This is a genomic window from Cellulosimicrobium cellulans (assembly GCF_007679345.1).
Lineage (GTDB): Bacteria > Actinomycetota > Actinomycetes > Actinomycetales > Cellulomonadaceae > Cellulomonas > Cellulomonas cellulans_A.
The window spans coordinates 167,518-276,982 of sequence record NZ_VEGH01000003.1; the positions used below are offsets into that span (position 1 = coordinate 167,518).

Genomic DNA, 109,465 nt, shown 5'->3' on the forward strand with positions numbered 1-109,465 from the left:
AGAGGTGACCTGCAGCGCGGAGCCCGCTGCGCGCTCGCCGTCCCGGACGGGCAGATCGACGATCCGGACACGTGCGTCTCGGTGGAAGCCCACGGCAGCGATGATGCCGAGCCCGACCAGCACGCTGAGCGTCATGGTCGGAAGCCAAGCAGCATCCGCGCCGACCGGTCGACGGCCCCGGACACGTCAGGTACATCCGCTGCGGGCGCAGCCCGGCGTGCCGCGCGAGCCGGGCCGCCAGCTGAGCGGGGTGGCGACGGTTGCATCTGCAGGTCGGCGCCTCGGCACCGGCGCGCTGACCGCAGCCCTGTGCCGCCAAGAGCTCGTCTCGATTGTGGCGACGACGAGCCCACTGGCATCTCTAGGGTGTTCGAGTGCGAACATTGGCGACCGACCGCCTCCTGCTCCGGGACTTCACCGCTGGCGACGTCGAGGCGGTGCACGCCTACGCGGCCGATCCCCAGGTGTGCCGGTACATGGAGTGGGGGCCGAACACGCTGGAGCAGACGCACGAGTTCGTCGACCAGATGGTCGCGGCCGCGTCTCAGCCGGAGCGTGCCGCGATCAACTGGGCCGTCACGGTCTGCGGGGCCCTAGTGGGGACGTGCATGGTCTCCGTGACGAGCGTCCAGCACCGTCGTGGCGAAGTCGGCTACGTCGTGGCGCGGGAGCACTGGGGAAGGGGCTACGCCACGGAGGCCGCGTCGGCGGTCCTGGCGTTCGCGTGGCACGAGCTCGGCCTGCACCGGGTCGAGGCGACATGCCGACCCGGCAACCTCGGGTCCCAGCGAGTGCTGCGGAAGCTCGGCATGCAGCAGGAAGGAGTCATGCGATCCCACATGCTCATCCGCGGGGTTCGCGAGGACAGCCTGCTGTTCGCCGTCGTAGCCGGCGACGGCCCAGGCACCGCCTGACGCGGCAAGAGCACGAGTCAGGGCGTCAACGGGTTCTACTGGCACCTCTGCGTATCAGGATCGGTCGTACTCGCGCCGGATCTGGCATTGGGCGTCGGGGCCTAACCGTCGGTCGAGCGCGTGGTGGCTGCCCAGCTGGCCAGCAGCGCCAGGCGGTCGGCTGAGTCGGTTCCGGCCTCGGCGGTGTAGGTCGTGATGTGGAGCCCGGGTTCTCCGGGGATCTCCAACGCCTCGTAGGTCAGCTCGACGGAACCGATGACCGGGTGCCGGTAGGTCTTGGTGCCGGTGCGGTGCTCGTGGACGTCCTGGTCGGCCCAGTGGCGACGGAACCCGGGGCTGCCGGTCGACAGTTCGCCGATGAGCAGGGTCATCTCGAGGTTGAGGGGGTCGCGGCCTGCTTCGAAGCGAAGCATCGCTGCGGTGAGGCTGCAGGCGAGGTCCCAGTCCTCGTAGAAGTCGTGTGCCCGCGAGTCGAGGAAGATAAACCGCGCCATGTTCGGCTGATTGGCCTCGAAGTGCTGGCTGAACAACGCCCGGCCGAGCAGGTTCGAAGCGACGAGGTCCTGGCGGGCGTTATAGACCACGGCGGGGGAGCTGAACGCGTCGAGCATGCGCTGGACGGATGGTCGGATCGCTGACCGGGTCGCCGGACCGGTGCCATGGCCGGTGGGCCGGGCGAGGGTGAACAGGTGCTCGCGCTCGACGTCGTTGAGCTGCAGTGCTCGGGCGATGGCGTTGAGCACGCTGTCGGAGGCGCCCTGGATGTTGCCGCGCTCGAGGCGGGTGTAGTAGTCGGTGCTGACGCCGGCGAGCTCGGCGACCTCTTCGCGGCGCAGGCCAGGTACACGGCGTTCGTCGCCGAAGTCGGGCAGCCCGGCCTGGGCGAGGGTGACATTGCCGCGTCGGGAGACCAGGAACTGGCGGATCTCGTCCTTCTGGCTCATGTCGTCAACGGTAGATCGGGGGCGGCTTGTGCGGGAGGTTCGCTCAGGTCCTCCCACGTGCGCCCCGCGCGAGCGCGTGCCCGGCCGCCCAGGGACGGCCGGGCGCGCGCTGTCACAGGGTGAGCAGCACCTTGGTGGCGTGGCGCTCGTCCATGGCCTTGTAGCCCTCGGGAGCCTGCTCGATGGGCAGCGTGAGGTCGAAGACCTTGCCCGGGTCGATCTTGCGGTCCCAGATCAGCTGGATCAGGTCGGGCAGGAACCGCCGGACGGGAGCAGGCCCGCCCAGGGTGTGGATGCCGGCGAAGAACAGCTCGATGCCGGGAATCCTCACGTCGTAGTTCACGCCGACGTAGCCCAGGTGCCCCCCGCCGCGGGTGGCGCCCACGGCCTGCATGAACGACTCCTGGGTGCCGACGGCCTCGACGACCGAGTGCGCACCGAGCCCGTTCGTGACCTCCTTGATGCGCGCAACGCCCTCCTCACCGCGCTCGGCGACGATATCGGTGGCGCCGTAGAACCGGGCCAGCTCCTGGCGGTCGGCGTGCCGGGACATCGCAATGATGCGCTCGGCGCCCATCTGCTTGGCCGCGAGGATCGACATGAGCCCAACGGCTCCGTCGCCAACCACGGCGACGGTCTTGCCCGGACCGGCCTGAGCGGCGTGTGCCGCGAACCAGCCGGTGCCGAGCACGTCGGACGCGGCAAGGAGCGAGGGGATCAGCTCGCGGTCGGGCTGGCCGGGGGTGGCCACGAGGGTGCCGTCGGCGTGGGGGATGCGGGCCTTGTCGGCCTGGGTGCCGATCGTCTGGGAGACGAACTCGGCGTGCACGCACTTGGACTGGAACCCAGACCTGCAGATCTCGCAGGTGTTGTCCGAGATGACGAAGGACCCCACGACGAAGTCGCCGACCTTGACGGTCTTGACGTCCCCGCCGATCTCCTCGACGACACCCACGTACTCGTGTCCCATCACCTGGTGGTCGGCGGGCTCGACCCCGCGGTAGGGCCACAGGTCGGAACCGCAGATGCAGGTCGCGGTGAGCCGAAGGATGGCGTCGGTGGGCTCGAGGATGGTGGGGTCCGCTCGCTCCTCGACTCGCACGTCGCCGGCGGTGTGCATGACTACGCCACGCATGGTGATGCCTCTTCCTTCGGGGGATGGATGCGGCAGGTCGCCGCTCTGGTTCCACGGTAGGAACGCATCGAGGGCTGCTGGGAGGGCCGGTCAGGTCCCCCCAGCGGCCCCCTGGGACCGCGTCGTGTTCCGGCTCGGGGCACCTCGTCGGCGATGATGTCGGCTGCGGAGAGACGATCCTCGGCGGACTTCCCGTGGTGCCGGTACGGGTGGAGCGCATCCGGTGCGCTGACGTCGTCAAGGCGGCAAGTCTTAGAGTCGACGGCGGCGATGTTGACGGCGAACTCGTCGCTGTGGCGGGCATGGACGCAACCGCGCGCCGCCCACGCCGGTAGCTCGACGCGAGGGTCGGCGACGGCCCTCGAACTAGCGATGGACCTGCTGCGCCCGTGTGCCAAACACTCTGGTCAGAGCAATGCGCAGGCTGCTACTGGCACCTCTGCGTATCACGATCGGTCGTACCGCATGACGGGTCGGGGCCCCGCGCCCTCAGTCGTTGCCGTCGTAGTCCTGGTTGTGCGGCTCGACGAGCGCGGCGATCGACCGCAGCAGATCGACCTCGGCGACAAGCGACCGCCGGCCCGCGTCGGTGATGCGCGCCCACGTCCGTGAACGTCTGCCGTCATAGCCGCGGCGGAGGTCAACAAGCCCGGAGGTCACGAGCACCTCGAGGTGTCGCCCGAGGTTCCCGTCAGTGAGCCCGAGAACGCGCCGTAGGTAGGTGAAGTCGGCGTCGGTCCGCTCGGCCAGCACCGCCAGGATCCCTAGCCTGACCCGCTGGTGCACGGTCTCATCGAGCCGGGCGAGCGGATGCTGATCGGTCACTAGCGCCCCATGCCGGAGGCCGTCTCGCCTTCGGGCAGCACGGGAATCCGCGTCGTTCGACGCTCGGCAAGCGCGGCTCGGACGGCCATCGCGGCGAATCCGGCCGCCGTCAGCAGCACCGTGAGAGCACTGGGATCGGCCAGACCGCCGCCCGCGGACCGCTCCGAGCCCTCGCCGACGACGGCAGCTGTCACCGCTGCGACCAGCACCCCGACGGTGTTGTCTGCTCCGTTGAGGTGCACGAACGGCCCGACCGCGACGAGAACCAGGCCTGGAATCCACAGCTCACGGTCCCTGCCGCGCCATCCCAGCACAACGAGCCCGAGTCCGAGGAACAGTTCAGCCCCGACGAACATCGGCGCAATGAGGCCGAGCGGCACGACGACTGCTGCGACGAGGATCGCCAGCACGACGCCGTAGCCATCCCTTCCCCATCCGGCGCCCGAGAGCTGCCGCTGCGCGGCCATCGCGAGCCAGATCACGGAAAACGTCGCGAGCGGGGTCAGCAGTTCAACCTGCGCGAGCTGGGGCGACGACGCTGCGTGAGCCCATGCCAGCACCCCGAGCGCAACGGCCACAGTCAGGAGCGGGACCGACCGCGCGCGTCGCGCCGCCCGCTCGCGCCTCTGAACTCGAGCCACAAGGACGTCCCCCTGCATCATGTGTTCACTCTCTCACGCAGAGTGAACGCGGGCAAGAGCCCGGCTCACTGCGGGAGCGCGCGGCTGTGCCCCGGCACTCAGGAGTGACGCGCGCACGAGGCGCGAGTCCGCAGGCTCGCGCTGCTTGCGATGGCGGCTGTCACCGCGGTGATCGGGTGCCGGGTGCGCGTCGTCGTGCACCGCTGACCCGAGCGAGCATGATCCGCCGCGATTGAAAGCGGGCCGCGCGTCCGCCGAATCAGGAGCCAGGTCGAGCATCACGTGACAATGAAATAGCAGGTCAGAGCGATACGCAGACTACTACTGGCACCTCTGCGTATCGGAATCGGTCGTACTCCCACCCGCAGGGCCACGTGAAGCGCCGCCTCGGCCGTGCGCCCACGGGCGTCAGCGGCGGCCTTAGCCTGCCGTCGGGGCGGCATCGTTCCTGGCGGCCGGTGCGGCGCCGGGCGCCGACCAGCTGGCGAGCATCTGCAGGGCGTCCTGGGTAGGGGATCCGGGTTCGGCGGTGTAGATGAGCAGGCTCTGCCGGGGGTCGGCCGGCAGGGTGACGGACTCGTAGGGCAGGTCGAGGTCGCCGACGACGGGGTGGTGGATGAGCTTGACGCCGCTGGTGTGGATGCGGACGTCGTGGGCGGCCCAGCGGCGGCGGAAGTCCTCACTGCGGGTAGACAGCTGCCCCACCAGGTCGCTGAGCTCCCGGTCGTAGGGGTCACGGCCGGCCTCGGCACGCAGCAGGGCGACCGTGTCGTTCGCGGCGCGGTTGTAGTCCCGGAAGAAGTCGCGCGCACGTGGGTCCAGGAACACGAAGCGAGCGGTGTTGGCCGACCGCGGGGGACCGTCGAGGATCGGCGCGTACAGGGCGGCACCCAGGCGGTTCGCGGTCAGCACGTCGAGGCGTCCGTTGAGGACGAAGGCGGGGCTGCCGTTCATCGAGTCGAGGATCCGCTGGAGGGTGGGGCGCACGCGCTCGGTGGCGGGTCGACGTCGGGGTGGTCGGCTGCTGCCGGCCGTCCGTAGGAGGTCCTGCAGGTGCGCGCGCTCGGCGTCGTCGAGCTGCAGCGCGTTGACCAGGCCTTCGACGACGCTCTCGGAGACGCCGGTGGCGTTGCCGCGCTCGAGCTTGGTCATGTACTCGGGGGAGATGCCGGCCAGGCTGGCGACCTCGGAGCGCCGCAGCCCCGGGACCCGGCGTCGGTCACCGCCGTAGCGGGGCAGGCCGGCCTGCTCGGGGGTGATGCGCGCGCGCCGCGTGGAGAGGAACTCCTGGATCTGCGCGCGGACGTCGCCGCGCACGTCTCGATGTTCGTCCCGGTCGGCCATGTTCTCGACTGTACGACTCGGGTCGCCGGCTTCGGGGGTCTCTGCTGGTACCCCTCTCGCAGGGTCTCCCGCGCGGTTCGAGCGGTCGGTTCCATGGATGGCGTGAGCGGCCCGCGGGGCCGTCTCGGACAGCTTCACTCCCACGCCACCCACGAGAGCAGGGCACAGCCATGAGCGACAAGAAGGTCTTCCTCATCACCGGAGCCGGGCGCGGACTCGGCGTCGACATCACGAAGGCCGCGCTGGCGGCCGGTCACGCGGTGGTCGCCACCGCCCGTGACAACGCGACGGTCACGCGGGCTGTCGGGCAGCACGAGGACCTCCTGGCGGTCGACCTCGACGTCACCGACCCCGCTGCGGCCGAGGCAGCGGTCGCCGCCGCGGTGCAGCGGTTCGGCCACCTCGACGTGCTGGTGAACAACGCCGGCAGCTTCCAGGCGGGGTTCTTCGAGGAGATGACGCCCGAGGCGTTCCGTTCCCAGATCGAGACCACCCTGTTCGGGCCGGTCAACGTCACCCGAGCAGCACTGCCGCAGATGCGTGCGCAGCGGTCCGGGCTCGTCGTCACGATCTCCTCCACCGCGGGCATCGCCTCGGCGGTCGAGTTCACCAGCGCGTACGCCGCCTCCAAGTTCGGCGTCGAGGGGTTCATGGAGGCTCTGGCCCCCGAGGTCGCACCGTTCGGGATCACGACGATGCTCGTCGAGCCCGGGTTCTTCCGCACCGAGCTGCTCAGCCCGCAGTCCACCCAGTACGCCCCCGCCTCGATCCCGGACTACGCCGAGCGCACCGAGCAGACCGTGGCGGCCTGGCGCGGCATGGACGGCACCCAGGGTGGCGACCCGGCCAAGCTCGCCCGCGCGATCGTCGAGCTGTCTGACCTGGACCAGCCGCCGGCGCGCTTCGCCGCGGGGGAGGACGCCGTCGCGGTGTTCGAGACCAAGGCGAACCAGCTGCTGGAGCAGGCGGCCGCGCACCGCGAGCTGTCCGTCAGCCTGGCGCACGACGACGCCTGAGCTCGACCGCCCAGGACCCCGAAAGCAGAGGAGCACACCATGACATCGAAGCTCAGCGGGACCGTCGCCCTGGTCACGGGCGCCAGCAGCGGGATCGGTGAGGCCACCGCACGCCGCCTCGCCGACGACGGCGCCGCCGTCGCCCTGGTCGCACGCCGGCGCGATCGTCTCGAGACCCTCGCCTCGTCGATCACGCAGGCCGGCGGCACGGCGCTGGTCGTCGAGGCGGACATCAGCGACCGCGCCCAGGCCGAACGCGCGGTCCAGCAGACGGTCGAGCAGCTCGGCCGACTCGACGTGCTGGTGAACAACGCCGGCCTCATGCTCCTGGGGCCGGTCGTCGGCGCCGACCCCGACCAGTGGGACCGCATGATCGCCATCAACACCCAGGGGCTGCTGTACACCACCCACGCCGCACTCCCGCACCTGCTGACCGCCGCGGCCGACAGCGACCGCCGGGTCGCGGACATCGTCAACATCAGCTCCATCGCGGGGCGGGTCGCCACGAACGGGTACGGCGTCTACAACCTGACGAAGTTCGGCGTGAACGGCTTCACCGAAGCACTGCGCCAGGAGGTCACCAAGCGTCACGTGCGCGTAGGAGTCCTGGAGCCCGGGGGAGTGAGCACCGAGCTGATGTCCCACAACACCGGGAAGGTGCGCGAGGAGATCGACCACTTCCACGCCACCACCGAGACGCTCGACCCGGAGGACATCGCCGACGGCATCGCCTACATGGTGACCCGACCCCGCCACGTCTCGATCAGCGAGCTATGGGTCATGCCCACCGACCAGCAGAACTGACGCGACCGGGCGCGCTGGAGTCCGCGCCCGGCGTGAAGGGCTGACGCGACTGCGGGCGTGCGCGGTCGTCGTGCCCCACCCCGGTCCGGGGTGGGGCACGACGACGTCCCACACTGGCCTGGTTTCAGGCCATGACGTCCAGCGCACCCGTGTGGGTGGAGACCGGAACGACCGGCGCCGGGCGAGAGACCGGCGCGGACGTCGCCGCCGGCGCCGGGAACATCGCGGTGCTGGTGCTGCTGCCGATGGTGCACGACATGGAGAAGTCCTCTCGTTGCGAGTGCCGGCCTGTCCGTCACTCGCCACCCCAGTCGGCGGTTTCGCGGTTCCCTCAAGAGCAAGTGAGGGGTACCAGCAGGGACCCTCAGACGAGCTGACGAGCGCACAAGCCGCTACGCCCACGGCCGCACAAGCGCTGGCACTCGCGTATCTGCTGGTCAGAGCGATGCGCAGACTACGGTATGACATAACGTGCATTATCGGCGAGCTATGACAGGCCTTGCCGCCTCGATCGACCTCGCTGTCTGTGCCGCTCCGTCCGCCGTCGACGAGCCGTTCGTCAGCGCGGTTCGAGCACCACCACCGGGATCTCGCGCGACGTCTTCGCCTCGTAGCCGGCGAAGCCGGCGTGCTCGGCCTTCTGCTTCTCCCAGATCGTCGTCCGCTCGTCACCGGTGGCGACGCGCGCGAGGAAGTCACGGGTCCCGGCCCCGATCTCCGCCGAGACACGCGGCTCCGCGACCAGGTTGTGGAACCACGCCGGGTTGACGTCGAGCCCGGCGTACGACGCGAACACCGCGACCCGGCCGTCGCCCAGGTCCTGGTACATGACCGGGTTGACCCGCTCCTGGCCGGACCTCGTCCCGGTGGTGTGCAGCAGCAGCAATGGCGCGCCCTCGAACCGTCCGCCGACCTTGCCCTCGTTCGCGCGGAACTCGGCGATGATGCTGGTGTTCCAGTCGTTCACGGTGACCTCTCCCTGGCTTCGCTACCGGCCTGCGCCGACTTCTGACATAACCTGTGCGCACCCGGAGCCGCGTCCCGGGCTCACAGCGCCGCCGCGAGCACCCGCGCCCGCTGCGCGAGCGCCTCGTGGTCGGTCGGGCGACCGGGCTCGAACGGCAGCCGCATCCGGTCCCTGCTCCGGTCGCCGTACCGCGGGATGACGTGCAGGTGGAAGTGGAACACCGTCTGCCAGGCGGCGGCGCCGCTGCAGTTCAGCAGGTTGATCCCCTCGGCCCCGAACGCGGCGCGCACTCCCCCGGCGATCCGCTGGGCCGCGAGCGTGGTGGCGACCAGGTCCTCGGCGGGGATGCTGAACAGGTCGGCGCTGTGCCGCCTGGGCACGACCAGGAGGTGCCCGTCGGCCCCGGGGTCGACGTCCATGAACGCGACGACCGCCTCGTCCTGGAGCACCGTGGCGCTCGGGACGGTGCCGGCGACGATGCCGCAGAACAGGCACTCCCCGGACGGGGCTGCGTCGTCGCTCACCCTGGTGATGCTAGTGCGCCGCGCCCGGTTGAACCTGCCCCTGGGGCAGGCTCTAGCGTCGCCGGCATGACGAGCAGCTACAGCACCGGCCAGGTCGCCCAGGCCCTCGGGGTGAGCGAGAAGGCGGTGCGCCTCTACGCCGCCCGCGGGCTCGTCCCGGTGACGCAGGACCCGCGCACGGGCCGGCGTGCGTTCTCGGCCGAGGCGCTGGACCGCGCACGGTCGGTCGGCCTGCTCCGTGCCGTCGGGCTGCCGCTCGCGGACGTCGCGCGCGTGCTCGACGCGGCGGACCCGGTCACGGCGTTCGACGACCTGTGGGGCGGTCGGCGCGAGCGCCTGCGCGCGCTGACGGCGGCGGGTGAGCGGGCCCGGGCCGCGCTGGGCTCCACGCCGCTCGACGGCGTGCGGGTCGCCCATCGCGACGTCCCCGAGCGGCTCACGCTCGACCTCGGGCTCCGTGCCGATCTGCCGGGTCTGCCCGGCGCCATCGCCGCGGGCACCGCCGCGCTGTTCGACACCCTGCGCGCGGCCGGGGTCGACCTGGCGGGGCACCCGTTCGTCGCGTACCACGGGCGCGCGACCGGCTCCGGCACGGCCCGGGTCACCGTCCGCGCGCCCGTCGCGGGGCTGGTCCGCCCGACGGGCGCGACCCGGCTCTCGGTCGACCCGGCCCACCGGGAGGAGTTCGTGCCGGTCGACGACGCCCACGCCCGCGACCAGGCGTTCCTCGTCCGGCTGCACGACCACCTGTCGTCGGGCGCGTCCCGCGGCGGGAGGCCGGCAGCGGGCGACAACCGCGAGATCTACCTGCCGACCTTCGGGACGGGCGCAGCGGGCCCGGTGATGGAGGTCGCGGTCCCGGTGGGTGCGCCGGACTGACCGGGACGGCGGAAATCCGGTCGACACCGGGGCACCCGGTGCGGCAGCATCGCCACGACTGCGCCGCGGGCACCGCCGCGACGCCCAGCAGCACGAGGAGCTCGCGGATGTCCGCAGGGAGCGAGGTCGGCCGCCACGGCCACCTTGTGTGACGGGGACGACCCCGTCGCGCCGGACCGCCCCACCCGCACGGGTGCGGGTCGAGTCCCCCGCGACGGGTGCTCCCCCGTGCCCGCGCGGACCTGACCGCGGCGGGCGTCACCACTCCCTGAGAGCGAGCCTGCTCATGCGTGCCCTGACCGTGCCCGAGATCCGCGCGTCCTTCGTCAACTGCTCCCGGCGGGAGGCGGCCCAGGCCGTCGTGCCCGACCTCGCGGCCGTCGACTGGGACCGGCTGGACTACCTCGGCTGGACCGACCCGAAGAACCCGCGCCGCGCCTACGTCGTGGCCCTCGTCGACGACCGCGTCACCGGCATGGTGCTGCGGGCGTCCGACGGCTCCACCCGCAGGAACGCGGTGTGCGCGTGGTGCGAGGACGTCATCGCCACGAACGAGGTCGCGCTGTTCGTCGCACGCCTCGGCGGGTCGTCCGGCCGCAACGGCGACACCATCGGGACGCTGATCTGCGCGGACTTCGCGTGTTCCCGCAACGCCCGCCGGCGCCCCACGATCGCCGAGGCGGGCGACGACGCCGCCGCGGTCGTGGCGCGGCGCGTCGCCGGCCTGCAGGAGCGCAGCGCGCGGTTCCTGGCGGCGGTCGCCCGGGGCTGACCCTCCCGGCGTGCGCCGCACGGCGGTACCGTGCGGCGCATGCCGATCGCGCTCGAGAACGTCGGGATCGCCGTCCGTGACCTGGACGCGACGATCGCCTTCTTCACGGATCTCGGCCTGGAGGTCCTGGGCCGGGAGGAGGTGAGCGGCGGGTGGGCCGACACCGCGGTGGGCCTGGACGGCAACCACGCCCGGATCGCGATGCTGCAGACCCCGGACGGCCACGGCCGGCTCGAGCTGTTCGAGTACCTGCACCCCGAGCCGATCGACACCGAGCCGACGCGTCCGAACGAGATCGGCATGCACCGGGTCGCGTTCTCGGTGGACGACCTCGACGAGGCCCTCGCGATCGCCGCGCGGCACGGCTGCCACCCGCTGCGGGGCGTGGCCACGTACGAGGACGTGTACCGCCTGACCTACGTCCGCGGCCCGAGCGGGATCATCGTGATGCTCGCCCAGGAGCTGCGCCGGGGCTGACCGCCGTCGGTGTCGGCCCCTCCGCGCCCGCGCGCCGGGCCGACCACGCCACCCAGGCTGCGGTGACGGCCGCCAGGGCGGCCGCGCTCCCCCACCCCCAGGCGGGCGAGGCGACCGCCGCGACGAGGACCACCAGCGCCGTGCCGATCGCGGTGCCGAGCTGGGCGCCGGTGTTGAGCACGCCGCTCGCGCTGCCCGCGAGTGCGGCGGGGACCGTGGTCCCGAGGTGCGTCGCGGCGACCGACGCCACCCCCAGACCGAGCCCGAGCACCCCGGCCCCGCAGGCGATCCCCAGCCGGGTGCCGCCGGCCAGGACGAGCACCAGGTCGCCCGCCGCGATCGCCGCGAGCCCCGTCGCCGCCGCGTACCGCGCGGCCACCCGCCCGAGCAGGGGCCTCGCCAGCGTCGATCCGACGACCACGAGCACGCTGAGCGTCAGCAGCGTCGTGCCGGCACCGAGCGCCGACTGGCCGAGGTCGTCCTGGAGCACGAGCGTCGCCACGACGCCCGCGCTGCTGGTGGCGGCCGTGTTCACGAAGGACAGCACGGTCCCGTGCCGCAGCTCGACCGAGCGGGCCGCTGCAAGCGGGATCAGGGGGTCGCGCGCCCGGCGCACCCGCAGCACGAACCCCGCTCCGGCGACCAGGCCGCACGCGGCGAGACCGGCCGCGGTCCCGAGCGCCGTCCCGCGCGCGCCGCCCTGCTCGGCCCGGGCCGCGCCCGCCACGACGGACGTCACCGCCACCAGGAGCAGTGCGGCGCCGAGCAGGTCGACCCGTGGCCGGTCCCCGCCCCGCGGCAGCTCGGGGACGGTCGACAGCAGCGCGATCAGGAGGGCCGCCCCGACCGGCGCGTTGACCCAGAACACGGCCCGCCAGCCCCAGGCGTCGACCAGCAGCCCGCCGACGACGAACCCGGCCGCGCCGGCCGCTGCCCCCGCGGCGCTCCACGCCGCCAGGGCGGTGCGGCGCTCCCGCTCCCCCGGCGTGACGTGCAGCAGCAGCCGCAGCGCCGACGGTACCGACATCGCCGCCGCCGCCCCCTGCAGCGCCCGGGCCGCCAGCACCTGCGGCACGGAGCCCGCGAGCCCGCCGACGAGGGACACCGCCATGAACGCGACGAGCCCGACCGCGAGCACCCGGCGGTGCCCGTAGCGGTCGCCGAGCCGGGCGCCGACGACCAGCAGGCCGCCGAAGAACATCGCGTAGGTCGTGGCGAGCGGCCCGGCGGCCGCCTCGTCCGCGCCCAGGCCCGCGAGGACGACGGGGATCGCCGTGGTCGCGCTGGTGACGCCCAGCACGTCGACGAACTGGGTCAGGCAGAGCACGACGACGGCCGCCCGGCGCATGGCCCTCACCGTACGGGCGGGCACCGACAGCGGCAGCGCGGCGGCGCGGCCCCGGCCCGGCCCGGCCGCTCACTGCAGCCCGAAGCCGCCGTCCGTCGTCAGCACCTGCCCGACCACCCACGACCCGGCCGGGCCGACGAGCCACCCGATGAGCCGCGCCGGGTCGGCGGGCTCGCCCCACCGGCCGAACGGGGTCGCCGCCCGCAGCGCGTCGAGCTCGGCCAGCGGGCGGTCGGTCGACCCGGGATCGAGGTACCCGGTGTTCACCGGTCCGGGGTTCACGGTGTTCAGGACGATCCCCAGGTCCAGCAGCTCCGCCGCCACCGTGGCGGTCACGCCGGCGAGCGCGGCCTTGGACGCCGGGTAGGCGACCTCGCCGCGCATCGGGCCGTGCTGCTGGCCCGAGGTCATCCAGACGACCTTGGGCGCGCGCCCCGGGTCCGCCGGGCCCGAGCGCGCGCGACGCTCGCCGGGCCGGGCGGGCGCGGCGCCCCCGGGCGCGTCACCGGGGGCGAACTGGCTCGCGAACCGCTGCGTCAGCTGGATCGTCGACCGCGTGTTGGTCGCCCAGAACGCGTCGAGCGCGTCGGACGTCATGTCCAGGATCGACCCGTCGCCCCCGCTGCGGGCGTGGTTGCAGACCAGCACGTCGACGGAGCCGGTCAGGGCTCGGGCCGTGTCGAACAGCCGGTCGACCTCGGTGGGGTCACGCAGGTCCGCGCTCGCGCGGCCGGAGACAGCGGCGCCCCGGAGCGACGCCCGGACCCCTGCGGCGACGGCGTCCAGGTCGTCGCCGCCCCACGGCTGCTCGGCGTCGTGCGGCGCGAAGTCGTGCGTGCACACGCTCGCGCCGAGCCGGGCGAGCTCGCACGCGACGGCGAACCCGATGCCCTTGCGGCGCGACACCCCCGTGACGAGCGCGGTGCGGCCGGCCAGCGGGAGCTCCTCGACAGACATGCCGCGACCGTACCGAGGCAGGTCAAGCGCATTCGTGCCCCGGCTCCGGCTAGTCCAGCGCGACGACCGCGCCGATGAGCGGCCCGACGACCACGAGCTGCATCAACCCGAAGAACGCCCCGCACACGATGGTGAACGCGCCCGCCGCAGCGAACCGGCCCGGGGCGCGCAGGTGGGCCACGATCCGGGCGACGAGGCGCCAGGGCCGCAGGACGTCCCAGCTGTTCACCCGGATGTTCCGGCCGAGGTAGACGCCGAACGCCGCGAGCAGCAGGACGGCGATCGTCAGCCAGCGCACCTCGGCGGACACCAGGCCGTCGACGTCGTCGAACCGCAGCGCGACGTACGCGAGCTGGACGAAGAAGACGTTGATCAGCATGTTCAGCACGCCCGACATCGCCAGCGACAGCACCAGGAGGATGTCGTACCACTCGGGGACGCGCTCTCCCGGCTTGCGGTGCGACTGGTTCAGCTCGGTGATCAGGTACCCGGCGTTGGGCAGCAGCAGCAGCCACGCGAGGACCACGACGGCCTCCGCCGCCACGCCCACGGCGCGCGGCGCGCCGGCGGCGATCAGCACCCCCACCGCGAGCACGCCCGCCCCGAGGACGAGCACGGGCGCGACCGACAGGCCGACGTTCAGCAGCATCGGGCGGTACAGCCGGGTGCCGAACACCGGTGCCCGCGCGACCACGAGCAGGACGGCGAGCACGTTCATCCCGACGATGCCCAGCACCGTGTCCTGCAGCAGCACCAGTCCCCCTCCGCCCGTCCGACCTCGCCCATCGTGCCGGACGACCCGGCAGATCGGCCTGCGGAACGCCCCCGCGGCGCCGGCCGCCGTCGCTACGGTGTGCCGCATGACGCCCGAGCAGGTCCCCGCGCCGCCGCCTTCCGACCGCGGGCCGCGTCGGACGGCCGTCGTCGCGCTCGCACCGGTGCTCGCGTCCGCGGTCGCGCTCCTCGCCTACGAGGTGGTGGGCAGGCTCGCCGGCGCGGCCGCCGGTCCCGGGAAGGCGGACGTCATCGACCTGGGACCGGCCGTCGCGGTCCTGCTCGGCGGGGGCGCCGCGGCCGCCGTGGTGTGGGCGGTCGGGCTGCGCGTCGTCGTGGGCTCGCTGTTCCCCGCCCACGCGCGGTCGCGCATCTGGTGGCAGCTGGTCGGCGCGGGGCTGGCGGCGCTCGTGGTGGGGTCGCGGGCGCTCGCCCTGCTCCTGCCGGTGCCGGTCCCGCTCGGGGGCTGGCTCCTCCAGCAGGCCGCGCTCGCGCTCGTCGCCGTCGCGGCGGACCGTCGGCTCGCGCGGTCCGAGACCGTCTCTTCGGGGTCTTGACGCCGCACTTGCTTTTTGCAAGTGTGGTCCGGGTCACAGTCAGCCGCGTCCGAGGGAGTGCACCATGACCGCGATCTTCGTCAACCTGCCGGTGACCGACCTCGAGCGCGCCAAGGCGTTCTACGAGGCCGTCGGGTTCACCATCAACCCGCTGTTCACCGACCACAACGCCGCGTGCGTCGTCGTCGAGGAGGACCACGGGTACGTCATGCTCGTGACGCGCGACTACTTCCAGACCTTCAGCGACCGCCCGATCGGCGACCCGTCGACCACCGTGTCCGCCGCCACGGCGATCTTCCTCGACAGCCGCGACGCGGTGGACGACACCGTCGCCCGCGGGCTGCGCGCGGGCGGCGCCGAAGAGCGGCCCGCGTCCGACTACGGGTTCATGTACCAGCGCCAGCTCGCCGACCCCGACGGCAACCTGCTCGAGTTCGGCTGGATGGACCCGGTCGCGGCGGCGAACGGTCCCGCGGCCGTCGCCGACCAGCAGGCCTGAGGCCGATGGCCGCGCGCGACTACGGGCAGTACTGCGGCGTCACCCGCGGGCTCGAGCTCGTGGGCGAGCGCTGGGCGCTGCTCGTCGTGCGCGACCTGCTCGTCGGGCCGCGCCGCTACGGCGAGCTCGCGGCGGGGCTCCCCCGCATCCCGAGCAACGTCCTGGCGGCGCGGCTCAAGGAGCTGCAGGAGGCGGGCGTCATCCGGCGGGCGCCGCGGTCCCGGGTGATCGTCTACGAGCTGACGCCGTACGGGCGGGAGCTGGAGCCGGTCGTGCTCGCGCTCGGGGCCTGGGGCTTCAAGGCGATGGGCGACCCGCGCGAGGGCCAGGTGGTCACGGCCGACTCGATGACCGTCGCCCTGCGCACCGCGTTCCGGGCGGACGTGGCCGCGGACATGCCGCCGACCGCGTACGCCGCGCGGGTCGGCCCGGCGGAGCTGCTGGTCCGGGTGGACGGCCCGGCGCTCGCCGTCGCGCGCGGCACCGACCCGGCGGCCGACCTCGCGTTCGCCGCGGGCCCCGGCATCCGCCGGCTCATCTCGGGCGAGCTCGACCCTGCCGGGGCCATCGCGACTGGTGTGGTGGAGGTGCTGCACGGGCCCGACGGGCTGCTGGACAGGTTCGCGCGGACGTTCCACCTCGCGGCCTGAGCCGTTGGCGGCCCCCGGGCCGGCGGACGAGCGCCCGGGAGCGCGGCGCCGACGCGCCGGAATCCGCCGGCCGTGGTCCACTGCGGGACGTGACCGTGCGCGGTCGCCGGACCCTCCCCCGCCCGACGGAAGCAGCAGCGACATGAGCTCGACCTCCCCCTCCGACACCGCGGACGACCGGGGCGACGCCTCCCTCGCCCGGGACACCGGGCCGCTGCGGTCGGTCGTCGTGTTCAACCCCGTCCGCGTCGACGGCCTGGAGGAGCGGCGCGCGGCGGTCGAGGCGGCGCTCACCGAGGCGGGCTGGCCGCTGCCCGAGTGGGTCGAGACCACCGAGGACGACCCCGGGGCGGGCCAGGCGCGGCAGGCGGTCGAGGACGGCGCCCAGGTCGTGTTCGCCTGCGGCGGTGACGGCACGGTGCGCTCGTGCATCGAGGGCCTGGCGGGCACCGGCGTGGCGCTCGCGGTGCTGCCGGCCGGGACCGGCAACCTGCTCGCCGCGAACCTCGGCGTCCCGGACGACCCGGCCGCGGCCGTGCAGATCGCCACGGAGCACGGGCGGCGGCGGATCGACGTCGGCGAGGCCGACGGCCGCACGTTCGCGGTCATGGCCGGCATGGGCTTCGACGCGGCGCTGCTCGACGACGCCTCGACGGCGCTGAAGGCCAAGGCCGGGTCGATCGCCTACGTGCTGTCGGCGCTGACGCACCTGCGGGACCGCAGCATGCACCTCGAGATCCACCTGGACGACCGGCCGCCCGTGCGCCGCCGCGCGCGCTCGGTGATCATCGGCAACGTCGGCCGCCTCCAGGGCGGCGTGAAGCTGCTCGCCGACGCCGAGCCGGACAACGGGCAGATGGACGTCGCCGTGCTCGCCCCGCGCACGCTCGGCCACTGGGTGCAGACCGCCTGGGGCGTGCTGCGGCACCCGCACCGGGTGGCGCACCTGGACGTGCTGCGCGCCTCGCGGATCACCGTCGTCAGCGACCGCGAGGAGCGCCGCCAGGTGGACGGCGACGTCATCGACCCGGGCCGCACGCTGACCGTCACCGTCCGGCCGCAGGCGCTGGAGCTGTGCGTGCCGCGGCCCGAGCGCAGCCCCGACCTGGCCGAGGGCTCGGAGCGCCTCGGCTAGCGGTCGCACCGCTCTGGCACGATGCCGGCATGACCGAGCGCTCCGCCCTCCTCGTGATCGACCTGCAGGTCGGGGTCGTCGACGGCTGCGTCGACGCCGACGGCGTGCTCGCCCGGACCGCGGCCCTCGTGCACCGCGCCCGCGCGGAGGGCGTGCCGGTGGTGTGGGTGCAGGACCACGGCGCGTTCGCGGTCGGCTCCGACCCGTGGCAGCTCGCCCCGCCGCTGACCCGGCTCCCCGACGAGCCGGTGGTGGGCAAGGAGTACCGCGACGCGTTCGCCGGCACCGACCTCGGGGACGTGCTCGCGCGCCTGGGGGCCACGCGGCTCGTCGTCGCCGGCGCGCAGAGCGACTACTGCATCCGCACCACGACGCAGTCGGCGGCCGTGCGCGGGTTCGACGTGACGCTGGTGAGCGACGCGCACACCACGACCGACGCGGAGCACGACGGCGTGCGGATCGCCGGGCAGCAGGTCATCGCCCACACGACCATGTACTTCCGCGGCCTGCGCTACCCGGGGCGCCGGTACGCGGCCGAGCCGCACGACCGCGTGGCACTCGGCTAGGGCGGCACCCGCGCGGGCGCCGCCGGGGGCCCGTACGCTTCCCGGCGTGCTCCGCCTCTCCGCCCCCCGGCTCGCGTTCGTCACCGAGCGCCACCTCGCGACGCTCACCACCCTGCGGGGCGACGGCACGCCGCACGTCGTGCCCGTCGCGTTCACCTGGGACGAGGATGCCGGGCTGGCGCGGGTGACGACCCGGCCCACGACCCAGAAGGCGGTGAACGCCCGCCGCCGCACCGGCGGCGTCCCGGGGCGCGCGGTGCTCTGCCAGGTCGACGGGCGGCGGTGGCTCACCCTCGAGGGCACCGTCGAGGTCGCGGACGACCCGGACGAGGTGGCCGAGGCGCTGGCCCGGTACGCGCTGCGCTACCGCACGCCGGACCCGACGATCGAGCGGGTCGTCCTGCGGATCACCGCCGACCGGGCGATGTCGTCGCGCGACCTGGCCTGAGGTCGCCGGAGTCCGCCCGGCCGCATCACGCGAGGCGCCGCAGCACCAGCAGCGGGGTCACGTAGTGCTCCCGCACGGTGCCTCCGAGGTCCCTGACGGCCTGGGCCGCCTCCTCGGCCTCGCCGGGCGTCCAGTCGCTGAAGGTCGTGAACAGGTCGCGCACCTGGCCGGCGTCGAGGTCGACCGCCCAGCGGAACCGCTCCCGGTGCACCACCGGGAACAGCCCGCCGCCCCGGAGGAGCTCGGCCCAGCCCGCGTCGTCGAGCTCCCCGGGCGCAGGGCGGGGCGGGCGGGGGCCGCGCCGGGCCACGATCCGGGCCACCCGCTCGCGGAACGGCGTCACGGTCGCCTCGGGGTCGCCGTACGCGTTCCGCCACACCGCGAGGTGGCCCCCGGGCACCAGCGCGCGGTGCACGTTCGGCAGGACCACGCCGAGGTCGAACCAGTGCACCGCGGTGGCTGCCACCGCCAGGTCGAACGAGGCGGGGGGCAGGTCCGCGTCCTCCGCGGTGGCCACGAGGACCTCGGCCTGCGGCCACCGACGCCGCAGCCGCGCGACGAGCCGCTCCCCCGGCTCGACGGCCAGCACCGTCGCGCCCGCGTCGAGCATCGGGCCGGTGGCCTGGCCGGTGCCCGCGCCGAGCTCGACGACGCGCACGCCGGGCCCGAGCAGCCGCAGCGCGCGCAGCCGCTCCCACAGTGCCGACGGGTACGGCGGCCGCCCGCGCTCGTCGGCGTCGGCGTGCGCGTCGAAGTGCGCGGGACCGGGCATGCGGGCGAGCGTAGGCGCCTCGCTCGCACCTCACGCTTCGAGCATTGACAGTTAGAGGCCTAACACTTAGATTGCTCGTCATGGACGCACCCGACCCCACGACGATCCTCGACCTGGTGCGGTGGATCGGCTGGGCCCAGCGGAAGGCCGGCGAGGACTGGGTCCGCTCGCGCGGGCTCACCCACGAGCAGGCCTTCGTCCTGGGCTACCTCGCGCAGAACCCGGGGTCGATCCAGCGGGACGTCGCCGCGATCACCCGGACCAGCGCCGCGAGCGTCTCGAGCCTGCTCAAGGGCCTGGAGGCCCGCGGCCTCGTCGAGCGCCGCACCGAGCCGGGCGACGAGCGCAGCAAGCGGGTGCACGCCACGCCGGAGGGCGCCGCGCTCGTCGCGGGCTTCGCATCGGCCGTGGCGGCCGCGGACGACGCGATCCTCGCCCCCCTGACCCCCGACGAGCGCGAGACCCTGCGCGCCCTACTGACCAAGGCCGCGGCCGCGCTCCCCCGCCCCACGCGGGACTGACGCCCCCGGGACCTCACCCCACCGCGCGGACGGTCCGCGCGGCGGCACCCCGCGCCCACGCGCGCCCACCCCTCACCCCTGAGCACCCACGCGGCCCGCCGCGCGCTTCGCCCTGCCCAGAAACGGAGCAGCCATGCGCACCACCACCTCCGCACCCGAACCGGCCGACGCCCCCGGCACCGACCGCTGGTTCCTGTCCACCGCGCCCGTCGTCAGCGCCCTCGTGCACCTGTGCGTGCCGATGGCGGCGGCGATGATCGTCGGCGCGATCTACAACGTCATCAACGCGGGCTTCATCGGCTCCCTGCACGACGACGCCCTCCTCGCCGCCGTGACCCTGGGATCACCCGTCCTCGCGCTGGTCATGGCCATCGGCAACGTGTTCGGCGTCGGCGGGGGCGCGCTCGTCTCCCGGCTCCTGGGCGCGGCCGAGCGGGACGGCGCCCGCACCGGCGAGATCCGGCGGGTGTCGGCGTTCGCCCTGTGGGGCACCGTCGCGGTCGGCGTGCTCGTCGGCGGGGCCGGGCTGCTGCTGCTCGACCCGCTCGTCTCGCTGCTCGGGGCGGACCAGGCGGCCCGGCACGCCACCACGACGTTCGTCGGCGTCCTGCTGGCCGGTGTCCCCGTGCTGGCGGCGGCCGTCTGCCTCGAGCAGCTGGTGCGCGCGGAGGGCGCCGCGCGCCAGGTGATGACGGGGCTGATCGCCTCGACGATCGCGAACGTCGTGCTCGACGTGCTGCTCATCCTCGTCCTGCACCAGGGCGTCGCGGGCGCGGCGCTCGCCGTCACCCTGGCGAACGCGGTGACCGTCACGTACTTCGCCGTGTGGCTCGCGCGGAACAGCGCGCACGTCAGCCTGGCGCCGCGCTGGTTCACGCTGTCGCCGTCCGTGCTGAAGCCGGTGCTGGGCGTCGGGATCGGCACGCTCCTGCAGTCGGCGTTCCTCATCGTCACCGCGCTGGTGCTCAACAACCTCGCCGCGGGCTACGGCGACGGCCCGCTCGCCGCCATGGGCGTCGCGGTGCGGATCGCCCAGGTGCCGGAGTTCCTGGTCATGGGTGTGACGCTCGGCGTGCTGCCCCTGCTCGCCTACGCGTATGGCAAGGGCGACCGGGCCCGGCTCGCCGCGGCGCTGCGCACGTCCGCGGTCGCCGTCGGCGGCGTGGCGGTGCTCTTCTCCGCCGTGGTGCTGCTGTTCCGGGACTCGCTGCTGGCGATCTTCCTCACCGACCGCGCGGTGCTCGCGCTCGGGGTCACGGTGCTCGCGGCCCAGCTCACGGCGATGATCGCGAACGGGTTCACCGGGCTGATCACCTCGCTGTTCCAGGCCACCGGGCAGGCGCTCCCCGCGACGGTCATGTCCGTGACGCAGGGCGTGCTGTTCGTGCCGGTCGTGCTCCTGGGCAACCTCTGGTTCGGCCTGCCCGGGATCATCTGGGCGCTGACGGTCACCGAGGTGGCGGTGCTCGGCGCGGGAGCGGTGCTGCTGCTCACGACCCGGCGGGCGATCGACCGCGGCCTCGCGGACGGGAGCCCGGAGCGCGCCGAGGAGGCGCTGGCGATGGCCGAGGGCTGACCCGGCGCCGCCGCACCGACGCCCCCCGGCGCGCCCCACGCGGATCCGCGGGGGGCGCGCCGGGAGCGGTGGGCGACGTGGGCCCTCGGCCCGGCCGCGGGGAGCGTCTGCCCGGAATCGGCTGGAGGACCGCGTGCCGCCGCGCGAGCATGGTCGCGTGGACCCCACGACGCCGGCGCCCGCCGAGACCCGCCTCCCGGGCGGCGGCATGGGCGGCGCCGCCCGGGCCGGGGGCACCGTCCGCCGCGCGGCGGGGCCGTGGACCCCGACCGTGCAGCGCCTCCTCGCCCACCTGCGCGCGGCGGGCGTGGCCGGCGTCCCGGCCCCGCTCGGCGTCGACGACCGCGGCCGCGACGTGACCGAGCACGTGCCGGGCGACGTCCCCCGCTACCCGCTGCCCGCGTGGGTCTGGCGCGACGAGGTGCTCGCCGACGCCGCGGCCCTGCTCCGTCGCGTGCACGACGCCTCGACGTCGTTCGACCGGGGCGGCGCCGTGTGGCGGCTGCCGCCGCGCGAGCCCGCCGAGGTGGTCTGCCACAGCGACACGTCGCCGGACAACATGGTGTTCCGGGACGGCCGCCTGGTGGCCCTGATCGACTGGGACACCGCCGCGCCGGGGCCGCGCACCTGGGACCTGGCCTACCTCGCGTACCGGCTGGTCCCGCTCGGCCCGCGCGGCACCGACCCGGCCCCGGTCCCCGTGGCCGAGCGCCGGCGGCGCCTGGACCTGCTCTGCCGGTCCTACGGCGGCGTGCGCCCGGGCGACGTCCTCGCCGCGGTGCCGGTCCGGCTGCGCGCGCTCGCCCGGTTCACCCGGGACCGCGCCGGCGGCGACGCCCGGCTGCTCGGGCACGTCGGGATGTACCTCGACGACGCCGCGTGGGTGGAGTCCCGGGTCGCGGCGCTCGGTGCCGAGCCGGGCGCCGGCTGAGCACCCCGGCGGAAATCGGTGGCCGCCCGGACGACGGCGGGGCCACCATGAACCGCATGGACCAGCCCACCCGGTGGACCAGGGCGACGGTGTACCCCGACATGTGGGTCGACCCCGCGGACGACCCGCGGAACAGCGAGGGCGTCAGCCCGGACGGCGAGCTGCCCACGCTGCTGGACTACCTCGGCCGGTACCGCGCGACGCTGCTGATGAAGTGCGACGACCTCGACCCCGAGCAGCTCGCCCGGCGGTCGGTGCCACCCTCCACCCTGTCGCTGCTCGGGCTCGTCCGGCACCTGGCCGAGGTCGAGCGGGACTGGCGCGGGTGGATCACACCGGACGGCCCGCCGGCGCCGCTCTACGGGCCGGGGGACGCGGCCTTCGAGGGCGCCGCGGCCGACCCGGACCTGGTGTCCGCGGCGTTCGCCGACCTGGCGCGGGAGCAGGCCGCGACCGACGCCGTCGTCGCCGACCACCCCGACCTGGGCGAGCGCCTGGGTGCCGACGCGATCGCGGTCCGCGAGCTGCAGGTGCACCGGATCGAGGAGTACGCGCGGCACTGCGGGCACGCGGACCTGCTGCGGGAGTGCGTCGACGGGCGCGTCGGGCAGTGACGCCCGCGCCCGCCGAGCCCGGCCGGCGTGGCGCACGTCACGGAATCCGCCGCCGGCGGGCGGCGCTGCCCCCGGCGTGAAGATCTTCGACCCCAGCACCGTCGGCCGCGTCGCCCTGGCCAACCGCGTCGTCATGGCCCCGCTCACCCGGCTCCGCGCCGGGGAGGCCGGGGTCCCCGGCGAGCTCCTCGTCGAGCACTACCGGCAGCGCGCCGGGATGGGCCTCGTCCTCACCGAGGGCACCTACCCGGTGATCGAGGGCCGGACCTGGACCGGGCAGCCCGGCATCGAGACGGACGAGCAGGCCGCGGGCTGGGCCCGGGTCGCCGACGCGGTGCACGCCGCCGGCGGCCGGATCGCGATGCAGATCATGCACGGCGGCCGGATCGCGCACCCCGACATCACCGGCACCGGACGGGTCGTGTCCGCCAGCGGGGTCGCCGCACCGGGCGAGATCCGCACGCCGACCGGCAAGGCGGCGCACCCCGTCCCGCACGCCCTCGACGCCGCCGAGATCGCCGAGGCCGTCCGCGGCTTCGCCGCCGGTGCGCGCCGGGCCGTCGACGCGGGCCTGGACGCCGTGGAGGTGCACGGCGCGAACGGCTACCTGCTCCACCAGTTCCTCTCTCCCGCCAGCAACCTGCGGACCGACGGCTACGGGGTCACCCCCGAGGGCCGGGCGCGGCTCGCGATCGAGGTCGTCACCGCGGTCGCGGCGGAGGTCGGCGCCGACCGGACCGGCATCCGGCTGTCGCCCGAGCACGACATCCAGGGCGCGGTGGAGACCGACCCGGAGGTCACCGCGGCGACGTACGCGGCGCTCGCGGACGGGCTCGCCCCGCTGGGGCTGGCGTTCGTCGACGTGCTGCACCGCGACCTGCGCGGCGCCCTGGTCCAGGACGTGCGGCGCCGGGTCGGCGCGCCGCTGATCGGCAACTCCGGCTTCGCCGTGAACACCACGCGCGACGAGGCGGTCGGCCTGATCGAGGAGGGCGTCGTCGACCTCGTGGCGGTCGGCCGCGCGGCGATCGCGAACCCGGACCTGGTCGCGCGCTGGGCCCACGACCTCGGCGAGAACGCGCCCGACCCGGCGACGTTCTACGCCGCGGGGGCCGAGGGGTACACCGACTACCCCACCGCGGCGGCCTGACGCGGCCACGTCGCTCCCGCTCCGCGCGCGCTCGCCCCGGCCGGCGGCCCGGGCGGCCCGGTCACCCCCGGGCCGCCCGGCCGCGGCGACGCGGCGCCGCCGACCGCGGCGGGTTCGCCCGCAGGTGGTCCCGGACGGTGCCGAGCACCCGCGCGAGCGCCTCGACGTCCTCGCGGGGCAGCGGGTCGACCAGCAGGTCCCGCACCACGCCGATGTGACCCGGGAACACCCGGGCGAGAACGCCGCGGCCGGCGTCCGTGATCGTCACCGTGACCCCGCGCTCGTCGTCGGGGGCCGGGGCGCGTGTCACGAGCCCCGCCTTCTCCAGCAGACCCGCCTGGTAGGTCAGCCCGCTGCGGCTGTACACGACGCCGTCCGCCAGGTCCGTCATGCGCCGGCTGCCCTCCGGCGCGTCGCCGAGCGTCGCGAGCAGCTGGAACTGGACGTAGCTCAGCCCGCCCGCCTCCTGCAGCTGCTGCTCGACGGTGTGCCGCAGGAGGCTGCTCACCTCGATGAGCGCGAAGTACGCGCCGAGCTCGACGGGGTCCAGGCCGGGGGTCGCGGGATCGCTCATGCGGTCATCATAGGTGTTTCGAATTCGCAGCCTCGGCGTGTCGCTCACGTGCGCGTCCACCGTGACCGGCCTCGGTGCAGTCGACCGTGGCATGCGCGGGCTCGGCGTCCGGCGGGTACGACAAGACGCCGCGCAGCACGAGCTCGCCCGTCTCGCCGACCCAGGTGAGGTCGTACGTGCCGAGGGAGACGGGAGCGTGGCCCGCCGCGCGGACCAGCTCCGCGGGCCTGGCCCGGAACGACCCTGCGGGGACCAGGAAGAGCGACACCCCGCTGTACGCGTGCTCGACCGCGACCACGCGGCACCCGGCGGGGCTGACGGGCTCCAGCACCCGTGCGTCGCCCGCCGCCGCACCGAGCAGGAACGCGACGCCGGCGCCGAGCCACCCGGCACCGAGCAGCGCCGCCTTGCCCAGATTCACCGGCCACCGCACGATCCACCGCCGGCTGCCCGGCGCGGCACCGGCCTCGTGCGCCGCGAGGCCCGCGGCGGCGCCGCTGAGCGCGAGCACCGTCCCGAGCAGGGCGAGCACCGGGCCGACGAGTTCCGGGGCCACGACCGCCGACCCGACGACGACCGGCTCCGGGACGCCCGCCGCCCACCGGGCGACGAGGACCGGGAGTGCCAAGGCCGTCGCCGCGGCCCACCGCAGCAATCGTGACCAGCGGCGCAGCAGCCGGGCGCGGTCCGGGTCGGCCGGCCGCCCCGGATCCAGCTCGACCAGGATCCCCATGCGGCCGACGCTAGGACGCGCCTGTGAGGCGTCGCAGCCGTTCCGCAGGACGCACCGGGAAGGCGCACAGGACGTCCACCCGGCGGCCGAGGCGCGCGTCAGCGCAGCGTGAGGACCTCGACCCCGTCCTCCGTGATCGCCACCGTGTGCTCGCTGTGCGCGGTCCGTGCCCCCGTCGCGCTGCGCAGCGTCCAGCCGTCGGCGTCCGTCACCAGCTCGTCCGTGTCGGCCATGATCCACGGCTCGATCGCCAGCAGCAGCCCCGGTCGCAGGGTGTACCCGCGCCCGGCCCGGCCGGTGTTCGCGATGTGCGGGTCCTGGTGCATCGTCGACCCGACACCGTGCCCGCCGAACTCCGTGTTCACGGTGTACCCGGCGTCGGTGAGGACGGTGCCGATCGCGTGCGACAGGTCGCCGATGCGGGCACCCGGCCCCGCGGCGGCGATGCCCGCGGCCAGCGCACGCTCGGTGACCTCGATCAGCGCCAGGCTCTCGGCCGGCCGGGTCCTCCCGACGACGAAGCTCACGGCTGAGTCGGCGACGATCCCGTCCAGCGACACCGCGAGGTCGAGCGTCAGCAGGTCGCCGTCGGCGAGCGTGTAGTCGTGCGGCTTGCCGTGCAGGACCGCGTCGTTGACCGAGGTGCAGATGTAGTGCCCGAACGGCCCGCGGCCGAACGACGGCGCGTAGTCGACGTAGCAGGACTCCGCCCCGGCGTCCGCGATCATCGCCTGGGTCCACCGGTCGATCTCCAGCAGGTTCGTCCCGACGGTGCTGCGCTCCTGCATCGTGCGCAGGATCGACGCCACGAGGGCGCCGGTCGCGCGGGCGCGGTCCAGCTCGGCGGGGTTGAGGATCTCGATCATCGTGCGGCCTTCCAGCGCCGTGCGGATAACTATCCCGGCCATGCTATCCCGGTACTAGAATCCCGGACATGGTCAGGCTCCCGCTCACCCCCGACGACGTCGCGCGCGGCCGCCGGCTCGGCGCCCTCCTGCGGCGGGCGCGCGGCGCGCGCACCGTGCTGGCGGTCGCCCTGGACGCCGGGGTCTCCCCCGAGACGCTCCGCAAGATCGAGTCCGGACGGGTCGCGACCCCCGCGTTCCCCACCGTCGCGGCCGTCGCCGAGGTGCTGGGGCTGTCGCTGGACGACGTCTGGGCGGAGATCCGGCGGACGGAGGCCCCGGCGCTCACCGGGGCCGGCGGCGTGCGCGTCGCGTCCTGACGGGCACCGGCGTCACCAGGTCCGCCGCACGGCTGCCCTGCTGCCCGTGACGAGGCTCCGCTCCGGCACGTCCTCGACGACCACGGCCCCCGCCGCGACGACCGAGTCCCGGCCGATGGTCACCCCGGGCAGGATCGTCGCACCGGCGCCGATCCAGACGTTCTCGCCGACGTCGATCGGCCCACCGGTGAGCCAGACGCGCCGGTCCGCGGTGTCCACGGGGTGCCCGACGGTGATGAACGTGACCTTCGGCGCCACCAGCACCCGCGGACCGAGCCGGATGCCCGCGTAGTCGAGGAACGTGCAGTTCTGGTTCACGAACACCCGGTCCCCGAGGTCGAGGTTCAGGCCGTGGTCGGTGAAGAACGGTGGGTAGATCGTCACGCCGGCGGGCAGCGGCCGCCCCAGGATCTGCTCCAGCAGCGCGGCGCGGCCCGCCTCGTCGTCGAACGGCAGGACGTTCAGCCGCGAGGTCAGCTCGGTGGCCCGCAGCACCCGCTCGGACATCGCCCGGAACTCGGGGCTCTGGATGCGCAGGAGGAGGTCGCCGGCCATGCGGCGATCCTCTCGCGCGCCGCCCGGCGGCCGACGCAACCCATCCGCGCGCCGCTGCGTCTTCTACGGTGTGACCACCATGAGCAGCGCGGACGGCGTGGACTTCCTGCGCGAGCGGTTCGAGGCAGCCGGGCACGCGCCCCCCGCCCGACCGGCGGCCGACCCGCCCGGTGCCGACGAGGTCGCCCCCGTCGCGGTCGACCGCGACCGCCAGTTCACCGAGTTCGTCCGCCTCCACCAGGGCGACCTGCTCCGCACCGCCTGGCTGCTCTGCGGCGACCGGCACCAGGCCGAGGAGCTCGTCCAGCAGGCGCTCGTGCGGACCTACAGCCGGTGGGGGCACGTCCGGCAGCGCGACCCGCTCGGCTACACCCGCCGCGTGCTGGCCAACCTGCGCGTCGACCACTGGCGCCGCCGGCGGCGCGAGGTGCTGGTGCCGCCCGAGGACGTCGGGCCCGACAGCACGCCGCTGCACGGGCGGCCGCCGGGAGACCGCACCGGCGACCGGGACCAGCTCGTCCGGGCGCTCGCGACCCTGACCCCGCGGCAGCGCCGCGTCGTGGTCCTGCGGCACTTCCTCGACCTGTCCGAGGCCGAGGTGGCTGAGGACCTCGGCGTCAGCGCCGGGACCGTGAAGTCGACCGCCTCCCGGGCGATGGCCGCGCTCCGCGCCGTGCTCGCCCCCGACGACACCGACGACACCGACGACACCGACACGGGCTCCGCCCGGGACGGGAGCCACCGATGAGCGCCCCCGACGACGACCTCGCCCGCCGCCTCCGCGCCCGAGCGGACGCCGAGGCGCCCGCCATGTCCGTCGACCTCGCCGCGGTCGTGCGCGGCGGCCGGCGGCGGCGCCTGGCCCGCGGTGGCGCCGCGCTCGCCGTGGCGGCGCTGGCGGTCGCCGGCACCTGGTCCGGGGTGCGCGCGCTCGACACTGCACCCCACGAGGTCCAGCCCGCGGGCACCTCCTCCCCCGCACCGACCCTGACGGAGGCGGACCTGCACGCCGAGGTCGACCCGGTGGCCGGCACGATCACCTTCCCGCTGGCCCGGTACGACCTGACCGAGGACGAGTGGTCCGTCGTCTGGCGCGCTCGCACCTGGGCGGGCTGGCGCTGCGCCGAGGAGGCGATCGGCCGCCCGATCGCGTGGCAGACGCCCGTACCGGGCGATCCGCCGAGCGACAGGACGTACGGGGTGTGGAACCTCGCCGAGGCGCAGCAGTACGGCTACGCCATGCCGGTCGAGGGCGGTCGGAGCGGAGGACCTGTCGACCCCGACGTGCCGATGTCCGTGTGGGACGCCTGCAACGCGTCGGCCGCCGTGCAGGCGATGAGCCCCGAGGTCGACGCCAGCGACGAGCTCGCCGCCGCTCTCCGGACCGCCTCCGAGGCGGCCGACGCCTCGGAGGCGAGCCGCGCCGCCGTCGCGGACTGGACCGCGTGCCTCGCCGAGCACGGGCTCGAGCCGGCCGGAGGCGATAGCGGGTACGCCGTCGCCGGGGCCTCGTCGAACCGGTGGGACCGGGACTCGGTCGCGCTCGCCGTGACGGACGTGCAGTGCAAGACGGCCGTGGACTTCGTGCAGCGGATGGCCGACGCGGACGCCGCGGCGCAGGCGCCGGTGCTCGTGGCGTTCCGCGACGAGCTGGAGGCGCGGCTGGCGCACCAGCGGGCGGCCGTCGAGGCGGCGGAGGCGTACCTCGCGGCGCATCCCGAGATCCCCTAGCCCGGGCGTGCCGCACCACGTCGTGGTCGAGCGCGGCCAGCGAGCGGGCGACGTCGCCGCGCAGGGCGGCCGCGCCGGCGGCGCCTGCATCAACATCGCGTTGACAACACTGCGTTGATGTCCTGTCATGGGTGCCATGCCCGACGACCGGACCCGCGCCGCGGACCTCGACTCCCACCGCACCGTCCTCCTGCGCGCCGGGGGCGCCGCCCTGCCCGCGCGCCCCTGGCAGCACGGCGCGCAGCCGCCGAGCGACGGCGACCTCGTCAGGCTGGGGGCCTGGCTCGCTGCCGACCCCGCTGTCGGACCCGACGTCGTGACCGCCGGGCTCGGCCTGCTCACGGCGGCCCGCGCCGAGCTCGACCAGATCGAGGCCGCGCTGCTGTTCGCCGCGCGCGGAGCGGGGATGACGTTCCAGGAGATCGCGACGGCCCTCGGTCTCGGGTCCGGCCAGGCCGCCCAGCAACGCATGGCGCGCGTGCTCTCCCGGGCGGACCGGGCGTGACCGGTGTCGTCCCGCTCCGGGCCGCCGGCGCGCGGTGCGGCACCAAGGCCCGCACCCTCGGGCGTCTGCTCCGGGCGGGTCTCGCCGTCCCCGACGGCGTGGTGATCCCCCGCGCGCTCGACACCGGGTGGCGGCACGACCTGGCTCGGCACCTGGGCGACGTCGGGGCGGACACCTTCGCGGTCCGGTCGTCCTCGTGGGCGGAGGATGGTGCGCACGCCTCGTACGCGGGGCAGCTCCGCACGGTGCTGCACGTCCCCCGGGCCGAGGTCGAGGACGCGGTGCGCGAGGTCGCGTCGGCGACGGCCGCGGACTACGAGGCCGCGCTGGACCTGCCGGTCGGTGGTGGCGTCGCGGTGCTCGTGCAGCCCATGCTCGCGCCGGTGGCGGCGGGCGTCGCCGTCACCCGGCACCCCGTCACCGGCGCGGTCACGACGGTCGTCGAGGCCGTGCCCGGGCTGGGCGGGCCGCTCGTCTCCGGCCGCGCCGACCCCGAGCGCTGGCAGGTCGACCGCGGCGGCCGCGCCCGCGTCGACCGCGCCCGCGACGTCCTCTCCCCGCCCCGGGCGGAAGCCGTCGCCGGCCTGGCCGAGAGCGTCGAGCGCCTGCTGGGCGGCCCGCAGGACGTCGAGTGGGCGCTCGACGCCGGGGGCACCGTGTGGACCCTTCAGGCCCGGCCCGTGACGACGAGAGCGGCGGCCCGGCCGGGCCCCGGGGTGCACGACGCCGGCACCGCGGGGGGTGCGCTCCTCGGCACCGGTACACCGGCAGGGCCCGGGACGGCGCGCGGGCGGGTGCGCGTCCTGCGCGGCCTCGACGACCTGCCCGCGTTCCTGCCGGGCGAGGTGCTGGTCTGCCGCGCCACCTCCCCCGCCTGGACCCCCGCGCTCGCCCGCGCCGCCGCGGTGGTGACCGAGGCCGGCGGCGTGCTCTCGCACGCCGCGATCGTGGCACGCGAGCTGGGGGTCCCGGCCGTCACCGGCCTGGCGAGGGCACGGGACCTGCCGGACGGTGCACTGGTGCGGGTCGACGGCTCGGCGGGGACCGTGCACACGGTGGTGACGTCGTGACCGCGGCACCCGCGCTGCTGCCGGTGCTGCACGCGCTGCGCGTGCGGGGCGTCGCCGACGCGGGCGCCGTCGCGGCCCGCGCGCTGCTGCCCCGCGCCGCCGTCGAGGCCCTGCTCCTGGACGCGGAGGCGGCGGGGCTGGTCGCGCGCGTGCCGTTCGCCGGCCCGCAGGACTGGTCGCTGACCGAGCACGGGACCACCCACGGCGAGGCGCTGCTCGCGGCGGAGCTCGACGCCCTCGGCGCGAGGACCGTCGTCCGGGACGTCCTCGACGCGTTCGGGCCGCTGAACGACCTGGTGACCGGGGCCTGCACGCGCTGGCAGCTCACCGAGCTGGGACTCGGTGGACCACCTGCTGCCGTGGCGGACGTCCTGCGGGATCTCACCCGGGCCGCGGGGGGACTCGCCGTGACGGAGGCACGGCTGGCCGACCGGCTGCCCCGGTTCGCGGGCTACCACGCCCGGTTCGTCACGGCCCTGGACCTGGCCCGGGACGACGCGGCGTGGATCGCCGGCATCGACCGCGACTCCGCGCACCGGGTCTGGTTCGAGCTGCACGAGGACCTGCTGGCGACGCTCGGGACGCGCCGCTGACCCCGCGGACCCGGGCCGGTGGGTGGGAGTGCCTACGCTCGGTGCAGCGAACGGATCCGACGAGGAGGCCCGGCGATGCGGGTGACGACCACGACGCACGTCTCGCTCGACGGCGTGCTGCAGGGCATGGGCGCCGCCGACGAGGACACCCGGGGCGGGTTCGTGCGCGGCGGGTGGGCGCTCGGCTCGGGAGACCCCGCGGTCGGCGACCTGGTCGCGGCGGAGTACGCCGGCGCGGCGGCGTTCCTGCTCGGGCGGCGCACGTACGAGATCTTCGCGGGGTACTGGGGCACGTTCCCGGACCCCGCGGCGCACCCGGTCGCGGCCGCGCTGCACGACAGGCCGAGGTACGTCGCGTCCCGCACGCTGACCGACCCGGCGTGGTCCGGCACGACGGTGCTCGCGGGCGACCTGGCCGCCGCGGTGGGCCGGCTCCGGGCGACGGGCGACGGCGACCTGCTGGTGCCCGGCAGCGGCGCTCTGGTCCGCTGGCTGCTGGCGCACGGCCTGGTCGACCGCATGACGCTGCTGGTCTACCCGGTCGTCGTCGGGCAGGGGACGCGGCTGTTCCCGCAGGACGGCCCGGACCTGCGCCTCACGCCGGTGTCGTCCACGACGACGCCCGGCGGCGTGACGGTGCAGACCTACGAGCCCGCGGGACGGCCGGTGTACGCCGGGACGGGACCGCACCCCGACGCGTGACGCCGGATGCCGCCGAGGCGGCGGGGGCCGAGGGTCGCGCGCGCCCCGGACCGCGGCAGAACCGGTGACGCGGTGCCGCTCAGACCCCGGACGCCCCGAGCACCAGCGCGTGCCAGGCACCGGGGCGCTCGGCGCCGTACCCGGAGACGCCGACGCCCAGCACGCCGGTCGCGTCCAGCGCCTCGTCCCGCGCCTCCGGCCCGCACGGCACGTCGCGGAACGCGAGCACCTCCGTCCGCGTGCCGCCCGCGGCTGCCTCGGTCGTGACCGACACGTCGAAGTCGAGCGTCCCCTCCCCCTGGCACGACAGCCGCACGCCGTCGAGGCGCGCCGTCGCCGCGAAGTCGAGCGAGATCTGCGCCGGGGCCCGTCGGCGCGGGCTCTCCGGCGTCCACCCGCCCGGTCGCGGAGCCGAGCAGCCCGCCGGGCGGCGGGGCGTCGTCCTGGTCGGCCATCCAGGCGCTGACCTCCTCGGGGGTCGGCCCGGTCGGCGCGGTGCACGCCGCGGCCAGCAGGGCGAGGACGGCCGCGGCGGCGGAGCGCGCGACGGGTGCCGGGGTCATGCGACCACGCTAGCCGCCGGACGCCGACCGCGACGGCGGTTCGCGGGGTCGGCTGGGCGGTTCGCGGGGTCGGCTGGGCGGTTCGCGGGGTCGGCCCGGCGGTTCGCGCTGCGCCTGCGGCGCGGGGTGGTCGCACCGCCGCCTCGCGGCCGGCGCAGGGGCGGGAGCTCTGGCGGGGTACCAGCGCCGGGCAGGCGCGCCGGCGTGCGGTGCCCGACGTAGCGTCGGCCCATGTCCACCACCGGCCCCCGACGCTCTCCGCGCGCGGAGCGGCTGCGCCTCGCCGTCGAACGGGACGGCGCCCGCTGCGTCTGGTGCGGGCGGGCGTTCGGCCCGCTCGTCCCGCCGACGCGCGAGCACTTGGTGCCGCGCGCCAAGGGCGGGCCGTCGTGGCTCGAGAACGAGGTGCCCGCGTGCCGCCGGTGCAACGCCGAGCGCGGCCACCGCGGCGTCGTCGAGTGGCTCGAGGAGTGCGCACGCCGCGGCTGGGCCCCGGACGGCGACGCCGTCGCGCGCTCCCTCGACGCCCTCGCCGCGGCCATCGGCGCGCGCGGGGGTCAGCGCCGGGCGCGGTCGTACGTCACGGCCCAGCTGCGCCGGCTGCGGCGCTGACCACGGCCACCCGGCGCTCGCCCCCGCGCCCCTCGCGACAACCCCGTCGGGCGAGCACCCGCCGGATGCTCCCTCGACGCGTCGAGCACCCGCTCGGCGCGGGTGGCTGCGCGCCGGTGCCCCGAACGGCGGCGCCCCGAACCGCCGCGCCCGGAACCGCCCCCGTGCCAGGGTGGTCCGGTGACGTCGTCGCTGATCCGCTGGCTGGACCGCGTGAACGCCGCGCACCCGTGGAGCCACAACGAGGCGTACCGCCCGTGGGTGCTCCGCCGGGTGCCGCGCGGCGCCGTGCGGGTCCTCGACGTCGGCTGCGGTACCGGCGGGCTCGTGCGGGCCCTCGCCGCGCGGGGCGCGGAGGCGCACGGGGTCGACGTGGACGCCCCGACGATCGCCACCGCCCGTGCGCTCTCGGCGGGGCACCCGCGCGCCTCGTTCGCCGTCGCGGACACGCTGGGTGCGACCACCGGGTCCCCGGCCTACGACGCGGTGACGGCGGTGGCAGTCCTGCACCACCTGCCGCTCGACGAGGCCCTGACCCGGTGGTGCGCGCTGCTCCGGCCGGGCGGGGTGCTGGTGGTCGTCGGCTGCTACCGCGAGGCGACCCGGCGGGACCGGGCCGTGTCCGCGCTCGCGATCCCCCTGAACGTCGTCATGGGGCTCGTCCTCGCGCGGAGGGCCGACGCCGCCCGGGTCGCGATGGCGGCTCCCGCCCGGCCGCCGGACACCACGTTGGCGGACGTCCGGCGGGCGGCGGCCCGGCTGCTGCCCGGGGCACGCGTGCGCAGACGGCTGTTCTGGCGGTACACGCTGGTGCACCGCGTACCCGGCTGAGCGGCCTCCGGGTGCCGGACACCCCGGTCCACCCGCCGCGCCGCCGGCGGCCCGGACGCGGCGCTCACCGCCGAGGCCAGGCCGCCCATCCGTCGACGACCGAGGCCAGCCGCTCGCGGACGGCACGCACGCGCCGACGGTCCGCCCGGTCGCTCGCCGGCCCGCCGCCTCCCCCGCCGCGACCGTCGCCGTCCAGCTGGCACCCCGCGCCGGACCCGGTCGCCCACTCCCGGTACCCGCCGCTGACGACCACCCCGACGTGCCACTCCAGGTCGTCGGCGACCGCTCGGCAGGACTCGTCGCAGGCGTCGCACCCGCACACCGGGAACGGGAAGTCGTGCAGCAGCCCGGCGTGCACCACCACGCCGGGGTACGCCGTCCAGACGACCGTCAGGGGCGCCGCGGTCTCCCGGCGCGGCACCACCCGCACGGCTCGCACGGCGTGCACGGTCGATCCCACCGGGTGCCGCAGGTCGGCGACGCACGCCAGGTCGTCCGTGACCGCCACGTCGTACCGTGCGGCGAGGTGGTGCACCAGCGCGTCGGCCACGTCGTGCAGCGGGGCGAACCGCTCCGGGTGGCTGTCGACGCCGTAGGTGTCCTCCGGAGGCCCGTCGGGCCACCGGCCGCCGTAGCGCACCGGGTGCCCGTCGGCGTCGAGCAGCACGGGCTCGCGGACCGCCGGGCGCGCGTAGCCGGTCAGCAGCACGGCCACCTCCCACCGGGGCGTCCCGGCGCGGGGTGCGCCGGCGTCGCTCGCAGGCTACCCGTGCGCGCCGTCGCCGGACTCGGCCCGGTCGGCGGCCCGCACCAGGTCGACGTGGTCCTGCCGTACCCGGAGCAGGTCACCCGGGCACAGGTCGTCCTGGAGCACGAGCTCGCGCGCGTCGGCGTAGGTGACCACGACCGGCGGGCCGTAGCACTCGGTCACGTCGAGGAGCAGCGCCCCGCCGCCGTCGCCCACCTCGGTGCGGTCCTCGGCGCCGAGCCGGACGGTGACGTCGTCGTCGGCCTGGTTCGCGATCTCGATGTCCGCACCCGCGGCGCACCCGGCGACCGCGAGCAGCACCGCCCCGACGACCGCGAGCAGCACCGCCCCGACGACCGCGAGCAGCACCGCCCCGACGACCGCACCGGCCAGCACGTCCCTGCGCATCACACCCCCCGTCCCGCGCCCCGCGCGGGGCGACCACCTCGACCGTAGGGGCGCACCCGGCCGCGCGGGCCGTCGCGCTGTGCGGATCCTGTGCGGGAACGGGAACGGCACGCGGGACGGGCGGCATCCCGGAGGCCCGAGCGCGCCGGGCCGGGCCCGCGTCCCCAGCGGCGGAACCGTCAGCCCCCGGGGTGTGAGGCACCCCACACCCCGGGGTGACGAACGACCCGCCCGCGCGCGGCCCCCGGGGAGCAGCATCGGGAACGGGCGGCAACGGCGCCGCTCCGGCCGACGGCTTCCCGGGCTCCCCGGCGCCGGCCGCAACCCTCGTCGTGAGGAGACGCGATGCGTACGGAGCACACCGACCCGCGGTACGCCGTCGAGGTCGACGACCGCCCGACCTACCGGGTGGACTTCGTCGGCGCCTACGGTGCCACCGAGGAGTTCCGGATCTTCGCCGCGCCGGACCTGCCCGCGGTCCAGCGGTGGGTCGGCGACCAGGCCGCCGGGCGCGCGTACACGGTGTGGGTCGAGTACCCCGGCCGCTCCGGGGTCGGGCTCGCGCAGGTGCTGTCCTCGCGCTGATGCCGGGCGCCGGCAGGCGTGCCGACCCGGGCGTGCCGACCCCGGCGCGTCAGCCGGACGCGAGCCGACGCAGCGCCGAGCGCTTGTGCGCGGCCCGGGCCCCGGTCTTCTCGGACTCGACCAGGTACGCCGGCTCGTCCTCGGAGGCGGTGAACGTCTGGCCGTCGTGCTGGAAGTCCGCGGTCCGCCGCTCGACGACCCGCCCCCGCGTGCGGCCCTGGGACGTGTTCCAGGACACCCGGTCCCCGACGTGGATCGGCTCGGCCATGGTGCGGTCCTCCCGTGCGGCTGACGTGCGGTCGGGGCCAGTCGACCACGCGCGGCACCGCGCGGCACGGCGGCCCGGCTACCCGGCCCAGCCCACCGCCCGCAGCACCGCCGCGGCCACCTCCGCCGGCGCGAGCCCCTCGACGTCGACCACGTGGTCCTCCACGCGCGCGGCCTCGAGGATCGCGTGCAGCTCCCCCGCGCGGTGCCGGTGCCACGCGAGCACCGACGCGTGCCCGGCGTGCCGGACGTCGAGCCGGTCGCGCACCGCGGGGACGGCGAGGCGGAGCCGGCACACGGTGAGCGGCATCCCGACCGCGTCGGCGTAGGCCGCGCGCGAGTCCCGGTCCTCGAGCACGCCGGCGAGGACCAGCCGCGCGGCGCCGCGCCGCCGGTAGACGGCCGCGACCGCCCGGAGGTTCTCCAGCTCGAGGTCCTGCTGGAACGGGTCGCCCGGCGGTGCCGGCCAGGACCGCCGGAGCTCGTCGAGGTCGACGACCGCGTGCGGGACGCCGCGCTCGGCGAGCAGCTCGCCCACGTGGTCGGCGGTGGTGCTCTTGCCCGCGCCGACCGTGCCGGTCAGCAGCAGGGCGGCGGGGGCGGGCGCCGGTGCGGAGATCACGGCCTCACGCTACGGCTCCCGCCCCGGCCGGCGTCAGCGCCAGGTGACGGGCGCCGGGAAGTACGGGTTGTCCGACGACGCGATGAACGACTGGTACGACTCGCTGTTGTACTCCGCCGAGGTGACCACGGCGCCGTCCTTGGCCAGCGCGACGAAGCAGGACACCAGCACCCGGGCGTCCTCGTCGTACTCGGGCAGGAGCAGGCCGCAGGAGTCGCCGGGCGAGTTGAGCGAGAAGCCGCTGGTCAGGTACTCCGTGTCGGCGCCGGTCGCGTCGAGCGGGAACAGGTCGACGGTGGTCGGGTCGTAGCCCTCGGGGGTGTCGTACAGCCACTGGTGCTGCGTGATCACGGCGTACGGCGTGTACCCCTCGAACTCCTCGGCGTTGCTGAACTGGTCGAAGAGCGAGGTGTCGAGCTCGCTCACCTGGAGCACCGCGACGCCGACGCCACCGCTCACCTCCTGGTCGCCGTAGGTCTCGGTCTGGTTCAGCCACGCGGGCTGGCCGAGCCCGAGCGCGGTGCCGGGCGCCGTGACCGCGCCGGGAGCGCCGAAGTCGACGGCGTCGACCTCGTAGTCCACCGCGAGCGGGCCCGTCTGCTCGGGCGCGGGCGCCGCCGAGGCGCCCGCGGACCGGTCCTTGTCCTTGCTCTTCGGCTCGTCCGAGGAGCAGCCGGCGAGGCCGAGCGCGAGGACGAGGGCGGCGGCGGGCACGGCGAGGGGCGACAGGCGCACGGGGAGGACCTTCCGGGAGGGGAGCTGCCTGGTGGATGCACAGGCCAGACCCAGGAACGGTAGGCCACGCCGCGCGCGGGCGCCTCCGGCACTCTCAACGTATAGCGCGGTGGGGGTCTTGCCGCAAGGCCCCCACCGGGGCCCAGAATCCTCGGCGCACCACCCCTGCGCCCGAGGAGCCCGATGACCGCGACCGCCGCCTCCGCCTTCGCCCTGCCCGACCGCCTGGCCGCCAAGGCCGCCCCCGCCCTGATCGCCGCCGACGAGCGCCGGTTCGCCGCGGTCGCCGAGGCGCTGGAGGCCACGACCGCCGACCTGGCGGGGCGGCTCGACGCCGTGCGCCGGCAGCCGGCCGGCCGCGGCCAGGAGACCCTCGACCGCGATGCGGAGGTGCGCCGGCTGTCGACGCGGCTGCGCGCGCTGCGCCGGTTCGGGCTGGACCTGTGCCTGGGCCGGATCACGCCCGACGACGGCGGCGAGCCGGTGTACGTCGGCCGGCTCGGGCTGACGGACGCCGACGGCCGCCGGCTGCTGGTCGACTGGCGCTCCCCCGCCGCGGAGCCGTTCTTCGGCGCGACGCGCGCGCGGCCGCTCGGCCTCGCGGCACGCCGCCGGTACCGGTGGACCGGCGGGCGCGTCACCGACTACTGGGACGAGGTGTTCACCGCCGACGGGTCGGGCGCCGTCGCGGCGCAGGCCGCGCTGGACGACGAGTCCGCCTTCATCGCCAGCCTCGGCACCAGCCGCACCGCGCGGATGCGAGACGTGCTCGGGACCATCCAGGCCGACCAGGACGCGGTCGTGCGGGCGGGGTCCCGCGGGACCCTGGTGGTCGACGGCGGCCCGGGCACCGGGAAGACCGTGGTCGCCCTGCACCGCGCCGCCTACCTGCTGTACGCCGACCCGCTGGTGGAGCCCCGCCGCGGCGGGGTGCTCGTGGTCGGACCGAGCCGCCCGTACCTCGACTACGTCGCGGACGTGCTGCCGAACCTGGGCGAGGACGGCGCCCGCACCTGCGTGCTGCGCGACCTGGTCCCCGAGGGCGCGGTGGCCGTCCCGGAGCACGACCCCGAGGTCGCCCGGCTCAAGGGCACCCTCGACATGGTCCGTGCCATCGAGCCGGCGGTGCGGTTCTCCGAGCGCCCGCCGACCGAGGGGCTGCTGGTCGAGACCCCGTGGGCCGACCTCTGGCTCGGGCCCGAGGACTGGGCGGAGGCGTTCGGCGCCCCCGACCCCGGCACCCCGCACAACGAGGCCCGCGAGGTGATCTGGGAGGCGCTGCTGGACCTGCTGGCCGAGAAGGCGCGGGAGGAGGACGAGGAGATCCCCGCCGACCTGCTCCGCCGCGCCCTGCGGCGCGACGGCGACCTGAGCACCGCCGTCGACCGGGCCTGGCCGGTGCTCGACGCCGGCGAGCTCGTCGCCGACCTGTGGTCCGTCCCGGCCTACCTGCGGCTCAGCGCCCCCTGGCTGACGCCCGAGCAGGTGCGCCTGCTGCAGCGGGCGGACCCCCGCGCGTGGACCGACGCCGACCTGCCCCTGCTCGACGCGGCCCGGCAGCGCCTCGGCGACCCGGGGGCGTCGCGGCGCCGGCACCTCCGGCAGGCCGAGGTCGCGGCGGAGCGGGAGTACCGCGCGCGGGTGGCCGACGACCTGATCGCCGCCGACCACGAGGGCGAGCAGGAGGGCATGCTCGACATGCTGCGCGGGGCGGACCTGGAGCACGCGCTGCTCGGCGGCCCGCAGGACGCGCGGACCGACACCGACCGCCTGGCCGGTCCGTTCGCGCACGTCGTCGTCGACGAGGCGCAGGAGCTGTCCGACGCGGAGTGGCAGATGCTGCTGCGCCGGTCGCCGTCCCGGAGCCTCACCGTGGTCGGCGACCGGGCGCAGGCCCGGCACGGCTTCCCCGAGTCCTGGGCGGACCGGCTCGGTCGGGTCGGGCTCGGCGCGCCCACGGTCGCGTCGCTGACGATCAACTACCGCACGCCCGCCGAGGTGATGAGCGCGGCGGAGCCGGTGATCCGCGCGGCGCTGCCCGACGCGAACGTCCCGACCTCGGTCCGCAGCACGGGCGTCCCGGTCGGCCACGGGTCCGTGGCGGAGCTCGACGGGCTGCTCGCGTCCTGGCTCGCCGACCACCCCGAGGGCGTCGCCTGCGTGATCGGCGCCGACCGGGAGGCCCCCGGGGCGCCGCGGGTCCGGTCGCTGTCACCCGCCGGGGCCAAGGGGCTCGAGTTCGACCTCGTGGTGCTGGTGGACCCGGAGCGCTGGGGCGGCGGCGTCACCGGGGCGGTCGACCGGTACGTCGCGATGACCCGGGCGACCCAGCGGCTGGTCGTGCTGACCGGCACGCGCGGCTGAGGCAGGCGTCGTGCCGGACTGGGCCTGGGCGCTGGCCGGCGTCGTCGGGGGCGTCGTGCTGCTGTGGCTCGCCCTCGTCGCCGCGCTGTGGGCGACCCACCCCGACGAGCTGCGGCTGCGGGAGCTGCTCCGCCTGCTCCCCGACGTCGTGCGGCTGGTGCGCCGACTGGCGGCGGACCCGACGCTCCCGCGGGGGGTGCGGGTCCGGCTGTGGCTGCTGCTGGGCTACCTGGCGCTGCCGTTCGACCTGGTCCCCGACATGATCCCGGTGGTCGGCTGGGCCGACGACGCGATCGTCGTCGCGCGGGTGCTGCGGTCGGTGGTGCGACGCGCGGGCCCGGACGCGCTGGCGCGGCACTGGCCCGGCTCGCCGGAGGGGCTCGCGGCCGTCCGGCGGCTGGCGCGGCTGCCGGGATGACCTCCCCGGGGAACGACGAAGCCCTGGTGGGATCTCTCCCACCAGGGCTTCCACGTCGGGCTGACAGGATTTGAACCTGCGACCCCTTGACCCCCAGTCAAGTGCGCTACCAAGCTGCGCCACAGCCCGATGGTCCCCGCAGGGACCTCGGCGGCCCCCGCAGGAGCCTCGGAAACTCTACCGTATCCGGACGGTCCCGCCGTCCCCCGCCGGCAGATGGGCGCGCCACGCGGTGGCGACCACGACCAGGCAGACCGCCGCGACCCCGAGCCCGGCGAGGAACATCTCCGGGTACGCCCACCGGGTCGACAGCCAGGCGAGCACCGCCGGCACGAAGAACCCGAGGTACGCGGCCGAGTAGTACACCGCCGTCAGCCCCGCGAGGTCGTCGGGGGTGGCGATCCGCTGCACCTCGGACAACCCGGCGACCAGCGCCAGCCCGTAGCCCGCGCCGAGCACCGCCGCGGCGAGCAGCACGACGGGGAGCGCCAGCGTCGCCGCGGCCCACGCGGCCAGCGCCATCCCGACGACCAGGATCGCCAGCGCGACCACCGACGCCCGGGCGCTGTGCCGGGTGTCGATCAGCCGCGCCACCGACTGCACGCCGAACCCGACGGCCAGCGTGACGACCGTCAGCAGCGCGGAGAACGCGATCGGCACCCCGCCCGCGTGCTCCCGCATCAGCCCGGGCAGCACCGCGTACGCCGAGCCCACCGCGCCGAACACCCAGGGCGCCAGCGGCAGCACCACCCGGAGGAACCGGCGGTGGCCGACGGCCGGGACCCGCAGGTCGTCGCGCAGCCGGACGCGGTCCTCGGCGGGGCGCGCCGCGTGCGTCTCCGGGACCGCCAGCACGGCGAGCCCGGCGACGACGGTCACGGCCGCGTGCAGGAGGTACGGCGTGCCCGTCCGCCAGGGCCCCCACTGCGCCAGGGCGCCGGCCACGCCCGCGCCCAGCAGGAAGCCCAGGGTCAGCGCGAGCGACGCCCGGCGCGCGCCGGCCTGCGGCGACCCGGTGGCCGCGCACAGCTCCGCGACCCAGGTGGTGCCGACCGCCATCACGAGGCCGAGCGCGAGCCCGGACAGCACCCGCCCGGCCGCGAGGGCCGGCACCGACGCGGGGCCGAGGGCGAGCACGAGCGACCCGACGATGCCGAGCGGCACCGCGGGCAGCAGCAGGGGGCGCCGGCCGTACCGGTCGGACAGCGGCCCGCCGACCAGCAGCGCCGGGACGATGCCGAGCACGTAGGCCCCGAGCAGGACGTTCACGGTGACCGCCGACAGGTGGCTCACCTCGCGGTACATGACCAGCAGCGGGGTGAACTCGTTGCCGCCCCAGGCGACCGCGAACATCAGGGCGCCGACGCGCAGCCAGGCGCGCGGGTCCGGCGTCGCCGCCCGGGGCGTGGCGGCCGCCCGGCTGCCGGTCTCCGCCGCGGTCCCGGCCTCCGTCGCCGTCACCGCGCGCCGCCGTCCCGGTCGAGGTGCGCCCCGTGCAGGTGCCCGCGCAGCCGCTCGCGGAACGCCGCGGGGTCGCCGTCCTCGATCGCCGCCACCAGCGCCTCGTGCCCCTCGACGAACCCGGGGGCGCGCTCCCCCGCCGCGCCCACCGACAGCGCCACCATCCGGCGCTGCCGCTCGCGCAGGGTGACCGAGAACCCGGTGAGCAGGTCGTTCCCGCCGGCCGCGACGATCGCGAGGTGGAAGGCGGCGTCGTGCTCGGCGTAGGCCTCCAGGTCGCCCGCGGCGACGGCCTCCCGCTGCCGGTCGACCAGGGCGCGCAGCGCGGTGGCCAGCGCCTGCCTGGCGGGCACCGACCCCACGACGACGTCGACGGCGTGCGACTCGAGCAGCAGCCTCGCGTCGACGACCGCCTCGGCCTCCCCCGGCGCCACCGGGACGACCAGGGCGCCGCGCTTCGGGAACAGCCGCAGCCAGCCCTCGCTCGCGAGCCGGAGGAACGCCTCGCGGACCGGGGTGCGGCTCATCGCGAGCTCGGCCGCGACATCGCCCTCGCTGAGCATCTCCCCCGCGGGCAGCCGGCCGGACAGCAGCGCGTCCTTGACGTGCCGGTAGGCGGCCTCGGCGGCGGGTGGTGCGGGCGTGGAGGACTTCATGGGTACTACATGTATCTCAGATGCATCCCAGGTCCAAATCGCACCGGGGCCGGCCGCGCCCCGGCCCGCCGTTCAGTGCGCCGGCGCCGTCTCCTCCGCCGCGTCGCGGGCCACGTCGTCGTCCCCCGAGCGGCCGCGGAGCACGTCGAGCTCCGCCGCCACCACGCCCAGCAGCAGCAGGTCGACCACCAGTCCGGTGACCGCGCCCCACTGGTCGATCCGGAACAGGAAGATCTGGCTGAGCAGCAGGTTGACCAGCACGGCGCGCCGGAACCACTCGTAGCCCCGCCGACGGTCCTCGCCGACGAGCCGCAGCCCCACCGCCGAGCACGCGAGCGACGCGGCGCCGCTGGCGAGCAGCCCCACCATCGCCCACCACGGCAGGTCCGCCCCGGTCGACACGAGGACGACGCCGCGCACCACGGTGTACAGCGTGACGAGCGCGAGCACGCCCACCGTGAGGCGCGGCAGCCAGCGCACGCGCACGAGCCGGCGGGACGCGGTCACGACGGCGCGGGACACCGCGCTGATCGGGTCCGGCAGCTCGCGGGCGTCGTCCTCGACCACGTCGAGCAGCGCCCGCACCTCGGCGGCTCCCCGGACGTCGCCGGCGCCGGCCACGAGCTCGCGGGCCTGCCGCCGGGCACGCGGCGAGAACCCGCCCGCCAGGCCGGCCACCGCGAGGTCCGCGGCCGCGGCGAGCGTCTCGTGCGGGTCGCGCCGCCGGCCGTGGATCACCTCGCCGACCAGGACCAGCACGACCACGACGACGTAGATCAGCGACGCCGTCGGCTCGTAGAAGTAGTCGTTGTCCGACGTGACGAACTTGCCGATCTCGTCGATGAACAGCCCGAACCCGATGCCGCCGACCAGGGCGGCGAGCGGCCGAACGACCGGCCCGGCCCAGGACAGCACCGCGACGACCGCGACCGCCATCAGCAGCCCGCCCCACAGGACGTGCGCGATGTGCAGGCCGTCGCCGCCGAGCTGCGGGAACCCGGTCAGCGCGAGCAGCCCGCGGGTGACCAGGACCGTCAGCACGGTGACCGCCAGGAACCCGGCGACGTGCCGGGGTCCCGCGGGGTCGCGGGGCAGGCCGAGGACGAGCACCGGCGAGCGGCGCCGCACGTGGTGCCGATCCGCCTCGACCGCCCGGTCGCCGGCCCGCTCGACCTCCGCCCCGCGGGTCACCGCTTGCGCTTCTCCCGGACGCGGACCGAGATCGAGATCGGCGAGCCCTCGAACCCGAAGGTCTCGCGCAGCCGGCGCTCGATGAACCGGCGGTACCCGGCCTCCAGGAAGCCGGTCGCGAACACGACGAAACGCGGCGGGCGGGTCGACGCCTGCGTGGCGAACAGGATGCGCGGCTGCTTGCCGCCCCGCAGCGGGTGCGGGTGCGCCGCGACGAGCTCGCCGAGGAACGCGTTGAGCCTGCCGGTCGGGATCCGGGTGTCCCACGACTCGAGCGACCGGGTCAGCGCCGGGACGAGCCGGTCGGTGTGCCAGCCGGTGCGCGCGGAGATGTTCACCCGCGGCGCCCACTGGATCTGCACGAGCTCCTTCTCGATCTCGCGCTCGAGGTACGGGCGGCGGTCCTCGTCCATGAGGTCCCACTTGTTGTACGCGATGACCAGGGCGCGGCCGGCGTCGATGACCTGCTGGATGACGCGGGTGTCCTGCTCGGTGAGCGGCTGCGAGGCGTCGAGGAGCACGACGGCGACCTCGGCCTTCTCGATCGCGGCCTGCGTGCGCAGGGAGGCGTAGAAGTCGGCGCCGGAGGTCTGGTGCACGCGACGGCGGATGCCGGCGGTGTCCACGAACCACCACGGCACGCCCTTGAGCTCGACGAGCTCGTCGACCGGGTCGCGGGTGGTGCCGGCGGTGTCGTCGACGACCACGCGGTCGGTGCCCAGCACCTTGTTCAGCAGCGACGACTTGCCCACGTTCGGGCGGCCGACCAGCGCGACGCGGCGCGGGCCGCCGGGACGGGCCGTGGCGTGCTGCGAGACGGTCGGCAGCGCGGCCATCGCCGCGTCCAGCAGGTCGCCGGTGCCGCGACCGTGCAGGGCCGAGACGGGGTGCGGCTCGCCCAGGCCGAGGCTCCACAGCTCGGCGGCGTCGGCCTCGACCCGCGGGCCGTCGACCTTGTTGGCGCACAGCACGACCGGCTTGCCGGACTTCCGGAGCAGGCGCACGACGCGCTCGTCGGTGGCCGTCGGGCCGACCGTGGCGTCCACGACGAACAGCACGGCGTCGGCCAGCGAGATCGCGACCTCGGCCTGCTCGGCCACGCGCGCCTCGATGCCGGCGACGTCGACCTCCCAGCCGCCGGTGTCGACCAGCGTGAACCGGCGGCCGGCCCACTCGGCGGGGTACGACACGCGGTCGCGGGTCACGCCCGGCTTGTCCTCGACGACCGCCTCGCGGCGGCCGAGGATGCGGTTGACCAGCGTCGACTTGCCGACGTTCGGGCGGCCGACGACGGCGAGCACGGGCAGCGCCTGGTTCGAGCCGTCCTCGTCGAGGTCGTCCACGTCGCCGGACAGCAGCGCGACGTCCTCGTCCTCGAGCTCGTAGTCGTCGAGGCCGGCCCGCAGGGCGCGCTCGCGCGCCTCGTCGTCCTCCGCCTCCGCGGTCACGTCGGTGCCGTCGAACGGCTCGGCCTCGGCGGGGCCGCCCCCGAGGTCGTCGGACTCCGCGGCGGACCCGTCGAGGTCCTCGGAGGTGGTCGGCTGGGCCGGCTCGCTGTCACGCATGGGCACCATTCTCCCTGACCGAGCGGCCGGGGACGAACCGCGCCCCGGCCGGGGTCGCCCGGCGGCCCGGCGCCGGCGCGCGCGTCAGTCGGTCGGCAGCGCCGCGCCCGTGCGCGCCGCGGCGTCCCGCACCAGCGCGGACAGCGCCGCCCGCACGCTCTCCGTGCCCGCCCCGATCGCCTCGCGGCGCGACTGCCCCGCGGCGGGTGACAGGTCCAGGGGGGCGCCCAGCTCGACGTGTAGCCGCCGCCGGGGCCCCGGGATGTGGCCGACCGACTCGCCCGTGCGCCGCGTGCCCAGGATCGCGACCGGGACGACCGGCGCGCCGCCGTGCACCGCGAGCCACGCGACCCCCGCCCGCGCGGACGCCGCGTCCCCGCGCCCGCGGTTGCCCTCCGGGAACACGCCGACCGCGTCGCCGCGCTGCAGCACCGCGAGGGCGGCGACCAGCGCGGCGCGCCCGCCGGACCGGTCGACCGGGATCTGCTGCGCGGCCCGCAGCACGGCGCCCAGCGGGCCGCGGAACATCTCGTGCTTGACCAGGATGTGCACGGGGCGCGGCGTGACGCCCTGCAGCAGCGGTCCGTCGATGACGCTGGTGTGGTTGGCGGCGAACACCACCGGCCCCGACGCCGGCACGTGCTCCGCGCCGACGACCCGCGCGTCCCAGACGCCGTGCGCGAGGAACGTGCCGATGCCGCGCGCCCACCCGGGCACCGGCCGGGAGGCGGGCACCGCGGCCGCCGCACGGGACGCCGACGCCGCCACGTCCGCGCCGCCGGTCACGCGTGCAGGTCCGCGGTGCGCGCCACCACGTCGAGCACCGCCTGGACGGTCTGATCCAGGTCGAGCTCCGAGGAGTCGACCGTGACCACGCCGTCGGCCGCGACGAGGAACTGCGACACCGTCGAGTCGTCCGCGTCCCGGCGCACCACCTGGTCCCGGGTCGCCTCGACCGCGTCGGCGTCGTCGGACCCGTGCACCTCGCGGGCGCGCCGGGCCAGCCGGGCCTCCTCGCTGGCGGTGAGCAGCAGCCGCACGTCGGCGTCGGGGGCGATCACGGTGGTGATGTCCCGGCCCTCGGCCACGATGCCGCGCCCCTGCGAGAAGGCCGACGACGCCGCCTGCGCCGCGATCTCCGCGCGCTGCCGGCGGCCGAGCTCGGCCCGCACCTCCAGGTTGGTGGCCACGGCGCTCACCGCCGCGGAGATCGCCGTCTCGCGGATCGCCTCGCCGACGTCGTGCCCGTCGACGTGCACGCCGGGCTCGCGCGGGTCGACGCCCATGACCAGCGGCATCTCGCGGACCAGCTGCGCCACGGCGTCGGCGTCCGCGAGCGGGACCCCGCGGTGCAGTGCCCACCAGGTCGCGGCGCGGTACATCGCGCCCGTGTCCAGGTAGGCCAGGCCGAGCCGCTCGGCGACCCGCCGGGACACCGTGGACTTGCCCGAGCCGGACGGCCCGTCGATCGCCACCACCACGGGTCGGCGCACCTCGTGCGTCGTCACCGGACCAACCTCCAACCGCGGGCCGTCAGCTCCGCCTCCAGGTGCGCCGAGCGCGCGGGGTCGACCGACACCGCCGCCATGCCGACGGGCCGTCCCGCCGCGTGCTCGAGCCGCAGATCCTCCAGGTTCACGCCGGCCGCGCCGACGTCGGCGAGCAGCCGTGCGAGCTCGCCCGGCCGGTCCGGCACCAGCGCCGTCACGACCGCGTACGTGCGCGGCGCGCCGCCGTGCTTGCCGGGCACCAGCGCCACGCCGGCGTTGCCGTCGGCGATCAGCCGCGCCACCCGGGCCAGGGCGCCGAGCTCGACGTCCTCCGGCCCGCTGGCCCGGGCCGCGCTGTCCAGCGCCCCGAGCACCTCGTCCAGGTCGTCGCGCAACCCGGCCAGGACCGCGCGCACGGCGCCGGCGTTGGCCGCGAGGATCGACGTCCACAGCGCCGGGTCGGACGAGGCGATCCGGGTGACGTCGCGCAGCCCCTGGCCCGCGAGCCCGAGCGCGTCCGGGTCGGCCCCGCGCAGCCGCGCCGCCACCAGGCTGGCGGCGACCTGCGGCACGTGCGACACCACGGCCACCGCGGCGTCGTGCTCGGCGGCGTCCATGGTCACCGGCAGGCTGCCGAGGTCCGTCGCCAGCGCCCGGACCGCGAGCAGCGCGTCCGGCCGGGACTCCCCCGAGCCGACGACGACCCACGGCCGCCCGACGAACAGGTCCGGCACCGCGGCGGCGGGGCCGGAGCGCTCCCGCCCGGCCATCGGGTGCGACCCGACGTACCGGGTCAGGTCCGCGCCGGCGGCCCGCAGCTCGTTCAGCACGTAACCCTTGACGCTCGCCACGTCCGTGACGACCGCCCCGGGGTGCGCGGCGAGCTCGGCCCGCACCACGTCCGCCGTCACGTCCGGCGGCGCGGCGACCACGACGAGCGCGGGCTCCGGGTCGCCCTCCGCCGCCGGCCGCCCCGCGCCCACGTCGCGGGCCAGCGCCAGCGCCGTGCGGGACGGGTCGTGCAGCGTCACCTCGACGCCGCGCGCGGTCAGCGCCAGGCCCACCGAGGCGCCCAGCAGCCCGGTGCCGACCACGCGGACGGGGCCGCGGGTCACCACCGCGGCCGTGCCGTTCGTGCTCACATGCCCACCGACGTCATCAGCGAGCCGACCTCCGCCTTCCCGAGCACGCGGGTGCGCCCCGGGCGCAGGTCGCCGAGCTTGATCGGGCCGATCTGGGTGCGCAGCAGGCGGGTCACCGGGTGGCCCACCTCCTCCAGCAGCCGGCGGACGACGCGGTTGCGGCCCTCGTGGATCACGATCTCGACCATGCTCGCCTGCGGCGTGGCGTCCACGACGCGGAACGCGTCGACCGCCACGACGCCGTCCTCGAGCTCGACGCCCTTCTTCAGCCGCGCGCCGACACCGGCCGGGACCCGGCCCTCGACGGTCGCCAGGTACGTCTTGGACACGCCGTGCGACGGGTGCGACAGCCGGTTGGCGAGCTCCCCGTCGTTGGTGAGCAGGATCAGGCCCTCCGAGTCGGCGTCCAGCCGGCCGACGTGGAACAGGCGCTCCTCGCGGTTCTGGACGAACTGCTCGAGCGACGGGCGACCCTCGGGGTCGTGCATGGTCGACACGACGCCCAGCGGCTTGTTCAGCGCCAGCGTGATGACGTCCTTGTCGAGCTGCAGCCGCAGGCCGTCGACGTGGATGACCGCGGTGCGCGGGTCGACGCGGACGCCGAGCTCCAGCACGACCTGCTCGTCGACCGTCACGCGGCCGGCCGCGATCAGCTCCTCGCACGCGCGGCGCGAGCCGAGACCGGCCTGCGCGAGCACCTTCTGCAGGCGCACGCCCTCGGGGTCGTGCACGTCGATGTCCGTCGGGCGCGGACCGCGCGGGGGCGTCCGGCGCTGCTGCGGCGGGCGGGACGGCCAGGCCGAGCCCGGACGGCCGGTGTCGGCACCGCGGGGGGCGCCGGTACGGGGGCCGCCGGTGCCGGAGCGCGCGGCGCCCGGACGGGACGCACCCGCGACGCGACCGGACGAGGCGCCGCCGGGGCGACCGGACGACGACGCGCCCGGGCGACCGGCGCCGGGGCGCCCGGAGCCGCCGCCGTAGCCGCCACCCGAGGACGGACGACCCGCGCCGCCGGCGTAGCCGCCACCCGACGAGGGTCGACCCGCGCCGCCGCCGTAGCCGCCACCCGACGACGGACGACCCGCGCCGCCGCCGTAGCCGCCACCCGAGGACGGATGGCCGGAGCCGCCGCCCTGGCCGCCCGAGCCGGACCGCCCGCCGCCGTACCCGGCGCCGCCACCAGGGCGACCACCGCCCTGGCCCGCGCCGCCGCCCGAGCGGCCCGCGCCACCCGCGCCGCCGCGTCCGGCACCCCCGGACCGACCGCCGGAGCCACCGGCCCCGCGGGCACCGCCGCCCGCGCCACCGCGGCCGCGACCGCCCTGTCCTGCTGCACTCATCACACGTCTCCTGTCGTCACTGCGGCCCCGTCCAGCCCGTCGAACGCGTCGATGTCGGGCAGGTACGGGGCGAGCGGGGGCAGCTCGTCGAGGCTCGTGAGGCCCATCCGCTCGAGGAAGTATCCCGTGGTCCGGTACAGCAGCGCACCCGAGCCCGGGTCGGTGCCCGCCTCGGCGACCAGCCCGCGGGCCGTCAGCGTCCGCACCACGCCGTCCACGTTGACCCCGCGCACCCCCGAGACCTGCCCGCGGGTGACCGGCTGCCGGTAGGCGATCACGGCCAGGGTCTCCAGCGCGGCCTGGGTCAGCCGGGCGGTCTGCCCGTCCAGCACGAACTGGCCGACCACCTGGTGGAACGCCGGCGCCGAGTAGATCCGCCAGCCCTCGCCGGCCTGGCGCAGCTCGAAGCCGCGGGGGCGGCCGCCGTGCTCGCCGCGGTACTCCTCGGCGAGGGTGCGGAGCAGGTCGACGACCTCGCCGGTCGGCAGGCCGAGCACGGTGGCGAGGCGCACAGCCGGGATCGGCTCGTCGGCGACCATGAGCACCGCCTCCAGCGCCGCGAGGGCGCCGCCGGGCAGGTCGTGCACGTCGGGCGCGGGCGCCTGGGGCTCCGGGGGCAGCTCGCCCTCGCCCAGCCCGTCCGCCGGCACCGCCGCGGTCACGTCGTCCGTCATGCGTCCTCCCCCACCCGGTCCGACCCCTCGGTCGCCGCAGCCGTCGCCGGCACGTCGCCCTCCACGTCGAGCACCCCGTCGTCCGCCTCGTCGAAGTCCGACGCCACGGCCACGTCGCCGTCCTCGGCCCCGGTCCACCGCACGGTCAGCTCGCCCAGCGGCGTCACCTGGTCGAACGCCACGGCGCCCTCCCGGAACAGCTCCAGCAGCGCGAGGAACCGCGCCACCACGAGCAGGGTCGTGTCGGCGTCGGCGGTCAGCGCCCGGAACGACGCGGCCCCGCCGTGCCGCAGCCGGTCGGCGAGCACCGCGGCCTGCTCCCGGACGCTGACCGCCGGCGCGTGCAGGTGGCTGATGTCCACGCCGGGCGGCGGGGGTGGCGGCGCGAGCGCCTTCGCGGCCAGCGCGGCGAGCTCCTCCGGCCCGATCTGCCAGATCAGCTCCGGCAGCATCGCGGCCAGGTGCGGTTCCAGCTGCACCGTCCGCGGCAGCCGCCGCCCCTGCTCCGTGAGCCGGGTGCCGATGTCCGCGGCCACCACCTTGTACGCCCGGTACTGCAGGAGCCGGGCGAACAGCAGGTCCCGCGCCTCCAGCAGCTCCAGGTCCTCCGCGTCCTCGACCTCGCCCGCGGGCAGCAGCCGCGCGGCCTTGAGATCCAGCAGCGTGGCCGCGACCAGCAGGAACTCCGACGCCTGCCCGAGGTCCCACGGGCGTCCACCCTCGGCCTCGGCCCGCTCGGCCGCCCGGATGTACGCGATGAACTCGTCCGTGACCGCGGCGAGGGCGACCTCGGTGATGTCGAGCTTGTGCTTGGAGATCAGCCCCAGCAGCAGGTCGAACGGCCCGGAGAAGTTCTCCAGGTGCACCTCGAAGGCGCCGGACCCGGGCCGCGGCGCGTCGTCGGGGGCACCGGGGACGGCGGCAGCGGCCTCGGCGGTCGGCGCCGTCTCAGGCGGCGTCGCCACGCGCGACGAGCTCCCGCGCGAGCTGCCGGTACGCGTGCGCCCCGGCGTGCGTCGGCGCGTACGTCGTGATCGGCTCCGCCGCGACCGACGCGTCCGGGAACTTCACCGTGCGGCCGATGACGGTGTGCAGCAGCGTGTCGCCGAACGCCTCGTACACCCGGGCGACGACCTCGCGGGCGTGCAGGGTGCGCGGGTCGTACATCGTGGCGAGGATGCCGTCGACCTCGAGTCGCGGGTTCAGCCGGTCGCGGACCTTCTCGATCGTCTCGACCAGCAGCGCGACGCCGCGCAGCGCGAAGAACTCGCACTCCAGCGGGATCAGCACGCCGTGCGCCGCGGTGAGCGCGTTGACGGTGAGCAGGCCGAGAGACGGCTGGCAGTCGACCAGCACCACGTCGTAGTCGTCCAGCACGGGCCGCAGCACGCGGGACAGGATCGACTCGCGGGCGACCTCGCTGACCAGCTGCACCTCGGCGGCCGACAGGTCGATGTTCGCCGGCAGCAGGTCCAGCCCGGGGATCTCCGTCGGGCGGATCAGGTCCTGGACGCGGGCGTGCCGGTCGACCAGCAGGTCGTAGACCGTGCGGTCGAGCTCGTGCGGGTTGGCGCCCAGGCCGACCGACGCCGCGCCCTGCGGGTCGAAGTCGACGATGAGCACGCGGCGGCCGTACTCGGCCAGCGCCGCGGCGAGGTTGATCGTGGTGGTCGTCTTGCCGACGCCGCCCTTCTGGTTGCACATCGCGATGACGCGGGCGGGACCGTGGGCGGCGAGCGGCGCGGGGACGGGGAAGTCGGGCAGGGGCCTGCCCACCGGGTCGGTTGCGATCTCGGTCGTCTCCTCGCGTGCCACCCGCACAACCTACCGGAGCACCCGGCCGGTCAGCCGTCTCCCGCGCCGGTGCGCGCGGCGCCCGCGGCGACCCGTGCGGCGCTGTCCCGCCTGGCGCGCGGGTGGCTGGTCGCGTACACCTCGCGCAGCGTGTCCGGCGTCACCTTCGTGTAGATCTGCGTGGTGGTCACCGAGGCGTGGCCCAGCAGCTCCTGGACCACCCGGACGTCGGCGCCGCCGGCCAGCAGGTGCGTCGCGAACGAGTGCCGCAGGGTGTGGGGGGACACGTGGTCGGCGCGCGGCAGCCCGGCGCGCTCGGCGGCCGTGCGCAGCACCGCCCAGGCGCTCTGCCGCGACAGCCGCGCCCCGCGGGTGTTGAGGAACACCGCTGCTCCCCCGCGCCCGGCGGCGGCCAGCGCGGGCCGGGCCCGCACCAGGTACGCCTCCAGCGCCTCGACGGCGTACGCGCCCACCGGGACGACCCGCTCCTTGCTGCCCTTGCCGAACAGCCGGACCGCCGCGCGGCCCTCGGTGAGGTCCAGGTCGTCGACGTCGAGCCCCACGGCCTCCGAGATGCGCGCGCCGGTCGAGTACACGAGCTCCAGCAGCGCCCGGTCCCGCAGCGGCACCGGCCCGTCGCCCAGGGACGCGGCCTCCAGCAGCCGCAGCACCTCGTCGGTGCCGATGGCCTTGGGCAGCACCTGCGCCTGCTTGGGCGGCCGCACCGCGCGCGCGGGGTCGGCGGCGGTCAGCCCCTCCAGGACCGAGAACCGGTGCCAGCCCCGCACGGCCACCACGGCGCGCTTCGCGGACGACGCCGACAGCACGGCCCGGCCGTCGGAGCCGGTCCGCACGGCGGTGAGGAAGTCCTCGACGTCGGACTCCGCCACCTCCGCGACGGACGCGCGGCCCGCGGCGGCGAGGTGGTCGACGTACCGGGTGAGGTCGCGCCGGTACGCGGCCAGCGTGTTCGCCGACAGCCCGCGCTCGACGGTGAGGTGCGCGAGGTAGCCGTCCAGGGCGGCGCGGAGCGCGGGGGCGGACGGCTGCTCGTCCGTCATGCCGGTGCCTCCCCGCGGTCCCTCCGGTGGGTCAGAGCGGGAGGAACACGTCGACCGCCACCGCGACCGACAGCAGCGACAGGTACGTGATCGACCCGTGGAACACCGACATCGCGCGGAGCTTGCCGCGACTCGGGTCCTGGGCGCGACGGTACAGCGCGATGTTCGACCAGAGGAACCACACGCCGAGGACGGTCGCGACGACCGCGTACACCCAGGTCATCCCGGCGACCGGGACCAGCAGCAGCGAGCAGGCGATCATCGCGACGGTGTACGCGATCATCTCCTTCGCGACCTTCGACTCGGCGGCGACGACCGGCAGCATCGGCACACCGGCGGCCGCGTAGTCCTTGCGGAACTTCATCGACAGCGGCCAGTAGTGCGGCGGCGTCCAGAAGAAGATCACGCCGAACAGCAGCACCGCGGCCCAGGACAGCCCGCCGGTCACCGACGACCAGCCGATCAGCACCGGCATGCAGCCGGCGGCGCCGCCCCAGACGATGTTCTGCGGCGTGCGCCGCTTGAGGATCATCGTGTAGCCGACGACGTAGATGAGGATCGCGCCGCCGGTGAGCAGCGCGGACGGCACGTTGACCAGCAGCGCGAGCCACAGCAGCGAGCCGACGCCCAGGGCCAGGCCGAACAGCAGCGCGGCGCGCGGGGTGATCTCCCCCGTGACCAGCGGACGACGCTTGGTGCGGTTCATCACCTGGTCGATGTCGCGGTCGATGTAGCAGTTGAGCACGTTCGCCGCGCCGGCCGCGGCGGCCCCGCCGACCAGCGTCGCCAGCACGAGCCCGATGGGCGGGAACCCGCCCTGCGCCAGGATCATCGTCGGCAGCGTGGTGACGAGCAGCAGCTCGATGACCCGCGGCTTCGTGAGGGCCACGTAGGCGGCCACGCGGCGCCGCAGCGCGCTCCGGCCGTCCTGGGCCTGCGCGCCGGGGGCCCGCGACGAGGCCCCGGCGGGAGCGGCTGGGCTCATCGTGCGCACGCTCCGGTCCTCCGCCCGTCGCTGGACCGCGCCGGCCGACGGCCCCGCGGATGATCCCGACCATCGTACGGCCCTCCCGGCAGCAGATGCGGCCGTGAACCGCCTGGGACCAGGGTCCCGGTCGTGTGACGTCCGTCGCCCCGGGCCCCCACGGCGGTGGACCGGACGGCGGACCCCCGCCCGGCGGGTCTAGGCTCGAAACGCACGCCCGGCCCCGGGGGAATCAGGACCGGGCGTGAGCGGCGCCCGGCCTGGTCAGGACGGGCCCGACCGTCGACGCCCCGGCCCGGAGTCCGGGGCGAGAAGTGAGGTGGCACGACGATGACAGAGGGCATCACGCCGCTCGACCGGGTGGCCGACGCGGGCGTCGCGGTCTGGCTGGACGACCTGTCCCGGGAGCGGCTGCGCACCGGGAACCTGAAGGACCTCGTGGCCGAGCGCCGCGTCGTCGGGGTCACGACCAACCCGACGATCTTCGCGAGCGCGCTGGCCAAGGGCGAGTCCTACGACGAGCAGCTGAAGCAGCTGCGGGCGCAGGGCACCGACGTGGACGGCGCCGTCTTCGCGATCACGACCGACGACGTGCGCGAGGCGGCCGACGTGCTGCGCCCCGTCTACGACGCCACCGACGGCGTGGACGGCCGCGTGTCGATCGAGGTCGACCCGCGCCTCGCGCACGACGCCCAGGCGACCGTCGACTCGGCCCGCGCGCTGTGGTCGACCGTCGACCGGCCGAACCTGTTCATCAAGATCCCCGCGACGCTCGACGGGCTGAGGGCGATCACCGAGGTGCTCGCCGACGGCATCAGCGTCAACGTGACGCTGATCTTCTCCCTGGAGCGGTACCGCGCCGTGCTCGACGCGTTCCTCGAGGGCCTGGAGCGGGCGAAGGCCAACGGGCACGACCTCGCGCCGATCGCCTCCGTCGCGTCGTTCTTCGTGTCCCGCGTGGACGCGGCGATCGACCCCCGCCTCGACGAGATCGGCTCCCCCGAGGCCGCCGACCTCCGCGGGAAGGCCGCCATCGCGAACGCCCGCCTCGCCTACGGCGTGTACGAGGAGGTCGTCGCCGGCGAGCGCTGGCAGGCCCTCGCCGCGGCCGGCGCGAAGCCGCAGCGGCCGCTGTGGGCGTCCACGGGCGTCAAGGACAAGGCGTACCCCGACACCCGGTACGTCGACGAGCTCGTCGTCGCCGGCGTCGTCAACACCATGCCCGAGGCCACGCTCCAGGCCGTGTTCGACCACGGCGACTTCCGGGGCGACACCGTCACCGGCACCCAGGCCGAGGCGCACGACGTCATCGACCGGCTCGCCGGCCTCGGCATCGCGATCGACGAGGTCACCGACCAGCTCGAGCGCGAGGGCGTCGACAAGTTCGAGAAGTCCTGGGCCGAGCTGCTCGACACCGTCCGCGGCGGCCTGGAGCAGGTGGCCGAGTGAGGCCCGCGAAGGTCACCGCGGAGCACAACCCGCTCCGCGACCCGCGCGACCGCCGGCTCCCCCGGATCGCCGGGCCCTCGGGCCTGGTGATCTTCGGGGTGACCGGCGACCTCGCCCGCAAGAAGCTCATGCCCGCGGTGTACGACCTCACCAACCGGGGCCTGCTCCCGCCCGGCTTCGCGCTCACCGGGTTCGCCCGGCGCGACTGGGAGGACCAGGACTTCGCGCAGATCGTGCACGACTCGGTCAAGGAGCACGCGCGCACCCCGTTCCGCGAGTCCACCTGGCGCCAGCTGTCCGAGGGGATCCGGTTCGTCCAGGGCACCTTCGACGACGACGACGCGTTCGACCGGCTGCGCAAGACGGTCGAGGACCTCGACGTCACCCGCGGCACGGGTGGCAACCACGCGTTCTACCTCTCGGTCCCGCCGAGCGCGTTCCCCGTGGTCTGCAAGCAGCTCGCCCGCTCCGGCCTGTCGGAGTCGGTCGAGGACGCCTGGCGCCGCGTCGTCATCGAGAAGCCGTTCGGCCACGACCTGCAGTCGGCGCGTGAGCTGAACGACGTCGTGTCCTCGGTGTTCCACCCGGACGACGTGTTCCGCATCGACCACTACCTGGGCAAGGAGACGGTGCAGAACCTGCTGGCGCTGCGCTTCGCCAACCAGCTGTTCGAGCCGATCTGGAACGCCAACTACGTCGACCACGTGCAGATCACGATGGCCGAGGACATCGGCGTCGGCGGCCGCGCCGGGTACTACGACGGCATCGGCGCCGCGCGCGACGTCATCCAGAACCACCTGCTGCAGCTCCTGGCCCTCACCGCCATGGAGGAGCCGGTCACGTTCGACGCGCACGACCTGACCGCCGAGAAGATCAAGGTCCTCTCCGCCGTCCGCGTGCCCAAGGACATCGGCAAGCACACCGCCCGCGGGCAGTACGCCGAGGGCTGGCAGGGCGGCGAGAAGGTCGTCGGCTACCTGGACGAGGGCGGCTTCGACCCGAACTCCACCACCGAGACCTTCGCCGCCATCCGCGTCGACGTGGACACCCGCCGCTGGGCCGGCGTCCCGTTCTACCTGCGCACCGGCAAGCGACTCGGCCGCCGCGTCACCGAGATCGCCGTCGTGTTCAAGAAGGCGCCGCACCTGCCCTTCGAGTCCACGGCGACCGAGGAGCTCGGCAAGAACGCGCTGGTCATCCGCGTGCAGCCCGACGAGGGCGTGACCCTGCGGTTCGGCGCCAAGGTGCCGGGCACCGCGATGGAGGTCCGCGACGTCACGATGGACTTCGGCTACGGCCACGCGTTCACCGAGTCGTCTCCCGAGGCCTACGAGCGCCTCATCCTCGACGTCCTGCTGGGCGACCCGCCGCTGTTCCCGCGGCACGAGGAGGTCGAGCTCTCCTGGAAGATCCTCGACCCCATCACCCAGTACTGGGCGAGCAAGGGCAAGCCGGAGCCGTACCGCGCCGGCACCTGGGGGCCGGAGTCGGCCGACCGCATGATGGAGCGCGACGGACGGACCTGGAGGCGACCGTGATCATCGACCTGCCCAAGACGACCACCCGCGACATCAACAAGCGGCTGGTGCAGGAGCGCGAGGAGGGCGGCGCCGTCGCCCTCGGGCGCGTGCTGACGCTCCTCATCGACGTCGGCGCGAACGACCCCGAGGCCGCCATCGCGGCCGCCAACGACGCGAGCCGCGAGCACCCCTGCCGCGTCATCGTGCTCACCGAGTCCGGCCCCGAGGGCGACGACTCCGAGCTCGACGCGCAGATCCGGCTCGGCGGCGACGCCGGCGCCTCCGAGGTCGTCCTGCTGCACCCGTCCGCCGCGCAGGCCCGGCACCTGGACACCCTCGTGCTCCCCCTGCTGCTGCCCGACGCGCCGATCGTCGCCTGGTGGCCCTACCAGGTGCCCGACGACCCGGCCCAGCACCCGCTCGGCCAGCTCGCCCGGCGCCGGATCACCGACTCCACCGAGTGCACCGACCCGTCCGACGCGCTGCACCGGCTGGCCGGCGGCTACACCGAGGGCGACACCGACCTCGCGTGGACCCGCACCACCCTGTGGCGCGGGCTCATCGCGGCGACGCTGGACCAGCCGCCGTTCGAGCCCGTCACCCGCGCGGTCGTGGCCGGCGAGAGCACCCACCCCTCCGTCGACCTCATGGCGGCGTGGCTGGGCTGGGCGCTGAACTGCCCGGTCGACATCGAGCGCCAGGCGGACGCCCCGGCCATCACCCAGGTGCGGCTCGAGCGGAGGTCCGGCCCGATCGTGCTCGACCGGCCCGACGGCAAGACCGCCGCGCTGCGCCAGCCCGACCAGCCCGAGCACCGGATCGCCCTGCCGATCCGCCAGCTCCGGGAGTGCCTCGCCGAGGAGCTCCGCCGGCTCGACGCCGACGAGGTCTACGGCGAGGTGCTGCGCAAGGGCCTGGCGAAGGTGGGCGCATGACGGCCGCCGCGGGGACGGGCGCCCCGCGCACGGTGCTCGTGCACCCGGACGCGGACACCCTGGCCGAGGCGACCGCCGCACGGCTCATCACGCGGCTCGTCGACCTGCAGTCGGCCGCCGCACCCGTGCACGTCGTGCTCACCGGCGGCACCGTCGGGATCAAGACGCTCGCCGCGGTGGCCGCCTCGCCGGCCCGCGCGGCCGTCGACTGGTCCGGCGTGCACCTGTGGTGGGGCGACGAGCGGTTCCTCGCGGACGGCGACGCCGACCGGAACGAGACCCAGGCGCGCTCCGCGCTGATCGACGGGCTCGGCGACGCCCTCCCGGCGGCGAACGTGCACCCGATGCGACCGCTCGACGCGGGAGCCGGCATCGCGACCCCGGAGGACTCGGCCGCGGCCTACGCCGCCGAGCTCGCGGCGTTCGCGCCCGAGGGCGCCGACGTGCCGACGTTCGACGTGCTCATGCTCGGCATGGGGCCCGACGGCCACGTGGCGTCGCTGTTCCCGGGGCACGAGGGCGTGGACGTCACCGGCGTCCCGACGGTCGGCGTCCACGGCTCCCCGAAGCCGCCGCCGGAGCGCGTCTCGCTGACGTTCGAGTCCATCCGCGCGGCTCGCGAGGTGTGGGTCGTGGCGGCGGGCGCCGAGAAGGCGGCGGCCGTGGCGTCGGCGCTGTCCGACGCCCCGGTGGCGACGACCCCGGCCGCGGGCGCCCGCGGCACGGAGGCGACGCTGTGGCTGGTCGACGCGGCCGCGGTCGCCGAGGTCGGCGCGACGCAGGGCGCCGCGTAGCCGCCCCACTCCCCCGCACGGGCGAGGGCCCCGCAGCCGGGTGGCTGCGGGGCCCTCGCACGTGCGGCGAACCCGGCGAGGTCGAGGGTTTGCCGGTTCACGGCGGCCCGAAACGCTCGACCTCGGCGGAAGCGCTCGACCTCGGCGGGGATCCCCGCTCCCCTCGGCCGGGTGCTGCGTGCGGGTGCCGGGTCAGCGCACCCCGCCGCGACGGCGGGCACGGAGCGCCGCCAGGGCCTCGTCCAGGATCGCCTCGCCGTCCTCGGCGGACCGGCGCTCCTTCACGTAGGCCAGGTGGGTCTTGTACGGCTCGTTGCGCACGGGGGACGGGGGGTTGGCCTCGTCCTGGCCGGCGGGGAACCCGCAGCGCGGGCAGTCCCACATCTCGGGGGCCTCGGCCGCCGCCTCCTCCGCGAAGGACGGGCGGGTCTCGTGGCCGTTCGCGCACCAGTAGGAGATCCAGACGCGGGGGGCGGCGTCGCCGCGCTCGGCCTCGCCCATGGGGCCCGCACCGACGCGGGACCCGCGGATCGCACTTCCGCTCGCCATTGGGTCGTCTCCCTCAGCTCACGCGCTCGATGAGACCGAGCAGCACGATCACGACCGCCCACACGAGGCTGACGCCCACGGTGATGCGGTTGAGGTTGCGCTCGGCCACGCCGGAGGACCCGGCGCTGCTGGTGATGCCGCCGCCGAACATGTCGGACAGGCCGCCGCCCTTGCCCTTGTGCAGCAGGACGAGCGGGACGAGCAGCAGGCTCGTGACCACCAGGAGGACCTGGAGGGCGATGGTGAGGGCTGTCACGGCGGGTCTGGCTCTTCTCGCTGTCGGGGACCCCGGACGGGGTCGGTCGGGTGGACCGCGGTCCAGGGTAGGCGACGCGCGGCGCAGGAATCCAGCACGACAGGCCGGATCGGGCCGCAGGTCGCCCGGTCGGCCGGGGCGCGCGGCGGCGTGCTGCCGCCGCGCGACCCCGGCCGGGGTGGCTCAGGCGCCGACGTGCTCCTGGAACCGGGCGATCTTGGCGAAGTCCTCCGCGTCGAGCGACGCGCCGCCGACGAGCGCGCCGTCGACGTCGGGCTTGCCGATGATCTGGGCGGCGTTGCCGGACTTCACCGAGCCGCCGTAGAGCACGCGGACGGCGTCGGCGACCTCGGCCGAGTACAGCTCGGCGAGCTTGCCGCGGATGGCCGCGCAGACCTCCTGCGCGTCCTCGGGGGTGGCGACCTCGCCGGTGCCGATGGCCCACACCGGCTCGTAGGCGACGACGACCGTCTTCGCCTGCTCCTCGGTGACGCCCGCGAGAGAGCCCTCGAGCTGCGTCAGCGTGTACTCGACGTGGGTGCCCGCCTTGCGGATCTCCAGGCCCTCGCCGACGCAGACGATCGGGGTGATGCCGGCACCGAGCGCGGCGACCGTCTTGGCCGCGACGACCGCGTCGGACTCGCCGTGGTACTCGCGGCGCTCCGAGTGGCCGGTGGCCACGTAGGTCACGCCGAGCTTCGCGAGCTGCGCGGCGGAGACCTCGCCGGTGTACGCGCCGGACGCGTGCTGGGACACGTCCTGCGCGCCGTAGCCGATCTCCAGCTTGTCCGCGTCGACCAGGGTCTGCACGGAGCGGATGTTGGTGAACGACGGCAGGACGACGACCTCGGCGGTGCCGAAGTCGTGCTTGGCGTCCTTCAGCGTCCAGGCGAGCTTCTGCACCAGGTGCACGGCCTCGTGGTGGTCGAGGTTGAGCTTCCAGTTGCCCGCGATCAGGGGGGTACGTGCCATGTGGATCAGTCCTCCAGGACCGCGATGCCGGGGAGGGTCTTGCCCTCGAGGAGCTCCAGCGACGCGCCGCCGCCGGTCGAGATGTGGCCGAAGCCGGCCTCGTCGAAGCCGAGGCGACGGACGGCCGCGGCCGAGTCGCCGCCGCCGACGATCGAGAAGCCGTCGGTGTCGACGAGCGCCTGCGCGACGGCCTTGGTGCCCTCGGCGAACGCCGGGAACTCGAACACGCCCATCGGGCCGTTCCAGGCGATGGTCTTCGCGCCGAGGATGGCCTCGCGGAACAGCTCGCCCGACTTCGGGCCGATGTCCAGGCCCATCTTGCCGGCGGGGATCTTGTCCGCGTCGACGGTCTCGTGCGGGGCGTCGGCCGCGAAGCCGTCGGCCGCGACGATGTCGACGGGCAGCACGATCTCGACGCCGGACTCCTGCGCCTGCGCGAGGTAGCCCTTCACCGTCTCGACCTGGTCCTCCTCGAGCAGCGAGGAGCCGACCTCGTGGCCCTGGGCCTTGAGGAACGTGAAGACCATGCCGCCGCCGATGAGCAGCTTGTCGGCCTTGGTCAGCAGGTTGGCGATGACGCCGAGCTTGTCGGAGACCTTCGAGCCGCCGAGCACGACCACGTAGGGGCGCTCGGGGTCCTCGACGGCCTTGCGCAGCGCCTCGACCTCGGCCAGCACGAGGGTGCCGGCCGCGTGCGGCAGGCGCAGCGCGACGTCGTAGACCGACGCCTGCTTGCGGTGCACGACGCCGAAGCCGTCGGACACGAACGCGTCGGCCAGCTGGGCCAGCTCGTCCGCGAGCTCGCCGCGCACGGCGTCGTCCTTGGAGGTCTCGCGCGCGTCGAACCGGATGTTCTCGAGCAGCGCGATCTGGCCGTCCTCGAGCGCCGCGACCGTGGCCTTGGCCGAGTCGCCCACGACGTCCTCCGCGAGGGCGACCGGCTGGCCGAGCAGCTCGCCCAGGCGGGCGGCGACGGGGGCCAGCGAGTACTTCGCGTCCGGCTCGCCCTTCGGGCGGCCGAGGTGCGCGGTGACGACCACGCGGGCGCCGGCGTCGAGCAGGCCCTTCAGCGTGGGCAGCGCGGCGCGGATGCGGCCGTCGTCGGTGATGGTCGTGCCGTCGAGCGGCACGTTGAAGTCGGAACGGACGAGCACGCGCTTGCCGCGCAGGTCGCCGAGGTCCTCGATGGTCTTCATGCTTGCCTACCTTGCTCCGCGGGGCCGTCGGGACCGACGACCGGGGCTGTCCATGACGGCGCCCGCGACACGCCGGGGTCGGAGGCCGACCCCGGCGTGCGCGGGCGCATGTGCGTCGCTACCGACGGCTGAGGGTCAGAGACGCTCGCCGACGTAGGAGGTGAGGGTGACGAGGGAGTTGGAGTAGCCCCACTCGTTGTCGTACCAGGACACGACCTTCACCAGGTCGCCCGACACCTTGGTCAGCTTCGAGTCGAAGATGCTCTGGTGCGGGTCGGTGACGATGTCGGAGGACACGATCTCGTCCTCGACGTACGCCAGGACGCCCTTGAGCGGGCCCTCGGCGGCGGCCTTCACCGCGGCGTTGACCTCGTCCACCGTGACCTCGCGCGAGGCGGTGAAGGTGAGGTCGGTCGCCGAGCCGGTGATGGTCGGGACGCGCAGGGCGTAGCCGTCCAGCTTGCCCTTCAGCTCCGGCAGCACGAGCGCGACGGCCTTGGCGGCGCCGGTCGAGGTCGGGACGATGTTCTGCGCGGCGGCGCGGGCACGACGGAGGTCGCGGTGCGGGCCGTCCTGCAGGTTCTGGTCACCCGTGTAGGCGTGGATCGTGGTCATGAGGCCACGCTCGATGCCGATCGAGTCGTTGAGCGCCTTCGCCAGCGGGGCGAGGCAGTTCGTGGTGCACGACGCGTTCGAGATGATGTGCTGCGTGGCCGGGTCGTACGACTCGTGGTTCACGCCGACGACGAAGGTGCCGTCCTCGTTCTTCGCCGGGGCGGAGATGATGACCTTCTTGGCACCGGCGGCGATGTGCGCCTTGGCCTTCTCGGCGTCCGTGAAGAAGCCGGTCGACTCGATGACGATGTCGGCGCCCAGCTCGGCCCAGGGGAGGTTGGCCGGGTCGCGCTCCGCGAGGGCGCGGATGTTCTTGCCGTCGACGATGATGTTGTCGTCGTCGAAGTCGACGCTCAGCGGGAAGCGGCCCAGCACGGTGTCGTACTTGAGCAGGTGAGCCAGCGTCTTGTTGTCCGTCAGGTCGTTGACGCCGACGATCTCGATGTCGGCGCCCGACGCCACGATGGCCCGGTAGAAGTTGCGCCCGATGCGGCCGAAGCCGTTGATGCCGACCTTGATGGTCACTTGCCCTCCTCGGCACGCGCCGGCACAGGCCAGCGCACACTGTTGCGGTGATGGACTGCGCACGCCGGTGTGCGCTCCGGAAACGCCGCGGTCACACGATCTTGACCCTCAGAACATCTCCGGATGGCCTAGAGCCTATACCCGCACGCGGGGTGGCGCAGGGACCTAGGTCTGGCCGGCGGGACGGCCGTCCGTGGTGCGGACGGCCTTTCACCCGCTGCCCCGTGGCCTGCTAGAGGTCCAGCAGGTCGGGGCTCAGCCCGGACTCGGTGTCCGGGATGCCGAGGTCGGCCGCGCGCTTGTCGGCCGTCGCCAGCAGGCGGCGGATCCGGCCCGCCACCGCGTCCTTGGTGAGCACGGGGTCGGCGAGCTTGCCGAGCTCCTCCAGCGAGGCCTCCTTGTGGGCGAGCCGCAGCTCCCCCGCCTCGCGCAGGTGCTCGGGCACGTCGGCGCCCAGGATCTCGAACGCGCGCTCCACGCGCGCGCCCGCCGCGACCGCGGCCCGCGCCGAGCGGCGCAGGTTCGCGTCGTCGAAGTTCGCCAGGCGGTTCGCCGTGCCGCGGACCTCGCGGCGCACCCGGCGCTCCTCCCAGACCAGCAGCGTGTCGTGCGCCCCGAGCCGGGCCAGCATGGCGGCGATCGCGTCACCGTCCCGGATGACCACCCGGTCGACGCCCCGGACCTCGCGGGCCTTCGCGGGGATCTGCAGCCGGCGAGCGGCGCCGACGAGCGCCAGCGCGGCCTCCGGGCCGGGGCAGGTGACCTCCAGCGCCGAGGACCGGCCGGGCTCGGTCAGCGAGCCGTGCGCGAGGAACGCCCCGCGCCACGCCGCCTCGGCCTCCTGCACCCCCGCGGACACGATCTGGGGCGGCAGCCCGCGCACCGGGCGCCCGCGGTTGTCCAGCAGCCCGGTCTGCCGGGCGAGGGACTCGCCGTCCTTCACCACGCGCACCACGTACCGGTTGCCGCGGCGCAACCCGCCGCCGGACACGACGATCACGTCGGACTGGTGGCCGTACACCTCGGCGATGGCGGTGCGCAGCCGGCGCGCCGCCATCCCGGTGTCGAGCTCGGCCTCGATCACGATCCGCCCCGAGATGATGTGCAGCCCGCCCGCGAACCGGAGCGTCGCCGACACCTCCGCCTTCCGGCACGACGTCTTGTCGACCTGGAGCCGCGCAAGCTCGTCCTTCACCTGTGCCGTCAGAGCCATGCGGTCATCCTGCCATTCCCTGGGGTGCGCCGACGTCGCCGAGGTAGCCCTCGACCACGTCGCTGATCGCCGCGGCCAGCCGCAGCGCGTCGTGCCGGGGCGTGCCGTCGCCGCGCCGCACCTGCCGCAGCAGGAGCCGGCCGCCCTGGGCGCGGGTGCGCTCCTCGAGCTCGTCGACGTCCTCCACCGACCCGGGGTCGGCGATGACCGCGTCGAGCCGGAGGTCCGGGGCGTGCTGCCGCAGCGCGTCGAGGTGCTCGCACGGGCCCATGCCCGCCGTCTCCGCGTCCGGGCTGAGGTTGAGCAGCACGATCTTGCGGGCCCGGGTCCGGTGCAGCGCGTCCGCCAGGTCCGGCACGAGCAGGTGCGGGATCACGGAGGTGTACCAGGACCCGGGTCCGAGGACGACCCAGTCGGCCTCCTCGACCGCCGTCACGGCCTCGGGGAGCGCCGGGGGCCGGTCCGGCAGCAGCCGCACGGCCTCGATCGGGTCCCGGGCGACGGCCACGTGGCTCTGGCCGGTGACCACCTCGAGCGACCCGTCGGCGCGCCGCACGTCCGCCTCGATCGCCAGCGGCACCGCGGCCATCGGCAGCACGCGGCCGCGCGCGCCCAGCAGCCGGCCGACCCAGTCGAGGCCGTCCACGGTGTCGCCGAGCAGCTCCCAGAGCGCCACGATCAGCAGGTTGCCGACCGCGTGCTTGTCCAGGTCGCCGGCCGAGGTGAACCGGTGCTGCAGGACGTCGCGCCAGGTGCGGCCCCAGTCGGAGTCGTCGCACAGCGCGGACAGCGCCATGCGCAGGTCGCCGGGCGGCAGCACGTCGAGCTCGTCGCGCAGCCGCCCGGAGGAGCCGCCGTCGTCCGCGACCGTCACGACCGCCGTCAGCCGGTCCGTGACGCGACGCAGCGCCGAGAGGGACGCGGACAGCCCGTGCCCGCCGCCCAGGGCGACGAACGCGGGCTGCCCGTCGCGGGACGGGCTCATTCCTTGCCGAGGTCGCGCGCGGCCACGGTGACGCGCTGGCCCCGGTGGCGCAGCCGCTCGGCGATGGCCTCGCTGATCGCGACCGAGCGGTGTTTGCCGCCCGTGCAGCCCACCGCGATCGTCACGTAGCGCTTCTCCTCCGCCAGGTACCCGGCGAGCACCGGCTCCAGTGCGTCGACGTACCGGTCCACGAAGTCGACCGCGCCCGGCAGGCCGAGCACGTAGTCGCGCACGGGGGCGTCCCGGCCGGACATGTGCCGCAGCTCGGTGATCCAGTACGGGTTGGCCAGGAACCGGACGTCGACGACGTGGTCCGCGTCCAGCGGGATGCCGTACTTGAAGCCGAAGGACAGCACGTTGACCCGCAGCGCGTCCTCCTCCTGCTCCGAGGACACCGCGCCGCGCACGATGCGGCCCAGCTCGTGCACGTTCGTCTCCGAGGAGTCGATCAGCACGTCCGCGCGCTCCCGGATGTCCTGCAGCAGGCTGCGCTCGGCGGTGATGCCGTCGAGGATCCGGCCCTCGCCCTGCAGCGGGTGCGGGCGGCGCACCTGCTCGTACCGGCGCACCAGCACCTCGTCCGAGGCGTCGAGGAACAGGATCCGGTAGTCGATGCCGGACTCGCGGAGCTGGGCGAGCACGGCGAGCAGGTCGGCGAAGAACTCCCGGCCCCGTACGTCCACCACGGCCGCGATCCGCAGGTCCGCGCTCGGCGGCCCGCCGTGGGTCAGCATGCCGACCAGGTGCGTGAGCATCTGCGCCGGCAGGTTGTCCACGACGTACCAGCCCATGTCCTCCAGGACCGCGCCGGCGCGGGTGCGGCCGGCGCCGGACATGCCGGTGATGATCAGGACGTGCGGCTGCCGGACGCGGGGCGCCTCGGTCGCCGCCTCGATCGCGGGGATGCCGTGCGGGACGGTGATCGGCGAGGTCTCGTCGCTCATGCGCCCAGCATGCCAGGCGCACCGCCGGTCGGGGTCGCCGGGTCCGTGGCCGGCGCCGGGACCCCGGCGGGCTCGGCGGCCCCGGCGAGCGCCGCCACCACCGCCGCCGCCGTGCGCGCGCCCATGCCGGGCACGGTGGCGATCTCCTCCGCCGTCGCCGCCCGGAGCCGCTTGAGCGAGCCGAAGTGCTTGAGCAGCGCCGCCGACCGCGCGGGGCCGAGGCCCGGCACGGTGTCGAGTGCCGACACGGTCATGCCCTTGCTGCGCTTCTTGCGGTGCGCGGTGATCGCGAACCGGTGCGCCTCGTCCCGGACGCGCTGCAGCAGGTACAGCCCCTCCGAGGAGCGCTGCAGGATCACGGGGTAGTCCTCCCCCGGCAGCCAGACCTCCTCCAGGCGCTTGGCCAGGCCGCAGAGCGCGACGTCGTCGACGCCGAGCTCCGCGAGGGCCGCCGCGGCGGCGGCGACCTGCGGCGGGCCGCCGTCGACCACGACCAGGTTCGGCGGGTAGGCGAACCGCTGCGGGCGCCCGGTCGTCTCGTCGATCGGCCCGGACCGCACCGGCCCGGCGTCGGCGTCGGCCAGCGCCTCGGCGACCTGGTCCTCCCCCAGGCCGAGCTCGAGGTCGCCCGCCTGCTCGCGCTCGGCGAGGTAGCGACGGAACCGGCGGGTGATCACCTCGTGCATCGCCGCGGTGTCGTCGCGCGCGCCGGTGCCCTCGGGGCCGCGGATGCCGAACGTCCGGTACTCGCTCTTGCGGGGCAGCCCGTCCTCGAACACGACCATCGACGCGACCTGGAACGTGCCCTGGTTGTGCGACACGTCGTAGCACTCGATGCGCAGCGGCGCGGAGTCCAGCCCCAGCGCCTCCTGGATCTCCTGCAGCGCCTGGCTGCGGGTGGTGAGGTCGCCGGCCCGGCGGGTCCGGTGCAGCGCGAGCGCGTGCTCGGCGTTCTTGCGCACCGTCTCGGCCAGCTCGTGCTTGTCGCCGCGCTGCGGGACGCGGACGTGCACCCGGCTCCCGCGCAGGCCGGACAGCCACGCCTGCACCTGCTCCAGGTCGTCCGGCAGCACCGGGACCAGGACCTCGCGCGGGACCGAGCCCGCCGCCGCGCCCGCGGCCGCGCCGCCTGCGTCCCCGCCCGGCGCGTCGCCGTACACCTGCTGGAGCAGGTGCTCGACGAGCTGCGCGTCGGTGACGTCCTCGACCTTCTCCACCACCCAGCCGCGCTGGCCGCGGATGCGGCCGTCCCGGACGTGGAACACCTGCACCGCGGCCTCGAGCTCGTCACCGGCCAGCGCGAAGATGTCCGCGTCGGTCCCGTCGGACAGCACCACGGCGTTCTTCTCGGTCGCGCGCTTCAGGGCGCCGATGTCGTCGCGCAGCCGGGCCGCGCGCTCGTAGTCCATCTCCGCCGCGGCCTCCTGCATCCGCGCCGTGAGCCGCTTGGTGAACCGTGCGGTGTCACCGGCCATGAAGTCGGCGAACTCCTCCGCGAGGACGTGGTGGTCCTCCTGGGAGATCTTCCCGACGCACGGGGCGGAGCACTTGTCGATGTAGCCGAGCAGGCACGGCCTGCCCTGCTGCTTCGCGCGCTTGAACACGCCCGCCGAGCACGTCCGCACCGGGAACACCCGGAGCAGCAGGTCGACGGTCTCCCGGATCGCCCAGGCGTGCGCGTACGGGCCGAAGTACCGGGTGCCGGGGCGCTTCGCGCCGCGCATGACCTGCACCCGCGGGAACTGGTCGGCCAGCGTCACGGCCAGGTACGGGTACGACTTGTCGTCGCGGTACTTCACGTTGAACCGCGGGTCGAACTCCTTGATCCAGGAGTACTCCAGCGCCAGCGCCTCGACCTCGGTGCCGACGACGGTCCACTGCACGGACGCGGCCGTGGTGACCATCTGCTGCGTGCGGGGGTGCAGGCCGGCGACGTCCTGGAAGTACGAGTTCAGCCGGGACCGCAGGCTCTTGGCCTTGCCGACGTAGATGACCCGGCCGTCCTTGTCGCGGAACCGGTAGACGCCGGGCTGGTCCGGGATCTCCCCCGGGGCGGGGCGGTAGGTGGCGGGGTCAGCCATGCAGGCCACCGTAGTTCGCCGCACCGACGGCCGGGCGCGCCGGTACCGTCGGGCGCATGGGACTCCTGCACGAGTACGCCGCCGACGTCGTCTGGACGGGCGCGGGCGCCACGGGCACCACCGGGTACGCGGCGTACAGCCGGGACCACGAGGTGCGGGTCGCGGGCAAGCCGACCGTGCTCGCCTCGGCCGACCCGGCCTTCCGGGGCGACCCGGCGCGGCACAACCCCGAGGAGCTGCTCGTCGCGGCGCTGGCCGAGTGCCACATGCTCTGGTTCCTCCACTTCGCCGCCACGTCGGGCGTGACGGTCGTCGGGTACTGCGACCGGGCCACCGGGACCATGCGGGTCGAGGCGGCCGGCCACGGCCAGTTCACCGGGGTCGTGCTCCGGCCGCAGGTCACGGTGCGTCCCGGCGGCTCGGCGGCGGACGACGGCGCCGGGCTGGACGCCCAGCTCGCCGACCTGCACCGCCGGGCGCACGAGCACTGCTTCATCGCCCGGTCGGTGACCTTCCCGGTGCTGACCGAGCCGGCGCCCGCGGTGCTGGAGTCCGCGGGGGCCGACCCGGTCGGCTGAGCCCCGGCCGGCGCCTCAGGCGCTCGCGCGGACGGCGACCGGCTCGTCGAGCACCTCCGCGAGGAACGTCCCGGTGTGGCTGGCCGCGACCCGCGCGACCTGCTCCGGCGTGCCCTGCGCGACGACCGTGCCGCCGCCGGAGCCGCCCTCCGGGCCCATGTCGATGACCCAGTCCGCGTTCTTGATCACGTCGAGGTTGTGCTCGATGACGATCACGCTGTTGCCCTTGTCGACCAGGCCCTGCAGCACGCCGAGGAGCTTGCGGATGTCCTCGAAGTGCAGGCCGGTGGTCGGTTCGTCCAGCACGTAGACCGTGCGGCCGGTGGACCGGCGCTGCAGCTCGGTCGCGAGCTTGACGCGCTGCGCCTCGCCGCCGGACAGCGTCGGGGCCGGCTGGCCGAGCCGGACGTAGCCGAGGCCGACGTCGACGAGGGTCGTGAGGTGCCGGGCGATCGCGGGCACCGCGGCGAAGAACTCCGCGGCCTCCTCGATCGGCATGTCCAGCACGTCCGCGACGGTCTTGCCCTTGAAGTGCACCTCGAGCGTCTCGCGGTTGTACCGCGCGCCGTGGCACACCTCGCAGGGCACGTACACGTCCGGCAGGAAGTTCATCTCGATCTTCAGCGTGCCGTCGCCGGAGCAGGCCTCGCAGCGGCCGCCCTTGACGTTGAACGAGAACCGTCCGGCGGTGTACCCGCGGACCTTCGCCTCGGTCGTCTCGGCGAACAGCTTGCGGATCCGGTCCCAGACGCCGGTGTAGGTCGCCGGGTTGGACCGCGGGGTGCGGCCGATCGGGCCCTGGTCGACGTGCACCACCTTGTCCAGGTGCTCCAGGCCGCTGACCCGCTTGTGCCGGCCCGCGACCCGGCGGGCGCCGTTCAGCTCGTTGGCCATGACGGTGTAGAGGATCGAGTTGACCAGCGTCGACTTGCCGGACCCGGACACGCCGGTGACGGCCGTGAACGTCCCGAGCGGGAACGACACGTCGACGTTCTGCAGGTTGTGCTCGCGGGCCCCGTGCACGGTGACCTGGCGCTTCTTGTCGACCTTGCGGCGCTGCGCCGGCATCGGGATGGAGCGGCGGCCGGACAGGTACGCGCCGGTCATCGACTCGCGCGAGGCGAGCAGGCCCGCCAGGTCGCCGGAGTGCACGACCTTGCCGCCGTGCTCCCCCGCGCCCGGGCCGACGTCGACGATCCAGTCCGCCGTGCGGATGGTGTCCTCGTCGTGCTCGACCACGATGAGCGTGTTGCCGAGGTCCCGCAGCCGGGTGAGCGTGTCGATCAGCCGGCGGTTGTCCCGCTGGTGCAGGCCGATGGACGGCTCGTCCAGGACGTAGAGCACGCCGACCAGGCCGGAGCCGATCTGCGTCGCCAGGCGGATGCGCTGGGCCTCGCCGCCGGACAGCGTGGCCGCGGCGCGCATGAGCGACAGGTAGTCGAGGCCGACGTCCAGCAGGAAGCCGAGGCGGGCCTGGATCTCCTTGAGCACCTGCTCGGCGATCTGCCGCTCGCGCACGCCGAGCTCGAGGGCGTCGAGGAACTCCTTGGCCTCGCGGATGGGCAGCGCGCAGACCTCGGCGATCGACCTGCCCCCGACCCGCACGGCCAGCACCTCGGGCTTGAGGCGGGTGCCCTCGCACACGGGGCACGGGACCTCCCGCATGTACGCCTCGTACTTCTCCTTGCTCCACTCGGACTCGGTCTCGGAGTGGCGGCGCTCCAGGAACGTCACCACGCCCTCGAAGCCGGTGGAGTACTGCCGCTCGCGGCCCCAGCGGTTCTTGTACTTGACGTGCACCTTGTGGTTCTCGCCGTACAGCACGGCCTTCTTCGCGCGCTCCGGCAGCGCCCGCCACGGGGCGTCCATCGAGAACCCGAGGTCGTCGGCGAGGGCGGTCAGCACCCGCTCGAAGTACTCGGAGGAGATCTGGGCCCACGGGGCCACCGCGCCGTCGCGCAGCGACAGGTCGTCGTCGGGGACGACCAGCTCGGGGTCCACCTCGAGGCGGGAGCCGATGCCGGTGCACTCCGGGCAGGCGCCGTACGGGGCGTTGAACGAGAACGTGCGGGGCTCGATCTCGTCCAGCGTGAGCTGGTGGTCGTTCGGGCACGCGCGGTTCTCGGAGAACCGGCGCTCGCGCTCGGGGTCGTCGGCGTCCAGGTCGACCATGTCGACCACCAGGAGCCCGCCGGCCAGGCCGAGCGCGGTCTCCACCGAGTCGGTCAGGCGGCGCTGGACGCCCTCGCGGGACACCAGGCGGTCGACCACGACCTCGATGTCGTGCTTGAGCTTCTTCTCCAGCGTCGGCGGCTCGGACAGCTGCACCACCTCGCCGTCCACGCGGGCGCGGGCGAAGCCCTTGGCCTGCAGCTCCTTGAACAGGTCGGCGTACTCGCCCTTGCGGCCGCGGACCACCGGCGCGAGCACCTGGTAGCGGGTGCCCTCCGGCAGCTCGAGCAGCCGGTCGACGATCTGCTGCGGGGTCTGCGCGGTCACGCGCTCCCCGCACACCGGGCAGTGCTGCGTGCCCGCGCGGGCGAACAGCAGGCGCAGGTAGTCGTAGACCTCGGTGATGGTGCCGACGGTCGACCGCGGGTTCCGGTTGGTCGACTTCTGGTCGATCGACACCGCGGGCGACAGGCCCTCGATGAAGTCGACGTCGGGCTTGTCCATCTGCCCGAGGAACTGCCGCGCGTACGCGGACAGCGACTCGACGTAGCGGCGCTGGCCCTCCGCGAAGATGGTGTCGAAGGCCAGCGACGACTTCCCCGACCCGGACAGGCCCGTGAAGACGATGAGCCTGTCGCGCGGGAGGTCCAGGTCGACGTTGCGCAGGTTGTGCTCGCGGGCCCCCTGGACCACCAGACGATCATTCACGCGCAGCATGCTACGGCGGACCACCGACATGCGCACATGTGTTCGAACCGTAAAGGCGGGTCGACCTGCGGTGTCGTGGCAGGCCGGGAGCATGATGGGAGGGTGCCCGATCCCGTCGCCGTGACCGACCCCACCCCCGCGCCGACCCCGATCGGCGACTACGCCGTGCTGGGCGACGGCCGCACCGCCGCCCTCGTGTCCCGCGCCGGGTCCGTCGACTGGCTCTGCCCGCCGCGGTTCGACTCCCCCGCCTGCTTCGCGGCGCTGCTCGGCGGGCCGGAGCACGGCCGCTGGCTGCTGACCGCGCCGGACGCGACCCGGGTGACGCGCCGCTACCTCGACGACTCGTTCGTGCTCGAGACGACCTTCGAGACGCCGACCGGCACCGCCGTGCTCCTCGACGCGATGCCGCTCGGGGACGGCCGCTGCGACCTCGTCCGGCGGGTGACCGTCGTGCGCGGGTCCGTGCGGCTGCGGCACGAGTGGGTCGTGCGGTTCGGCTACGGCGCGGTCGTGCCCTGGGTGCACCGCGTGCCCGACGCCGACGGCCGGGGCGAGGTGATCCGCGCCGTCGCCGGCCCGGACAGCCTGGTGCTGCGCGGCGACCGGCTCCCGCGTCCCGGCGGCGGCCCGCACCGCGGGCACGTGGACGAGTTCGTCCTCGGCGAGGGCGGCAGCGTCACGCTCTCGCTCACCTGGGTCCCGTCCTGGCAGCCGGTGCCCCGGGCGCCGCGGCTCGCGCACCGCGTCGAGGCCACCGAGCACCAGTGGGCGCACTGGGCCCGGTCCGCCCGGTACCGGGGCACCTACCGGGACGCCGTCGTCCGGTCCCTGCTCGTGCTCCGGCTGCTCACCGACTCCGAGACCGGCGGGATCGTGGCCGCCGCGACCACCTCGCTCCCCGAGGACCCCGGCGGCGAGCGGAACTGGGACTACCGGTACTGCTGGTTGCGCGACGCCGCCATGACCCTCGAGGCCCTGCTCGAGCACGGGTACCGGCACGAGGCGCAGGCCTGGCGGCAGTGGCTGCTGCGCGCCGTCGCGGGCGACCCCGCCCAGGTGCAGATCATGTACGGCGTCGACGGCTCGCGGGAGCTGACCGAGCGCACCCTCGACCACCTGCCGGGCTACGCCGGGTCGCGACCCGTGCGCGTCGGCAACGCCGCCGTCGGCCAGGTGCAGAACGACGTGCTCGGCGAGGTGATGGCGGCGCTGCACCTCGCGCGCGCCTCCGGCGTGGCCGAGGGCGACGACTCCTGGTCGCTGCAGACCCACCTCGTCGACCACCTGTGCCGCACCTGGCGCCGTCCCGACAACGGGATCTGGGAGGTCCGGGGCGTGCCGCGGCACTTCACGCACTCCAAGGTCATGGCCTGGGTCGCCCTCGACCGGGCCGTCCGCGGCGTCGAGGAGCACGGCCTGCCCGGGCCCGTCGACCGCTGGCGGCGCGAGCGGGACGCGGTGCACGCCGACGTCCTGGCCCACGCCTGGGACGCGGAGCGCGGCACCTTCGTGCAGCACTACGGCGCCACGCACACCGACGCCGCCCTGCTCCAGCTGGTGCTCGTCGGCTTCCTGCCGCCCGACGACCCGCGGCTGCTCGGGACGGTCGCCGCGATCCGCGCCGAGCTCGAGGTCGCGCCCGGTCTGCTGCTGCGGTACCGGACCGAGCGCACCGACGACGGCCTGCGCGGCTCCGAGCACCCGTTCCTCGCCTGCTCCGGCTGGCTCGCGGACGCGCTGGCGCGGCAGGGCGACGTCCCCGGGGCGACCGCCGTCCTCGACGTGCTCGACGGCCTGCGCACCGACGTCGGGCTGCTCGCCGAGGAGTACGACCCGGCGACGCGCCGGATGATCGGGAACGTGCCGCAGGCGCTGTCGCACCTCGCGCTCGTGCGGGCGGTGCACAGCCACGACGAGGCGCTCGGGCGGGGCGGGACGCCGGAGCCCCGGCGCGAGGCGGTGGGGCGGCCGTGAGCCGGGCCGACGGCTCCGGCGCGACGGCGGCGGCCGGCTACACCGGCGACGTCGAGCCGGGCGGCCCGGCCGCGGTGCGGGTGCTCGACGAGGTGGTGCTCCGCAAGGTGTCCGTCGGGCCGATGGACAACGCGGCCTACGTGCTGGCCTGCCGGCGCACCGGGGAGCGGCTGCTCGTCGACGCCGCCGCGGAGCCCGACCGGCTGCTGGCGCTGGTGGGCGCGGGCGCGCCCGGTGGCGCGCCGGGCGCCGACGCCGACGCGGTGCCGCCCGGCCCTCTGGCCCTCGTCGTCACGACCCACCGGCACCGCGACCACCTCGGCGCGCTCGCCGCCGTGCTCGCCGCCACCGGCGCCCCGCACGCCGCCGGCGCCGACGACGCCGCGGCGGTCGGCGAGGCCGCGGGGACCACGGAGCCCCGCGCGCTGGCCCACGGCGACGTCCTCACCGTCGGGGCGCTGCGGCTGGACGTCGTCGCCCTGCGCGGGCACACCCCGGGCGCGGTGGCGCTCGCCTACCGGGAGCCCGACGACGCCCGCGCCCCCGGGGCCGTCCCGGGCCGGGTGCACCTGCTGACCGGCGACTCGTTGTTCCCCGGCGGCCCCGGCCGCACCATTGACCCGGTCGCGTTCGACTCCCTGATGGCCGACCTGGAGGCGCGCGTGTTCCGGCGGTTCCGCGACGACACCTGGGTGTACCCGGGGCACGGCCGCGACACCACGCTCGGGGCGGAGCGGCCGCACCTGCCCGGGTGGCGCGCCCGCGGCTGGTGAGGCCGCCGGCCCGGGCCCCCACCGGTGGAGCTCGACCACCCGTCACCCCGCCGCCGGGTGAACGCGACATGTCGGGCGTGGACGGCGTCGTCGCAGGCCGCACCCCGTCTGCCATAGTGACGCACAGGACCGCCACAGGAAGCGAGAGGACGTCCATGTCGAACGACGGCAGCGCCACGCCGGAACCCGGGCAGCAGCCCGAGCAGCAGCCCGGCAGCAGCGCCTGGCCCACCCCGGGCTCCGGCACCGAGCGCCCGACGGCGCCGGCGCCGTCGGGCTACGAGGCCTCGTCGGCCTCCGGCCCCGCGCCCTCCGGCTACGAGGCGCCGTCCTGGCCGACCCCGCCCGCGTCGGGCTCGGACGCGCCGACCGCCGCGTACCCGACCACACCGACCGCCGCGTACCCGACGTCCTCGCCGTACGGTGCGCCCGGCTCCGACGCGCCGACCGCCGCCTACCCCACGTCGTCGCCCTACGGTGCGCCCGGCGGCGACGCGCCGACCGCCGCCTACCCGACCTCCTCCCCCTACGCCGCACCCGGCGCCGGCGCGACGGGCGAGCAGCCCGCCGCGGCGCCGTACGGCACCGCGTCCGGCCCGGACGGCTCGTCCGGCCAGCCGGGCGCCGACCCGACCGCACCGGGCGCCGGGTACCCGGCCCCCGGCGGCTACCCGCAGCCGGGCGGTGGCTACCCCGCGCCCGGGGGCGGCCAGCCGGGCTCGCCGTACCCCCAGCCCGGCGCCGGCTACCCCGGTGGCGGGTACCCGGGCGGCGGCTACCCGCAGGCCCCGTACAGCCCGAACCAGTACCAGGCCGCGCCGCGGACCGACGGCGTGTCCATCGCGGCGCTGGTCACCGGCATCCTCGGCACCGGCGTCGTCGCCCTGATCCTGGGGATCATCGGCCTGCGGCGGACCAAGAAGAACGGCACGCAGGGCCGCGGGTTCGCGATCGCCGGCGTCGTGCTCGGCGGCCTGGGCGTGCTCAGCTGGATCGTCGTCGGCGTCCTCATCGGCACCGCGGTCGTCGCGCACAACAACGAGATGGCCGACCTGCGCTCGTCCTGCGAGTCCGGCGACATGCAGGCGTGCGACGACCTCTTCTACGCGGCGCCGTCCGGCTCCGACGACGAGGAGTTCGGCGACACCTGCGGCGGGCGGACCGACGGCAGCACGCTGTGCACCTCCGTCGACCCGACCCGCTGGGCCTACGGCGACGACGCCGAGCTCGACGGCCTGTGGGACGCCTGCGCGGCCGGCGACCTCGCCGCCTGCGACACCCTCTACACGAGCGCCCCGTCCGGCTCCGAGTACGAGGAGTTCGGGAGCACCTGCGGCGGCACCACCGACGGCAGCACGTACTGCGACTCCGGCGTGACCGACGACGGCACGGACCTCGGCACCGACGAGGGCACCGACCTCGGCACCGGCACCGGTGCGCAGAGCTACGGCGACGACCCGGAGCTCGACGCCCTGTGGGACGCCTGCGAGGCCGGGAGCGGCGCCGCCTGCGACAGCCTGTACTGGGAGTCCGAGTTCGGCAGCGCCTACGAGGACTTCGGCTCGACCTGCGGCAACCGCGTCGAGTACGCGGCGAGCTGCGAGTCCGAGATCGGCGGCTGACGCCGACGCACGACGCACGACGGCCCCGGGGCGGTTGGCCCCGGGGCCGTCGTGCGTCCGCGCTCCGGCGTCCGCGCTCCCGGTGTCAGCGCTCGACCGGTCCCAGCCACGCCGTCGCGACCGTGCTGTGGGCCGACTCGTCGTCGGACGGGTGGAACAGCCCCGCCAGCACGTCGCGGTACAGCCGGCCCAGCTCGGCGCCCGAGAAGTACGACCCGCCGCCCGACACCCGGATCGCGCGGTCCACCACCTCGCGGGCGGTCTCCGTGGCGCGGACCTTCAGCCCCACGACCTTGGCGAACCACCGCGCACCGTGGTCCACCGCCTCGTCCACGTCCCGGGCCAGCGCCCACACCTGCGGCTCGATGCCGTCCTGCGCGATCGCGGCGTCCGCGACCCGCCACCGGATGTCCGGGTCCTGCGCGTACGTCCGGCCGTCGTTCTTCATCGACGTCCGCCGGTGCGCCGCGGCCACCGCCAGCTCGAGCGCACGGCGCCCGATCCCCGTGTAGACCGCCGCCAGCAGGATCTCGAACACCTGGAACAGCGCCAGCACGTACGGGTCCCCGCTCGGTCCCGGCGGCAGCGCCCGGAACACCCGCTCCGGCGCGGCGTACGCGCCGGCGAGGACCGTGGTGCAGCTCTGCGTCGCCCGCATGCCCAGCGTGTCCCAGTCGTCCTTCGTCTCGATCCCGCCGTCCGCCCGGGCCACCACGCCGTGGACCAGGCGCGGGCCGTCCGGGTGGTCCGCGTCCAGCCCGAACGTCGCCAGCCGGGTCCACACCGGGGACAGCGACGTGAAGATCTTCGTGCCGTGGAACCGGTAGCCGCCGTCCGGCTGGCGCTCCGCGCGGGTGCGGGAGGCGAACATGACCAGGTCGTTGCCCGCCTCCGAGTTCCCGAACGCGAACACCTCCCCCGCCGCCGCCTCGCGCAGCACGAACTCCAGCGAGTCGTCGCCGCGGGCCGCCAGCACCGCCGCCATCCCCGTCACCACCAGGTGCATGTTCACCGACAGCGCCGTCGCGGGCGCCGCGCCGGCCAGCCGGGCCTGCTCGCGGGCGACCTCCTCCAGCGTGAGTCCCGCGCCGCCCAGCGCCTCCGGCACGAGCGCCCGCAGGTACCCGGCGGCGCGCAGCTCGTCCAGGTCGGCGTGCGGGAACGTGTTCTCCCGGTCGTGCACCGGCGCCCGCTCCGCCACCCGGGCCAGCAGATCGTCGGTGAGCAGGGTGCGCGGGGCGGTCGAGCCAGAGGTCATGCTGCTCACTCTGCCACCGCCGCGCGGGCCGGCGGGTCCGCGGGACCAGCGGGGTCGGCACCCAGCACGGCGACGTGGTGCTCGACGACGGGGCGCGGGTCGTCGAACCGGTGCAGCAGCTCCCGCCACCGCCCGTACGCGGTCGACCCGCGGAAGCCCTCCTCGTGCGCCGCCACCGACTCCCAGCCCACCAGCAGCAGGTACGTCTCCGGGCTCTCGACGCTGCGCGACACCCGCGCCCCGCGGAACCCCGGCGCCGCGGCGATCAGCGGCAACGCCTCCCGCATCGCCGCCTCGAACGCGGCCGTGCGGCCCGGGCGGACCCGGAGCGGGGCGTGCTCGAGCACGGGAGCGGCGAGGAGCGCCGCGCCGTCCGGGGCGCTCGGCGACGGGGCGGGCGACGGTCCGGGCGGTGGGGAGGCGGTCACCGGGGCATCGCCGCGCCCGCCCGACCCCCACCGGCAGCCCGGACCCGCGGCGCTCGCCGGCGCAGGCCCGCGCGGACGCGGCACGACGTGCGGCAGGATGGCGGCATGGCCACCTTCGCCGTCCGGTACACCTACGACCAGCGCGCCGACCTGCAGGACGAGGTCCGCCCCGAGCACCGCGCCTACCTGCGGGGGCTCGCCGACCGCGGGCTGCTCCGCGGCTCCGGTCCGTTCACGGACGGCGCCCCGGGCGCCCTGCTCGTGTTCGAGACCACCGACGCGGCCGCCCTCGAGGTGCTGCTCGCGGACGACCCCTTCGCGCGGGCGGGCGTCATCGCCGACGTCGATATCCGGGCCTGGAACCTCGTCCTCGGTCCCTGGGCCGCCGGCGCCTGACCCGGCCCCCCGCCCTCGGGATCGCGCCGCGCGCGACCGCCGGGCAGCTCAGGCGTCGCGGTCGGCGTCCCCGGTCGGCGCCGCCGCCTCGACCCGCCGCTCGTCCCGGCGCGACGCCGCGACGCTCGTCACCGCCGTGAGGCCCAGCGTCACGACGATCACCGCGAGCGACACCCACGAGGGCAGCTCCGGCGCCCACCCGACCGGCTCGCCCCCGTTCACGAACGGCAGCGTGTTCTCGTGCAGCGCCTGCAGCACGAGCTTCACGCCGATGAACCCGAGCAGCACGCCCAGGCCGATGTTGAGGTAGCGCAGCCGGGTCAGCAGCCCGCCGAGCAGGAAGTACAGCTGGCGCAGGCCCATCAGCGCGAACACGTTCGCCATCAGGACGAGGTACGGCTCCTGCGTCAGGCCGAACACGGCGGGGATCGAGTCGAACGCGAACAGCAGGTCCGTCGCCCCGATCGCCACCAGCACCAGCAGCATCGGCGTCACGTGCCGGCGGCCGTCCACCTTCGCGGTCAGCCGGACGCCGTCGTAGCCGTCCGTGGTCGGCAGGAACCGCTGCACCACGCGCACCAGCGCCGGCGCCCTGTAGTCCTCCGCGGCCTCGTCCGCGTCCTCCCCCACGCCCTCGCGGGCGACCTTCACGGCCGTCCACACCAGGAACGCGCCGAACAGGTAGAACACCCAGGAGAACGACGCGATCGCCGCCGCGCCGATCCCGATGAACACCCCGCGGAACACCAGCGCCAGGATGATGCCGATCAGCAGGGCCGTCTGCTGGTACTGCCGCGGTACCGCGAACCGGCTCATGATCAGCAGGAACACGAACAGGTTGTCGACCGACAGCGAGTACTCCGTCAGCCAGCCGGCGACGAACTCGCCCGCCGGGCCGCCGCCCCACACGAGGGCGACGACCACGGCGAACACGAGCGCGAGCCCGACATACATCCCGAGGTACCGGAGGCACTCCGCCGTCGTCGGGATGTGCGGTCGCCGGCCCACCACCGCGACGTCCACGATCAGGACGGCGGCAGCGAGGCCGAGCGACACGGCCCAGACGAGCGGGGAGACGTCCATGCGCGGGTCAGTGCTCCTTGCTGGTGGCGGGCTCCTCGTCCGCGGTCAGGGCGGGAGCGGCGTCCCGGTCGCGCCGGGTCTTGGCCAGGCTCGCGACGGTCGCGACGGTGAGCGTACCGAGGATCACGAGCAGCGACAGCCACGTCGGGATCTCCGGGGCCCACTCGATGTGCTTGCCGCCGTTGATGAAGGGCAGCTCGTTCACGTGCATCGCGTGGAAGACCAGCTTCAGGCCGATGAAGGCGAGGATGAACGCCAGACCCTTGTTCAGGTACACCAGGCGCTCGAGCAGGCCACCGATGAGGAAGTACAGCTGACGCAGGCCGAGCAGCGCGAACGCGTTCGCCGTGAACACGATGTACGGCTCCTGCGTCAGGCCGTAGATCGCCGGGATCGAGTCCAGCGCGAACAGCACGTCCGTGGCACCGATCGCGACCATCACCACGAGCATCGGCGTGATGAACCGCTTGCCGTCGATCTTCGTGGTCAGGCGGTCGCCGTGGTACTCGTCCGTCGACGGCACGACCCGCTTGAGCAGCCGGACCGCGAGGCCGTCCTTCTGCTCGTCCGCGTGCGACAGCTCGTCGTCGTCGTGCTTCTCCTTCGCCAGCTTGGCGCCGGTGTACACGAGGAACGCGCCGAAGATGTAGAACACCCAGGACCACTGCTCGATCGCCGCGGCGCCGAGCAGGATGAACACCGTGCGCAGCACCAGCGCGATCACGACGCCGACCAGCAGCACCTTCTGCTGGAACTCCCGGGGCACCGCGAACTTCGTCATGATGATGAGGAACACGAAGAGGTTGTCGACCGAGAGGCTCTTCTCGGTCACGTACCCCGCGAAGTACTCCGTGCCGTGGTCCCAGCCCCAGACGAAACCGAGCCCCACGCCGAACACGATCGCCAGGCCGACGTAGACCGCCGACCAGATGGCCGCCTCACGGAACGACGGCGCGTGCGGCGTGCGCACGTGCGCGAAGAAGTCGAACAGGATCATCCCGACGATCGCGACGCCGGTCGCGATCCAGACCCACAGGTCCACGGACATAGAGCATTCCTCCGGTACAGACGGCTGAAGATACGGCTGAGTACCGGAGGTCTCTCCCACCCGTCGACCGGGCCGACGTCCCGGGTCGGCGTCGTCGACGACCGTGATGACGGGGGCGTCGTGTCGGGATACTCCCCTCCACTGCGTGCGCCAGCATAGGTCATCGGTCCCATGCGCACCGCACGACCTCGGGCGATGGACGTGTGATCCGCGCCATGTCCGGCGGGGCCGGGGGTCAGGTCACGCAGAACTCGTTGCCCTCGGGGTCCGCCATCACGATCCAGGCGCCCTCCCGCGGGTCGTCGACCTCGCGCAGCACCGCACCGCCGGCCGCCACCAGGGCCGCCGCGTGCTCCCGGGCCGCGGCGAGCTTCGCAGCCCGGTCCTCGCGGTCCACCCCCTGCCCCGCGGAGTAGCGGACGTCCAGGTGAACCCGGTTCTTCACGGTCTTGCCCTCGGGCACCCGCTGGAAGAACACCCGTGGCCCCACGCCGCCGGGGTCGACGACGGCGTAGGCCATGTCGCGGTCCTCCGGCCCGATACCCCACGCGTCGAGCGCCGCGTCCCACGTGTCGAAGCCGGCCGGCGGTGGCTCCTCCACGTAGCCGAGGGCAGTCGCCCAGAACGTGCCCAGGGCGCGGGGCGACCGCGCGTCCATCACGACCTGCACCTCGAGCGCCATCCGTGCCTCCGATCGTCGTCGTGGACCGTGTGCCGTAGGTGGTGCGCCGAGCGTCGTGCGTCGTGCGCGGGTCAGGCCGTCGCGGCGTGCATCTGCCGCAGCTCCTTCTTCAGCCCGGAGATCTCGTCGCGGAGCCGCGCGGCGAGCTCGAACTGGAGGTCCGCGGCCGCCGCGTGCATCTGGTCGGACAGGTCCTGGATCAGACCGGCGAGCTCGCCCGCCGCCGCTCCCGCGAGCTTCGTCCGCTCGGTCGCCGGCTGGGCCTTCGAGCTGAGCCCCGGCACCGGCGCCTTGCCGCGGCTGGCCTGCCGCCCGGCGCCGCCCAGCAGGTCGGCGGTGTCCGCGTCCTCGCGCGCCAGCAGGTCGGTGATGTCGCCGATCTTCTTGCGCAGCGGCTGCGGGTCGATCCCGTGCTCGGTGTTGTAGGCGATCTGCTTCTCGCGCCGGCGGTCCGTCTCGTCCAGCGCGAGCTGCATCGCGGGCGTGATCTTGTCCGCGTACATGTGCACCTCGCCCGACACGTTGCGGGCCGCGCGGCCGATCGTCTGGATGAGCGACTTGCCCGAGCGGAGGAAGCCCTCCTTGTCCGCGTCGAGGATCGCGACCAGCGACACCTCGGGCAGGTCGAGGCCCTCGCGCAGCAGGTTGATGCCGACCAGCACGTCGTACTCGCCCATGCGCAGCTCGCGCAGCAGCTCCACGCGGCGGAGCGTGTCCACCTCGGAGTGCAGGTACCGGACCCGGACGCCCTTCTCCAGGAAGTAGTCCGTGAGGTCCTCGGCCATCTTCTTGGTCAGCGTCGTGACGAGGACGCGCTCGTCCTTCTCCACGCGGAGCCGGATCTCCTCCAGCAGGTCGTCGATCTGGCCCTTGGTGGGCTTCACGACCACCTGCGGGTCGACGAGGCCGGTCGGGCGGATGATCTGCTCGACCACGCCGTCCGACATCGCCAGCTCGTAGTCGCCGGGCGTCGCCGACAGGTACACCGTCTGGCCGATGCGCTCGACGAACTCCTCCCAGCGCAGCGGGCGGTTGTCCATCGCGCTCGGGAGCCGGAACCCGAAGTCGACCAGGTTCCGCTTGCGGGACATGTCGCCCTCGAACATCGCGCCGATCTGCGGGACCGTCACGTGCGACTCGTCGATGACGAGCAGGAAGTCCTCGGGGAAGTAGTCGAGCAGCGTGTTCGGCGCCGTCCCGGGCGCGCGGCCGTCGATGTGCCGCGAGTAGTTCTCGATCCCCGAGCACGAGCCGATCTGGCGCATCATCTCGATGTCGTAGGTCGTGCGCATGCGCAGCCGCTGCGCCTCGAGCAGCTTGTTCGCCCGCTCGAGGTCCTTGAGGCGCTCCTCGAGCTCGTGCTCGATGCCGTTGATCGCACGCTCCATGCGCTCCGGGCCGGCGACGTAGTGCGTCGCCGGGAACACGTGCACCTGCTTCTCGTTGCGGACGACCTCGCCCGTCAGGGGGTGCAGCGTCTGGATCGCCTCGATCTCGTCGCCGAAGAACTCGATGCGGATCGCCAGCTCCTCGTACACCGGGATGATCTCCACGGTGTCGCCGCGCACCCGGAACGTGCCGCGGGTGAACGCCATGTCGTTGCGGGAGTACTGCATCGAGACGAACTGGCGCAGCAGCGCGTCGCGGTCCACCTGGTCGCCCACGTCGAGCGTGACCATGCGGTCGACGTACTCCTGCGGGGTGCCGAGGCCGTAGATGCAGGACACGGAGGCCACCACGACCACGTCGCGGCGCGTCAGCAGCGAGGACGTCGCCGAGTGCCGGAGGCGCTCCACCTCGTCGTTGATCGACGAGTCCTTCTCGATGTAGGTGTCCGTCTGCGCGATGTACGCCTCGGGCTGGTAGTAGTCGTAGTACGAGACGAAGTACTCGACGGCGTTGTTGGGCAGCAGCTCGCGGAACTCGTTGGCCAGCTGCGCGGCGAGCGTCTTGTTCGGCGCCATGACCAGCGTCGGGCGCTGCAGCTTCTCGATCAGCCAGGCCGTCGTGGCCGACTTGCCGGTACCCGTGGCGCCCAGGAGCGTGACGTCCTTCTCCCCCGCCTGGATGCGCTGGGCGAGCTCCGCGATCGCCTGCGGCTGGTCACCGGAGGGCTTGTACTCGGACACCACCTCGAACGGGGCGACGGTGCGCTGCAGGTCGGTCACGGGACGCATGCGTCAACCGTACGACGCGGGTCTGACACTCGCGCCGGGCGCGGGCCCGGGTTCGCCGAGGGCGTGGCGGAGCGGGGGCGTCGGCGCGCGGCGGGAGGTGCGCGGGTGGTCGCCCCGGTGGTGCGCGGGCGGTCGCCGGGTGGGGCGCGGGCGCTCTACGGGCGGGCGCCGAGTCCTCCACAGGTGTGAGGCCGTGCGTCGTCCCCAGGGCGGTGTCCGTGGCCCGGTCCCGGGTCGGTGCTCGTCCCTAGCGTGGTCGTATGCCCGACGACGTGCTCCAACGCACCGCACCCGACCCCCACGACCGCGGCCCTCGTGCTGCGCCGGTCGCGGGTGCGCCGGCCGCGCGCGACGCACTCGGCGAGCGGCTGGATGCGATGCCGGCGGGGCCGGGTCTCCTCGCTGAGCTGGAAGCCCTCGACCTGGGCGCGCTGCCCTCGTACGACCTGCCCGAGGTCGTCGTGCAGGCCCGGCGGATCGCCGCGCGCGCCCACGCCCTCGAGGCCGCCGCAGCCGCGGCCCTGGCCAGGCACCCCGACCTGCGCCACCCGGATCTGGCCGCGGTGTGCCGGTCCCTGCCCGAGGGCACCGCCTTCGTGCACGCCGACCTCGCGGCGGCCGACCTGTCCGCGCGGCTGCTCGTGCCGCCGGGCGAGGCCATGGTGCTCATCCGGGAGGGTCGCGCCTACGCCGGCTCGCTCGCCGACACCGGCGCCGCGCTCGCCGACGGGCGGATCGAACCGGCCAAGGCACGGGCGATCGTGCTCGCCACCGGCGACGAGCCGGCGGGCGTGGCGGCCGTGGTGGAGGCCGAGGTCCTGCCGCGGACGGCCGGGCGGTCGGTCAAGCAGGTCCGGGCCGACGTCGCGCGGGCGTTGAACCGGGTCGACCCGGACGGGGCCGCCGACCGGCACCGCACCGCCCGCGCCGGGCGGACGGTGTCCCGGCCGAAGATCTTGCAGGACGGCATGGCGGGGCTGTGGACCGTGCTGCCCGCCGCTGACGCCGTGCGGCTCGACAGCATGCTCGACGCCCTCGCCCGACGGTCCCGCCAGGCCGGTGACCCGCGCACCCTCGACCAGCTGCGCGCCGACGAGCTCCTCGACCGGGTGCTCGGGCGTTCCCAGCACCTGATCGCCGCCGACGGCACCGTGCTGCCGTCCCGGCGGGACGGCGCCCACGAGGTCCACGACGCCTTCGGGCTCGCCGTCGGCTGCGCCCCGGGGGACGCAGGGGCGGAGGCAGCGCCTGCCGTGACCGCGGCGCCAGCGGAGCCAGCGCAGTCGCGCCCTGGGGACGTCGAGGAGGCCACCCTCCGGACCGTCGTCCACGTGACGGTGTCCCTGTCGACGCTGCTGGGCGCCGACGACGAACCCGGCGACCTCGCCGGGTACGGTCCGGTCGACGCCCAGCAGGCACGGGCGATGGCCCTGGACCTCGGGTCGACCTGGCAGCGCCTCGTCACCGACCCGCTGTCCGGGACCGTCCTGGACGTCGGGCGCAGCACCTACCGGCCGCCGGCCGCCCTGGCCGACCACGTCCGGCACCGCGACAAGTACTGCACCGCCCCGGGCTGCCCCGTGCCCGCCGCGCGCTGCGACCTCGACCACACCATCGAGTACGACCCACCGGCCGACGGGTCACCGCCCCGACCGCTGGGGACCACCTGCGCCCACAACCTCGGCCCGCTGTGCCGCACCCACCACCGGCTCAAGACCGCCGGCGTCCTGCGCGTGCGCCAACCCACCGCCGGGGAGTTCGTCTGGCGCACCCCGACCGGCCACGCCTTCCGCGTCCGCCCCGGCACCGACCAGCCGACCCTGCACCTCACCGGGCGAACCACCCCACCCGAGCCGTTCGAGACGCCGCCACCCTTCTAGGAGACCCACTCGGCGGCGACGCGTGCCGGAGTCGTGGCGGCGAGGCGAGAGCATGAACACCAGGCGGATCGTGGTGACGCAGCGCCCGCCCGGGCGGGATCCGTCGCCCTGACGCCGGTCGCCGTCGGCACGTGCCGAGCGTCAGGCGAGTGTGCCCGCCGCCAGCCGCACGTCCTCCGTGGTGCGCAGCGCTGCGCGCAGCACGGCCCGGAGCCCTTCCGCCGCCGCCGCGACGCCGAGCGACGCCGCGCCCGCGGGCACCTGCTCGGGCAGCCGCGGCACGTGGACGAACCCGCCGCGCGCCCCCGGGGCGTGCCCGGCGGCCAGCTGGTCGGCGAGGGCGTACGCGACGGTGTTGCAGACGAAGGTGCCGGCGGTGTTGGACACCTCGCCCGGGACACCCGCATCCCGCAGCGCGGTCAGGCACGCCTTCACCGGCAGGGTGGAGAAGTATGCGGAGTCGCCACCGGGGACGACGGGCTCGTCGACGGGCTGGGCGCCGTCCTCGTCGGGGATGCGCGCGTCCTGCACGTTGACCGCGACGCGCTCGACGGAGACCGCCGAGCGTCCCCCCGCCTCACCGACGGCGACGACCAGAGCAGGCCGGACGTCGCGCAGCAGCTCGGCGAGCCGCCGCGGGGCACGGGCGAACGAGACGGGCAGGAGGGCGGTGACGAGGGCCGCGCCCTCGCCGGCCTGGTCCCAGGACTCCGCCACCGCCCGGACGGCGGCCCAGGAGGCGTTGACCTCCTGCTGCTCGAACGGCTCGAACCCGGTGAGCAGCACCGTCGGCACGGCCTTCCCGCCCTCGGTGGCCGCGTCGTCGGTCGTCACGGCGCCGCCTCCGCTCACGGGGCGTCCACCTCCTGCTCGTCGTGCCGCTCGGCGGCGAGCCGGTCCCACAGCTCGTCCACCTGCCGCTGCAGGTCCTCCGGTGCGCCGGAGCCGTCCAGCACGACGTCGGCGACGGCGATGCGCTGGTCGTCGGTCGCCTGGGCGGCGATGCGCCGTTCTGCCTCGTCGCGCTCGAGGCCCCGGGCCCGGACGAGGCGCTCGACGCGCAGGACGGCCGGGGTGTGCACGAGGACGACGAGGTGGAACGCGTCGGCGCGGCCGGTCTCGACGAGCAGCGGCACGTCGTGCACCACGACGGCTCCCGGATCGGCGGTCGCTGCGGCGGCCTCCCGCTCGGCGGCGAGCCGGCGCACGACGGGGTGCACGATGCCGTTGAGCCTCTCCCGTGCACCCGCGTCGGCGAAGACCACCGCACCGAGCGCGGGCCGGTCGAGGCTGCCGTCGGGCAGGAGGACGCCCTCGCCGAAGGCCTCGACGACGCTCGCGAGCCCGGCGGAGCCCGGCGCGACGGCGTCCCGGGACAGCAGGTCGTAGTCGATGAGGACCGCACCCCGCGCGGCGAGGCGCTCGGCCGCGACCGACTTGCCGGCCGCGATCCCCCCGGTCAGTCCGATGCGCTGCATCGCCCCATCGTGCCCTCCCCGGGCGCTGGGCCGCACCTCACCGGTCGCGGACGGCCCCGCGCCGCCGGAGCTCCCGGCTGTTGTCCACGAGGATCCACACCGCGGCGGCGACCTGGAGGCACGCGATGGCCAGCGACAGGTTCCGCCCGTCCTGGACGGCGAGGACGGCGAGGACCACCCCGCAGACGGCGAGAACCACCCCGGCCGCGACGGAGGTCCGGAGCCGGCTCGTCGAGGCGTCGGCGCTTCGCATGTCCTGACTGTGCCAGAACGGATCGAGCCGCGCAGGCGTTCGGCGGACGTCAGACGCGCGTCACCGCACGGTGTGCCCCGTGGCCCGCAGGTGCTCCTTGACCTGACCCACGGTGAGCTGCCCGAAGTGGAAGACGCTGGCGGCGAGCACGGCGTCGGCGCCCGCGTCGGCCGCGGCGGCGAAGTGCTCGACGGTGCCGGCGCCGCCGGAGGCGATGAGCGGGATGCGGACCTCGCGCCGGACGTCGCGCAGCATCTCGAGGTCGAAGCCGGCCTCGGTGCCGTCGGCGTCCATGGAGTTGAGCAGGATCTCCCCCGCGCCGAGCTCGGCGGCGCGGACGGCCCACGCGACGGCGTCGATGCCGGTGCCCTGCCGCCCGCCGTGGGTGGTGACCTCGTACCCGGAGTCGGTGCGGGTGTCCCCGGTGACGCGACGGGCGTCGACGGACAGGGTCAGCACCTGGCTGCCGAACCGCTGGGCGATCTCGGCGATGAGCTCGGGCCGCGCGATGGCGGCGGTGTTGACGCCGACCTTGTCCGCACCGGCACGCAGGAGCCGGTCGACGTCGTCGGCGGACCGGACGCCGCCGCCGACGGTGAGGGGGACGAAGACCTCCTCGGCGGTGCGCCGGACGACGTCGTAGGTGGTCTCGCGGTCGCCGGAGGAGGCGGAGACGTCGAGGAAGGTGACCTCGTCGGCGCCCTCGGCGTCGTACCTGCGCGCGAGCTCGACGGGGTCGCCGGCGTCGCGCAGGTTCGCGAAGTTGACGCCCTTGACGACGCGGCCGGCGTCGACGTCGAGGCACGGGATCACCCGGAGGGCGACGGACACGCTCACTCCCCTTCCGGCGCGGCGGTGGCGCCCGGGTCGCTGCCCTCGGCCGCGGCGGGTGCGCGGGTGGCGAGCAGGTCGATGACGAACACGATGGTCTGGCCCTGGAGCTCCTCGCTCTGGGTGGCGCCGAGGCCGTAGGACGGCGGGACGACGACCATGACCTGGCTGCCGACGGTCTGCTCGACGAGGGCCTCGGACCACGCGGGGACGTCCTCGAGCCGGAACGTGTTGGGGCTGCCGTTGGTCCAGGTGGAGTCGAAGGCCTCGCCGGTGGACCAGACGAACCCGGTGAACTGGACGGTGATGACGTCGCCCTCGGAGACCTGGGCGCCGGTGCCGCGGATCAGCGGCTGGACGACGAGGTCGGACGGCGGCTCGGTCCCGGTGGGCGCGAGGGACGGGGCACCGTCGTCGTCGAGGGTGACGGCGGGCATGCCCTCGCGCGGGGTGACGGGCTCGCCGGAGGCGCGGATGGGCAGGACGTCGAGGACGGTGACCGTCGGGTAGGACGACGCGCTGGCGTCGGAGGCCGGGCTGATCTGGAGCAGCCGCGCCCCGACCTTCTGGCCGGACAGGGTGGCGTACAGGTCCTTGCCGAGGTCCTCCTCGGTGAGGAGCCGCGGGGTGGGGCTGGAGGAGTAGGACTCCTTGACGAGGGAGGCGTCGGAGGCGTCCTCGAGCCAGAAGTCCAGCAGGACGGGCCGGCCCTCGACGAGGTCGGGCCCGGTACCGGGCCAGACGACCTCGTGCACGGCCTCGGTGACGCTCAGCGGGGTGCGGTAGGTGACGGTCGGGGCGCTGCCGGCGTCGCCGGTGACGACGACCTCCGGGGGCGCCGGGTCCGGCGAGGTGCAGGCCGCGAGCAGCAGCATCGCCGCGGCGGCGCAGGCGGCCACGAGTCGTCGCACGTCGTTCCTTCCGAGGGTCCTGCAAGGTGCGCGCCCACTGTACGGGTCCGCGCGGGCCCCTCCGGCCGACCCCTGGGTCGGGTCCGGTGAAGACCCCGGGCGCACCCGGCGCAGGCGGCCGGCCGGGTCACATGGACTCGATGAGCCGCTCCACCCGGTCGTCGACGTTGCGGAAGGGGTCCTTGCACAGGACGGTGCGCTGGGCCTGGTCGTTGAGCTTGAGGTGCACCCAGTCGACGGTGTAGTCGCGGCGGGCCTCCTGGGCGGCCTGCACGAACTCGCCCCGGAGCTTGGCGCGCGTGGTCTGCGGGGGGACGGAGGTGGCCTCGAAGACCTCGACGTCGGTGGTGACGCGCTCGACGAGCCCGCGCTGGGCGAGCAGGTTGTACAGACCCTCGGTGCGGGAGATGTCGTGGTACGCCAGGTCCATGCGGGCCACCCGGACGTCGGACAGGTCCAGGTTGTGCTTGGCGCGGTAGCGCTCGATGAGCCGGTACTTGATGACCCAGTCGAGCTCGCGCTCGACGAGCGACAGGTCGCCGGTGCGCAGGGCGCGCAGGCCGCGCTCCCAGAGGTCGAGGACCTGCTTGACCTCGGGGCCGGCGTCGGTCTCGGCGCCGACCCAGTCCTGGACGCGGCCGAGGTACTCCTCCTGCAGGTCCACGGCGGTGACGGTCCGCCCGGTGACGAGGGTGACGGGGTGCATGCCGGTGAGGTCGTGGCTGATCTCCCGGATGGCCCGGATGGGGTTCTCCAGCGTGAGGTCGCGCATGGGCAGGCCGGCCTCGACGAGCCGCAGGACGAGGTCGGTGGAGCCGACCTTGAGCATGGTCGTGGTCTCGGACATGGAGGAGTCGCCGACGATGACGTGCAGCCGGCGGTAGTGCTCGGCGTCGGCGTGCGGCTCGTCGCGGGTGTTGATGATCGGCCGGGACCGGGTGGTGGCCGAGGACACGGACTCCCAGATGTGGTCGGCGCGCTGGGACAGGCAGAACACCGCGCCGCGCGGGGTGGCGAGGACCTTGCCGGCGCCGGTGAGGATCTGCCGGGTGATGAGGAACGGCACGAGGACGTCCGACAGCCGGGCGAAGTCGCCCTGCCGGCGCACGAGGTAGTTCTCGTGGCAGCCGTAGGAGTTGCCGGCGGAGTCGGTGTTGTTCTTGAACAGGTGGATGCGCCCGGACAGGCCCTCGTGCTCGAGGCGCTGCTGGGCGTCGGCGACGAGGCCCTCGAGGATCCGCTCCCCCGCCCGGTCGTGCGTGACCAGCTGGCGCCAGTCGTCGCACTCGGCGGTGGCGTACTCGGGGTGCGAGCCGACGTCGAGGTACAGCCGGGAGCCGTTGCGCAGGAAGACGTTGGAGGACCGCCCCCACGCGACGACCTTGCGGAACAGGTAGCGCGCGACCTCGTCGGCGGACAGGCCGCGACCGTCCTCGGCGGCGCAGGTGACGCCGTACTCGGTCTCCAGGCCGAAGATGCGTCGGTCCATGGGGTGGCTCCTCAGGGCAGGTCGGGTGCTGCGGCCGAGCCCAGCAGGTCCTCCAGGACCACGCCGGACAGGCGCCGGAACGCGCGGCGCGGGCGCGTGCGGTCGAGGACCGCGACCTCGAGCTGGGCGGCGGGGATGACGCGGCGGTCGTCCTCGTCGGCCCCGTCCGCGGGGGTGCCGAGCACCCGGACGGCGAGCTGCAGGACGTCGGCCAGCGGCATGCCGGGCGTCCAGGCCCCGGCGACCTCCTCGCGCAGCCGCTCGGCCTGGCCGCCCATGACGACGAAGCCGCGCTCGTCGGCGACGGAGCCGTCGTAGGACAGCCGGTAGATCTGGTCGGTCGCGGCGTCCTCGCCGACCTCGGCGACGACGATCTCGACCTCGAGCGGCTTGGACTCGGTGGTGAAGACGGTGCCGAGGGTCTGGGCGTACGCGTTGGCGAGGCCGCGCGCGTTGACGTCCCGCCGGTCGTAGGAGTAGCCGCGCAAGTCGGCGTACCGGACGCCGGCGACGCGCAGGTTCTCGAACTCGTTGTACTTGCCGACGGCGGCGAACGCGATGCGGTCGTAGATCTCGGAGACCTTGTGCAGCGCGCGGGACGGGTTCTCGGTCGCGAAGGCGATGCCGTCCTCGTAGGCCAGGACGACGACGGAGCGGCCGCGGGCGATGCCCTTGCGCGCGTAGTCGGCCCGGTCCTTCATCAGCTGCTCGGGCGAGACGTAGAACGGCATGCTCATCGGTCGGCCTCCTCCTGCGCACGGGCGCGGGCGTGCTGCTCGGCGCGGTCGGCCAGCACCCGGGACACCACCTCGCCCAGGGCGTCCTGAGGCACCCGCAGGTAGCCGGCCGCGGTGACGGTGGCGACGACGGGCCAGATCCGCCGGGAGGTGTCGGGCCCGCCGGTCGCGGAGTCGTCGTCCGCGGCGTCGACGAGGGCCTCGACGGCGACGCGGACGGCGTCGTCGGCGCCGAGCCCGGGTCGCCACAGCTTCTTCAGGGAGCCGCGCGCGAACACGGAGCCGGAGCCGACGCTGTGGTGCTGGTGCTCCTCGTACCGGCCACCGGTGACGTCGTAGGAGAAGATCCGCCCCGTGCCGCGGTCGAGGTCGAAGCCGGCGAACAGCGGGACGACGGCGAGGCCCTGCAGGGCGAGGCCGAGGTTGCCGCGGATCATCGTGGCGAGCCGGTTGGCCTTGCCGTCGAGCGAGAGCAGGGTGCCCTCGATCTTCTCGTAGTGCTCGAGCTCGAGCTGGAACAGCCGGACGAGCTCGACGGCGAGCCCCGCGGTCCCCGCGATGCCGATCGCGGAGTACTCGTCGGCCGGGAACACCTTCTCGATGTCCCGGGAGGCGATCTGGGAGCCCATGGTGGCGCGCCGGTCGCCGGCCATGACGACGCCGCCGGCGAAGGACAGCGCCACGATGGTGGTCGCGTGCGGTGCGGCGCCGCCGGGGGTCACGTCACCGACCGGGAGCGGGGTGCGCCGCCCGGGCAGCAGGTCCGGGGCGTGCTGGGCGAGGAAGTCGACGAAGGAGGACGACCCGGGGGTGGTGAACGCCCCGGGCAGCCGCCCCGCCGGGATCAGCGGGTCCGTCGGCACGCGTCACTGCCCGCCCTTCTGCACGAACCCGCGCACGAACTGCTCCGCGTTGGTCTCCAGGACGTCGTCGATCTCCTCGAGGAGGGCGTCGACCTCGGCGTCGCGCTGCTGCGCGGCCGCCGTGGCCTGCTCGACGTCGGGCCCGTCGACCGGCTCGTCGTCCTCGCGACGGTCCCGAGCGCGCTCCTGACCAGCCATGTCCACCTCCGGCGGTAGTCGGGCACGGGCCGCGCGCGCTGGGCGTGCGACCCGCAGTGCCACCACCCTAGGCCCTGGTCGGCGCGCATTCCCGTGGGGCCGGGGCGCGTCGCCGCCCGGGGTCAGGAGCCGAGCGCGTCCAGCAGGCTGCCGACGTCCGGCGAGGACTCGAGCAGGGCCTCGACGTGGGCCCGCGTGCCGCGCAGGGGGTCCCGCATGGGCACGCGCTGGAGGGTGGGCGCCCCGGGCACGTCGAAGACGACGGAGTCCCAGCTGGCCGCGGAGACGTGGGCGCCGAACCGGGCGATGGTCCGGCCGCGGAAGTAGGCGCGGGTGTCCTCCGGCGGGTCGGTGACGGCGGCGCGCACGTCCTCGTCGGCGACGAGCCGCTCGACCGCGCCGGCCTCGACCAGCCGGTGGTAGAGGCCGCGCTCGGGCCGGACGTCGGACCACTGCAGGTCGACGGCGGCGAGGCGCGGGTGGTCCCAGTCCAGGTGGTCGCGGCGGCGCAGGCCCTCGAGGAGCCGCATCTTGGCGAGCCACTCGACCTCGCGGGCGCACGAGGCCGGGTCGGTGGCGAGCCGGTCGAGCAGGGAGCCCCACCGGGCGAGGACGTCGGCGGTCTGGGCGTCGGGGCCGTCCCCGCCGACGGCGGCGCGGCCGATCGCGGTCCGCACGGCGGCGAGGTACTCCTGCTGCACCTCGATCGCCGTGAGCAGCCGCCCGTCGGCCAGGTGCAGCTTCCGGGTGAGGGCGAGGTCGTGGCTGACGGCGTGCACCGAGCCGACCGGGTCGGCGAGGGCGAGACGGTCGAGGGTGCGGCCGAGATCGGCGGCGGAGCCGTCGGCGATGCGCTCGATGAGCCACAGGACGAGCGAGGTGGTGCCGAGCTTGAGGTAGGTGGCCACCTCGAGCTGGTTGGCGTCGCCGATGATCACGTGCAGCCGGCGCCACTTGTCGGGGTCGGCGTGGGGCTCGTCGCGGGTGTTGACGATGGGGCGGCGCAGGGTGGTCTCGAGGCCGACCTCCGCCTCCATGTAGTCGGCGCGCTGGGAGAGCTGGAACCCGGCCTCCTCGCCGCGCTGGCCGATCCCGACGCGCCCGGCACCGGTGAACACCTGCCGGGTGACGAGGAACGGCGTGAGGCGCGCGGCCAGGTCGACGAAGGGCACGGACCTCTCGACGAGGAAGTTCTCGTGCGTGCCGTAGGTGGCGCCCTTGCCGTCGACGTTGTTCTTGTACAGCGCCACGTCGGGCAGGGCCGGGGTGGATGCCAGGGCCCGGACGGAGGCCAGCATGACGAGCTCCCCCGCGCGGTCCCACCGGACCGCGTCCAGGGGGTTGGTGACCTCGGGCGAGGAGTACTCCGGGTGCGCGTGGTCGACGTACAGCCGGGCGCCGTTGGTGAGGATGACGTTCGCGGCGCCCGGGTCCTCGTACTCCTCCACGAGCGACCGGGCCACCTCCTGCGGGCCGTCGGCGGGCGCGTCGCCGGACGGCGCGGGGCGCGCCGGGTCGTCCGTGAGCAGGGACGGGTGGGCCGCGGCCCGCTGGAGGTGGAAGCCCCGCGCGTCCTGCAGCGGGTCCTCGTCGTCGTAGTCCCAGCGGGCCTTGACCCGGCCGCCCTGGCGGGCCGCGGCGTGCACGGCCACCACGTGGCTGGACAGGAGCATCGGGTTGGCGGTCGGGCGGCCGGGCTGCAGCACGCCGTACTCGGTCTCGATCCCCATCACGCGGCGCACGGTCACGCGGCCCACCCTATGTCGGGGTCGGTGGTCGGCGACCGCCGCGCGCGAATGGATCCCTCCGCCCCGACACGTCTGGGCGTGGTCGCGCGGAGGGATCCACTCGCGGCCCCGATCGGGTCAGGCGTTGGCGCCCGGTCGGCCGGCGCCCTGGCCGCCGCCGCCCCCGCCCATCCCGGCGGTGTGCTCCCCCGCGGTGACGGTGATCACCTCGGTCGCGCCCGAGGCGTCGCCCGACGTCGTGTACCCGGCGACCGCGTCCCCGGACGCGGTGGCGCCCGCCACGACGGTGTACTGCTCCCCCGCCGTGAGGCCGGCGGCCGAGATCACGAGCGAGGTGATGTCCTTCGTCGGCGTGAAGGTCGCCACGACGGTGCCGTCGGCGTCGACCACGGCGAGGGTGGTGCCCGCTGCCTGCGCGGAGTCGAAGGTCGCGGACACCCAGTCCTGGCCGTCCGTGCCAGGGGCCGTGGCCATGCCGGAGGAACCCGCGGCGACGAGGGTGCCGCCGGTGACGGACGGGGTGCTGTCGGCGTCGATCGCGCCGTTGCCGTCGTCGGTCGGCCCGTTCACGACGACGGTGCCGCCGGACATGGTGAGCGTGCCGTTGGCGTCGAGGCCGTCGCCGCCCGCGTCGACCGCGAGGGTCCCGCCCGTGACGGTCAGGCCGGCGGTGCCGGCGGACCCGCCGTCGGGTCCGGCCCAGTCGCCCTGGGCGTCCTCGGTGGAGCCCGTGGCGCTGCTGGCCGCGTTGATGCCGTCGTCGGAGGCGACGACCGCGATGTCGCCGCCGGCGAGGGTGATCGCCTCGGCCTCCAGGCCCTCGTACGAGGTCAGCACGTCGACCGTGCCGCCGGTGACGTCGAGGGCCGCGTCGGCGTGCACCCCGTCGTCCCCGCTGGACAGGGTCAGGTCGCCGTCGGTGATCGACACGATGCCGTCGGAGTGCACGGCGTCGTCCGCGGACTCGACGGTGACCGTGCCGCCGCCGACGACGACGCTCGCGGAGCCCTTGACGCCCTTGGTCGAGGTCTCGTCGGTCGGATCGGTGCCGCTGCCGCCGCCCGCGGTGACGTCGAGTGTGCCGCCGGTGACCACGACGTCGGTCTCGGCGTCGACGCCGTCGCCGTCGGCCTCGACGGTCAGGTCGCCGCCGGAGACGACGACGAACCCCTCGGTCGCGTCGCCGTCGTCGTCCGCCGTCAGGCCGTCGCCCCCCGCGGTGACGTCGAGGGTGCCGCCGGAGACGACGAGGTAGTCCTTTCCGCGGATGCCGTCGTCCACGGCGTCGACGGTGATCTGCCCGGACTCGATCACCAGGCCGTCCTTCGACGTGATCCCGTCGTTCGCGTTGCCGGTGACGGTGAGGGCGCCGTCGCCGGTCATCGTGAGGTCGGTGGTGCTGAACAGGGCGGCGTTCGGCGCGTCCTCGGCGTCCGCGTCGGCGTACGCGGCGGCGTCGGTCAGCGCGTTGACCGAGCCGTCGGCGAGCTCGACCTCCGCCGACCCCGCGCTGCTGACCACGAGGGCGGCGCCGGTCGACGAGGTGATGTCGGCGCCGTCGAGCACCAGGTGCACGACCGCGTCGCCGGCATCGACCACGACCCGGCCGTCGTCCAGGGTGCCGGTGATCGTGTAGATGCCACCGGCGGTGATCGTGACGACGGAGCCGTCGACGGTGACGCCGTCGGAGTCCGACGTGGCGGTGTCGCCGTCGAGGGTGATCGTGCCGCTCGCGGCGCCCGCGTCGGCGACCGCGTGCACGTCGGCGTTCGCGGCGAGCACCTCCTCGGCGGTGGCGCCGGCGGCGACGTCGGTGACGGTGGTGCTCGTCGAGCCGTCGGCGGAGGTGCCGGACGACCCTGAGCTGGTGTCGGCGAGGGCGTCGGCGGTGCAGCCGGCGAGGAGGAGGGACAGCAGGACGGCGGGGACGGCGATGACGCGGCGGGGTCGGCGCACGGTGGGCTCCTTCGTGGGGTCGGGGTGGCGCGGCGGGGGTCGTGGGTCGCGCGGGGTGGGCCCGCGGGGTCGGCGCGGGGGGGTCAGGCGGCGAGCGAGCGGCGCAGGGTGCGCCGCCACGGCCGGCCGCCGAGGGCGGGGTCGAGGACGACCAGCCCGGTGGCGTACTTGGAGATGCGGCTCGGCCGGTGGCCGAGGGACCACAGGGCGCGGTCGGCGGCGGACGCGCCGCCGACGCTCTTGGTCTCGACGACGGCGTGCCCGGGCAGGGCCGCGGCGGAGCGCGCCCCGAGCCACTCGAGCCCGGTGTCGACGGTGAGCCTCGCGCCGTCCGGGAGGTGCAGGGTCCGGCGGCGGTACTGGGTGGTGAGCGTCGGCGCGAGCAGGGGCTCGGCCCCGGAGCGCGGGTCCGGGAGGGCGACGCCGTGGGCCGCCAGGGTGTCGACGACGAACCCGAGCGCGTCGTCCACCTCGTCCCGGGCGCGGACGTCGTGCTCCCGCCGGTCCTTGACGGTGGTGCCGCGCGGGCCGCGGGTCTTCACCTCCAGCCAGCAGCCGCCGGTGTCGGTGTAGGTGCGGGTCCGGACCTTGTACCGGCGACGCCGGCGGCCCGCGGCGAGGTGGAACGCGTCGAGGTCCGGGGTGTCGAAGTACACGGACTCGTACCCGAAGCCGTCCCGGCCGTCGATGACCAGGCGGCGGGTGCCGTCCGGGAGGGCCGCCACCAGGTCATGCAGGGCGTCGAGCGGGAGGACGTACTTGCGGTCGACCCGGGTCTGCAGCGCGGCCGTGGCCTGGAGCTCGTCGAGGCCGACCGCGGGCAGGTGCGCGAGGCCGGCGAGGTGCGGCGCGGCGGGGCCGGCGGCGGTCACCGGGCGATCCCGGACAGGGTCGGGGCGGACTCCGCCGCCGGGGCGGGCGCGGCGTGCGTGGCCGGCGCGGAGTGCGCGACATGCGTGGCCGGCGCGGTGGCGGTCGACGGCGCCGGGCGGCGCGACCCGGCCGAGCCCCGCGACCCCGCCGGCGGCGCGGCGTACCGCACGTCCACGACGGTGGTGTCGTCGACGAGGTCCAGCCGCTGCAAGGTCGCGCCGTGCACCCGGGCGCCGAGCAGCTGCTCGAGGTGCGCGACGAGCGCGGCGTGGTCGCCGAAGGCGCGGTCGACCACGACGACCTGCTGCCGGTACCCGCGCAGCAGCCGCGGGTGGTCGCCGAGGTACAGGGCCGCGAGGACCATCGCCATGAGCGCGAGGGCCAGCGCGCCGAGCGACGAGCCGAGCCCGCCGATGAGCCCCAGCGCCAGGGCCGCGAAGTAGTACGCCACCTCGCGCTGGTCGATCTCGGACGACCGCAGCCGGATGATCGACAGCACGCCGAACAGGCCCAGGCCGAGGCCCGCGCCGACCGTGCTGGTCGACAGGGCGCCCGCGACGGCCAGGACGCCGACGTTGACGCCGAGGAACGCGACGACGAGGTCGCGCCGGCGGTGCCGGGGGAAGTACAGGGCGAAGGTCAGGACGGCGATCGCGACGAGATCGGCGGCGAACAGGACGGGGGCAGGCATGGGCACCTCGCGGGTCGGGGATGGACGCCCGGCGAACCGGGGACGACCATCGAGCCGCGCGGCGCTGTGCGGTCCCTGTGCACGAGCAGGGCCCGCCGTCTGAGTCGACGGCGGGCCCTGGTCGGCGGGTGGGACCGGACCGCTACAGGTACTGCCCCGTGCTCTGCACGTTCTCGATCCGGCGCGAGGCCTCCTCGCCCTTCTTGTCCTGGACGATCGTGCGGATGAACACGATGCGCTCCCCCTTCTTGCCGGAGATGCGCGCCCAGTCGTCGGGGTTGGTCGTGTTCGGCAGGTCCTCGTTCTCCTTGAACTCGTCGACGCACGCCGTGAGGACGTGCTCGACGCGCAGGCCGCGCTGGCCCGTCGCGAGGAGGTCCTTGATCGCCGACTTCTTCGCGCGGTCGACGACGTTCTGGATCATCGCGCCGGAGTTGAAGTCCTTGAAGTACAGGACCTCCTTGTCGCCGCTGGCGTAGGTGACCTCGAGGAACCGGTTCTCCTCGTTCTCGGAGTACATCCGCTCGACGGCGCGGGCGATCATCGCGTCGACGGCCGCGGCGGTGGAGCCGTGGTGCTCGGCGAGGTCGTCGGCGTGGATCGGCAGGTCCGGGGTGAGGTACTTGGCGAAGATCTCGCGGGCGCCCTCGGCGTCGGGGCGCTCGATCTTGATCTTCACGTCGAGCCGCCCGGGACGCAGGATGGCCGGGTCGATCATGTCCTCGCGGTTGGAGGCGCCGATGACGATGACGTTCTCCAGCCGCTCGACGCCGTCGATCTCGGCGAGGAGCTGCGGGACGATCGTGGTCTCGACGTCGCTGGACACGCCGGTGCCGCGGGTGCGGAACAGCGACTCCATCTCGTCGAAGAACACGACGACGGGGTGCCCCTGGGACGCCTTCTCGCGGGCGCGGGCGAAGATCAGCCGGATGTGCCGCTCGGTCTCCCCCACGTACTTGTTGAGCAGCTCGGGGCCCTTGACGTTGAGGAAGTACGACTTGGCCTCGGCCACCTCCTCACCGCGGGCGCGGGCGGAGGTCGCCGCGAGCGAGTGCGCGACCGCCTTCGCGATGAGCGTCTTGCCGCACCCGGGCGGGCCGTAGAGCAGGACGCCCTTCGGCGGCTTCAGGCCGTGCTCCCGGAACAGGTCCGGGTGCAGGAACGGCAGCTCGACGGCGTCGCGGATCTGCTCGATCTGCGGGCCGAGGCCGCCGATGTCGGCGTAGTCGATGTCCGGGACCTCCTCGAGCACGAGGTCCTCGACCTCGGCCCGCGGGACCCGCTCGAACACGAAGCCGCTGCGGGCCTCGACGGTGAGGGCGTCGCCGACGCGGACGGAGCCGTCCAGGACCTGGCCGGCGAGCCGCACGACGCGCTCCTCGTCGCCCCGCCCGACGACGAGCGCGCGCTCGCGCCCGATGAGCTCCTTGACCGTCACCAGCTCGCCGACCTGCTCGTAGCCGCCGGCCTCCACCACCGTGAGCGCCTCGTTGAGCATGACCTCCTGGCCCGGCCGCAGCCGGTGGACGTCGATGGCGGGGCTGGCGCCCACGTGCATCTTGCGGCCCGAGGACACCACGTCGACCGTGCCGTCCTCGCGCGCGGTGAGGAACGTCGCGAACGTGCCCGGGGGCTTGGCGAGGTCGTCGATCTGGCGCTTGAGCTCGATGATCTGGTCGCGCGCGGCCACGAGCGCGTCGGACATGCGCTCGTTCTTGGCGGCCAGGAGCGCGAGCTCGCGCTGCAGGTCGCGTGCTGTCGGTTCCGTCATCGCCGGTACCTCCGATCGCGGGTCGACCTCACGGCGCTGTGGGGCTGTCGTGGGGAGACCCTAACCACACGTGTCAATCGGAGCCGCGGCGCCTCGCCGCGGCTCGTGCGGGCTCAGTCGGCCTCGGGCGCCTGGCCGACGTCGCGGCGCACCTTGCGCACCTTCTTGTCCGAGACCGCGCGCTCGCCGAGGGCCTCGGGGGTCCACTCGGCGTCGGGCACCTCCTGGAAGGACCTGCTGGTCACGACGTCGCCGACCTCGTCGACGAGCGCGGCCTCGCCCGGCTGGGAGCCCTTGGCGGGGCGGCGCTTGCGCAGCGGCGGCAGGACGCCGTCGGCGAGCCGGCGGGTGGTGAGCAGGAAGCCGGTGTGGCCGATCATCCGGTGCTGCGGGCGGACGGCGAGCCCCTCGAGGTGCCAGCCGCGGACCATGGACTCCCACGCCTGCGGCTCGGTGTACCGGCCGTCGGCGCGCACGTCCTCGGCGAGCCGGGAGAGCTGGGTCGCGGTGGCGACGTAGGCGATGAGCACACCGCCCGGGGCGAGGGCGGTGGCGACGGCGTCGAGGTTCTCCCAGGGCGCGAGCATGTCGAGGACGACGCGGTCGACCTCCCCCGGCGCCTCGGCGAGGGGCAGCACGTCGGACAGGTCGCCGACGGACAGCCGCCACGCGGGGTGCGGGCCGCCGAAGAACGTCTCGACGTTGCCGCGGGCGATGGCGGCGAAGTCCTCGCGGCGCTCGATGGAGTGCAGCCGGCCGCCGTCGCCGACCGCGCGCAGCAGCGACATCGTGAGCGCGCCGGAGCCGACGCCGGCCTCGACCACGCGGGCGCCCGGGTAGATGTCCGCCATCGCGACGATCTGGCCGGCGTCCTTCGGGTAGACCACCGCCGCGCCGCGCGGCATCGAGAGCGTGTAGTCGCTGAGCAGCGGGCGCAGGGCGAGGTACTCGACGCCGCCGGAGCTCGTCACCGTCGTGCCCTCGGGAGCGCCGATGAGCTCCTCGTGCCGGAAGTAGCCCTTGTGCGTGTGGAAGGTGGCGCCCGGCGCGAGGGTGATGGTGTGCAGCCGCCCGCGGGGGTCGGTCAGCTGGACGCGCTCCCCCACCCGCAGCAGGCCGCGGCGCTGGTCGGCGCCCGTCGGCGTGGGGGCGGCGGGCTCGGGCGCGGGGGTCTGCTCGGTCACGGGGGTCGATCCTAGGGGCGCAGCGCCGCCGCGACGTCCGCGCTGCGCACGAGCGCGACCACGTGGCCGTCCCGGACGGCGGCCGCGACGGGCGAGAACCGGGACACGGCCGCGACCGCCTGCACGAGCTCGGGGCCGCGCAGGGCGGCGTCGACGACCGCCCCGGCGGGCAGCGTGACGGCGACGGCGGTGAGCGGGACGTGCGCCCGGTCGGCGGCGGGGACGGCGTTCGCGGCCTGCGGGTCGACGTACGCGGCGGGACGGCCGTCGGGGGCGAGCAGCACGACCGCGTCGGCGCCGGTCTGCCCCCGGGCGGCGTCGGCCTGGGCCAGCACCGCGGTCGCCGGGACGCCGACCGCCCGGGTGCCGACGGAGCCCACGTGCAGCGCGTCGACGGCCCGCCCGGCGCGGGCGCCCTGGATCGCGGCCGAGGCGCCCGACCACAGGAAGGCGCCGACGAGGGCGGCCCAGGCGACGGCCCACAGGTCGGGGCTGCCGCCGCGCACCATCGGCAGCAGGATCACCCAGGCGGCGAAGCCCACCGCGAACACCCGGCCGACCCAGCCGGCGACGAGCGCGCCGCGTCGCCGGTCCCCCGTCGCGCCCCACACGATCGACTCGAGGACCATGCCGCCGTCGAGCGGCAGGCCGGGCACGAGGTTGAACAGCCCGACGAACGCGTTGCTGTAGGCGGCGGCGTACAGCACGAGCGCGGCGAGGCCGAGCGGGTCCGCGACGCCCGCGACGAGCCAGAACACCCCGGCGAGCACCAGGTTCGCGATCGGGCCGACGACCGCGACCAGCCCCTCGGTGAACGGGGTGATCCGTCCGTGGAACGCGGTGTGGCCGCCGATCAGCGTCAGGGCGTACTCGCGCACCTGGAGACCCCGGGCGCGCGCGGTGAGGCCGTGGGCGAGCTCGTGGACGAGCACGGACAGCAGCAGGAGCAGGGCGACGACGAGCGCCACGACGTACGTCGACCCCGTGCCGAGCCCCGGGGCGCGGTACCGGACCGAGGGCGCGAACACCAGGGCGATGGCCGCCACCACGAGCAGGCTGCTCGGGCTCAGGACGACCGGCGTCCCCGCCACGCGCCCGACGACCCAGCCCCGCGTTCTCTCTGCCACGGGGGAAGGCTACGTGGCCGGGCCGTGCGGGTCGGCGCGGGTGCCGGGGCGGGCGCCCACGTGGGCGTCGGCGGGGGCTCCGGCGTGGGCGTCGACGGGGGTGTCGGTGGTGGCGCCTAGGCTCGTCGTCGTGACGACCACCGACCCGCAGCTGCTCGCCCCCGTGTCCGCCGACGGCGCCGACGCCGGCGACGTCGAGGCCGCGCCCGAGCCGCGCGTCCCGGGCCTGTCGCCGTCGCGCGCCAACGACTTCCAGCAGTGCCCGCTGCTGTTCCGGTTCCGGGTGGTCGACCGGCTGCCCGAGCCGCCGAGCCTCGCCGCCGCCCGCGGCACGCTCGTGCACACGGTACTGGAGCGGCTGTACGACCTCCCGCTCGGCGAGCGCACCCCCGCCGCCGCGCACCTGCTGGTGCCGGCCGCGTGGGACGCGCTGCTGGAGCGGTCGCCCGAGGTGGTGACGATGTTCGCCACGGACGACGAGCGCGAGGCCTGGCTCGGCAGCGCGCGCCTGCTGCTGGACACCTACTTCACGCTCGAGGACCCGAACCGGCTGCAGCCCGGCGACCGGGAGCTCGCGGTGCGGACGCTGATGGAGGACGGACCGCAGCTGCGCGGCATCGTCGACCGGATCGACGTCGCGCCCGACGGGGCGCTCCGGGTGGTCGACTACAAGACCGGGAAGTCGCCGAACCCCGGCTTCGAGGGCTCGGCGCTGTTCCAGATGCGGTTCTACGCCTACGTGCTCTGGCGCGAGCGCGGCGTGCTCCCCAAGCTGCTCCAGCTCGTCTACCTCGGCGACGGCCAGATCCTCCGGCACGCGCCGTCCGAGGCGGAGATGCGCACGCTGGAGCTGCGGCTGCGGTCGCTCTGGGCGCAGGTCGAGGAGGCGGCGCGCACCGGCGAGTGGCGGCCGCGGAAGTCCCGGCTGTGCGACTGGTGCGCGCACCGCGCCGTGTGCCCCGCCTGGGGCGGGACGCCCCCGGAGGTGCCGGAGGGCGCGGTGGAGCGGGCGATCGGGGTCGTGCCGGTGGCGCAGGCGTCCTGAGCCCGGCCCGGGGGGCGCGGGCCCGAGAACGCGGGGCCCGGGCCCCGGGACGCGCGGCGCCTGACCCGGGACGCGCGACCTGGCGCCGGATGCGGGGCCGCACTCCGGACGCAGACCAGGGCACGCGCGGACGGTCCGGGCACGCGCGGACGGTCCGGGCCCGCGCGTCAGGGCTCGCGGCGCGCGGCCAGCACCGGGGCCAGCGCGGCGACGAGCCGGCGCGCGGATCCGCCGTCGGGGTCGTGGTCCGGGTTGTGCTCGACGAGCGTCATCCCCGCGAGCCGCGGGTCCGCCACCAGCGGCTCCAGCACCGCGACCAGCACGTCGAGCGTGAGCCCACGACCGTACTGCGGGACGTCGGCGCCGGGCAGCAGCAGCGCGTCGAGGACGTCCACGTCCACGTGCACCAGGAACCGGCGCCCGGCCGGGCCCGTGACCGCCGCCAGCGCGCGGGCCGCCGCGCCGTCGGGGTCGGCGGCCACGTCGGCGGCCGGGATGCGCGCGCTCGGCACGAGGTCGTGCACGTCCTCGTCGTCGTCGCCGAAGCCGAGGAAGCACAGCGCGTCCGCGTCGAGCAGCGGCCGGCGGGGGCCGAGGCCGGCGAGCGCGTCGACCGTCCCCGGCAGGTCGAGCAGGTGCGCGACGCCCATCGAGTCGAGGATCGGCTCCTCGGGGTGGTCGGCGGGCAGCTGCAGGTCCTGCCCGCCGTCGACGTACACCAGCCCGACGTCCCCGTGAGCCCCGACCGCCGCGGCGAGCAGCGCGAGGGCCAGCGTGCACTCGCCGCCGAGGACGAGCGGCGTCTCCCCCGCGGCGAGCACCACGGCGAGGGCGTCACGGGCGTCCCGCAGCACCGCGAGCACGCCGTCCGCGTCGTGCGGCACCGGGGGCCGCCCGGCGGCGGGGTTCCGGGGCGAGGTGCGGGCTGCGGCCGCGGGACCCGCGCCGTGGGCGGCGGTACCCGTGCCCGAGGACGGCCCACCGTCCGCGCGCCACCGGGCGACCGGCCGGTCGCCGTGGTCGGTCACCGACGCGCCGGCGGCCGCCAGGGCATCGACGAGCCCGGCGGCGCGGAGGGCGGCGGGCCCCTTCTCCAGCCCCGGCCAGTGCGCCGCCCGGCTCGACGGCACGCCGAGGACGCCCCAGTGCCGGTCGCGGCCCGCCGTCATGGCACGACGGTAGGGCCTGGGGTCGCCGCCGGCGCGGCCGGGGTCCAGCCGACGCGCCGCGGTGCGCCCGCGAGCGGCCGCCGCGCGCGCCCGGTCAGCCCAGCAGGTCCAGCACCGCGCCCGAGCGGATCCGCGCGAAGTCGTCGACGGAGACGTCGGCGAGCGACCCGGTCTTGTTCAGCCCGTCGATCTCCGGCAGCTCGCGGAACACCTCGACCGCGAGCACCCGGGCGCCCGAGGCGACGCCGGAGGTGATGCCGGTCGGCGAGTCCTCGACGACCACGCAGTCGGCGATGTCGACGCCGAGCCGCTCGGCCGCCAGGAGATAGGGCTGCGGGTCCGGCTTGGGCCGCTCGACCTCGTCGCCCGCGACGACGGTCGCGAACACGCCGGCCACCCGGGCGAACGGCTCGGCGAGCTCCGCGTAGGACGAGGTCACGAGCGCCTGCGGCACCCCGGCCGTCGCCAGGGCGGCGAGGAGCTCGCGGCCGCCCGGCTGCCACGGGGTGTCCTCGGCGACGGCCGCGGCGACGCGCTTGTTGAGGAAATCGACGATCTCGTCGACGCTCAGGCCGACGCCGCGGCCCCGGAGGATCTCGCCGGAGACCTTCATCGGGTTGCCGACGAGGGTCAGGCCGTCCTCGTGCGTCCAGGTGCCGCCCCAGGACTCGACCAGCTCGGTCTCGGCCGCCATCCAGAGCGGCTCGGTGTTGACCAGGGTGCCGTCCATGTCCCAGAGGACGGCGGCGGGCAGGGTGGGTCGGGCGTCGTTCACGGCGTGCGGCTCCGGGGTCGTGCGGGCGGTGTGCTGCCCTCGACGGTACCCGGGCTCGGTGAACGGGGGTGGACGGCGGGTGCGGCTACTCCCCGACCGCGCCGTCGACAGCCTCGCGCAGCAGGTCGGCGTGCCCGTTGTGCCGGGCGTACTCCTCGATCATGTGCGTGAGGACCCACCGCAGGTGCGGGGTGCGGCCGTCGGGCCAGGCGCGCGCGGCCGGCGCCTCGAGCCCGCCCGCCGCGAGGGCCGCCGCGACGTCCGCCCGGGACCGCTCGACGGCCGCGAGCCAGAGCGCGCGGAGCTCGTCCGGGTCGTCCTCCGCGGCGGAGTGCCACTCCCAGTCCCGGTCCGCCGTCCAGTCGACGGAGGCCCACGGCTCGGCCCGGTCGCGCCCGTGCAGCGCCCGGGAGAACCAGTCGTCCTCGACGTACGCGAGGTGCTTGAGCAGTCCGCCGAGCGTGATGGTCGACGCGCCGACGGTGGCGGCCAGCCCGGCGGCGTCGAGCCTGCGGGTCTTCCACTCCAGGGTCGCACGGTGGAAGTCGAGGAAGCCGAGCAGGGTCTGCACCTCGTCGCCGTCGGGAACGGGTTCGGCGCGGCCCTGCTCGTCGACGACCGGGGCGGCGTCCGCGACCGGCTCGGCGGGGATGTCGAGCTCGCGGGCCGCCGCGGAGATGCGCCGGGCGAGGTCGAGGTCGCGTTCGGTCAGCCCGGCGACGTCGTGCGAGACGAGGTGCACGCCGACGGCGGGGTACCGCAGGTCGACGTCCGGGTGGTGGTCGGCAGCGTCGGCCAGCTCGCCGATCGCGTCGACCAGCTCGACCCCCGCGGCGAACGACCCGGTGCGGAACCGCGCGTGCGCGCCGTCCGGTCCGACCCGCCAGTCGGCGACGCCGTCGGCCGCCCGGAACTCCTCCGCCGTCATCCGCCCGCTCATGCGTCCCACGCTAGCGGCGCGGGGGTCGGCGGTCGCCCCCGGGTGGGACGGTCCGGCTGCGATCCGTCGCACCGGTATCGCTGCCGGTCACCCCCAGTCGTCGACCCAGAGGTCGTGCGGCTGCGGCCGCCCTCGCCCGGTCTCGACGAACTCGCGCAGGCTGAGCAGGAACGTCGCCCACTTGGTGCTGCAGTGGTGCAGGAACTCGACCGGCTCGGCCCAGCCCTCGTGCGTGAACAGCACCACGGTCACCTCCCCGGACGCCCGCAGCCGGAAGTCGACGTGCGTGCCGACCCACTCCGCGGGGCCCTGCGCGACCCGCCAGCGCACCCGCTCGCCCGGGTCGGCGTCGACGACCTCCATGACGTAGGGCTCGTCGGCGCCGCGGAAGGCGAGCTCCAGCCGCCCGCCGGGACCCCCGTCGCCGCGGGTGTCCGTCGTCCACCACCCCGCGACGCCCTCGGCCGTCGTCAGCGCCGCGTACACGTCCGTCGCCGCGGCGCGCACGCCGAGCCGGTGCCGGATGTCGACCATGTCAGTGCTCCTCCGTCGTCGCCGCCGGCGGCCGGGCGGCCGTCGGGTCGTCCTGCTCGTGCGCGTCCCGCTCCCGCTGGATCGCCTCGGCGATCCCGGCGATCCGCCGCAGCCGCGCGTCCCACGTGCGCCCGACCGCGTCGAGCTGCGCGGCCGCCCGGGCGAGCTGGGCGTCGTCCACGCGGTACCGCCGCTCCCGGCCCTCGGTCACCCCGTGCACGAGGCCGGCGCGGTCGAGGACCGCGAGGTGCTTGGCGACGGCCTGCCGGGTGACCGGCACCGCGGCGCTGAGGCTCGTGGCGGTGCCGCCGCCGTCGGCGAGCAGCGCGTCGAGCAGCCGCCTCCGGGTCGGGTCGCCGACCGCGGACCACAGGGCGTCGTCGACGCTCACGGCGCGACCGCCAGCCGGTCGAGGTACGCCGCCAGCCGCGGGACGAAGTGGTCCCAGCCCTGGACGTGGTCCGCGTACCGCTCCTCCAGGACGGCGACCTCCCAGCCCCGCTCGCGGAACCCGGTCTCGGTCAGCGTGAGCCGCGTGCCGGTGGCGGTGGGCTCCAGGGCGAAGGTCACCAGCAGCGACGTCGCCGCCGTGGCCGCCTCGCCGGGACCGTGCGTCCAGCGGAACGAGAACGTGCGCGGCGGGTCGGCCTCGACGACGGTCAGCCGCTCGACGACCGCGCCCGCCTCGCCCCGCCGCCCGAAGACGAGCTCGCCCTCGGCGCCGGCGAGGGGCTCGCCGAGCACGGCGTCGTCCGGCCACCACTGGCGCAGGTGCTCGGGCCGGCTCACCACCTCGTAGACGACCTCGGGGGTCGCGGCGACGTGGATCTCCCGCTCGATGGTGCCCGGCTCGGTGTCTCGGCGTTCCACGGTGCCTCCTCGCATCTGATGCAACTTTCGGTTGCACGTCAGCGTAGGAGCGGTCCAGCACGATGCGCAACCCCTGGTTGCGGTCAGGCGAGCGGCGTCCGCGCCCCGAGGGGCAGCGCGGCGCGCTCCCGGGGACGATGGGGCGATGGCCTCCCCCGGACCGCGCCGCGCACCCCGCCTGCTCATCGCCCACGCCGCGGTCGTCGCCGTCGTCACCGTGCTGCTCGTCGTGCTCGCCTCGCGGCCGGTCGAGGACGCCGACATCGGCGCCGGGCTGGCGCTCCTCGCCACGCTGCCGTTCGGCCTGCCGTGGAGCCTCGGCCTGCTGCTCGGTCCGACCACGTGGGCCACGGCCACGGTGGTGGCGCTGGCGGTCGGCTGCGCGTGGCTGAACGTCGCGCTGCACGCCCTGCTCCGGCTGCACCTGCGTCGGCGCGCCGCCGCCCGCACCCGCAGCCCGCGCGCCACCGCCTCGCGCTGAGCCCGGGGGCGGGCGCCCGGCAGGTCCCCGCGGAGGCCCGCCCCGGGCGACGTCCCGGGTGCGCAGCGGCGCACCGCGGGCGACGCTGGGCACGATGACCGACCGCACCGCCCTCGAACCCGAGCCCGGACCGCCCCCCGCCGCCCGCCGCCTGCCCCGGCTCCGCGCCGTCGGCACGGCGACCTCGCGGTTCCTCGCCGTCCGGCCCTGGCTCACCCGCGCCGTCCGCACGACGGGTGCGGCGGTGATCGCGTGGGTCCTCGTGCGGTTCGTGCCCGGCCCGTGGAGCGACTACCCGTACTACGCGCCGCTGGGTGCGGTCATCGCCACCTCGGTCACGGTCCGGGGCACGACGCGGCGGTCGGTCCAGTCCGTCCTGGCCATCGCGCTGGGCGCGGTCGTCGCGCGGCTGGTCGACGCGCTCGAGCTGCCGGGGGTCGCGGGGCTGGCGGTCGTGGTGCTGGTGGGCGTGCTGCTCTCCGGATGGCGGCTGCTCGGCGACATGGGCTCGTGGGTCCCGACGGCGGCGCTGTTCGTGCTGATCATCGGGAACGCCGACCCGGTCGGCTACATCTCGGCCTACGTCGGGCTGACGTTGTTCGGCGCCCTCGTCGGCGTCGCCGTGAACCTCGTGGTGCCGCCGCTCCCCCTGACCCCCGCGGAGCGGTCGCTCGACCGGCTCCGGGCGTCCGCCGCCGAGCACCTCGACGCGCTCGCCGCCGCGGTCCGCGACGACGACGCGCCCGTGCCGCCGGACCGCCCGCTCCGGGCCGCGCGGGCGGACGCGCAGGCGGCGGTGGCCGACGCGCAGGAGGCGGCGCGGGGCAACTGGACCGCCCGGCACTACCGTTCCTGGCGCCAGCGGCAGGAACGGCACGCCGCGTCGATAGACGCCGCCGCCGTGGTGGCGCTCGACGTCCGGCGCGCGGTCGTCACGTCGCGGACCGTCGCGGCGGCCGGGGCGGCGCCCCCCGAGGAGCGGGACGTGCACGTGCCGATCGTGGCGCACGCCGACGACCAGGACCGGGCCGACGCGGTCCGCGAGGGCACCGCCCGCGCGATCGAGGCGGGCGCGGCCCTGGTGCGGGCCCTGCGCCCCGACGGGCCGGGTGCGGGCACCGAGGACGCCGACGACGCCGACCAGGCGGCCGCCGAGCTCGCGCGGGCCCTCGACGAGCTGCAGGAGGCGGTGGCGGCGGACCGCGCGACGGCCGCGGGCGCGACCCGGCCGGCCGACGGCGTCGTGGTCGCCCTGACGCCGCTGCTCACCGGCTGACGGCCCGCGCACCGCGCGCCCCCACCGACTCGGGAGCACCCGGTCGGGTTCCCGGCCGCGGGTGAACGGCCGGCGACGACTCGCCGACGGAACGGTGCCCCTGGTGCGCGCCGGCGGGACCGCGAGGACGGTGGGCCCCGTGGACGCTGCAACCGTCATCCTCGCGCTGGTGGTCGTCGTCGCGCTCGCGTTCGACTTCACGAACGGGTTCCACGACACGGCGAACGCGATGGCTACCTCCATCGCCACGCACGCGCTGCCCCCGAAGGCGGCCGTGACCCTCTCCGCGGTGCTCAACCTGGTGGGCGCCTTCCTCTCCGTCGAGGTGGCGCTGACCGTCACCAACGCCGTCGTCCGGATCCAGGAGTCCGACGGCGCTCCCAGCCCCGACCTCGTGCAGGACGGGGGCGAGGCGCTGCTGCTCATCGTGCTGACCGGGCTGGTCGGCGCGATCGTCTGGAACCTGCTCACCTGGCTGCTCGGCCTGCCGTCGAGCTCGTCGCACGCGCTGTTCGGGGGCCTGATCGGCGCGACGGTCGCCGGCCTCGGCTGGGGCGCGGTGCACTGGACCGGCGACGGCGGCGAGCCCGACGGGATCCTCGGCAAGGTCGTCGTCCCCGCGGTCGCGTCGCCCGTCATCGCGGGCGTGGTCGCGGCGACGGGCACCTGGTTCGTCTACCGGGTCACCGTCGGCGTGGCGGCGCGGTACACCGAGCGCGGGTTCCGCTGGGGCCAGATCGGCTCCGCCTCGCTGGTGTCCCTCGCGCACGGCACGAACGACGCGCAGAAGACCATGGGCGTGATCACCCTCGCCCTCATCGCCTCCGGGCACTGGACCAGCACGACGGCGATCCCGCTGTGGGTCAAGGTCTGCTGCGCCCTCGCGATCGCCCTCGGGACCTACCTCGGCGGGTGGCGGATCATCCGCACGCTCGGCAAGGGGCTGATCGACATCGCCCCGCCGCAGGGCATGGCCGCCGAGACCGCCTCCGCCGCGACGATCCTGGTGTCCAGCCACCTGGGCCTGCCGCTGTCGACGACGCAGGTCACGACCGGCTCCGTGCTCGGCGCCGGCGTGGGCCGGCCGGGCGCGACCGTGCGGTGGCGGGTCGCCGGCCGGATGGGCGTCGCGTGGCTCATCACGATGCCGGCCGCCGGCCTCGTCGGCGCGGCCACGTGGTTCCTGGCGCACGTGCTCGGCGGCGGGGTGCTCGGGGCGGTCGCCGTGGTCCTGGTGCTGGTCGCGCTGAGCGGCGCGATGTACGTGCGGTCGCGGCGGGACGCCGTGCACGCGGGCAACGTGAACGACGAGTGGCAGGAGCCGGCGCGCGAGCGCCGCCCGGCCGCGGCGGGAGGGGTGCGCTGATGCTGGCGACCGAGATGGGGATGCTCGGCCAGGTGCTGCTGGTGTCGCTGGTGCTGGGCGCCGGCCTGCCGGTCCTGTTCGGGCTCGGCCTGCGCGCCTCGGCGTGGGGCGCGGGGGGCGACGCCGAGGAGCACGCGACCGGTGACGCGCCGCGGCCGCACCCGCTCGGGCGGGTCCTGGCCGTGCTGTGCTTCGCGCTGGCCGTGGCCGGGGTGGTGCTCGGCATCACCGTCGTCGTGGCGTCCGGGCTCGGCTACGAGGTGAGCCTCGGCGGCGGCCCGCTGCTCGTCGAGAAGGCGTGAGGGGGCCGCGATGACGGAGACGGGAACGGGCACGTGGCCCACCCGGGTGCTGCGCTGGCTGCGCGCGGGGTACCCCTCCGGCGTGCCGCAGCAGGACTACGTGGTGCTGCTCGGCCTGCTCCGGCGGTCGCTCACCGACACCGAGGTGCACCAGATCGCGGGCGACCTCGCGGTGCTGGCGAGCCGGGGCGCGGAGATCACCACGGCCGACGTCGAACGCATGGTGGGGGCGGCGACGCTGGACGCCGCGTCGGAGGCGGACGTGGCGCGGGTGTCGGCGCACCTGGCGCGCGGCGGCTGGCCGCTGGCGGGCCCGGACGCACGCTGACGGAGCAAGCCCGGACCGGACGCGCGGAACGCCCCCGCGAGCGACGTCGGCGCGGCTAGCGTGGCACCATGTTCGGCTCGCTCACCCCGCTGGTGATCATGGTCACGTACTGGGTCGTCCCGGCTGTCGTCGTCGCGTTCCTGCTGTACCTGGTCGTGCGGCGCGGGGTGCGGGACGGGATGCTCGACGCCCGGCGCGTCGACGCGGAGGAGGCGGCGGAGCGGCGCGCGCGTGCGGCCCGTGCCGCCGACGGGGCGGCCGCGGCACCCGCTCCGTCCGGGACCGGGACGACGCCCGCCTGAGCCGGGTCCGCGCTCAGGCGGCTGCGACCGCGCGCACCAGCACCACGCTGTCGTAGGTCTTGCCGGGCCACCGGATCACGTCGCGCTCGGCGAAGCCCCATCCCCGGTAGAGGCCGAGGAGGTCACCCGCGGGCTCCGCGGTGTCGACGCCGACGGCGGTCACGCCGTGGGCGGCGGCGTGCGCGAACGCCGCGTCGCGCAGCCGGCGCGC

Annotated in this window: 120 protein-coding genes and 1 tRNA gene (1 of these 121 cut by a window edge); 46 read left to right on the plus strand and 75 right to left on the minus strand. The window is 75.2% G+C overall.

Annotated features, from left to right (window positions below; genetic code table 11):
* Positions 1-383 precede the first annotated feature (383 nt).
* On the plus strand, positions 384-914 hold the full coding sequence (locus FS882_RS05215; RefSeq protein ID WP_222848133.1) for a GNAT family N-acetyltransferase: 531 nt from the start codon (positions 384-386) through the stop codon (positions 912-914).
* 101 nt (positions 915-1,015) lie between these two features.
* Here the strand turns inward: FS882_RS05215 and FS882_RS05220 are convergent, their stop codons facing one another.
* The 5 genes from FS882_RS05220 to FS882_RS05240 all read right to left on the minus strand — a co-directional run bounded on the left by FS882_RS05220 (position 1,016) and on the right by FS882_RS05240 (position 5,803).
* On the minus strand, positions 1,016-1,858 hold the full coding sequence (locus FS882_RS05220) for a helix-turn-helix transcriptional regulator (protein ID WP_158371610.1): 843 nt from the start codon (positions 1,856-1,858) through the stop codon (positions 1,016-1,018).
* A gap of 112 nt (positions 1,859-1,970) precedes the next feature.
* A complete protein-coding gene (locus FS882_RS05225) occupies positions 1,971-2,993 on the minus strand; it encodes a zinc-dependent alcohol dehydrogenase family protein (RefSeq protein WP_222848134.1) in 1,023 nt (340 codons plus the stop codon).
* Between the two features lie 489 nt (positions 2,994-3,482).
* Entirely contained in the window at positions 3,483-3,818 is a 336-nt protein-coding gene (locus FS882_RS05230) for a transcriptional regulator (protein ID WP_158371612.1), read from the minus strand.
* Positions 3,818-4,480 carry a hypothetical protein gene (locus FS882_RS05235; RefSeq protein WP_158371614.1) on the minus strand — a complete coding sequence of 221 codons (663 nt, stop codon included), beginning with the start codon at positions 4,478-4,480 and terminating at the stop codon, positions 3,818-3,820. The genes FS882_RS05230 and FS882_RS05235 overlap by 1 nt, the downstream gene beginning before the upstream one ends.
* 399 nt (positions 4,481-4,879) lie before the next feature.
* Complete coding sequence (locus FS882_RS05240) at positions 4,880-5,803, minus strand: helix-turn-helix transcriptional regulator (protein WP_158371616.1); 924 nt, start codon at positions 5,801-5,803, stop codon at positions 4,880-4,882.
* A 170-nt stretch (positions 5,804-5,973) separates the two neighbouring features.
* Between FS882_RS05240 and FS882_RS05245 the strand changes: the two genes are divergently transcribed.
* Positions 5,974-6,819 carry an SDR family oxidoreductase gene (locus FS882_RS05245; RefSeq protein ID WP_158371618.1) on the plus strand — a complete coding sequence of 282 codons (846 nt, stop codon included), beginning with the start codon at positions 5,974-5,976 and terminating at the stop codon, positions 6,817-6,819.
* Positions 6,820-6,858: 39 nt separating this feature from the next.
* On the plus strand, positions 6,859-7,623 hold the full coding sequence (locus FS882_RS05250) for an SDR family NAD(P)-dependent oxidoreductase (RefSeq protein WP_158371620.1): 765 nt from the start codon (positions 6,859-6,861) through the stop codon (positions 7,621-7,623).
* 124 nt (positions 7,624-7,747) lie between these two features.
* Here FS882_RS05250 and FS882_RS21570 read toward each other — a convergent pair whose 3' ends face one another.
* From FS882_RS21570 to FS882_RS05260, 3 genes are all read right to left on the minus strand, one after another.
* Entirely contained in the window at positions 7,748-7,882 is a 135-nt protein-coding gene (locus FS882_RS21570; RefSeq protein ID WP_262348080.1) for a hypothetical protein, read from the minus strand.
* Positions 7,883-8,182: 300 nt separating this feature from the next.
* Positions 8,183-8,590 (minus strand): nitroreductase family deazaflavin-dependent oxidoreductase, encoded by a 408-nt coding sequence (locus FS882_RS05255; protein ID WP_158371622.1) that lies wholly within the window; start codon positions 8,588-8,590, stop codon positions 8,183-8,185.
* 80 nt (positions 8,591-8,670) lie between these two features.
* Positions 8,671-9,114 carry an HIT family protein gene (locus tag FS882_RS05260; protein ID WP_222848135.1) on the minus strand — a complete coding sequence of 148 codons (444 nt, stop codon included), beginning with the start codon at positions 9,112-9,114 and terminating at the stop codon, positions 8,671-8,673.
* A 66-nt stretch (positions 9,115-9,180) separates the two neighbouring features.
* On the opposite strand from FS882_RS05260, the gene FS882_RS05265 reads away from it, so the two are divergent.
* The 3 genes from FS882_RS05265 to FS882_RS05275 all read left to right on the plus strand — a co-directional run bounded on the left by FS882_RS05265 (position 9,181) and on the right by FS882_RS05275 (position 11,242).
* Complete coding sequence (locus tag FS882_RS05265; protein ID WP_158371624.1) at positions 9,181-9,993, plus strand: MerR family transcriptional regulator; 813 nt, start codon at positions 9,181-9,183, stop codon at positions 9,991-9,993.
* A gap of 286 nt (positions 9,994-10,279) precedes the next feature.
* Complete coding sequence (locus FS882_RS05270; protein WP_158371626.1) at positions 10,280-10,765, plus strand: FBP domain-containing protein; 486 nt, start codon at positions 10,280-10,282, stop codon at positions 10,763-10,765.
* 39 nt (positions 10,766-10,804) lie between these two features.
* Positions 10,805-11,242, plus strand: coding sequence for a VOC family protein (locus FS882_RS05275; protein WP_158371628.1), 438 nt, complete (start codon positions 10,805-10,807; stop codon positions 11,240-11,242).
* Here the strand turns inward: FS882_RS05275 and FS882_RS05280 are convergent.
* From FS882_RS05280 to FS882_RS05290, 3 genes are all read right to left on the minus strand, one after another.
* Positions 11,205-12,590: an MFS transporter gene (locus FS882_RS05280; RefSeq protein ID WP_158371630.1), complete on the minus strand. Its 1,386-nt coding sequence runs from the start codon at positions 12,588-12,590 to the stop codon at positions 11,205-11,207. The genes FS882_RS05275 and FS882_RS05280 overlap by 38 nt on opposite strands.
* A gap of 69 nt (positions 12,591-12,659) precedes the next feature.
* Positions 12,660-13,547 (minus strand): SDR family oxidoreductase, encoded by an 888-nt coding sequence (locus FS882_RS05285; RefSeq protein WP_158371632.1) that lies wholly within the window; start codon positions 13,545-13,547, stop codon positions 12,660-12,662.
* Between the two features lie 49 nt (positions 13,548-13,596).
* Positions 13,597-14,301, minus strand: coding sequence for a DUF1361 domain-containing protein (locus FS882_RS05290; RefSeq protein WP_187365142.1), 705 nt, complete (start codon positions 14,299-14,301; stop codon positions 13,597-13,599).
* A 106-nt stretch (positions 14,302-14,407) separates the two neighbouring features.
* Here FS882_RS05290 and FS882_RS05295 point away from each other — a divergent pair, with 106 nt between their 5' ends.
* The 6 genes from FS882_RS05295 (at position 14,408) to FS882_RS05320 (ending at position 18,176) form a co-directional block, all read left to right on the plus strand.
* Positions 14,408-14,878, plus strand: coding sequence for a hypothetical protein (locus FS882_RS05295; protein WP_158371636.1), 471 nt, complete (start codon positions 14,408-14,410; stop codon positions 14,876-14,878).
* A 64-nt stretch (positions 14,879-14,942) separates the two neighbouring features.
* On the plus strand, positions 14,943-15,377 hold the full coding sequence (locus FS882_RS05300; RefSeq protein WP_158371638.1) for a VOC family protein: 435 nt from the start codon (positions 14,943-14,945) through the stop codon (positions 15,375-15,377).
* A gap of 5 nt (positions 15,378-15,382) precedes the next feature.
* On the plus strand, positions 15,383-16,027 hold the full coding sequence (locus FS882_RS05305; protein WP_158371640.1) for a winged helix-turn-helix transcriptional regulator: 645 nt from the start codon (positions 15,383-15,385) through the stop codon (positions 16,025-16,027).
* A 142-nt stretch (positions 16,028-16,169) separates the two neighbouring features.
* Positions 16,170-17,162: a diacylglycerol/lipid kinase family protein gene (locus FS882_RS05310; protein WP_158371642.1), complete on the plus strand. Its 993-nt coding sequence runs from the start codon at positions 16,170-16,172 to the stop codon at positions 17,160-17,162.
* 29 nt (positions 17,163-17,191) lie between these two features.
* A complete protein-coding gene (locus tag FS882_RS05315; protein ID WP_158371644.1) occupies positions 17,192-17,728 on the plus strand; it encodes a cysteine hydrolase family protein in 537 nt (178 codons plus the stop codon).
* 46 nt (positions 17,729-17,774) lie between these two features.
* Entirely contained in the window at positions 17,775-18,176 is a 402-nt protein-coding gene (locus FS882_RS05320; RefSeq protein WP_158371646.1) for a pyridoxamine 5'-phosphate oxidase family protein, read from the plus strand.
* Between the two features lie 25 nt (positions 18,177-18,201).
* Here FS882_RS05320 and FS882_RS05325 read toward each other — a convergent pair whose 3' ends face one another.
* Positions 18,202-18,948, minus strand: a complete 747-nt coding sequence (locus tag FS882_RS05325) for a class I SAM-dependent methyltransferase (RefSeq protein ID WP_158371648.1) — start codon at positions 18,946-18,948, stop codon at positions 18,202-18,204.
* Positions 18,949-19,028: 80 nt separating this feature from the next.
* On the opposite strand from FS882_RS05325, the gene FS882_RS05330 reads away from it, so the two are divergent.
* The 5 genes from FS882_RS05330 (at position 19,029) to FS882_RS05350 (ending at position 23,740) form a co-directional block, all read left to right on the plus strand.
* Complete coding sequence (locus tag FS882_RS05330; protein ID WP_158371650.1) at positions 19,029-19,469, plus strand: MarR family winged helix-turn-helix transcriptional regulator; 441 nt, start codon at positions 19,029-19,031, stop codon at positions 19,467-19,469.
* Positions 19,470-19,602: 133 nt separating this feature from the next.
* Entirely contained in the window at positions 19,603-21,045 is a 1,443-nt protein-coding gene (locus tag FS882_RS05335; protein ID WP_158371652.1) for an MATE family efflux transporter, read from the plus strand.
* A 157-nt stretch (positions 21,046-21,202) separates the two neighbouring features.
* Positions 21,203-21,976, plus strand: a complete 774-nt coding sequence (locus FS882_RS05340) for a phosphotransferase (RefSeq protein ID WP_158371654.1) — start codon at positions 21,203-21,205, stop codon at positions 21,974-21,976.
* A gap of 56 nt (positions 21,977-22,032) precedes the next feature.
* A complete protein-coding gene (locus FS882_RS05345; protein ID WP_262348081.1) occupies positions 22,033-22,590 on the plus strand; it encodes a DinB family protein in 558 nt (185 codons plus the stop codon).
* 76 nt (positions 22,591-22,666) lie between these two features.
* The gene (locus FS882_RS05350; RefSeq protein ID WP_158371658.1) at positions 22,667-23,740 is read left to right on the plus strand and encodes an alkene reductase; all 1,074 of its coding nucleotides are present in this window, start codon (positions 22,667-22,669) and stop codon (positions 23,738-23,740) included.
* Between the two features lie 61 nt (positions 23,741-23,801).
* Here FS882_RS05350 and FS882_RS05355 read toward each other — a convergent pair whose 3' ends face one another.
* The 3 genes from FS882_RS05355 to map all read right to left on the minus strand — a co-directional run bounded on the left by FS882_RS05355 (position 23,802) and on the right by map (position 25,913).
* Positions 23,802-24,314 (minus strand): MarR family winged helix-turn-helix transcriptional regulator, encoded by a 513-nt coding sequence (locus FS882_RS05355; RefSeq protein WP_158371660.1) that lies wholly within the window; start codon positions 24,312-24,314, stop codon positions 23,802-23,804.
* Positions 24,315-24,321: 7 nt separating this feature from the next.
* Complete coding sequence (locus FS882_RS05360) at positions 24,322-25,047, minus strand: hypothetical protein (protein ID WP_158371662.1); 726 nt, start codon at positions 25,045-25,047, stop codon at positions 24,322-24,324.
* A gap of 98 nt (positions 25,048-25,145) precedes the next feature.
* Positions 25,146-25,913: a type I methionyl aminopeptidase gene (gene map / locus FS882_RS05365; protein WP_158372065.1), complete on the minus strand. Its 768-nt coding sequence runs from the start codon at positions 25,911-25,913 to the stop codon at positions 25,146-25,148.
* A 68-nt stretch (positions 25,914-25,981) separates the two neighbouring features.
* On the opposite strand from map, the gene FS882_RS05370 reads away from it, so the two are divergent.
* The gene (locus FS882_RS05370; RefSeq protein WP_158371664.1) at positions 25,982-26,272 is read left to right on the plus strand and encodes a helix-turn-helix transcriptional regulator; all 291 of its coding nucleotides are present in this window, start codon (positions 25,982-25,984) and stop codon (positions 26,270-26,272) included.
* A 12-nt stretch (positions 26,273-26,284) separates the two neighbouring features.
* On the opposite strand, the gene FS882_RS05375 is transcribed toward FS882_RS05370, so the two are convergent.
* A complete protein-coding gene (locus FS882_RS05375; protein ID WP_158371666.1) occupies positions 26,285-26,827 on the minus strand; it encodes a DapH/DapD/GlmU-related protein in 543 nt (180 codons plus the stop codon).
* A 79-nt stretch (positions 26,828-26,906) separates the two neighbouring features.
* Between FS882_RS05375 and FS882_RS05380 the strand changes: the two genes are divergently transcribed.
* The 6 genes from FS882_RS05380 to FS882_RS05405 all read left to right on the plus strand — a co-directional run bounded on the left by FS882_RS05380 (position 26,907) and on the right by FS882_RS05405 (position 31,428).
* A complete protein-coding gene (locus FS882_RS05380; RefSeq protein ID WP_158371668.1) occupies positions 26,907-27,575 on the plus strand; it encodes a SigE family RNA polymerase sigma factor in 669 nt (222 codons plus the stop codon).
* Positions 27,572-28,558, plus strand: a complete 987-nt coding sequence (locus FS882_RS05385; RefSeq protein ID WP_158371670.1) for a hypothetical protein — start codon at positions 27,572-27,574, stop codon at positions 28,556-28,558. Before FS882_RS05380 ends, FS882_RS05385 begins: the two co-directional genes overlap by 4 nt.
* A 136-nt stretch (positions 28,559-28,694) precedes the next feature.
* Entirely contained in the window at positions 28,695-29,063 is a 369-nt protein-coding gene (locus tag FS882_RS05390) for a hypothetical protein (RefSeq protein WP_158371672.1), read from the plus strand.
* Positions 29,060-30,133 carry a PEP/pyruvate-binding domain-containing protein gene (locus tag FS882_RS05395; protein WP_158371674.1) on the plus strand — a complete coding sequence of 358 codons (1,074 nt, stop codon included), beginning with the start codon at positions 29,060-29,062 and terminating at the stop codon, positions 30,131-30,133. Before FS882_RS05390 ends, FS882_RS05395 begins: the two co-directional genes overlap by 4 nt.
* The gene (locus tag FS882_RS05400) at positions 30,130-30,726 is read left to right on the plus strand and encodes a hypothetical protein (RefSeq protein WP_158371676.1); all 597 of its coding nucleotides are present in this window, start codon (positions 30,130-30,132) and stop codon (positions 30,724-30,726) included. Before FS882_RS05395 ends, FS882_RS05400 begins: the two co-directional genes overlap by 4 nt.
* 75 nt (positions 30,727-30,801) lie before the next feature.
* Positions 30,802-31,428, plus strand: a complete 627-nt coding sequence (locus tag FS882_RS05405; RefSeq protein WP_158371678.1) for a dihydrofolate reductase family protein — start codon at positions 30,802-30,804, stop codon at positions 31,426-31,428.
* A gap of 79 nt (positions 31,429-31,507) precedes the next feature.
* On the opposite strand, the gene FS882_RS05410 is transcribed toward FS882_RS05405, so the two are convergent.
* On the minus strand, positions 31,508-31,744 hold the full coding sequence (locus FS882_RS05410) for a hypothetical protein (protein ID WP_158371680.1): 237 nt from the start codon (positions 31,742-31,744) through the stop codon (positions 31,508-31,510).
* A 478-nt stretch (positions 31,745-32,222) separates the two neighbouring features.
* On the opposite strand from FS882_RS05410, the gene FS882_RS05415 reads away from it, so the two are divergent.
* Together FS882_RS05415 and FS882_RS05420 are read left to right on the plus strand one after the other, a co-directional pair.
* The gene (locus FS882_RS05415) at positions 32,223-32,603 is read left to right on the plus strand and encodes an HNH endonuclease (RefSeq protein WP_158371682.1); all 381 of its coding nucleotides are present in this window, start codon (positions 32,223-32,225) and stop codon (positions 32,601-32,603) included.
* A gap of 180 nt (positions 32,604-32,783) precedes the next feature.
* Positions 32,784-33,434, plus strand: a complete 651-nt coding sequence (locus tag FS882_RS05420) for a class I SAM-dependent methyltransferase (RefSeq protein WP_158371684.1) — start codon at positions 32,784-32,786, stop codon at positions 33,432-33,434.
* 64 nt (positions 33,435-33,498) lie between these two features.
* On the opposite strand, the gene FS882_RS05425 is transcribed toward FS882_RS05420, so the two are convergent.
* Positions 33,499-34,149 (minus strand): DUF6226 family protein, encoded by a 651-nt coding sequence (locus FS882_RS05425; RefSeq protein ID WP_187365143.1) that lies wholly within the window; start codon positions 34,147-34,149, stop codon positions 33,499-33,501.
* Positions 34,150-34,197: 48 nt separating this feature from the next.
* Entirely contained in the window at positions 34,198-34,590 is a 393-nt protein-coding gene (locus FS882_RS05430) for a hypothetical protein (protein ID WP_158371688.1), read from the minus strand.
* A 345-nt stretch (positions 34,591-34,935) separates the two neighbouring features.
* Between FS882_RS05430 and FS882_RS05435 the strand changes: the two genes are divergently transcribed.
* Positions 34,936-35,175: a hypothetical protein gene (locus tag FS882_RS05435; protein ID WP_158371690.1), complete on the plus strand. Its 240-nt coding sequence runs from the start codon at positions 34,936-34,938 to the stop codon at positions 35,173-35,175.
* 49 nt (positions 35,176-35,224) lie between these two features.
* Here the strand turns inward: FS882_RS05435 and FS882_RS05440 are convergent, their stop codons facing one another.
* From FS882_RS05440 to FS882_RS05450, 3 genes are all read right to left on the minus strand, one after another.
* Positions 35,225-35,443, minus strand: a complete 219-nt coding sequence (locus FS882_RS05440) for a DUF2945 domain-containing protein (protein ID WP_158371692.1) — start codon at positions 35,441-35,443, stop codon at positions 35,225-35,227.
* A 78-nt stretch (positions 35,444-35,521) separates the two neighbouring features.
* Complete coding sequence (locus tag FS882_RS05445) at positions 35,522-36,064, minus strand: adenylyl-sulfate kinase (protein ID WP_262348083.1); 543 nt, start codon at positions 36,062-36,064, stop codon at positions 35,522-35,524.
* Positions 36,065-36,097: 33 nt separating this feature from the next.
* A complete protein-coding gene (locus FS882_RS05450; protein WP_158371694.1) occupies positions 36,098-36,799 on the minus strand; it encodes a hypothetical protein in 702 nt (233 codons plus the stop codon).
* A gap of 183 nt (positions 36,800-36,982) precedes the next feature.
* Between FS882_RS05450 and helR the strand changes: the two genes are divergently transcribed.
* Complete coding sequence (gene helR / locus FS882_RS05455) at positions 36,983-39,163, plus strand: RNA polymerase recycling motor ATPase HelR (protein WP_158371696.1); 2,181 nt, start codon at positions 36,983-36,985, stop codon at positions 39,161-39,163.
* A 10-nt stretch (positions 39,164-39,173) separates the two neighbouring features.
* Positions 39,174-39,581, plus strand: a complete 408-nt coding sequence (locus FS882_RS05460) for a YkvA family protein (RefSeq protein ID WP_158371698.1) — start codon at positions 39,174-39,176, stop codon at positions 39,579-39,581.
* 55 nt (positions 39,582-39,636) lie between these two features.
* Here FS882_RS05460 and FS882_RS05465 read toward each other — a convergent pair.
* The 14 genes from FS882_RS05465 to FS882_RS05530 all read right to left on the minus strand — a co-directional run bounded on the left by FS882_RS05465 (position 39,637) and on the right by FS882_RS05530 (position 52,940).
* Positions 39,637-39,710 (minus strand) — tRNA-Pro (locus FS882_RS05465).
* 48 nt (positions 39,711-39,758) lie between these two features.
* Positions 39,759-41,042 (minus strand): MFS transporter, encoded by a 1,284-nt coding sequence (locus FS882_RS05470; RefSeq protein ID WP_316043621.1) that lies wholly within the window; start codon positions 41,040-41,042, stop codon positions 39,759-39,761.
* A complete protein-coding gene (locus FS882_RS05475; protein ID WP_158371700.1) occupies positions 41,039-41,698 on the minus strand; it encodes a GntR family transcriptional regulator in 660 nt (219 codons plus the stop codon). Before FS882_RS05475 ends, FS882_RS05470 begins: the two co-directional genes overlap by 4 nt.
* 72 nt (positions 41,699-41,770) lie before the next feature.
* Positions 41,771-42,889 (minus strand): hypothetical protein, encoded by a 1,119-nt coding sequence (locus tag FS882_RS05480; RefSeq protein ID WP_158371702.1) that lies wholly within the window; start codon positions 42,887-42,889, stop codon positions 41,771-41,773.
* On the minus strand, positions 42,886-44,454 hold the full coding sequence (der, locus tag FS882_RS05485; protein ID WP_158371704.1) for a ribosome biogenesis GTPase Der: 1,569 nt from the start codon (positions 44,452-44,454) through the stop codon (positions 42,886-42,888). The genes FS882_RS05480 and der overlap by 4 nt, the downstream gene beginning before the upstream one ends.
* 84 nt (positions 44,455-44,538) lie before the next feature.
* Complete coding sequence (locus FS882_RS05490) at positions 44,539-45,240, minus strand: lysophospholipid acyltransferase family protein (RefSeq protein ID WP_262348084.1); 702 nt, start codon at positions 45,238-45,240, stop codon at positions 44,539-44,541.
* Positions 45,237-45,962 carry a (d)CMP kinase gene (cmk, locus tag FS882_RS05495; RefSeq protein WP_262348085.1) on the minus strand — a complete coding sequence of 242 codons (726 nt, stop codon included), beginning with the start codon at positions 45,960-45,962 and terminating at the stop codon, positions 45,237-45,239. Before cmk ends, FS882_RS05490 begins: the two co-directional genes overlap by 4 nt.
* Positions 45,959-47,086 (minus strand): prephenate dehydrogenase, encoded by a 1,128-nt coding sequence (locus FS882_RS05500; RefSeq protein ID WP_187365144.1) that lies wholly within the window; start codon positions 47,084-47,086, stop codon positions 45,959-45,961. The genes cmk and FS882_RS05500 overlap by 4 nt, the downstream gene beginning before the upstream one ends.
* Positions 47,083-47,817 (minus strand): pseudouridine synthase, encoded by a 735-nt coding sequence (locus FS882_RS05505; RefSeq protein WP_217615265.1) that lies wholly within the window; start codon positions 47,815-47,817, stop codon positions 47,083-47,085. Before FS882_RS05505 ends, FS882_RS05500 begins: the two co-directional genes overlap by 4 nt.
* A 608-nt stretch (positions 47,818-48,425) precedes the next feature.
* Positions 48,426-49,100, minus strand: coding sequence for an SMC-Scp complex subunit ScpB (gene scpB, locus FS882_RS05510; RefSeq protein ID WP_158371708.1), 675 nt, complete (start codon positions 49,098-49,100; stop codon positions 48,426-48,428).
* Positions 49,097-50,065, minus strand: coding sequence for a segregation and condensation protein A (locus FS882_RS05515; protein WP_158371709.1), 969 nt, complete (start codon positions 50,063-50,065; stop codon positions 49,097-49,099). Before FS882_RS05515 ends, scpB begins: the two co-directional genes overlap by 4 nt.
* Complete coding sequence (locus tag FS882_RS05520) at positions 50,049-50,915, minus strand: ParA family protein (RefSeq protein ID WP_158371711.1); 867 nt, start codon at positions 50,913-50,915, stop codon at positions 50,049-50,051. The genes FS882_RS05515 and FS882_RS05520 overlap by 17 nt, the downstream gene beginning before the upstream one ends.
* A gap of 29 nt (positions 50,916-50,944) precedes the next feature.
* A complete protein-coding gene (xerD, locus tag FS882_RS05525; protein WP_158371712.1) occupies positions 50,945-51,955 on the minus strand; it encodes a site-specific tyrosine recombinase XerD in 1,011 nt (336 codons plus the stop codon).
* Between the two features lie 31 nt (positions 51,956-51,986).
* Positions 51,987-52,940: a heme o synthase gene (locus FS882_RS05530; RefSeq protein WP_158371714.1), complete on the minus strand. Its 954-nt coding sequence runs from the start codon at positions 52,938-52,940 to the stop codon at positions 51,987-51,989.
* A gap of 330 nt (positions 52,941-53,270) precedes the next feature.
* Here FS882_RS05530 and tal point away from each other — a divergent pair, with 330 nt between their 5' ends.
* Genes tal through pgl form a run of 4 tightly spaced genes read left to right on the plus strand, consistent with a single transcriptional unit; the run spans position 53,271 to position 57,638 of the window.
* Positions 53,271-54,389 (plus strand): transaldolase, encoded by a 1,119-nt coding sequence (gene tal, locus FS882_RS05535; RefSeq protein WP_158371716.1) that lies wholly within the window; start codon positions 53,271-53,273, stop codon positions 54,387-54,389.
* Positions 54,386-55,927 (plus strand): glucose-6-phosphate dehydrogenase, encoded by a 1,542-nt coding sequence (gene zwf, locus FS882_RS05540; protein WP_154729050.1) that lies wholly within the window; start codon positions 54,386-54,388, stop codon positions 55,925-55,927. The genes tal and zwf overlap by 4 nt, the downstream gene beginning before the upstream one ends.
* Positions 55,924-56,844, plus strand: coding sequence for a glucose-6-phosphate dehydrogenase assembly protein OpcA (locus FS882_RS05545; protein WP_158371718.1), 921 nt, complete (start codon positions 55,924-55,926; stop codon positions 56,842-56,844). The genes zwf and FS882_RS05545 overlap by 4 nt, the downstream gene beginning before the upstream one ends.
* On the plus strand, positions 56,841-57,638 hold the full coding sequence (gene pgl / locus FS882_RS05550; protein WP_158371720.1) for a 6-phosphogluconolactonase: 798 nt from the start codon (positions 56,841-56,843) through the stop codon (positions 57,636-57,638). The genes FS882_RS05545 and pgl overlap by 4 nt, the downstream gene beginning before the upstream one ends.
* A 192-nt stretch (positions 57,639-57,830) precedes the next feature.
* Here pgl and FS882_RS05555 read toward each other — a convergent pair whose 3' ends face one another.
* The 9 genes from FS882_RS05555 to uvrC form a co-directional block, all read right to left on the minus strand.
* The gene (locus tag FS882_RS05555; protein ID WP_158371722.1) at positions 57,831-58,187 is read right to left on the minus strand and encodes an RNA polymerase-binding protein RbpA; all 357 of its coding nucleotides are present in this window, start codon (positions 58,185-58,187) and stop codon (positions 57,831-57,833) included.
* Positions 58,188-58,200: 13 nt separating this feature from the next.
* Complete coding sequence (gene secG, locus FS882_RS05560) at positions 58,201-58,443, minus strand: preprotein translocase subunit SecG (RefSeq protein ID WP_146837079.1); 243 nt, start codon at positions 58,441-58,443, stop codon at positions 58,201-58,203.
* 183 nt (positions 58,444-58,626) lie between these two features.
* A complete protein-coding gene (tpiA, locus tag FS882_RS05565) occupies positions 58,627-59,415 on the minus strand; it encodes a triose-phosphate isomerase (RefSeq protein ID WP_158371724.1) in 789 nt (262 codons plus the stop codon).
* Between the two features lie 5 nt (positions 59,416-59,420).
* Complete coding sequence (locus FS882_RS05570; RefSeq protein ID WP_158371726.1) at positions 59,421-60,611, minus strand: phosphoglycerate kinase; 1,191 nt, start codon at positions 60,609-60,611, stop codon at positions 59,421-59,423.
* Between the two features lie 135 nt (positions 60,612-60,746).
* Complete coding sequence (gap, locus tag FS882_RS05575; RefSeq protein WP_154729056.1) at positions 60,747-61,751, minus strand: type I glyceraldehyde-3-phosphate dehydrogenase; 1,005 nt, start codon at positions 61,749-61,751, stop codon at positions 60,747-60,749.
* Positions 61,752-61,983: 232 nt separating this feature from the next.
* Entirely contained in the window at positions 61,984-62,964 is a 981-nt protein-coding gene (gene whiA / locus FS882_RS05580) for a DNA-binding protein WhiA (protein ID WP_154729057.1), read from the minus strand.
* Positions 62,965-62,968: 4 nt separating this feature from the next.
* The gene (gene yvcK, locus FS882_RS05585) at positions 62,969-63,949 is read right to left on the minus strand and encodes a uridine diphosphate-N-acetylglucosamine-binding protein YvcK (protein WP_158371728.1); all 981 of its coding nucleotides are present in this window, start codon (positions 63,947-63,949) and stop codon (positions 62,969-62,971) included.
* The gene (gene rapZ, locus FS882_RS05590; RefSeq protein WP_158371730.1) at positions 63,946-64,893 is read right to left on the minus strand and encodes an RNase adapter RapZ; all 948 of its coding nucleotides are present in this window, start codon (positions 64,891-64,893) and stop codon (positions 63,946-63,948) included. Before rapZ ends, yvcK begins: the two co-directional genes overlap by 4 nt.
* Positions 64,890-66,974 carry an excinuclease ABC subunit UvrC gene (gene uvrC, locus FS882_RS05595; protein ID WP_158371732.1) on the minus strand — a complete coding sequence of 695 codons (2,085 nt, stop codon included), beginning with the start codon at positions 66,972-66,974 and terminating at the stop codon, positions 64,890-64,892. Before uvrC ends, rapZ begins: the two co-directional genes overlap by 4 nt.
* A gap of 56 nt (positions 66,975-67,030) precedes the next feature.
* Between uvrC and FS882_RS05600 the strand changes: the two genes are divergently transcribed.
* Complete coding sequence (locus FS882_RS05600; RefSeq protein ID WP_158371734.1) at positions 67,031-67,552, plus strand: OsmC family protein; 522 nt, start codon at positions 67,031-67,033, stop codon at positions 67,550-67,552.
* A 15-nt stretch (positions 67,553-67,567) separates the two neighbouring features.
* On the opposite strand, the gene uvrA is transcribed toward FS882_RS05600, so the two are convergent.
* The gene (uvrA, locus tag FS882_RS05605; protein WP_158371736.1) at positions 67,568-70,462 is read right to left on the minus strand and encodes an excinuclease ABC subunit UvrA; all 2,895 of its coding nucleotides are present in this window, start codon (positions 70,460-70,462) and stop codon (positions 67,568-67,570) included.
* A gap of 72 nt (positions 70,463-70,534) precedes the next feature.
* On the opposite strand from uvrA, the gene FS882_RS05610 reads away from it, so the two are divergent.
* The 3 genes from FS882_RS05610 to FS882_RS05620 all read left to right on the plus strand — a co-directional run bounded on the left by FS882_RS05610 (position 70,535) and on the right by FS882_RS05620 (position 74,804).
* A complete protein-coding gene (locus FS882_RS05610; RefSeq protein WP_262348088.1) occupies positions 70,535-72,409 on the plus strand; it encodes a glycoside hydrolase family 15 protein in 1,875 nt (624 codons plus the stop codon).
* Positions 72,406-73,182 carry an MBL fold metallo-hydrolase gene (locus FS882_RS05615; protein WP_262348089.1) on the plus strand — a complete coding sequence of 259 codons (777 nt, stop codon included), beginning with the start codon at positions 72,406-72,408 and terminating at the stop codon, positions 73,180-73,182. Before FS882_RS05610 ends, FS882_RS05615 begins: the two co-directional genes overlap by 4 nt.
* A gap of 155 nt (positions 73,183-73,337) precedes the next feature.
* Positions 73,338-74,804 (plus strand): DUF4190 domain-containing protein, encoded by a 1,467-nt coding sequence (locus FS882_RS05620; RefSeq protein ID WP_158371740.1) that lies wholly within the window; start codon positions 73,338-73,340, stop codon positions 74,802-74,804.
* Between the two features lie 85 nt (positions 74,805-74,889).
* On the opposite strand, the gene FS882_RS05625 is transcribed toward FS882_RS05620, so the two are convergent.
* Together FS882_RS05625 and FS882_RS05630 are read right to left on the minus strand one after the other, a co-directional pair.
* On the minus strand, positions 74,890-76,062 hold the full coding sequence (locus tag FS882_RS05625; protein ID WP_158371742.1) for an acyl-CoA dehydrogenase family protein: 1,173 nt from the start codon (positions 76,060-76,062) through the stop codon (positions 74,890-74,892).
* Between the two features lie 5 nt (positions 76,063-76,067).
* Positions 76,068-76,490 carry an antibiotic biosynthesis monooxygenase gene (locus FS882_RS05630; RefSeq protein ID WP_316043622.1) on the minus strand — a complete coding sequence of 141 codons (423 nt, stop codon included), beginning with the start codon at positions 76,488-76,490 and terminating at the stop codon, positions 76,068-76,070.
* Between the two features lie 105 nt (positions 76,491-76,595).
* Between FS882_RS05630 and FS882_RS05635 the strand changes: the two genes are divergently transcribed.
* Positions 76,596-76,886 carry a YciI family protein gene (locus FS882_RS05635; RefSeq protein ID WP_158371744.1) on the plus strand — a complete coding sequence of 97 codons (291 nt, stop codon included), beginning with the start codon at positions 76,596-76,598 and terminating at the stop codon, positions 76,884-76,886.
* Between the two features lie 48 nt (positions 76,887-76,934).
* Here the strand turns inward: FS882_RS05635 and FS882_RS05640 are convergent, their stop codons facing one another.
* From FS882_RS05640 to uvrB, 4 genes are all read right to left on the minus strand, one after another.
* Positions 76,935-77,969, minus strand: coding sequence for a TerC/Alx family metal homeostasis membrane protein (locus FS882_RS05640; RefSeq protein ID WP_158371753.1), 1,035 nt, complete (start codon positions 77,967-77,969; stop codon positions 76,935-76,937).
* A 7-nt stretch (positions 77,970-77,976) separates the two neighbouring features.
* Positions 77,977-79,017 carry a TerC family protein gene (locus FS882_RS05645; RefSeq protein WP_158371755.1) on the minus strand — a complete coding sequence of 347 codons (1,041 nt, stop codon included), beginning with the start codon at positions 79,015-79,017 and terminating at the stop codon, positions 77,977-77,979.
* A gap of 235 nt (positions 79,018-79,252) precedes the next feature.
* Positions 79,253-79,699 carry a VOC family protein gene (locus FS882_RS05650; protein ID WP_158371757.1) on the minus strand — a complete coding sequence of 149 codons (447 nt, stop codon included), beginning with the start codon at positions 79,697-79,699 and terminating at the stop codon, positions 79,253-79,255.
* 71 nt (positions 79,700-79,770) lie between these two features.
* Positions 79,771-81,876 carry an excinuclease ABC subunit UvrB gene (gene uvrB / locus FS882_RS05655; protein ID WP_158371759.1) on the minus strand — a complete coding sequence of 702 codons (2,106 nt, stop codon included), beginning with the start codon at positions 81,874-81,876 and terminating at the stop codon, positions 79,771-79,773.
* A gap of 260 nt (positions 81,877-82,136) precedes the next feature.
* Between uvrB and FS882_RS05660 the strand changes: the two genes are divergently transcribed.
* A complete protein-coding gene (locus tag FS882_RS05660; protein ID WP_158371761.1) occupies positions 82,137-83,756 on the plus strand; it encodes an HNH endonuclease signature motif containing protein in 1,620 nt (539 codons plus the stop codon).
* A 141-nt stretch (positions 83,757-83,897) separates the two neighbouring features.
* Here the strand turns inward: FS882_RS05660 and pcp are convergent, their stop codons facing one another.
* The 16 genes from pcp to FS882_RS05740 all read right to left on the minus strand — a co-directional run bounded on the left by pcp (position 83,898) and on the right by FS882_RS05740 (position 99,866).
* Positions 83,898-84,590 carry a pyroglutamyl-peptidase I gene (gene pcp / locus FS882_RS05665; protein WP_262348090.1) on the minus strand — a complete coding sequence of 231 codons (693 nt, stop codon included), beginning with the start codon at positions 84,588-84,590 and terminating at the stop codon, positions 83,898-83,900.
* Positions 84,591-84,604: 14 nt separating this feature from the next.
* Positions 84,605-85,234 carry a dephospho-CoA kinase gene (gene coaE, locus FS882_RS05670; protein ID WP_158371763.1) on the minus strand — a complete coding sequence of 210 codons (630 nt, stop codon included), beginning with the start codon at positions 85,232-85,234 and terminating at the stop codon, positions 84,605-84,607.
* A gap of 37 nt (positions 85,235-85,271) precedes the next feature.
* A complete protein-coding gene (locus FS882_RS05675; protein WP_158371765.1) occupies positions 85,272-85,487 on the minus strand; it encodes a hypothetical protein in 216 nt (71 codons plus the stop codon).
* Positions 85,488-85,547: 60 nt separating this feature from the next.
* Positions 85,548-86,318, minus strand: coding sequence for an imidazole glycerol phosphate synthase subunit HisF (hisF, locus tag FS882_RS05680; protein ID WP_158371767.1), 771 nt, complete (start codon positions 86,316-86,318; stop codon positions 85,548-85,550).
* Positions 86,319-86,320: 2 nt separating this feature from the next.
* A complete protein-coding gene (locus FS882_RS05685; RefSeq protein ID WP_158371769.1) occupies positions 86,321-87,229 on the minus strand; it encodes an FKBP-type peptidyl-prolyl cis-trans isomerase in 909 nt (302 codons plus the stop codon).
* 127 nt (positions 87,230-87,356) lie between these two features.
* Positions 87,357-88,718: a Pup--protein ligase gene (gene pafA / locus FS882_RS05690; RefSeq protein WP_158371778.1), complete on the minus strand. Its 1,362-nt coding sequence runs from the start codon at positions 88,716-88,718 to the stop codon at positions 87,357-87,359.
* Positions 88,719-88,729: 11 nt separating this feature from the next.
* The gene (gene prcA, locus FS882_RS05695; RefSeq protein ID WP_158371785.1) at positions 88,730-89,455 is read right to left on the minus strand and encodes a proteasome subunit alpha; all 726 of its coding nucleotides are present in this window, start codon (positions 89,453-89,455) and stop codon (positions 88,730-88,732) included.
* Positions 89,452-90,318, minus strand: a complete 867-nt coding sequence (gene prcB, locus FS882_RS05700; RefSeq protein ID WP_410053264.1) for a proteasome subunit beta — start codon at positions 90,316-90,318, stop codon at positions 89,452-89,454. Before prcB ends, prcA begins: the two co-directional genes overlap by 4 nt.
* A gap of 3 nt (positions 90,319-90,321) precedes the next feature.
* Positions 90,322-90,516, minus strand: coding sequence for a ubiquitin-like protein Pup (locus FS882_RS05705; protein WP_146837158.1), 195 nt, complete (start codon positions 90,514-90,516; stop codon positions 90,322-90,324).
* Between the two features lie 122 nt (positions 90,517-90,638).
* Positions 90,639-92,264 carry a depupylase/deamidase Dop gene (dop, locus tag FS882_RS05710; protein ID WP_158371787.1) on the minus strand — a complete coding sequence of 542 codons (1,626 nt, stop codon included), beginning with the start codon at positions 92,262-92,264 and terminating at the stop codon, positions 90,639-90,641.
* 117 nt (positions 92,265-92,381) lie between these two features.
* Positions 92,382-94,220, minus strand: coding sequence for a carbohydrate-binding domain-containing protein (locus FS882_RS05715; RefSeq protein WP_158371789.1), 1,839 nt, complete (start codon positions 94,218-94,220; stop codon positions 92,382-92,384).
* Positions 94,221-94,303: 83 nt separating this feature from the next.
* The gene (locus FS882_RS05720; protein ID WP_158371791.1) at positions 94,304-95,092 is read right to left on the minus strand and encodes a polyphosphate polymerase domain-containing protein; all 789 of its coding nucleotides are present in this window, start codon (positions 95,090-95,092) and stop codon (positions 94,304-94,306) included.
* Positions 95,089-95,784: a DUF4956 domain-containing protein gene (locus FS882_RS05725; protein WP_158371793.1), complete on the minus strand. Its 696-nt coding sequence runs from the start codon at positions 95,782-95,784 to the stop codon at positions 95,089-95,091. The genes FS882_RS05720 and FS882_RS05725 overlap by 4 nt, the downstream gene beginning before the upstream one ends.
* Positions 95,785-95,926: 142 nt before the next feature.
* Positions 95,927-97,555: a proteasome ATPase gene (gene arc, locus FS882_RS05730; RefSeq protein WP_158371795.1), complete on the minus strand. Its 1,629-nt coding sequence runs from the start codon at positions 97,553-97,555 to the stop codon at positions 95,927-95,929.
* 113 nt (positions 97,556-97,668) lie between these two features.
* Positions 97,669-98,739, minus strand: coding sequence for a tRNA (adenine-N1)-methyltransferase (locus FS882_RS05735; RefSeq protein ID WP_158371797.1), 1,071 nt, complete (start codon positions 98,737-98,739; stop codon positions 97,669-97,671).
* Positions 98,740-98,750: 11 nt separating this feature from the next.
* The gene (locus tag FS882_RS05740; RefSeq protein WP_158371799.1) at positions 98,751-99,866 is read right to left on the minus strand and encodes a site-2 protease family protein; all 1,116 of its coding nucleotides are present in this window, start codon (positions 99,864-99,866) and stop codon (positions 98,751-98,753) included.
* A gap of 163 nt (positions 99,867-100,029) precedes the next feature.
* On the opposite strand from FS882_RS05740, the gene FS882_RS05750 reads away from it, so the two are divergent.
* Positions 100,030-100,911 carry a RecB family exonuclease gene (locus tag FS882_RS05750; protein WP_262348110.1) on the plus strand — a complete coding sequence of 294 codons (882 nt, stop codon included), beginning with the start codon at positions 100,030-100,032 and terminating at the stop codon, positions 100,909-100,911.
* Positions 100,912-101,078: 167 nt separating this feature from the next.
* On the opposite strand, the gene FS882_RS05755 is transcribed toward FS882_RS05750, so the two are convergent.
* The 6 genes from FS882_RS05755 to FS882_RS05780 form a co-directional block, all read right to left on the minus strand.
* On the minus strand, positions 101,079-102,080 hold the full coding sequence (locus tag FS882_RS05755; protein WP_158371803.1) for an arginase family protein: 1,002 nt from the start codon (positions 102,078-102,080) through the stop codon (positions 101,079-101,081).
* A gap of 94 nt (positions 102,081-102,174) precedes the next feature.
* Positions 102,175-102,855: an HAD family hydrolase gene (locus tag FS882_RS05760; protein ID WP_262348091.1), complete on the minus strand. Its 681-nt coding sequence runs from the start codon at positions 102,853-102,855 to the stop codon at positions 102,175-102,177.
* Positions 102,856-102,940: 85 nt separating this feature from the next.
* Positions 102,941-103,795: a DinB family protein gene (locus tag FS882_RS21735; RefSeq protein ID WP_187365146.1), complete on the minus strand. Its 855-nt coding sequence runs from the start codon at positions 103,793-103,795 to the stop codon at positions 102,941-102,943.
* Between the two features lie 87 nt (positions 103,796-103,882).
* Positions 103,883-104,329, minus strand: a complete 447-nt coding sequence (locus FS882_RS05770) for an SRPBCC family protein (RefSeq protein ID WP_158371805.1) — start codon at positions 104,327-104,329, stop codon at positions 103,883-103,885.
* A 1-nt stretch (position 104,330) separates the two neighbouring features.
* The gene (locus FS882_RS05775; protein WP_158371807.1) at positions 104,331-104,720 is read right to left on the minus strand and encodes an ArsR/SmtB family transcription factor; all 390 of its coding nucleotides are present in this window, start codon (positions 104,718-104,720) and stop codon (positions 104,331-104,333) included.
* Complete coding sequence (locus FS882_RS05780; protein ID WP_262348092.1) at positions 104,717-105,199, minus strand: SRPBCC domain-containing protein; 483 nt, start codon at positions 105,197-105,199, stop codon at positions 104,717-104,719. The genes FS882_RS05775 and FS882_RS05780 overlap by 4 nt, the downstream gene beginning before the upstream one ends.
* A 145-nt stretch (positions 105,200-105,344) precedes the next feature.
* Here FS882_RS05780 and FS882_RS05785 point away from each other — a divergent pair, with 145 nt between their 5' ends.
* The 6 genes from FS882_RS05785 (at position 105,345) to FS882_RS05810 (ending at position 109,254) form a co-directional block, all read left to right on the plus strand.
* The gene (locus FS882_RS05785; RefSeq protein ID WP_158371811.1) at positions 105,345-105,680 is read left to right on the plus strand and encodes a hypothetical protein; all 336 of its coding nucleotides are present in this window, start codon (positions 105,345-105,347) and stop codon (positions 105,678-105,680) included.
* A 94-nt stretch (positions 105,681-105,774) separates the two neighbouring features.
* Positions 105,775-106,956 carry an FUSC family protein gene (locus tag FS882_RS05790; RefSeq protein ID WP_158371813.1) on the plus strand — a complete coding sequence of 394 codons (1,182 nt, stop codon included), beginning with the start codon at positions 105,775-105,777 and terminating at the stop codon, positions 106,954-106,956.
* Positions 106,957-107,095: 139 nt separating this feature from the next.
* A complete protein-coding gene (locus FS882_RS05795) occupies positions 107,096-108,322 on the plus strand; it encodes an inorganic phosphate transporter (RefSeq protein ID WP_158371815.1) in 1,227 nt (408 codons plus the stop codon).
* Positions 108,322-108,624 carry a hypothetical protein gene (locus tag FS882_RS05800; protein ID WP_158371817.1) on the plus strand — a complete coding sequence of 101 codons (303 nt, stop codon included), beginning with the start codon at positions 108,322-108,324 and terminating at the stop codon, positions 108,622-108,624. Before FS882_RS05795 ends, FS882_RS05800 begins: the two co-directional genes overlap by 1 nt.
* Positions 108,625-108,634: 10 nt before the next feature.
* Entirely contained in the window at positions 108,635-108,952 is a 318-nt protein-coding gene (locus FS882_RS05805) for a DUF3349 domain-containing protein (RefSeq protein ID WP_158371819.1), read from the plus strand.
* A gap of 68 nt (positions 108,953-109,020) precedes the next feature.
* On the plus strand, positions 109,021-109,254 hold the full coding sequence (locus FS882_RS05810) for a hypothetical protein (RefSeq protein WP_158371821.1): 234 nt from the start codon (positions 109,021-109,023) through the stop codon (positions 109,252-109,254).
* A 13-nt stretch (positions 109,255-109,267) separates the two neighbouring features.
* On the opposite strand, the gene FS882_RS05815 is transcribed toward FS882_RS05810, so the two are convergent.
* Positions 109,268-109,465, minus strand: partial view of a GNAT family N-acetyltransferase gene (locus tag FS882_RS05815; RefSeq protein ID WP_187365147.1) — the 3' portion only. It continues 315 nt past the right edge of the window; 198 of the gene's 513 nt are visible here — the last part of the coding sequence; its start codon lies off the right edge, out of view; the stop codon is at positions 109,268-109,270.

Excerpts from the sequence above, each read along its gene's own strand:
- yvcK (WP_158371728.1), bottom strand. The coding sequence starts at position 63,949 with ATGAGCCCGTCCCGCGACGGGCAGCCCGCGTTCGTCGCCCTGGGCGGC.
- uvrC (WP_158371732.1), bottom strand. The coding sequence starts at position 66,974 with ATGGCTGACCCCGCCACCTACCGCCCCGCCCCGGGGGAGATCCCGGAC.
- FS882_RS05270 (WP_158371626.1), top strand. The coding sequence starts at position 10,280 with ATGCGTGCCCTGACCGTGCCCGAGATCCGCGCGTCCTTCGTCAACTGC.
- FS882_RS05705 (WP_146837158.1), bottom strand. The coding sequence starts at position 90,516 with ATGGCTGGTCAGGAGCGCGCTCGGGACCGTCGCGAGGACGACGAGCCG.
- FS882_RS05280 (WP_158371630.1), bottom strand. The coding sequence starts at position 12,590 with ATGCGCCGGGCGGCCGTCGTCGTGCTCTGCCTGACCCAGTTCGTCGAC.
- FS882_RS05325 (WP_158371648.1), bottom strand. The coding sequence starts at position 18,948 with ATGCCCGGTCCCGCGCACTTCGACGCGCACGCCGACGCCGACGAGCGC.
- FS882_RS05375 (WP_158371666.1), bottom strand. The coding sequence starts at position 26,827 with ATGGCCGGCGACCTCCTCCTGCGCATCCAGAGCCCCGAGTTCCGGGCG.
- FS882_RS05285 (WP_158371632.1), bottom strand. The coding sequence starts at position 13,547 with ATGTCTGTCGAGGAGCTCCCGCTGGCCGGCCGCACCGCGCTCGTCACG.
- uvrB (WP_158371759.1), bottom strand. The coding sequence starts at position 81,876 with ATGCGTCCCGTGACCGACCTGCAGCGCACCGTCGCCCCGTTCGAGGTG.
- FS882_RS05800 (WP_158371817.1), top strand. The coding sequence starts at position 108,322 with ATGCTGGCGACCGAGATGGGGATGCTCGGCCAGGTGCTGCTGGTGTCG.
- uvrA (WP_158371736.1), bottom strand. The coding sequence starts at position 70,462 with ATGTCGGTGGTCCGCCGTAGCATGCTGCGCGTGAATGATCGTCTGGTG.
- FS882_RS05440 (WP_158371692.1), bottom strand. The coding sequence starts at position 35,443 with ATGGCCGAGCCGATCCACGTCGGGGACCGGGTGTCCTGGAACACGTCC.
- FS882_RS05725 (WP_158371793.1), bottom strand. The coding sequence starts at position 95,784 with ATGCCTGCCCCCGTCCTGTTCGCCGCCGATCTCGTCGCGATCGCCGTC.
- FS882_RS05305 (WP_158371640.1), top strand. The coding sequence starts at position 15,383 with ATGGCCGCGCGCGACTACGGGCAGTACTGCGGCGTCACCCGCGGGCTC.
- FS882_RS05330 (WP_158371650.1), top strand. The coding sequence starts at position 19,029 with ATGGACGCACCCGACCCCACGACGATCCTCGACCTGGTGCGGTGGATC.
- prcA (WP_158371785.1), bottom strand. The coding sequence starts at position 89,455 with ATGAGCATGCCGTTCTACGTCTCGCCCGAGCAGCTGATGAAGGACCGG.
- FS882_RS05390 (WP_158371672.1), top strand. The coding sequence starts at position 28,695 with ATGCCCGACGACCGGACCCGCGCCGCGGACCTCGACTCCCACCGCACC.
- FS882_RS05370 (WP_158371664.1), top strand. The coding sequence starts at position 25,982 with ATGGTCAGGCTCCCGCTCACCCCCGACGACGTCGCGCGCGGCCGCCGG.
- FS882_RS05310 (WP_158371642.1), top strand. The coding sequence starts at position 16,170 with ATGAGCTCGACCTCCCCCTCCGACACCGCGGACGACCGGGGCGACGCC.
- tal (WP_158371716.1), top strand. The coding sequence starts at position 53,271 with ATGACAGAGGGCATCACGCCGCTCGACCGGGTGGCCGACGCGGGCGTC.
- FS882_RS05675 (WP_158371765.1), bottom strand. The coding sequence starts at position 85,487 with ATGCGAAGCGCCGACGCCTCGACGAGCCGGCTCCGGACCTCCGTCGCG.
- xerD (WP_158371712.1), bottom strand. The coding sequence starts at position 51,955 with ATGACGGACGAGCAGCCGTCCGCCCCCGCGCTCCGCGCCGCCCTGGAC.
- FS882_RS05360 (WP_158371662.1), bottom strand. The coding sequence starts at position 25,047 with ATGGGGATCCTGGTCGAGCTGGATCCGGGGCGGCCGGCCGACCCGGAC.
- coaE (WP_158371763.1), bottom strand. The coding sequence starts at position 85,234 with ATGCAGCGCATCGGACTGACCGGGGGGATCGCGGCCGGCAAGTCGGTC.
- FS882_RS05300 (WP_158371638.1), top strand. The coding sequence starts at position 14,943 with ATGACCGCGATCTTCGTCAACCTGCCGGTGACCGACCTCGAGCGCGCC.
- FS882_RS05385 (WP_158371670.1), top strand. The coding sequence starts at position 27,572 with ATGAGCGCCCCCGACGACGACCTCGCCCGCCGCCTCCGCGCCCGAGCG.
- der (WP_158371704.1), bottom strand. The coding sequence starts at position 44,454 with ATGCGTGACAGCGAGCCGGCCCAGCCGACCACCTCCGAGGACCTCGAC.
- FS882_RS05640 (WP_158371753.1), bottom strand. The coding sequence starts at position 77,969 with ATGGACGTCTCCCCGCTCGTCTGGGCCGTGTCGCTCGGCCTCGCTGCC.
- FS882_RS05430 (WP_158371688.1), bottom strand. The coding sequence starts at position 34,590 with ATGCGCAGGGACGTGCTGGCCGGTGCGGTCGTCGGGGCGGTGCTGCTC.
- FS882_RS05315 (WP_158371644.1), top strand. The coding sequence starts at position 17,192 with ATGACCGAGCGCTCCGCCCTCCTCGTGATCGACCTGCAGGTCGGGGTC.
- FS882_RS05645 (WP_158371755.1), bottom strand. The coding sequence starts at position 79,017 with ATGTCCGTGGACCTGTGGGTCTGGATCGCGACCGGCGTCGCGATCGTC.
- FS882_RS05570 (WP_158371726.1), bottom strand. The coding sequence starts at position 60,611 with ATGAAGACCATCGAGGACCTCGGCGACCTGCGCGGCAAGCGCGTGCTC.
- FS882_RS05620 (WP_158371740.1), top strand. The coding sequence starts at position 73,338 with ATGTCGAACGACGGCAGCGCCACGCCGGAACCCGGGCAGCAGCCCGAG.
- tpiA (WP_158371724.1), bottom strand. The coding sequence starts at position 59,415 with ATGGCACGTACCCCCCTGATCGCGGGCAACTGGAAGCTCAACCTCGAC.
- FS882_RS21570 (WP_262348080.1), bottom strand. The coding sequence starts at position 7,882 with ATGTCGTGCACCATCGGCAGCAGCACCAGCACCGCGATGTTCCCGGCG.
- pafA (WP_158371778.1), bottom strand. The coding sequence starts at position 88,718 with ATGGACCGACGCATCTTCGGCCTGGAGACCGAGTACGGCGTCACCTGC.
- FS882_RS05415 (WP_158371682.1), top strand. The coding sequence starts at position 32,223 with ATGTCCACCACCGGCCCCCGACGCTCTCCGCGCGCGGAGCGGCTGCGC.
- FS882_RS05235 (WP_158371614.1), bottom strand. The coding sequence starts at position 4,480 with ATGATGCAGGGGGACGTCCTTGTGGCTCGAGTTCAGAGGCGCGAGCGG.
- helR (WP_158371696.1), top strand. The coding sequence starts at position 36,983 with ATGACCGCGACCGCCGCCTCCGCCTTCGCCCTGCCCGACCGCCTGGCC.
- rapZ (WP_158371730.1), bottom strand. The coding sequence starts at position 64,893 with ATGAGCGACGAGACCTCGCCGATCACCGTCCCGCACGGCATCCCCGCG.
- FS882_RS05295 (WP_158371636.1), top strand. The coding sequence starts at position 14,408 with ATGACGCCCGAGCAGGTCCCCGCGCCGCCGCCTTCCGACCGCGGGCCG.
- FS882_RS05770 (WP_158371805.1), bottom strand. The coding sequence starts at position 104,329 with ATGGTCGACATCCGGCACCGGCTCGGCGTGCGCGCCGCGGCGACGGAC.
- scpB (WP_158371708.1), bottom strand. The coding sequence starts at position 49,100 with ATGACGGACGACGTGACCGCGGCGGTGCCGGCGGACGGGCTGGGCGAG.
- FS882_RS05380 (WP_158371668.1), top strand. The coding sequence starts at position 26,907 with ATGAGCAGCGCGGACGGCGTGGACTTCCTGCGCGAGCGGTTCGAGGCA.
- FS882_RS05650 (WP_158371757.1), bottom strand. The coding sequence starts at position 79,699 with ATGGCGCTCGAGGTGCAGGTCGTGATGGACGCGCGGTCGCCCCGCGCC.
- FS882_RS05660 (WP_158371761.1), top strand. The coding sequence starts at position 82,137 with ATGCCCGACGACGTGCTCCAACGCACCGCACCCGACCCCCACGACCGC.
- FS882_RS05355 (WP_158371660.1), bottom strand. The coding sequence starts at position 24,314 with ATGAGCGATCCCGCGACCCCCGGCCTGGACCCCGTCGAGCTCGGCGCG.
- FS882_RS05790 (WP_158371813.1), top strand. The coding sequence starts at position 105,775 with ATGACCGACCGCACCGCCCTCGAACCCGAGCCCGGACCGCCCCCCGCC.
- arc (WP_158371795.1), bottom strand. The coding sequence starts at position 97,555 with ATGACGGAACCGACAGCACGCGACCTGCAGCGCGAGCTCGCGCTCCTG.
- FS882_RS05275 (WP_158371628.1), top strand. The coding sequence starts at position 10,805 with ATGCCGATCGCGCTCGAGAACGTCGGGATCGCCGTCCGTGACCTGGAC.
- FS882_RS05475 (WP_158371700.1), bottom strand. The coding sequence starts at position 41,698 with ATGAAGTCCTCCACGCCCGCACCACCCGCCGCCGAGGCCGCCTACCGG.
- FS882_RS05345 (WP_262348081.1), top strand. The coding sequence starts at position 22,033 with ATGGACCAGCCCACCCGGTGGACCAGGGCGACGGTGTACCCCGACATG.
- whiA (WP_154729057.1), bottom strand. The coding sequence starts at position 62,964 with ATGGCTCTGACGGCACAGGTGAAGGACGAGCTTGCGCGGCTCCAGGTC.
- FS882_RS05555 (WP_158371722.1), bottom strand. The coding sequence starts at position 58,187 with ATGGCGAGCGGAAGTGCGATCCGCGGGTCCCGCGTCGGTGCGGGCCCC.
- FS882_RS05805 (WP_158371819.1), top strand. The coding sequence starts at position 108,635 with ATGACGGAGACGGGAACGGGCACGTGGCCCACCCGGGTGCTGCGCTGG.
- map (WP_158372065.1), bottom strand. The coding sequence starts at position 25,913 with ATGATCGAGATCCTCAACCCCGCCGAGCTGGACCGCGCCCGCGCGACC.
- FS882_RS05405 (WP_158371678.1), top strand. The coding sequence starts at position 30,802 with ATGCGGGTGACGACCACGACGCACGTCTCGCTCGACGGCGTGCTGCAG.
- FS882_RS05225 (WP_222848134.1), bottom strand. The coding sequence starts at position 2,993 with ATGCGTGGCGTAGTCATGCACACCGCCGGCGACGTGCGAGTCGAGGAG.
- FS882_RS05220 (WP_158371610.1), bottom strand. The coding sequence starts at position 1,858 with ATGAGCCAGAAGGACGAGATCCGCCAGTTCCTGGTCTCCCGACGCGGC.
- FS882_RS05635 (WP_158371744.1), top strand. The coding sequence starts at position 76,596 with ATGGCCACCTTCGCCGTCCGGTACACCTACGACCAGCGCGCCGACCTG.
- FS882_RS05335 (WP_158371652.1), top strand. The coding sequence starts at position 19,603 with ATGCGCACCACCACCTCCGCACCCGAACCGGCCGACGCCCCCGGCACC.
- FS882_RS21735 (WP_187365146.1), bottom strand. The coding sequence starts at position 103,795 with ATGAGCGGGCGGATGACGGCGGAGGAGTTCCGGGCGGCCGACGGCGTC.
- FS882_RS05810 (WP_158371821.1), top strand. The coding sequence starts at position 109,021 with ATGTTCGGCTCGCTCACCCCGCTGGTGATCATGGTCACGTACTGGGTC.
- FS882_RS05240 (WP_158371616.1), bottom strand. The coding sequence starts at position 5,803 with ATGGCCGACCGGGACGAACATCGAGACGTGCGCGGCGACGTCCGCGCG.
- FS882_RS05530 (WP_158371714.1), bottom strand. The coding sequence starts at position 52,940 with ATGAGCCCAGCCGCTCCCGCCGGGGCCTCGTCGCGGGCCCCCGGCGCG.
- FS882_RS05250 (WP_158371620.1), top strand. The coding sequence starts at position 6,859 with ATGACATCGAAGCTCAGCGGGACCGTCGCCCTGGTCACGGGCGCCAGC.
- FS882_RS05265 (WP_158371624.1), top strand. The coding sequence starts at position 9,181 with ATGACGAGCAGCTACAGCACCGGCCAGGTCGCCCAGGCCCTCGGGGTG.
- FS882_RS05755 (WP_158371803.1), bottom strand. The coding sequence starts at position 102,080 with ATGACGGCGGGCCGCGACCGGCACTGGGGCGTCCTCGGCGTGCCGTCG.
- FS882_RS05435 (WP_158371690.1), top strand. The coding sequence starts at position 34,936 with ATGCGTACGGAGCACACCGACCCGCGGTACGCCGTCGAGGTCGACGAC.
- FS882_RS05245 (WP_158371618.1), top strand. The coding sequence starts at position 5,974 with ATGAGCGACAAGAAGGTCTTCCTCATCACCGGAGCCGGGCGCGGACTC.
- FS882_RS05785 (WP_158371811.1), top strand. The coding sequence starts at position 105,345 with ATGGCCTCCCCCGGACCGCGCCGCGCACCCCGCCTGCTCATCGCCCAC.
- FS882_RS05600 (WP_158371734.1), top strand. The coding sequence starts at position 67,031 with ATGGGACTCCTGCACGAGTACGCCGCCGACGTCGTCTGGACGGGCGCG.
- FS882_RS05625 (WP_158371742.1), bottom strand. The coding sequence starts at position 76,062 with ATGACCTCTGGCTCGACCGCCCCGCGCACCCTGCTCACCGACGATCTG.
- pgl (WP_158371720.1), top strand. The coding sequence starts at position 56,841 with ATGACGGCCGCCGCGGGGACGGGCGCCCCGCGCACGGTGCTCGTGCAC.